This is a genomic window from Aminobacter sp. GW821-FHT11F06, from assembly GCF_058808215.1.
The window spans coordinates 788436-900554 of sequence record NZ_JBXARL010000001.1; the positions used below are offsets into that span (position 1 = coordinate 788436).

Below are 112119 nucleotides of genomic sequence, written 5' to 3' on the forward strand. Positions count from 1 at the left end.
GCACTCCCTTTTGGAGAGGCTGCGGACGCGGTAGAATTTGAACCTGTGCAGACCGCCGATCGAACCTGATTTTCGGGCCCATGCACCAGGATGTTGAGCACAAAGCGATGATGAACCGTTTCGAAGGCCCCGGCGCACGCGAAGCCCGCATTCGCTATCTTGACGGCGATTTCCAGGTAACGAGCCCCGGCTCCTTCGTGCGTTGCGCGGTGACGGCGGAGTCGATCCCGCTCGACGAGCTCAAATACTGGAGCGTCGCCCGCCAGGAGCCTTATCGCGATGCAGCGATTTCGCTGGCGCGCGAGATCGAAATGAACCCGGATCTGCGCAAGCGCGGTTGATCAACCGGCAATCTTCCGCCGCCGCCAGGCTTCGAGCGTTTCGCCTATGATGCGCTCGGCCGTGTGCTCAATGTCGAATACAGCGTCGATCTCCATCACGTTCAGGCGCTCGAGGAATTCCGGCGACGCAGCACCGTGGCGCAACCGCGCGGCATCCTTCGATGTCGTCACCAGTTCCAGCTCGCCAGCCTGGGCCGCGGCAACAAGATCGTCCAGATCGTCCGGCAAATAGAAGTGGTGGTCGGCGAAGGCGCGCTCCAGCACCACCGTGCCTCCGGCCTTGTTCAGCGTGGCGAAGAACTTCTCGGGATGACCGATGCCGGCGAACGCAAGGAAACGCCGGCCGGCAAATGCCTTCTTGTTGCGCGGCCGCGCGGTCGCCGCAAAGATGGGCTTGCCGGCACGCGCCGCCTGACGCACCACCGCATCGGCCTTCTCGCCCTCGCCCATCTTGAGGATTGCATCGGCAAATTGTAGCTGGTCGATCAGCCGAGCGCGCATCGGCCCGCCGGGGATGACGTGGCCATTGCCCAGGCCGTAACGTGCATCGACAACCACCAGCGCATAATCGATATGGATGCGCGCGCTCTGGAAGCCATCGTCCATGATCAGGAAATTGCAGCCGCGTTCGATCAGCAGGCGCGCGCCAGCAGCCCGGTTGGCCGAGACGGCGACCAGCGCATGTTCGGCCAAAAGCAGCGGCTCGTCGCCGACATGCTTGGCACTGTCATGGTGGGTGTCAACGACATGAGGCTCGGCAAAACTGCCGCCGTGGCCGCGCGACAGGATGCCGGGCACGAGATGCATGCGCTTCGCCTGCTTGGCGAGCGCGATGGCGATCGGGGTCTTGCCGGTGCCGCCGACGGTGAAATTGCCGACGCAAAGCACCGGCGCATTCATCTTTTCGCGCCGGGCGGTTTTCATGCGCCGGCCCGCGACAAGGGCGTAAAGCGACGAGACCGGATAGAGCGCGAAAGCGCGCCAGTCCGGCTTTTCCCACCAGAAAGGAGGCGCTTCGCTGGCCAGCTCTACCTCCCGCCCGCGCCCTTGAGGCGCGACTGAACGATCAGTGGATGAATATAGGGTTCAAGCGCCTTGAGCGTCAGCGCAAGCGCGCCACGCATTTCCTCAACCGTCGCGGCACCGGCCACCATCATATCGTGGCGGGCGATCTCGTTGCCGAGCAGGAAGTTGACCGCACCGGCCAGCATGTCGCGGTCGCGAACAATCTTGGCACCGCCGCGATCGATCAGCCGCTGATAGGTATCGCGAAAGTTCTGGACATTGCGCCCTGCAAGCACGGCGGTGTCGAGCATTGCCGGTTCGAGCGGGTTCTGTCCGCCTTGCGAGGTCATCGAACGCCCAACGAAGGCAATCTCGGTGAGACGCAGGTAAAGCCCCATCTCGCCGATCGTATCGCCAAGCAGGATATCGGTGTCTGGCATGATCTGGTCGCCGGTGCTGCGACGAGCAACATTCAGCCCCATGCCCGTCAGCTCCGTCATCAATGCCGCCGCACGGTCGGGATGGCGCGGCACGATGATGGTCAAAAGACCCCGATGACGATTGCGCAGCATGGCGTGCACTTCCGCCGCCATGACTTCTTCGCCGTCATGGGTCGAGACGGCAGCCCAGGTCGGACGCCGGCCGATCTGGCGCTGAACCTGATACAGCGCGCGTTCATCGACCGGTGGCGGCGAGGTATCGACCTTGAGATTGCCCGAGACAGTTACCGGCCGTGCGCCGAGCGCGCGGAAACGCTCGCCGTCGACCTCCGACTGCGCCACCACATGCGCCATGTTCTCAAACAGCGCCTCGGCAATATAGTTGCGCTTCTTCCACGACTTGAACGAGCGGTCCGACAGCCGCCCGTTGACCAGAATCTGCGGCACCCGGCGCGCGCCGAGCTCAAGGATGGTCATAGGCCAGATTTCCGATTCGGCGATGATCGCCAGATCAGGATGCCAATGATCGAGGAAACGGCTGACCGCCTGCTTGAGATCAAGCGGCACATATTGATGAATGATGCGGTTGCCCAGCCGCTCTTCGGCAACCTGGGCGGAGGTTACCGTCCCCGTCGTCAGCACGACGTTGATGCCGTAGCCAAGGATCGCCTCGATCAGCGGCACCACGGCGATCGTTTCGCCGACGCTTGCCGCATGGAACCAGATCAGCGGACCGTCCGGTCGTTCGCGACTCGGCACGCCATAACGCTCGCGGCGGCGGTTGTGGTCTTCCTTGCCCTTGGACGCGCGCCAGGCGACGTAGCCGCCAACCAGCGGAAAGGCCGCAGCCCCGGCATAACGATAGGCTTTCAGGAAGGCGCGGGCCCAACGTTCGCTCATTGGACGCCGTCCACCAGCCGATAGGCCTGCTCGGTGGCGTGGTCGATGGCAGCGGTCAGTTCCTGGCGCTTGCGCTCCATCTCCGCGTCATCGGCATCTGCGGCAACCTCGATCGGAGGTGCGAAGAAAATCGCGCAGCGGCCGAAAGGAAGATTGATCGTTGTCTTGTCCCAAGTGCCTTCCAATACCTTGCGGCGGCTGGTGGCGATGGCGATGGGGGCGATCGGCCTGCCCGAAATGCGCGCCAGAAGAATGATACCCATGCCCGCGTCGCGGGGCGTGCCGTGCGGAATGTCAGCGATCATGCAGACATTCTTGCCGGCATCGAGTGCCTTTTTCAGGGCAATGAGCGCTGTCGCCCCACCCTTTTCAAGCCTGCTCTTGGTTTCGCGGCCACCCGACCCGCGTACAGCCTCGATGCCGAATTTGTTGACGACCAGCGCGTTGATCTCGGCGTCGGCGCTGCGCGACACCATCGCCACCAGGCCGCGCCCGCTTGGGCCGCGCTGGCTTGGAAAGAGCGCAGGCGCAAGCAAATGCTGGCCGTGCCAGAGGCCAACGATCAGCGGTTCGCTGTCGGCGTAGCTGCCGCCCACGAGCTTGAAGGAGCCTTTCGCCATCGGATTGGTCAGCTTGACCAAGCGTATGGCGCCGGCAAACAGGCTCGCAATCACGCCCTTGGCAAAGCGCGACTTGGCCAGCGGCTCGCGAATACGACGCCACAACGTCTTCGACGCCGGCTGCTTGACACGCTTCTTCTTCGCCGCTGGCCTGACGGCCGGCGACGCCATGCGGGGTTGCTCCATCAGTTCTGACCGGCGACCTTCGCGTCCGGCTCGAGCAACCGATGCAGGTGGACGACGAAATAGCGCATGTGGGCGTTGTCCACGCTCGCTTGCGCCTTCGCCTTCCAGGCCAGCTCGGCCGACTTGTAGTCGGGGTAGATGCCAACGATATCGAGCGCATCGAGATCGCGGAACTCGGTTCCACCCAACTTCGTCAGCTCGCCGCCGAACACCAGATGCAACAGCTGCTTTTTTCCGTCTTCTTCGGACATCTGCTTCCTTGATTCATCTTCTCAGGGCCCGCCTGATCTAGACCAAAGCGGGCCGTTTTGAAACACTTCGCGAATTCTTCAGCCGTCGTGGCTCGCCATCACTCTAGCCATGACGTCGAGCAATGTCCCGCTGCCCGCCATCAATGCGCCGTGAACGATGTCGCGGCCGGCAAAGGCCGGCTGGCGGCCCTCCTTATCAAGCAGTTTTCCGCCCGCCTCGGTCAATATAAGCTCGGCAGCCGCAATGTCCCAGTCATGCGCGTTTGGCTTGACGAAGGTTGCATCGAGAACACCGCTGGCGATCATCGCCACGCGATAGGCAAGCGAGGGTATGTAGGCTTCGCGATCGAGCCGCTCTTGCCATTCTTGCGGCATCTTGTCGATCATCGGCTTGGGACCGGCGATGCGAGCGCGATCGCCCGCCTCACGCACCTTGAGCGGGGCTCCATTGAGGAATGCTCCGCCACCGGCAATCGCCCAATAGGTCTCGTTGCGTGCCGGGCATTCGAGCACGCCGGCCAGTGAACGGCCGTCCTCGACGACCGCAACGCTCACGCACCAAGCCGTCCGGCCCTCGACGAAACCACGCGTGCCGTCGATCGGGTCGACAACGAAGGTGCGGCGCGCGCCCAGCCGGTCGGGATTGTCGGCTGTCTCTTCCGACAGCCAGCCATAGTCCGGCCGCGCCGCCATCAGCGTTTCGCGCAGATAGTGGTCGGCGGCATAGTCGGCCTCGCTGACCGGCGAGTTGCCACCCTTGAACCACACTTCCGGGCTCTGGCGAAAATAGCCCATGGCGATCCGCCCGGCCTCGGTGGCTGCCGCACGCAGCAGCTCAAGTTCGGCCTGAAGCTCCTCTTTGTCGATAATCTCAGTCTCCGGCAAGGGTCATGCCTTCGATCAATAGCGTCGGTGCGGCGGTGCCAAAATTGCGATCGATGTCGCTTGCCGGCACCATGCGCAGGAACATGTCCTTGAGGTTGGAGGCAATCGTCACCTCCGACACGGCCCAGGCGATCTCGCCACTTTCGATCCAGAAGCCCGACGCACCGCGGCTGTATTCGCCCGTCACCATGTCGACGCCCTGGCCGAACACTTCGGTGACGTAAAAACCACGCTTCAGCGAGCGGATGATGTCTTCGGGCGACTTCTCTCCGGGTTCAATGGCAAAATTGGTCGAGGACGGCGACACCGAGGAGCCGCCGCGCGCACCGCGCCCGTTGGTCACCAGACCAAGCTCGCGCGCCACCGACGTCGACAGGAACCAATGGTTGAGCACGCCATTTTCGACCATCTTGAGGGTTGCGCCTTCGATGCCTTCGCCGTCGAACGGCCGCGATGCCTGACCGCGCCGCTTGAGCGGTTCGTCGATAGCGGTGATGGCGGCGGACGCCACCTGCTTGCCCATCATGTCACGCAGGAAACTTGTCTTGCGGGCAACCGAAGCACCATTGATGGCGCCTGCCAGGTGGCCGGCGATGCCACGCGCGACACGCGGATCGAAGACGACATCGACAGGTCCGGTGGCTGCCTTGCGCGCATTGAGCCGTTTTACGGCGCGTTCGCCAGCCTTGCGTCCAATCTCGTCAGCAGCATCCAGGTCGGCGAAATGCAGGCGCGAGGAATATTCGTAATCGCGCTCCATCGACGTGCCCTCGCCGGCAATGACGCTGGCGGAACGCGAGAAGCGCGAGCCGACATAGTGGCCGACGAAACCATGAGAGGTCGCAAGCACCAGACCACCCAGGCCAGCGGCGGCACCGGCGCCGGATGAATTGGTCACGCCCTTGACGGCAAGAGCCGCCTCTTCGGCAGCGAGCGCGTCTTCCTTGAGGCGCTCGGCCGAAACCACAGTGTTGTCAAAGAGGTCCAGGTCGCGTGGCGCATGGGTCAGCAAGGACGCATCGGCCAGGCCCTGATAGGGGTCTTCGGGCGAAACCTTCGCCATTGCGACCGCGCGTTCCGCAAGGGTCTTGGGGTCGGACGCGGCGGTCGCCGACACGCTGGCAACGCGCTGGCCGACGAAAACCCTGAGCGACATATCCTCGCTCTCGGAGGCTTCCGTGCCTTCGACCTTGCCGAGACGCACGGAAACGCTTGTCGAGCGCCCACGCACGGCAACCGCATCGGCGGCATCGGCGCCAGCCTTTTTTGCCGCCTCGACGAGGCTCGCCACCCGGTCGGCCAGTTTCGCGGCGTCGTTGGTATTGTTCATTGGCGTGTTCCGATTGCTCGCCGCCCGTTGGTCGCGGCCCGTACCACCCATCTATTGTCCCCAACCCGCTTGTGCAATGGGCGGGTGCATGGTCAAACGACCTGACTACGGCGCTTCGGTGCCGAAATCCTTGGGAAATCGCATGTCTAAACAGGCCCCGGCGGCAGCTCCGGCAAAATTCACCACCGGCTCGACCATGCGCCATGTCGTGGTCATGACAGGCACCGGCTCGATCGGCCTGATTTCCATTTTCATCGTCGATGCGCTCAATCTTTTCTACATTTCGCGGCTTGGCGTCGAAGAGCTGGCGGCGGCGATCGGCTTTGCCTCGACACTTTTGTTCTTCACCCTTTCGATCTCGATCGGCTTCACCATTGCCTGTGGCGCACTCGTCGCACGCTGCCTCGGCCGCGGCCAGCGCGAGGAAGCCGCGCGCATGGGTGGCGCATCGATGGTCTTCATGGGGCTGGCAACCTTGCTGATGACAATCGCTGCGATGCCATTCCTGCGTCCCATGCTGTCGATGCTTGGCGCAACCGGCGCCACGCTCGACCTGTCGACACGGTTCCTCCAGATCGTGCTGCCGTCGTTCCCGATCATGGCGCTTGGCATGTGCACAACCGGCATCCTGCGCGGCGTCGGCGATGCCCGGCGGGCGATGTATGTGACGCTGGGCAGCGGCATCGCTGCCGCGATTCTCGATCCGATCCTCATCTTCGGCTTCCATCTCGGCCTCGACGGCGCTGCCATCTCGACAGTGCTGACGCGTTTCGTCATGCTGGCCATCGGGCTGCACGGCGCTCATGTCGTGCACAGGCTGATCAAGCTTCCCGATCTGAGCGGCTTGCGCGCTGCCGTCCGGCCGTTCTTCGCCATTGGCGTTCCGGCCATGCTGACGCAAGTCGCAACCCCAGTCGGCAACGCCTATGTCACCATCGAGATGGCCTCTTTCGGCGATCAGGCCGTGGCCGGCTGGGCGATCATCGGCCGGCTGGTGCCGGTCGCCTTCGGCGTCATCTTCGCACTGTCGGGTGCGGTCGGGCCGATCCTCGGCCAGAATTACGGCGCCCACAAATTCGACCGCCTGACCACCACGATGCGCGACAGCCTGTTGTTCACGATCGCCTATGTGCTTGCGGTCTGGGCGCTGCTGGCGATTTTCGCCAACCCGATCGCCAGCGCATTCGGCGCCGAAGGCGTGGCCCGCGAACTCATCATCTTCTTCTGCCACTTCGCCGCCGGCAGCTTCCTGTTCAACGGCGCGATCTTCGTCTCAAGTGCCGCCTTCAACAATCTCGGCTACCCGACCTATTCGACAGTGTTCAACTGGGGCCGCTCGACGCTTGGCGTCATCCCCTTCGTCTGGGTCGGAGCGCATTACTGGGGGGCCATCGGTGTCATCGCCGGCTGGGGCCTGGGCGCGGTCGTGTTCGGCGTCGTGTCGATGCTGGTGTGCTTCCGTGTCGTCAAGGCCATCGCGAGCGAACCCCAGCACCACGAGGAACCGGTGCCGACACCGCCGCCAGCGGCACAGTCGCCCTTCTCCACCGGCAAGGCATCGACGCTGCAATAGGGCGGCGATCAAGGACGAGCGAAATTACTGCAGGATCTCGTCTACGGCGCGCTTGAGTTCGTCCTTGATCGCCGCCGTTTCGGCCATCACCTGGTCGATCTTGAGGAAATCCAGAGCCCTGAAGCGCGACACCGGCGGCCTAAGGAAAATGTCGGGCGGGTTCTGGCCGAGCTTGTTGGAGATGATCGACTGCATCATCAGCTGGCTGGCGCCGAACATCAGGTCGATGGAATTGGGCTGCTTGCGCCCGTTTTCGAACGGCGCGCCGACGACGTCGATGGCGATCGTGTGGTCGGCAAGGCCCTCAAGCAGGTCGAACGGCACCGGGTTGTAGATGCCGCCATCGATGTAGAGCGTGTTACCGCGCGTCACCGGCCTGAACACCGCCGGGATCGCTGCCGAAGCCGCGAGTGCGGAAAACAGCTCACCGTCCTCGAACACCGACATGCAATGACCGTAGTAGTCGGTCGCCGTGACCTTCAGCGGCAGCTTGAGCTCCTCGAAGGTTGCCGGCACACCGTCAGGCAGGAATGCCTTGAGGATACGCTCGACATTGAACTGGGTGACCCTGATGCCGGTTTCGACCATCTCCGAAAGCGTGCCCGGCCGCGCCCGCCACATGCGGCTGGCAACTTCGCCGGGCCGGCCAAGCACGGTACGGGAATGCTCATGTATCTCGCGGCCGGTCAGGCCTGCAGCCATGCCGGCCCCCATGACCGCACCGATGGACGAGCCGGCGATCGCCACCGGCTTGATGCCGAGTTCGTCCAGCGCCTCGATGACATGGATATGAGCAAGACCGCGCGCGCCGCCGCCGCCGAGTGCGAGTGCGAAGGTCGCGCTCATCCCTTTTTTGCCTCGGCCAGCTTCGGGCCGAGGATCATGATCGCTGGTTCGACCGACAAAAGCTTGCGGGCCGCCGCCTTTACGTCATCAAGCGTGACCGCGTTGATGAGATCGACGCGCCGCTGCATGTAATCGATGCCGAGCTTGTCGGTCTGCAGGTCGACAAGCGTGGTGGCAATTGCGCTTGAAGAATCCAGATTGTTGATGGCATAGGCGCCAAGCATGTATTTCTTGGCCGCATCGAGCTCGGCTTCGGTCGGGCCCTCTTCCACCATCTTGCGCACGACATCGCGAACGACGCCAAGCGTTTCGGCGGCCCTGTCCGAACGGGTCGCCGTGCCGATGATCAGCGACGACGAATGCTGCTGGTCGATGAGCGCGGAGCTGACGCTATAGGCCAGGCCGCGCTTTTCACGCACCTCGTCGAACAAGCGCGACGAGAAGGTGCCGCCACCTAGGATGTGATCCATGAGGGCAGCGGCGAGGAAATCGGGCGCCTCGCGTTGCACACCTGGATAGACCAGTTGCAGCGAGGTCTGCGGCAGCGGGTACTCGATGTGCATCGTCTGGCCGAGCTTAGGCTCAGCGCGCTCGACCGGGCGCAGTTGCGCCTTTTCCGGCAGTTCGCCAAAGACCTCGTCCAACCGCTTCTTCAACGTTTCAGCGTCAATGGCTCCAACAACCGCAACGTGGAGGTTTTCGCGCGTGAAATTGGCCTTGTGGAAGGCGCGAAGGTCATCCGCCGTGATCGGGGCCAGTGACTTCTCCGTACCCGTGTCCGGCCGCGCATAAGGATGCTTGCTATAGATTGCCTCAGCCCATTTGCGCGACGCCTGGACTTCAGGATCACGCGCATTGGCGACGATGCCGGAGACGATCTGCGAACGGATGCGATCGATCGGCGCCTGGTCGAAACGCGGTTTTTCAACCGCAAGCTCCAAAAGATCAAACGCCTCGTCTTGCCTGTCGGCCAGCATGCGCATGCCGCCGCCGACGGCGTCCTTGTTTTCGCTGAAGCCCATTTCGGCGCCGGCTTCATCGAGCTTGGTCTGGAAAGCGTCGCTGTCGAGGTCACCGGCACCTTCGTCGAAAAGCCCGGTCATCAGATTGCCAAGCCCTTCCTTGCCGACAGGGTCCTGGGTGCTGCCGCCATCAAAGCGGAATTTGATCGCGATGATCGGCACCGAATAGTCCTCGACCAGCCAGGCCGTGATGCCCTTGTCCGACTTGACCTCCTGGATCCGGACCTCGGCGCGCGCGGCGACGACCGCCGGCAGCACCAGAAACGCCAGTGCCAGCGTCGTTGCCGATGCAAACATCCTCAAACGCATTGCCGTGAGCTTGGTCATCAAATCATTTCTCGACAGATTTCGCCGGCAGCAAATAGCCGGCAACCGAATGGTCGGGATTAAGGTACTTGGCGGCAACCGCCTTGATCTGGTCAGCGGTCACCGCCTGTATCCTGTCGGGCCACTTCTCGATATCTTCGACCGTACCGCCGGTGGCCAGCGTGCTGCCATAGATGTTGGCCATGCTCGCCTGGTTGTCACGCGCAAAGATCATGGCGCGCACGAAGCGGTCCTTGGCCTTTTCAAGCTCGTCCGATGTTACGCCATCCTTGATGATGCGGCGTATCTCGACATCGACAGCCGCCTCGACCTGCTGCAGCCCGGCTTCGCCACGCGGCGCGCCATAGACGGTGAAGCTGGTGTCATCGACCATCGTGCCGTCAAACATGGCGCCGGAGGATGAGGCAATCCCATCCTTGACGACAAGCCCCTGATAGAGCCGGCTGCGATTTCCGCCACCGAGGATTTCGGAAAGCAGGTCAAGTGCTTCGGCCTCCCCCGACTTGGCGGTCTGGTAGGACGGCACGACCCATGACTTGGAGAAACTGGGAATGCTGACGCGTTCGTCGGTCAGCTCGACTGTGCGCTTGGTGTTATGCTCCGGCTCCGTGGGGCGGAGGCGTGGCGGAAGATCCGGCCCACGCGCCACCTTGCCATAGGTCTTTTCGGCCAGCACCTTGACGGCATCAGGCTCGACATCGCCGGCCACGATCAGGATCGCGTTGTTGGGCGCGTAATACTGGTTGTAAAAGGCGGTTGCGTCGACCCGGTTGAGCTTTTCGATCTCATGCATCCAGCCGATCACCGGAATACGGTAAGGCTCGTTCTGGAACAGTGTCGCATCGACCTCCTCGTTGAGCAGCGCTCCAGGGTTGTTTTCGATGCGCGCGCGGCGCTCCTCCAAGATCACGTCGCGTTCGGGCCCAATCACGGCATCGGTCAACACCAGATTGCGCATCCGGTCGGCCTCGAAACTCATCATCGGTTCAAGCGCTGCTGGTGTGACCGTCTGGTGGTAGGCCGTGTAATCATAAGTGGTGAAGGCGTTCTCGCTGCCGCCAATTTCGGCAACCTTCTGCCCGAACTCACCCGCCTTGTGATTGGTTGTGCCCTTGAACATCAGATGTTCGAAGAAGTGCGCGATGCCCGACTTGCCGGGCACCTCGTCGGCGCTGCCGACCTTGTACCAGACCATATGAGTGACGATCGGCGCGCGGTGGTCGGGGATGACCACCACCTGCATGCCGTTGTCGAGTGTGAAGCTGGTGACGGTCCAGTCGCTGCGCGGCACTTCGGCCAGCGCCGGCGCTGCCCAGGCCAGGCCCAAGACGAGTACGGCCGGCAGCGAACCTTTGGCCCGCAAAAATCCCAATATCATCGACTGCCTCTGATTGTAGACGTGCCTGCCTTATAGGCTTCGGCATGAAGCGGCGGGAAGTGAATTGTTCGTAATCTTCGGGCCTGAAAGAGGCCGAAGTCAGGCGCTGCCGCCTATTCCGCTTCGATGAAGCGGATCACCGTCTCGCCATAGGAGCGCTCGTCGACGATGGAAAAGCCCGATCCAGGTTCGAAGGGAGCGGTTGAAGCCTCCTCAACGACGCACAGCGCACCAGGCGCGAGCCAGCCGCCGGCACGCGCCGAGCGCAACGCCTTTTCGCCAAGCCCCTTGCCATAAGGCGGGTCGGCGAAGACCAGTCCGAAAGGCACGAGCGTGCCGGCCTCACCAAGGCCGGTCGCGTCACGGCGGAAGATCTTGGTCCGGCCCGTCAGGCCGAAGCTTTCGACATTGGTGCGGATGAGCCCGCGGCCTTCCGCGGACTCCTCGATAAACACGCAGTAGGAGGCGCCGCGCGACAGCGCCTCGATGCCAAGCGCGCCGGTGCCCGCGAAAAGATCGAGCACTCGCCCGCCTTCGAGCCTGTCGCCGAAGCGATGGGCAAGCATGTTGAACACCGCCTCGCGGGTGCGATCGGTGGTGGGGCGGATGGCGTTGTCACGCGGCGTGGCCAGAGGCCTGCCGCGCAATTCGCCACCAACAACCCGCATCAGCCGCGATCCCGGCGCGGGCCGCCCGGACGTCCGCCGCGCGGGCCATCGCCCTTGGGCTTGTCAAAGCGAGGCTTGTCAGAACGGGGCTTATCAAAGTGCGACTTGTCGCGCGGCGGCCTCGCTGCGGCTTCGGCCTTGGCCTTTTCGCTCTGCGGCCGTGCGCCCGGTGCCATCCAGACATTGGCCTTGCGCGCACCAGGGGTTTCGAACGGCTTCTTTTCGCGGTCGTCCTTCTTGCCACCGAACTTTGGCTTGTCGCCAAATTTAGGCTTGTCACCGAACTTTGGCTTATCGCCGAACTTGGGCTTGTCGCCGAAGCTGGGACGCTCCGTCGACAGACGGCCGAGCATATCCTCGCGGTGGCGTTCGTTTGAACGCTTGCGGTTCTTGATCAGCCCGCCCTCGCCGATACGGCCGCGTTCGCCGTCGCGCTGGAACTTCGGACGTTCCGGCTCCTCAACGCGCGGCGTTTCGTTGCGGAAGGTCGGCTTGTTGGAGAAGGGCTTGAGGATGTCGGCGTCGAAATTGGCACCCGACTCCTCGATCAGCCGCTCGCCAAGCTGGTCGCGCAGCATCTTGCCGTTGATCTCCTGGACATGGCCTTCGGGCAGTTCGCCGAGCTGGAAAGGGCCGTAGGAGATGCGGATCAGGCGGTTCACTTCCAGGCCGAGCGCGCCGAGGATGTTCTTGACCTCGCGGTTCTTGCCTTCGCGCAGACCGATGGTGATCCAGGCATTGCTGCCCTGCTCACGGTCGAGCGTCGCTTCGATCGAACCATAGAACACGCCGTCGACGGCCATGCCGTCCTTGAGCCCATCCAACGTCTTCTGCTCGACCTTGCCGTGGACGCGGACGCGGTAACGGCGCATCCAGCCGGTCGCCGGCAGCTCGAGCACACGCGACAACCCACCATCGTTGGTGAGCAGCAGCAGGCCTTCGGTGTTGATGTCGAGCCGTCCGATGGTCATCAGGCGCGGCAGCTCTTGCGGCAGCACGTCGAAGACGGTCTTGCGGCCCTCGGGGTCGCGGTTGGTGGTGACGACACCTGCCGGCTTGTGGAACAGGAACAGGCGCGTGCGCTCGATTGGCGGAATTTCCATGCCGTCGAGATGGATGATGTCGTCCGGCATGACATTGACGGCCGGCGATGCCAGGATCTTGTTGTTGACCTTGACGCGGCCAGCGGCAATCAGCTCCTCGGCATCGCGACGCGAAGCCAGGCCTGCACGGGCCAGACGCTTGGCGATGCGCTCGCCCGGCTCGGGTGCATCCTCGGGACCGCGCGAACGCGGCTTGAAGCCCTCGGTCGCCGGGCGACGGTCGCCATCGGGCCGTGGCCGGAACGCCCTTGCCTCGCCCCCTTCACGCTTTTCGTATGGCCGGCCACCTTCAGGGCGCGGGCCTGAACGGAACGGACGGTCGCCACCCTCGGCGGGGCGTGGACGGAAAGGCTTGTCGCCGCCAAACGAGCGGCCGCCTTCGCGCTTTTCGTAAGGCTTGCCCTCGGGGCGCGGCCCCTTGTTGAAAGTACGCTCGCCGCTTGCTGGGCGTGGGTCACCGTCGCGCGGACGGAATTCGCGATGCGGACGCTCAGCGCCCTGGGCGCCTTCTGCCGGACGCGGACGATATGGCTTGTCGCCAAAGGAGCGGCCGCCTTCACGCTTTTCGTAAGGCATGCCCTCAGGGCGCGGGCCTTTGTGGAACGGGCGCTCGGAGCGTTCGGGCCGTGCTGCGCCATCACGCGGAGCGAAGTCGCGCTTGGGGCGTTCGCCGCCTTCAGCACCCTCAGCGCGCTTCACAAAAGGCTTCTTGGCAAAGGGCTTGTCGCCGAAAGGCTTGCCTTCGCGCTTCTCATACGGCTTGCCCTCAGGGCGCGGGCCCTTGCGGAATGGCGTTGCCGAGCGCTCGGGACGCGCAGCACCGTCGCGCGGAGCGAAATCGCGCTTGGGGCGTTCGCCGCCTTCGGCACCCTCAGCCCGCTTCACAAATGGTTTCTTGGCAAAAGGCTTGGCGCCGCCCTCGGTGCGCGGCTTGCCGAATTTCTTCGGGGCGCCGTCACGGGCACCTGCGCCAGCTGGTTTGGAGCCGCCCTTGCGCGGGAATTTCTTTCGATCGTCGTCCATGGTGGCCTTTGCCCTTTTCGGCGGCTAGATAACAGGAAGCTCGGGGGTTAGCGAGGGGTAACAGGATGGTTGAGGCGTGAAACGGCCCGATTACATGGCATTGGCCTTCGCGGAGGCGGAAGCGGCAGCCGAACGCGGCGAAGTGCCGATCGGCGCGATCATCGTCCATGGCAACGAAATCGTCGGCCGTGCTGGCAACCGCACCCGCGAACTCAACGACGTCACGGCCCACGCCGAAGTGCTGGCGATCCGCGAGGCGTCGGAGAAACTCGGCTCCGAGCGCCTCACCGGCCACGATCTTTATGTCACGCTGGAACCCTGCACGATGTGCGCGGCCGCCATTTCGTTCGCACGATTGAGGCGGCTCTATTTCGGCGCTGTCGACGACAAGGGCGGTGCGGTGGTCAGCGGCGTGCGCTTCTTCGCGTCGCCGACCTGCCATCACGCGCCCGATGTCTATCCCGGGATAGGCGAAACGCGCGCGGCCGAAATACTCAAAGGCTTCTTCAAGGACCGTCGCGACCTTTAGAGCCGCGACGCATATCAACGCTCGATCAGAACGGCCACCAGCTGCTGGTCTTCTTGGCCTGCTGCTTCTTGCGGCGTTCCTTCTTGACCTCGTCCTCGCCGAGTTCGTCCTGGGCGGCGGTGCTGGCCGCCTGACGGTAGGCCAGCGGGGGTTCGCTCAGATATTTGCGCGACGTGGTGTTGCCCTGCTTGCTTTCGCGCAGGCGGCGCTCGATCTCGATCTTGCGCTGCGCAGGCGTCCACTTGCTCATGTCAGGGCCATTCAGCGCCGACATGTCGTTGATGACCTGAGGCTCGAAGTTCGGATTGTCGCGGTTCTTGGTCGCGTCATCGCGAATCCGCGCGCGGCGCGCCTCGGGCGATTCGGGCCAGTCGGCACTCGCTGTCTGAACAATGTTGTCCTGCGGCGTCGGAAGTGCGGCCTGCGCCCCGGTCTTGGGCTTCACCAGTTCCGGACGCGGCTTGTAATCGATGCTGTTGGTCTTCGGCTTCAACGACACAATGTTCGTCAAGTCGCTGGCAAGCTGATTGGTCGACGTCTTGTCGGTGCCATAGGTGGGCGCACTCATGCAGCCCGTAAGCGCCAGGCCGGAAACGGCGAGCGACGCAAGCAAAGCTCCGCGCGCGCTGATGCGGTCCGTCATGCCAGTAATTTTCACTCGAACGCCTCTCGCTAGATGCCGGCTGTGAGCCGTGTCCCGGTCCGTATGCTCATCCGACGGAAATCCGGCGACAAAATGTCTGCCGAAGTTTCGCGCTTTTACCTTAACGAGCCGTCAAGGGCAACGACCGGCCGGAGATCTCAGGCCGGTCGTTGCATTTCAGCAACCGATTACAGCCGACCCAGCGCCTGCAGTTCGCGCAATGCCGCCGCGTCACGGGCGGACACATCGGCGAAAGCAGCGTCCGAACCGACGTCGCTTGTGTAGCGCCAGGAGCGCGCGCACTTGACCAGCCCGCGACCTTCCGCCTTTTCCACAACGACCGCGACGCCCGGAACCTCGTGCAACGCGAAGGACTCGGCTGGAGCGCCTTCATGCGAGATGACGAGATCGCTGGTGATGCTGATCTCGGCCATGTCGATGCCCGACAGGGCCTCCTCGAGCAGCGCGTCGTTCATGTAGACGACGGGGACCGCTTCCAGAGACGAGCCGATGGTCTTCTTGGCCCGCTCCAGCTCCAACGCTCCGGTGACAACGCTGCGAACCTGACGGATCTTGCGCCATTTCTCGGCCAGGGCATCGTCGCGCCAGGCTGCAGGCACATCCGGGAACTGCTCGAGATGCACCGACTCGGCCTGCGGGTTGCGCTCCAGCCATGCCTCTTCGGTGGTGAAAGGCAGCATCGGCGCCAGCCACTTGACCAGGCAGTTGAACAGCTCGCGCACGACATGCACGGCTGCCTTGCGGCGGGTGCTCGACGGCGCATCGCAGTAGAGCACGTCCTTGCGAATGTCGAAGTAGAAGGCCGACAGCTCGACGCCCATGAAGTCGATCAATGCACGCGTGATGCGCTTGAACTCAAAGTCGTCATAGCCTTTGCGCACCAGCGCATCGAGCTCGGCGAGCCGGTGCAGCATCAGCCGCTCCAGTTCCGGCATCTCAGCCAGTGCGACCTCCTCGCCCTCGTCATGGGCGAGCGTGCCGAGCATCCAGCGCATGGTGTTGCGCAGCTTGCGGTAGGCATCGATATTGGTCTGCAGCACGTTCTTGCCGAGGCGCTGGTCTTCCCAATAATCGGTGGTCATCACCCACAGGCGCAGAATATCGGCGCCCGACTGCTTCAGGACGTCCTGCGGCACGACCGTGTTGCCGAGCGACTTCGACATCTTGCGGCCTTCCTCGTCCATGGTAAAGCCATGGGTGACGACGGCCTTGTAGGGCGCACGGCCACGCGTGCCGCAGCTCTCGAGCAGCGAGGAATGGAACCAGCCGCGATGCTGGTCAGAGCCTTCGAGATAAACGTCAGCCGGCCATTTGAGGTCAGGGCGATCTTCCAGCGTAAACGCATGCGTCGAGCCCGAGTCGAACCAGACGTCGAGGATGTCCATCACCTGCTTCCACGCCTCATTGGCGCGGGAGCCCAGGAAGCGCTCGCGCGCACCTTGGGCGAACCAGGCGTCGGCACCTTCCTTTTCGAAGGCCTCGACAATGCGGGCATTGACCGCCTCGTCCTTGAGCACATTGCCGTCGACATCGGCGAAGATGGCGATCGGCACGCCCCAGGCGCGCTGACGCGACAGCACCCAGTCCGGGCGATCCTCGATCATCGCGCGCAGGCGCGTCTGGCCGGCTGCCGGCACGAAGCGGGTGTCGTCGATGGCCTTGAGCGCACGGCTGCGCAGCGTCGTGCCGTCGCCGAGCTGCTTGTCCATGTAGACGAACCACTGCGGCGTGTTGCGGAAGATGATCGGCTTCTTCGAGCGCCAGCTATGCGGATAGGAATGCTTGAGGCGACCGCGCGCAAACAGCGTATTGCGCTTGATCAACTCGTCGATGACGACCTTGTTGGCATCACCCTTCTTGCCGTTGTCGTCGATGACACGTGCTGGCCCGCCCTCGCGGTCCGGGCCGAAGCCCGGCGCGTCTTTGGTGTAGTAGCCGGCATCATCGACGGGGAAAGGCAGACGCGTATCGATGCCGCGCTTTTCCAGTTCGGCGACAGCATCCATCCATGCGTCGAAGTCCTCGCGGCCGTGGCTTGGCGAAGTGTGCACGAAACCAGTGCCGGCGTCGTCGGTAACATGGTCGCCTGCGAGCATGGGGACAGGAAACTCATAGCCGCCCGCCAGCCCTTCGAACGGATGGGAAAGCGTAAGGTTTCCAAGCTCATCGGCCGATACGCTGCGAAGACGATTCAACTTGATCTTGGCTTTCGCTTCGGACTCTTCGGCCAAGGCATCGGCAAAGATCAGCTTTTCGCCCGGTTGCGGGCCGAAGGCATTCTCCGCTGCCGTGACTTCATAGAGGCTGTAGCCAACGCGCGGCGAATAGTTGACCGCGCGGTTGCCGGGGATGGTCCAGGGCGTCGTCGTCCAGATGACGACATGGGCGCCGGCCAGCGAGTCAGACCCGGTCGCCACCGGGAATTTCACCCAGATCGTATCGCTCTCGTAATCCTGATACTCGACCTCGGCTTCGGCCAGCGCGGTACGTTCGACAACCGACCACATGACCGGCTTGGAGCCGCGATAGAGCTGGCCGGACATGGCGAACTTCAACAGCTCGCCGGCGATGCGCGCTTCGGCGTGGAAGTTCATCGTCGTGTAGGGATTGTCGAAATCGCCAACGACGCCCAAGCGCTGGAACTCGGCCCCCTGCACACCGATCCAGCCGGCGGCGAACTCACGACATTCCTTGCGGAATTCGTTGATCTCGACCTCGTCCTTGTTCTTGCCGGCGGCGCGATATTTTTCCTCGATCTTCCACTCGATCGGCAGGCCGTGGCAGTCCCAGCCCGGCACGTAATTGGAGTCATAGCCGCGCATCTGGAACGAGCGGGTGATGACGTCCTTGAGGATCTTGTTCAGTGCGTGACCGATATGGATGTTGCCATTGGCGTAGGGCGGGCCGTCATGCAGCACGTATTTCTCGCGTCCGGCGGCGGTTTCGCGCAGGCGCTTGTACAGCCCCATCTTCTGCCAGCGGGCAACCGCCAGCGGCTCCTTCTCAGGCAGGCCGGCGCGCATCGGAAACTCCGTCTGCGGCAAATAAAGGGTCTTGGAATAGTCGATCTTTTCGGACGTATCGGTCATCTGTCTTGCCATCGTCTTGCCCGGCAAGCTGCCACGGGCGTTCAACTGTCATGATGTGAAAAAGGCGCCAAGCGGGCGCAAGCAAAAAGTCCCGGACTTGCGGACAGCCTTAGGCCACCCGGAAGGCCGGGCCCGTAATTCGTATCGCAGTCGCGAAGACGGGCGCGAAAAATCTCATGGCCGCGCTTTTAGCGGAGGTGCGGCCACTTGAAAAGGGCGAGACCACGGCCATTTCTTGCCTGAAGTGCCACATGCGCATATATTCGAGAGCATCTGGCGCAATTCAGGTACCGACCATGGCCACCCTCCACTTCAAAACCCAACCAGCGGAATCAGCGTCGACCGACAAGACTGCGCGTGCTCAGCAGAACGCTTTGGTGCGCGACAGCCAAACCGGACAGTTTCTGGTTGGTTTTGCGAAGGTTGAAGAGCTGCGCCAGAGCGGCTTCAGCCTGGAGGAAATTTACAAGATCGTGAGCCCTCGGCGAACCTTGGCTCGTAGGAAAGAGCAGAAGGAAAAGCTGAGCGGGGCAGAGTCTGATCGGGCGCTGCGGCTTGAGCGTATCGCGCAAATGGCCGACCGTGTCTTTGCCGATCACGACAAGGCGCAACGCTGGCTGCGGAAGCATAGCAGGGTACTCAACGACGCCCCCATCAATCTTCTGCAATCCGAAACCGGGGCCTTCCTCGTAGAGCAGGAACTCCATCGCATCGACTACGGCGTTTTCGCCTAACCATGCAGCTATGGCGCATCTCGAATTATGCCGATTTGTCAGGCCAGGGCGGCATGCTCAGCTCGGGGCGCTGGAACAACTTGGGTATTCCAATTGTCTACTGCGCCGACCATCCAGCCACGGCTCTCGTGGAGATACTGGTTCATGTCGACGCCGAAGATTTGCCTCCGACCTACCAGCTCCTCGAAATACAAATCCCCTACAGTTCGGAAATCGCCACTGCGGATCTATCGCCGAACTGGCCAAGCGACCTGGACGAAACACGCCAGGTCGGTGCGCGATTTATCGCCTCCCGAACCAGTGCTGTTTTGCAAGTGCCGTGCGTGGTCGTGCCTTTCGCGAAGAACTACCTGCTCAATCCGGCACTTCTGGAACAAGAAGGCGTCAGAATTGTCGGCACAACCACTCACCCGTTCGATACGCGTCTCCTGCGCTGAACAGCGCTACATTGACCAATCGAACCGGTAGCTGGTCGAGACGCCAACGGTCACCTGGTCGCGTGAACCACGTTCCTTGACGATGGTGGAATCCGCTGCCGGCCCCATCAGCCTGGAATACTCGGTGAACAGGCTCGCGGTGACCTTGTCGGTGGCCTTCCAGGTGATCGCGCCGCCGACGCCAGCCGAGTTGATGCCACCGCCGGGGTCGTACTGGCCAATACCGGATGCAGCCGATTGCTGTGCGTTCACGCCATAGTAGGTTTCGAAATAGTCGGCCGACGCGAACGAAACGCGCGGACCACCCGAAAGACGAATGGTCGGCGTGACATCATGGTACGCATCGAGGGCGACATCGGCGACAAAGCCGTTGTGCGACCTGATGCCATGGCGCAACTCGGCGCGCGCGCGCAACCAGTCCGTCGGATAGAATTCGAAGAAGCCGCCGAGCTCACCTCCCCAGCGCACGTCGGCCAGCCCCTGCAATTCATCTTTGGCATCGCGGCCAAGATTGATCTTTCCGGCGAGGCCGGCGCGAACGACGCCATCATCGATCATCGCAAGCGATATGTTGTCGTTTCGCGAGGAATAGCGCAGTTCGGGACCAGCCTTGCCGAGTGACACGATCGGCAAGGCGCTGAACATGAATTTCTTCGAACCTTCGAAGCTTGGACCGACCATGCCGGTGGCGCCGAGCGTCAGATACCAGTCGCCCGAGAGCCAGCCGAAAGCGCCCTCGCCCGCCATTGCCGGGCCGCTTGCCAATGCAAGCACCGAAACTGCTGCCGAAATACGACCGATAGACACCATCACAACCCCGCGTACACCGTAAACCCATCGCTAGGAGAGTCTCGGTGTGGTGCCAACAGCGTAAAATTTGAATTAAATTTTTCTGCCGTCACAAAGGTTTATTTCTCCGCTCGGTCCGGCCGCTACTGGACCGACTCGGTTGCCGGGGCTAGCCTCCAAGGTGGGCACAGTGCCACTCTTAATTGAGGACTGATCATTTCAAGGAGACGGGTTCGATGGCTATTTCAGAACAATTGCCGCAAGTGCGTTCGAAGTGGGGCTGGTTCGTAGCGCTTGGCGTACTTGTACTTGCCTTGGGCATCATCGCCGCCGGCAATCTTATGGTCGCGACAGCCGCATCGGTGCTGTTCGTCGGAACGCTGATGATCGTGGCTGGTGTGATCGAGATCGTACATGCGTTCGGCGTGAAGAGCTGGGGCACGTTCTTCTGGTGGCTGCTCAGCGGCATCCTCTATGTCGTCGCCGGCTACCTGGCTTTCAGCAATCCGCTGCTGACAACGGCCATCCTGACACTGTTTCTGGCAATCAGCCTGATTGCGTCGGGCGTGCTGCGCATCTGGATCGGCTTCACCAGCAAAGGACTGGAAGGCTGGGGTTGGGTGGTGTTCGGCGGCGTCATCACCGTGCTTGCGGGCCTGGTCATCGCAGCCGGCTGGCCGGTCAACAGCCTGTTTATCCTCGGCATATTCCTCGCCGCGGACCTTATCGTCCAGGGCATCACCTACATCGCCTTTGGCTTTGGCCTGAGGAAACTTGCCTAAAAGGCGATAGCCTGGTCAAGTTCGGAAAGAGGGCGCACGCCGGAGAGCAGCGCCCTCGCCTCGGCTTCGTCCTGCTTCATCTGGACAACCAGCGGGTCGAGGCCGTCGAATTTCACTTCGCCCCTGAGATAGCCGAACAACGAGACCGATGCGACCTCGCCATAGAGATCGCCTGAGAAGTCGAAAACGAAGGTTTCGAGCAGCGGCGCCCCATTGTCGTTTACGGTCGGACGCCTGCCGAAGCTTGCCACGCCTTCATACAATGTGCCGTCGGCACGGCGGAAGCGGACGGCATAGATGCCCTCCTTCAGCCCTGTTTCGGGTGATAGCCGCATGTTGGCCGTTGGAAATCCGAGCGTGCGTCCGAGCTTCGCGCCGCCCACCACTTCAGCCTCGACCGTATAGCGATAACCCAGCAAGCCCGCCGCTTCGGCCGCTTCTCCCGCAGCCAAAAGCTCACGGATACGACTCGACGAGATAATCTCAGCACCCTCGTCGCGAAACGCATCGACCAGGGTCACGCCAAATCCGTGACGTTCGCCCGCAGCCATCAGGAAGGCTGGACCGCCTTGCCGGTTCTTGCCGAAATGGAAGTCGAAGCCAGTCACCACATGGCTGATGCCGAGCTGTTGCTCCAGAATACCGGTCACAAAATCCTCGGCCGAGAGGCTTGAGAACTCGCGCGTGAACGGCCGCTCTATCACAGCCGCAAAGCCAAGCGCCTCAAGCAGCCGCGCCTTGACATGGGGCGGCGTCAGCACAAACAGCGGAATGTCGGGACGGAACACTTTGCGCGGATGCGGCTCGAAGGTCAGTACAAGTGCCGGCACATTGTGCCGTCGCGCCTCTTCCAGCGCGCGTTCCAATACCGCCAGGTGGCCACGATGGATGCCATCGAAATTGCCGATGGCAACGACACCGCCGCGCAGCCGCGCCGGCACGGCTTCCTCACCTGAAACGCGGATAAAGGCTTTTTCCATCGCGCTGCCTACCGGAGTCTCGGAATGGTCGCCACCGGCGCATAGCCGTGCTTGTCGAGGAAGGCGGCAAGCCTGGCCGGATCTGGCATGTGCGCATGTTCCCCATAGTCGCGGGCGTGGATGCCGCCTGAGACATAAAGCACATCGATGCCGTTGTCGGCTGCACCCTTGACGTCGGTGAACATGCCGTCGCCGATGGCGAGCGCCTGCGATCTATCCACCTCGCGGCCGAGCACTTCGCCGGCGGCGGCGAGTGCCGCCTCGTAGATCGGGCGGTGCGGCTTGCCTGAAACCAGCGTGCGTCCGCCGAGCAGCCCGTAGTCACGCGCCAGCGCGCCGGCGCACCAGATCAATTCGTGGCCGCGCTCGACCACGATATCGGGGTTGGCGCAGATGAATGGCAGGTTGCGCGCGCGCAGCCGGCGCAGCATCTCGGCATAATCGTCAGGCGTTTCAGTCTCGTCGTCATAAAGCCCGGTGCAGACTACGGTCGCGGCCTCGAACTCCTCGACCAGATCGACGTCGAGGCCATCATAGAGCGGGTAATCGCGGTCGGGGCCGATGTGGAAGACGCGGCGCGGACCTGAGCGGATCAGGTCGCGGGTGACGTCGCCCGATGTGACAACCCGGTCCCAGGCGGATGTGGGCACCCCCAGATTGGCAAGCTGGGTGATGACACCGTCGCGCGGACGCGGCGCGTTGGTGATTAGCACCACCGCCACCCCCTTCTCGCGTGCTGCCTGAAGGGCCGCGGATGCTTCCGCAAAAGCTTCAACGCCGTTATGGATGACACCCCAGACATCGCACAGCAGAGCCGAGTAACGGCCAGTCAGCGCTTCGAGCGACGCGATTGATTGAGGCAAGCCCGCCATTGTCTGTCCTTCGATCGATCCCAACGGGAGAGATTGGCCGGCCGGCCAAGCAGCCCGGAATTATCCGAACCGGCCCGTCCTGTCATCAGCTTTCGCCTGATGCAGTTGCAGGCGACAGTGCAAACAACCGCCGCAGACGGCATCGACATGGTAAACGACGGGCAAATCCGACACCGCATTTTCTCGATGGGTCGAGAACCGCTAATTTAAGGATTTTGTGGAATGTTCCTCAGCTTGAGCTTGGGGGCGCATTCCATGATCCGCAAATTCTTGCAAGACAAGCGCGGCAACTATGCCATCATGACAGTGGTCGCGATGGTGCCAATCATGGGCGCGCTGGCGCTCGCCATTGATTACGCCGAAATCTCGCGAGAACGCGAAGTGGTACGCAATGCACTCGATGCGGCGAACTTTGCTGTCGCGCGGCAAATTCTCGGCGGCTCAGTCGACCCTTCAGAGAGCGACGCCGACAAGGAAATACGGCTCAAAGAGTACGCTGTTCAATTCTTCAATGCCAATCTCGGCTCGATAAAGCCTGCCAATGCGCCTTTGACGGTCACGCTGCCAAACAATAGTTTCGGAGGCGGCACATTGGAAATGGAGGCGACGCTCACATATGCGCCATATTTCCTGCCAGCGGCCGCAGCGCTACTCGGCAAGTCGAATAAGACCTTCGACCTGAGCTTTGAGGTCAAATCCGCAATACGTCTCAAGAACACGCTCGAAGTGGCACTGGTGCTCGACAACTCGGGCTCGATGGACAACAAGGGCTCCGGCACCGGTCAAAAGCGCATGGACCTGCTCAAGACCGCGTCCAAGCAGCTTGTCGAGACTCTAGCAGCACAAGCCGCACAGATGAAACAAATCGAGGAGCCAGTTCAGTTCGCGGTGGTGCCGTTTTCCGCGTCGGTCAATATCGGACCAACGAACGACGACCAGCCTTGGATGGACACAATGGGCCTCTCGCCCGTGCACCACGAAAATTTCGACTGGTCCAACATGACAGCGGCAAATCTGTCGGCGAACACCCCAATCATAGGCAATCGTTACGTCGAATTCACCGGAGGGCTCTGGCGCAAGCGCGGGACCGGATGGGGCGACACGCAGGACAAGCCCTTGACCCGGTTCAGCCTATATCAAGACATTTCCGCCGTATCGGGACGCGAGCGGCTCATCGGTAACCTCCACTATGTGTGCTACCAAAAGAAGGCGAACAGCGACGCCTGCTTTTTGGGCGGTTACGAAAGCAACTATAACGGCACCTATACCCGCTTCGGCAGTTGGCAAGGCTGTGTCGAGGCCCGACCAGATCCCTATGACACCAACGACGAGCCTGCCAGCACCGCAAAACCTGCCACCCTCTTCGTGCCCGCCTTCGCGCCAGATGAACCCGGGGACCTATGGCTCGACTTCAACGGCGACGGCAGGGCCGACTGGACTGCCACCAGTTCTAGCTATTCGAACAACTGGTGGACGGACTGGGACTGGAAAGGGAATGGTACTTCCAAGTCCCGCCAACGTGATATGCGGAAATACTTCCGTGCCAAGCCGAAGGGGTCGCAAACGCCGGGCCCGGACAAGGGTCCGAACTCGACATGTACCACCACCCCCATCACGCCTCTGCATGACGTCAGCAAGCCCGCTGGCAAGAAGGCCATCGACGACGCCATCGACGCGATGACGCCGACAGGAAATACCAATGTTCCAGAGGGCACTGCGTGGGGCTGGAGGGTGCTCTCCAGCGGCGCTCCCTTCACGAAAGGACGCCCGGAAAATGAGGCAGGCAACGACAAGGTCGTTATCGTGCTGACAGACGGCGCGAATACGTACAGCAATGCACCGAACAGTGACCCCGTCGGTAACAAATCCACCTACGCAGCCTATGGCTATGTCGGCCAGAAATACGATACATCAGGCGAAACGCGCATGTATCTGAACTCGTCGACGAACAATTACCAGGCGGCGATGGATGAAAAGTTGCAGAAGGTCTGCGCGAACGCCAAAGGGCCAAAAGCGCGCAATGGTGAAGGAAAAGGCTCCGACAACGTCATTGTCATGACCGTTTCGCTGGATCTCAGCACGTCCAAATCAAGCGAGAAAAAGGCCATCGACACCTTGACTACCTGCGCGTCTTTTTCGCGCACAAAGGTGGGCAAGAAGCTGTATTGGAACGCTACTGGCGCCAATTTGATGGAAGTATTCAAGGAAATCGCCGACGAGCTTTCCAACCTGCGCATCGTCACCTGAATTGGGCCCCGGCAGGAACAGTAAAAAAGGCGCCCTCCTCGCGCGGACGGGCGCCTTTACGTTGTCAGTCCATATGTGCCGCCGGTGCGCCGCCGACCGGCTGGGCTGTCGGCTTGCGCAACAGCAGTGCCAGGGGGATGGCGCAGAGCGAGACGATCATCATCAGCTTGAAGTCGTCGATGTAAGAGATCATCAACGACTGGATATTGACCAGCCCGTCGATCTGCGTCAGCGCCAACGGATCGCCAGCCGCCGCACCGGGCGATATGGCCACCAGGTTGGGGTTGAACGGCGTTACATTCGTCGACAGCTCCGCATGGTTGATCTGGATGTTGCGGGTCAACAGCACCGAAACGATGGAAATGCCGATCGACGAACCAATATTGCGGACGAGGCTGAACAGGCTCGCCGCATCGGTGCGGTGGCGTGGCGCCAGCGTGGCGAACGCCACAGTCGACAGCGGCACGAACACCAGGCCAAGCCCCAGTCCCTGGATCACGCCGGTCGAGATGATCAGGAACGCATCCATCTGCGGCGTGAAGCCAGTCATGTAGTAAAGCGAGATCGCCGTCAGCAGCAGCCCGGCAACGACCAGGTAGCGATTGTCGACCATGCGTACCAGGCGGCCGACGAGCAACATGGAGATCATGGTGCCGACACCACGCGGCGCCATCACCAGGCCGGTGGTGATGGTGGGATAGCCGTAGATGCGCGTCAGCATCGGCGGCAAAAGCGCAAGGCTTGCCAGCAGGATCACGCCAATGACGAAGATGAACACCAGCCCGGTCACGAAATTGCGGTCGGTGAATATCTTGGGGTCCAAAAAGGTGTGTTCGGACGTCGCCATGTGGACGGCGAAGACCCAGAAGCCGGTGACGGCGAGACCGAGCTCGATCCATATCTCAGCCGCCGAGAACCAGTCGACCTCGCCGCCGCGGTCGAGCATCAGCTGGAGCGCGCCGACGCCGAGCGACAGCATGGCAAAACCGAAAAAGTCGAAGCCGCGCAGGCGCTTGACGATGGACGGCAGATAGGCGGCCGAACCCAGGAAAGCGACGATGCCCACCGGCAGGTTGATGAAAAACACCCAGCGCCAGTTGAAGCTTTCGGTCAGCCAGCCGCCGAGCGTCGGGCCGATGATCGGGCCGACCATGATGCCGGCGCCCCACATGGCCATAGCCTGGCCGTGGCGCTCCTTGGGGTTGATGTCGAGCAGGAAGGTCTGGCTCAAGGGCACGATCGCCGCGCCGAACACGCCTTGCAAGAGGCGGAACAGCACCATCGACTCCAGGCTCCAGGCAACGCCGCAGAGCATCGACATGACGGTGAAACCGACAACGGAAACGAGAAACAGCTCCTTGCGGCCGAAGCGATCCGACATCCAGCCGGTCAGCGGCGTCATGATGGCGGCGGCGACGATGTAGGACGTCAGCACCCAGTTGATGGTGTCCTGAGAAGCGCCGAGGTCGCCGACCATCGAGGGCAACGCAACATTGGCGATGGTGGTGTCGAGCACCTGCATCACCGTCGCCAGCATGATGGCGATGGTGATCAGGCCGCGATGCGGCACCTCGGTGAGGGACTTTGTGGCTGACTGGCTCATTCGAGCAACCCTTGGGACCTTGTGGTCGTCAAGCGGCGACCGGAAAAAACGGAATGCCGGCCGCCGTCGACGGCCGGATCAATCCGAAGCGTTGCGCCGCAGTGGCGCTGATTACTCCGCGGCCACCGCGTGGCCGAAGATGCTGCCGAAGCCGCGCGATACGCCCGTGTCGATCGACACCGAGGCGCTCATGCCGGTGCGCATGGCAAGCCCGCCGTCAGCGGTGTCGACCTTGACCCGCACCGGGATGCGCTGCGTGACCTTGACCCAGTTGCCGGTGGCGTTTTGTGCCGGCAGCAACGAGAACTCCGCGCCAGTGCCAGCGCCGATCGCCTCCACCGTGCCGCGGAAGGTGCGGCCGGGATAGGTGTCGAGCACGATATCGGCCTCCTGGCCGGGCTTCATGTGGGTGAGCTGCGTTTCCTTGAAATTCGCCTCGACCCAGGTGTCGCCGGTTTCGACAAGGCTAAACAGCGCGGTGCCAGTGCCAACGAACTGGCCAACCTTGAAGGAGGCAGCCTGCGAGACCACGCCGTCGGCAGGGGCGCGAACCGTTGTTTGCGCCAGGTTGAAGGCTGCATTGTCACGCGCGGCGAGTGCCGCAAGCACTGTGGGGTGCTTGTCAGTCTCGATATCGGGATTGCCACCGAGTGCTGCCTTGGCGCTGACAATGCCCTGCACGGCGGCGCTGTGCTGCTGCTGGGCCTTGTCGAGTTCCATGCGGGCCTCGTCCAACGAAGACTTGGTATTCACACCCTTGGTCACCAGATCGTTGCTGCGGTCGAACTGCGCCTGGGCATAATCGAGCCCGCTGGTCGCGACTCGCTCCTGTGCGACGGCCTGGCTGTAGGCAGCACGAAGCTGCTCGACATTGAGACGTGCGCCAGCGAGCGCTGCGTCGGCCTGCGCCAAAGCGATCCTGTAGGGCTCGGGATCGACCTCGAACAGCAGGTCGCCGGCCTTGACCATGGTGTTGTCGGCGACATCGACCTTGATGATACGGCCGGCGGCCTCCGAGGCGATGATCATCCTGGCCTGGCGCAGATTGGCGTTCTCGGTTTCCTGGTAGCGGCCACCCGTCACCCAGAAATAACCACCGCCGGCAACCAGGGCCAGCGGCAACGCCGCCATCAGCACAAAGCGGCCACGCTTCCTGGGCGCCGGTGCAGGTGCAGCCACCGGCGGCTGAAGCTGGGCTGCCACCGGGCTCTCGAGTTCGAGCTTTGCGCTGTTTTCGTTCACTTTCGCCACCGCGTTCATTTTTTCGTCTCTCTCAAACAATTCACATTGGCGGGTTCGCCCGCGGAAAGGTTGTCGACTATGGTGCGCAGGCCATGGACCGTGGCGAGCCGCTCTTCGGGAGAAAGTCCGTTCAGCGCCCGCTCGTAGACCTCGCCGGCTACAGCCTTGACCTTGGAAAAAGCCTCAAGCGCCTTGTCGGTCGGAAAGATCATGCGCACACGCCTATCGGCATTGCCTTGACGGCGCTCGATCCAGCCGCCCTCCTCCATCCGGTCCAGCAGTCGCGACACGCTGATCGGCTCGATTTCGAGAAGCTCGGCAAGGCGCGCCTGCGCCACGCCCTCTTCCTTGACCAGCCTGACAAGCAGTCGCCATTGCGCCGCCGACAGCCCAAATTCACTGCCGCGCTGCTCAAAGTTGCGACGCATCAGCCGCGCCGCGTCGTGGATGAGGAACCCCAGCCTTTCGATACCTTCATTTTTCATGAGCGGCATATATTATAAGCATGCTCACCATTCAAGCGGGGATTTTGCACCGCATAACGGTTTTACGTTCACACTGTTGTGCGCTCACGCGACGATTAGGCGGCTGTTAATCGTGGCCGCTCATCGTTTAGGAAAGACCCTGACACAACAGGATCGATTGCATGCAGGACCGGTCGCCAAACCGGCGTCATATTCTCAAGGGCATTGCTGGCCTGAGCGTCATGGCGCCCATGCCGCTTTGGGCCAATCCAATGCCAACCGTGGACGAGGTCGCCTTCGATCCGGACATACCGGTGCTCGGCAATCCGGACGGCAACGTGACGGTGGTCGAATTCACCGATTATCAGTGCCCCTACTGCAAGCTGAGTTTCATCGAACTCGAAAAGGTCATGGCGGAAGACGGCAACATTCGCGTGCTCCTGCGCGACTGGCCGATCTTCGGCGAGGTATCGCGCAACGCCGCTCTGCTGACCCTGGCTTCGCACAGCCAGAGCCGCTACGCCGACGCCGTCCGCACCCTCATGACCACGCGCGAACGGCTGACGTTTCGCAGCACCGCCGATCTTCTGGGTGATATCGGCGTCGATGTAGCCCAAGCCCGCAGTGAACTCGACACACGCCGCGACACCTTCGTTAGCCTGCTTGCACGAAGCCATGCCCAGGCCACAGCCTTCCAGCTCAGGGGTACGCCCGGCTTCCTGATCGGCAAGTCGCTGTACAAGCGCGGCATGACGGCTGACGACTTCCGCAAAGCCATCGCCCAGGCACGGGCATAAACCCTGGAATCTCGCTGTCATGTGGATGTCGTTCCCTTGACAGTAAAAGGGTGACGGCCTATCTCACCGGCACGTTAGCACTCGCCTGAAGTGAGTGCTAACCAAGTCCGGCCAGCCCGGACCGAGGAACGTTCTCAACAGTTCACCGAGGAAATTCAAATGACAAAGTCGAAGTTCCGCCCGCTGCATGACCGCGTGGTTGTTCGCCGCGTCGAATCCGAATCCAAGACCGCCGGCGGAATCATCATCCCCGACACGGCCAAGGAAAAGCCGCAGGAAGGCGAAATCGTCGCCGTCGGCACCGGTGCCCGCGACGAAGCCGGCAAGATCATTGCTCTGGACGTCAAGGCGGGCGACCGCGTTCTGTTCGGCAAGTGGTCCGGCACCGAAGTGAAGCTCAATGGCGAAGACCTTCTGATCATGAAGGAATCCGACATCATGGGCATCATCGGCTGAACCGTCGCAATTAGTTCGCCTCCACACCAGAAGTAACGGGCATTCAGCCCAGGAGCTAAAACATGGCTGCTAAACAAGTAGTATTTTCCCGCGACGCCCGCGAGCGCATGCTGCGCGGTGTCAACATCCTCGCCGACGCCGTGAAGGTCACGCTCGGCCCCAAGGGTCGCAACGTCGTCATCGACAAGTCGTTCGGCGCCCCGCGCATCACCAAGGACGGCGTTTCCGTCGCCAAGGAAATCGAACTTGAAGACAAGTTCGAGAACATGGGCGCGCAGATGGTCCGCGAAGTTGCTTCGAAGACCAACGACAAGGCCGGCGACGGCACCACGACCGCTACCGTTCTGGCTCAGGCGATCGTTCAGGAAGGCCACAAGGCCGTTGCCGCCGGCATGAACCCGATGGACCTGAAGCGCGGCATCGACCTGGCTGTCAGCGAAGTCGTCGCACACCTCGTCAAGAGCGCAAAGAAGATCAAGACCTCCGAGGAAGTCGCCCAGGTCGGCACGATTTCGGCCAACGGCGAAGCCTCGATCGGCCAGATGATCGCGGAAGCGATGCAGAAGGTCGGCAACGAGGGCGTCATCACCGTCGAGGAAGCCAAGACCGCCGAGACCGAACTCGAAGTCGTCGAAGGCATGCAGTTCGACCGTGGCTACCTCTCGCCCTACTTCGTCACCAACCCCGACAAGATGATTGCCGAGCTGGAAGACGCCTACATTCTTCTCCACGAGAAGAAGCTCGGCAACCTGCAGGCCATGCTGCCGATCCTCGAGGCTGTCGTTCAGACCTCGAAGCCGCTCGTCATCATCTCCGAGGACGTCGAAGGCGAAGCTCTTGCAACGCTGGTCGTCAACAAGCTGCGTGGCGGCCTGAAGATTGCTGCCGTCAAGGCACCGGGCTTCGGCGATCGCCGCAAGGCCATGCTGGAAGACATCGCCATCCTCACCGGTGGCCAGGTCATCTCCGAAGACCTCGGCATCAAGCTCGAGAACGTCACGCTGGACATGCTCGGCCGCGCCAAGAAGGTGTCGATCTCCAAGGAGAACACCACCATCATCGACGGCGCCGGCAAGAAGCCTGAGATCGAGGGCCGCGTCGCCCAGATCAAGCAGCAGATCGAAGAGACCACGTCGGACTACGACAAGGAGAAGCTGCAGGAACGTCTGGCGAAGCTCGCCGGCGGTGTTGCCGTGATCCGCGTCGGCGGTGCGACCGAAGTGGAAGTCAAGGAAAAGAAGGACCGCGTCGATGACGCGCTGAACGCAACCCGCGCTGCCGTCGAAGAAGGCATCGTGGCTGGCGGCGGCGTCGCTCTCCTGCGCGCCACCCAGGCAATCACGGCAACCGGCATCAACGCCGATCAGGTCGCCGGCATCAACATCGTGCGTCGCGCTCTGCAGGCTCCGGCCCGCCAGATCGCTTCGAACGCAGGTGCCGAAGCCTCGATCGTTGCCGGCAAGATCCTTGAAAACAAGGGCGCTACCTTCGGCTACAACGCCGCGACCGACGAATATGGCGACATGATCGTCATGGGCATCGTTGACCCGGTCAAGGTTGTCCGCACCGCACTTCAGGACGCAGCCTCGGTTGCCGGCCTGCTCGTCACCACCGAAGCCATGATCGCCGAAGCTCCGAAGAAGGACTCGGCTGGCGGCGGCATGCCAGGCGGCATGGGCGGCGGCATGGGCGGCATGGGCGGCATGGATTTCTAATCCAGCCACCTGGCTCAAGCTTACGGAAAGGGCGCCCTCGGGCGCCCTTTTTCGTTGTGCAGCGCGCTTTTCCAAGACCTGCGCGACGGATCAATGCTCGGCGCGCGTGACCGAAACGCCAGCGCGTGAGAACGCCTCGATGCGGTCTTCCACTGCCTTGCCGTCTACGATCAATGTGGCGATGTCACTGAGACCGCCAACCTGGAATGGCGAAACGGCACCGAGCTTGTCGCTTGTCGCAAGCACGACAGTTTCGGCGGAGCACGACATCAGCTGCCGCTTGATCGCCGCCTCCTCCATGTCGCCCGTGGTCAGCCCCTCGGTCACATGCACGCCTGTTACGCCGAGGAAAAACAGATCGGCGCGGATGCGCGATATCGCCTCGGCCGCCAACGCGCCGACCGCCACCATCGAATGACGGTACAGTTTTCCGCCGATGATCACCGCGTCCACCTGCGGCTTGTCCTCAAGTGCTACCGCAATTGTCGGGCTGTGGGTGATTGCCGTGAAGCGGGCCTGGGCCGGCAGGTGCCGGATGATCTCCAGGTTCGACGTGCCGCCGTCGAACACCACCGTCATGCCATCCCTGACCATCGCCGCGCCGGCCTTGCCGAGGGCCGACTTGGCATCCATCGCGATGGCCCGGCGTTCGCCGATGGGAATCACCGTTGGCGACACCGGCATCGCGCCGCCATGCACGCGCAGCAGCAATCCTTCCGCCGCAAGCTCCCTGAGATCGCGCCTGATCGTGTCTTCCGACAACTCCAGTTGGTGGCTGAGATGCTTGGCGACCACCTGCCCGTCCTTGGCAAGAAGGTCGAGGATCAGGCGTTTTCGTTGGCTTGTGAGCACTTTTGCAATTCCGTCAGTTCAGCGATGTCACACGATATTGCATGATACCGCATGAAGCTATATCAATTTCATGCAGATTCGTGCAATTTCAGGAGATATCATGAATACGAAACCAATGCTCATCTTGATCGCCGGTCCCTACCGCTCCGGCACAGGCGACGACCCCATCAAGATGGAGGAAAATCTGAACCGTCTCGAAAGCGTCGCCGTTCCGCTGTTTCGCGCCGGCCACATCCCGATGATCGGCGAATGGGTGGCACTTCCGCTCGGGCGGCAGGTCGGCTCGAAGGGTGCTGGCGATCCGCTCTATGACGAATTCGCCTACCCGGTGGCCGACCGGCTGTTGCGCCATTGCGATGCCGTCCTGCGCTTGCCCGGCGCCTCCAAGGGCGCGGATGAGGACGTGCGGCTGGCCTTGGAGCGTGGTCTCAAGGTCTATTACGACCTCTCCGAAGTGCCGGGAGTGGCGTGAAGGCAGGCATCTTTCTTGTTGCCAAATTTTTTCGAAAAAATTTGCAACGAGGCGGAACCTTTTCCGCTCATCGACGTTGCTACCTTGTCCGAGGTACGTCCGGATGGAGCAATCCTGAAGGAACACCAAAGGGCAAACAGGACGCCTCCAGCACTATCAAAGGTGCGGGAGGCGTTCTTTTTTGTGCGCCTTCGCCATCAATTTCCGCGCCGTCCACTCACCTGGAAGACTCGTAAACCTGCCGCTTCACCGGACCGGACGTCGGCCAGCGGAACCCTTGGGCTCTCGGGGCGTTGACCTGCGCACAAGCCACAGGAGATGCGAAATGGTGAACAAGGATCAGGTCAAGGGCGTTGCCAAGCAGGTCGCCGGCTCCGTCAAGGAAGCGGCTGGCAAGGCCACCGGCGACAAACAGACCCAGGCCAAAGGCACCGCCGAGAAGATCGCCGGCAAGGTTCAAAAGGCCTATGGCGACACCAAAGAAAAGATCAAGAAGGCGCTTTGACCACGAGTGCACGCGCAGAACGAGGCGGCTTCGGCCGCCTTTTCTCATGCCAGGAGCGTCGATCTTCACACGACCTCCAAGCTGAACCGATTAGGTTCTTCCCCACCGCCAATCTCCGCTTGATGCCTTGTGTGCAACGCGATAGGCCGATGCCCGCAACGACATTTTGCGGAGACAGATCGTGACAGCCCAGAAGACCAGAACCGAGACCGACACCTTCGGACCGATCGAGGTCGCCGCCGACCGCTATTGGGGCGCGCAGGCGCAACGTTCGCTGGGCAATTTCAAGATCGGCTGGGAAAAGCAGCCGCTTTCGGTTGTGCGTGCGCTCGGCATCGTCAAGCGCGCCTGCGCCGAAGCCAACATGGCGCTTGGCCGCCTCGATCCCAAGATCGGCAGCACGGTTGTGGCTGCCGCGCAGGAAGTCATCGACGGCAAGCTCAACGACCACTTCCCGCTGGTGGTGTGGCAGACCGGCTCGGGCACGCAGTCGAACATGAACGCCAATGAGGTGATCTCGAACCGCGCCATCGAGATGCTGGGCGGCGAGATGGGCTCCAAGAAGCCGGTCCACCCCAACGACCACGTCAACATGAGCCAGTCGTCGAACGACACCTATCCGACGGCCATGCACATCGCCTGCGCCGAGCGCATCGTCCATGACTTGCTGCCGGCCTTGAAGCGCCTGCACGCCGCTCTGGACAAGAAGGCCAGGGAATTCGACCACATCATCAAGATCGGCCGCACCCACACCCAGGATGCGACGCCGCTGACGCTGGGCCAGGAGTTTGGTGGCTACGCCGCGCAGGTCGCCTCGTCGATCAAGCGCATCGAACTAACCTTGCCGGGCCTGCAGGAACTGGCCCAGGGCGGCACCGCCGTCGGCACCGGCCTCAACGCCCCGATCGGCTTTGCCGAAAAGGTTGCCGAGCAGATCGCCGCCATCACCGGTCTCGCCTTCGTCACCGCACCCAACAAGTTCGAAGCGCTCGCTGCGCATGATTCGATGGTGTTCAGCCACGGCGCCATCAATGCGACGGCGGCGGCGCTGTTCAAGATCGCCAACGATATCCGCTTCCTCGGCTCGGGCCCACGCTCGGGTCTCGGCGAGCTGTCGCTGCCCGAAAACGAGCCGGGCTCGTCGATCATGCCGGGCAAGGTCAATCCGACCCAGTGCGAAGCGCTGACCCAGGTCTGCGTGCAGGTGTTCGGCAACAACGCAGCGCTGACCTTCGCCGGCAGCCAGGGCCATTTCGAGCTCAACGTCTACAATCCGGTCATGGCCTACAACTTCCTGCAGTCGGTGCAGCTGATGGCCGATGCGGCGGTCTCTTTCACCGACAATTGCGTCGTCGGCATCGAGGCGCGCGAAGACAACATCAAGGCAGCACTCGACCGTTCGCTGATGCTGGTGACCGCCCTTGCGCCGACAATCGGCTATGACAACGCCGCCAAGATCGCCAAGACCGCGCACAAGAATGGCACCACGTTGCGCGAGGAGGCATTGGCGACCGGACTGGTGTCGGCGGAAGACTACGACCGGATCGTGCGCCCGGAGGACATGACCCATCCGGGTTGATTTACGCTTGGAGCGCCGCGCCTTCGAATGAACGCGCGGCGCCCCAGCGCAAAATCATTCCAATTGTGAACGATCTGTCGACACATTCGCACCTTTAGTGAACAGTCGGAATCCACTAGATGTGGGGCATCGAATTTCAACGGAGCCTCACCCCAATGTCCAATGCTTCCATCGCTTCAGAAAAGTCCATGAGCGGTAACGCTTCGGCTCTCATCCTTGCAGGCCGCGTCCTGCTGTCGATCATCTTCATCCTCGCCGGCTTTGCCAAGCTGACCGCCATTTCCGGCACCGCCGGCTGGTTCGCCAGCATCGGCCTGCCGCTGCCGACGGTTACGACCGTCGTCGTTGGCCTGGTTGAGCTTGTTGGTGGCATCGCCATCCTGACCGGCTTCCAGACCCGTATCGCTGCGATCGTGCTCGGCCTGTTCACCCTGGCTGCGACCGCCATTGCCCACACCGACTTCGCCGATCAGGTCCAGATGATGTTCCTGCAGAAGAACCTGGCGATCGCCGGTGGCCTGTTCGTGCTCGCAGCCTTCGGTGCCGGCGCGCTGTCGATCGACGCCCGCCGCCGCTAAACCAAGCAGAACTCCTCCCAAGATTAGCCCGGGCTCGTCCCGGGCTTTTTTGTGCGCTGAAGTGGCCGACAGATCGACATAGTGATGACATCACCAATGCACAGGTGCATCCTGCGGCTGTGAGGTTACCCCGATGCTCAACAATCTGTTGCTGCTTGTCGCCCGAATCCTGATCGCCGCACTGTTTGTGCCCGCTGGCATCAGTACTCTTTCGAATATCTCAGGCGCTGCCGGCTATTTCGCCGGGCTCGGCCTGCCCCTGCCGACATTCGTTGCGCTGGGCGTCGGACTGCTGGAACTGGGCGGCGGGGCGCTGGTGCTGCTCGGCTTCCAAACCCGGGCGGTGTCGCTGCTGCTCGCGGCCTTTGCGCTGGCGGCAGGCTTCATCGGCCATTATGGCCAGGGCGGCGACAATCCGGCGATGGCCTTCATGCACCAGCAGGCGCTGATGAAGGACATCGCCACATCTGGTGGCCTGATCGCGCTGTCTGTGGCCGGCGCAGGTGCGATCTCGCTCGACCGGATGCTGTTCCGGCGAGCTATTTGACCGAGATGCTCGGGCCGTCCTCGACCGCCAGCACCAGCTTGCGGCCCGTGACCTTGGCAAGTTGCGCCAGACGTCCCGCCGGGCGCTCACCGTAGAGCTGACCGAATTCGCTCGGGATGATCAGCGCCAGCACGCCGTTGCCGCGATCTTCCCAGCGCAGCTTGGGCATCACGCCGGGCATCGAGGCCGTAAGCAGATAGACCACGCGCATCATGGCGCCCAGGATGCGGGCGCGTTCGAGATAACGCGGCGTCGCCAGTTCCTTCAGTTCCGGGGCGAAACTGTCGTTGAAGACGCCATCGTGGCGGAACAGGTTGGCCAGCGCCAGGAACGCACGACCCGGATGGTCGACACCGATGAAGGACGCGTGCGCGATGATGTTGAGCGATTGCCTGCCGCGATATTCAGGATGGGCGCGCCAGCCGATATCGGCGAGCAGGCAGGCGGCATGGCGATAGCGCGCCTCCTCCTCCGTCTCTTCGATGCCGAAGGCAGCGAACGACCTGCGTGTCCATTCGACAAGCTCGTGGGCATGGCGCACCGAACGTGCGCGCAGCACCGCCAGTTCCTCGGCCGCCGAAATCAGTGGATCGGAACGGCGTTCTTCTTCGTCGAGCAGCGAGAACAAAAAACCTTCGCGCACGCCGAGCGCCGAGACGACAATGTTCGACGGCTCCATCTCAGCGATGATTTCCTGCAGCACCACCGCACCATAAGGCAGCAGCGAGCGGCGGTTCTTCGACACGCCCTCGATGCCCTTGACCTTCTCGACGTCACCGCGCGCGACCTGCTTGAGGAAGGGGAGCAGGCTTGCCGGGTCGAGCTGGTAATGGTGCATCACCTCGAGCGGATAGTTGGTGATGCCCATATGCAGCCGGGCGAGGTTTCGCCACGTGCCACCGACGGCATAAAAGGTCCTGCCCTTGCCGCCCTTGAGCAGCTTGGCCCGCATCAGTTCGGTGCGCGTGATCTTGGCCGCGACCACCGGCGAGCCTTTTGCCATATCCTGGAGCCTGAGGCCCCCGAGCGGCAAGGTGATACCCTCGCCGATGTCTTCGCCCCGGACGTCGACAAGTTCCAGACTGCCGCCACCCAGGTCACCGGCGATGCCGTCGGCGGGATGGAAGCCTGAGATCACGCCGAGCGCAGAATAGTGGGCCTCTTCGCGGCCGGTGAGCACCTGAATCTTGGTGCCGAGCACGTCTTCGGCACGCTGGATGAAGTCGGGGCCATTGATCGCCTCGCGCGCGGCTGCGGTTGCCAGCACATACATCTTTTCCGCGCCCGCCTGTTCGGACAGCCCGCGAAAGCGCCTGAACTCCTCCATCGAGCGCGTCACGCCCTCGGGGTCGAGTTTTCCCGTCGAAACGATGCCGCGGCCGAGGCCGGCCAGCATCTTTTCGTTGAACAGAAGGGTCGGCGAGCGCGCCAACCCTTCATAGACGACGAGACGTATGGAGTTCGAGCCGATATCGATGATCGACAGCGGTCGGCGGTCCTTGAGCCGGCCCTGCGAAAGTTGCGCCATCAGGTGGCCGCCGCCTCAGCCTTCTTGCGACGTTTGAACTGGGCAATGCGTTTGGGGGCGTGAGACTTCAGCGCGTCACCCCGTCCGGACAGACTCGGATTGGTCATGAAATATTCCTGCGCATTAAACGGCTCTTCGCCCTCGTCCAGCGTGATCCGCCGCGAGGTTCCATCCGCCAATACTTCGAAACTTTGCTGGTTGTCCATGATGTTTCCGAGCATGACCTGGCCAAGCACCTGCTCGTGCACAGTCGAATGCATCGTGATCGGCACCATGCATTCGACGCGGCGGTCGAGGTTGCGCGGCATCAGATCGGCCGAGCTGATGTAGACAATGGCCTCGTCCGACGGCAGGCCATGGCCATTGCCGAAGCAGTAGATGCGGCTGTGCTCGAGGAAGCGGCCGACGATCGACTTGACGCGGATGTTCTCCGACAGCCCGGGCACCTGTGGCCTCAGGCAGCAGATGCCGCGCACCACAAGGTCGATCTCGACCCCGCTGCGGCTTGCATCGTAGAGCGCGTCGATGATGATCGGATCGACCAGCGCGTTCATCTTCATCCATATCTGCGCCGGTTTGCCGTTGCGGGCATGCTCGACCTCGTCGGCGATATGCTTGAGAATCCGGCTGCGCAGCGTGTAGGGCGACAAGGCGATGCACATCTCGTCCGTCGGCTCGGCATAGCCGGTGATGAAATTGAAGATCTGCGCCACGTCGCGCGCAATCGCCGAATCGGTCGTGAAGAACGACAGGTCGGTGTAGATGCGCGCGGTGATCGGGTGGTAGTTGCCGGTGCCGAGATGGACGTAGTTGCGCAAGCGCCCGTCCTCGCGGCGAACCACGAGCGACATCTTGGCGTGCGTCTTGAGTTCGAGGAAACCGAACACGACCTGCACGCCGGCACGTTCGAGGTCGCGCGCCCAGCGGATATTGGCTTCTTCGTCGAAGCGGGCCTTGAGTTCGACAAGTGCCGTCACCGACTTACCGGCTTCGGCGGCGTCGACCAGCGCGCGCACGATCGGGCTGTCGTTGGACGTCCGGTAAAGTGTCTGCTTGATCGCCACCACTTCCGGATCGATCGCCGCCTGGCGCAGGAACTGCACGACGACATCGAAGGATTCGTAAGGGTGGTGGACGACGAAGTCCTTCTCCCGGATCGCCGCGAAGCAGTCGCCGCGGTGTTCGCGGATACGCTCGGGGAAACGCGGATTGAACGGCGGGAACTTCAGGTCGTCGCGCGGGACTGCGACGATTTCGGAAATCTGGTTGATGGCCAGAGGCCCACTCAGAATGCTGACGCGGTTCGCCGCAACGCCAAGCTCGCCGGCAACAAATTCGCGCAATGCCGCCGGCATCTGGCTGTCGAACTCGATTCGGACCACCGACCCACGCCGCCGGCGCTTGAGTGCGGTCTCAAACAGCCGCACCAGGTCTTCGGATTCTTCCTCGACCTCGATGTCGCTGTCGCGGATGATCTGGAACGTGCCTGAGCCCTTGACCTCGTAGCCGGGGAAGAGCTTGCCGATGAACAGACTCACGGTCTCCTCGATCGGGATGAAGCGCACCGTGCGTTTGCGATCCGGCAGCCTGATGTAGCGGCGCAGGGCCACCGGCAGGCGCAGCAAGGCCGTCATTTCCTCACTATTCTTGCGGTGGCGCAGCTGTAGCGCGATGGAAAATCCGAGATTGGGGATGAACGGGAAAGGATGCGCCGGGTCGATCGACAGCGGCGTCAGGACCGGGAAGATCTGCTCCATGAAGTGGTCTTCGAGCCACTTCTTCTCATCCTTGGCAAGGTCGGTCGCCGAGATGCTCTCGATACCTTCGAGCTTGAGCAGCTCCATCAGGCTCGACAGGCTCTTCTGCTGGTCCTCCTGGAGGCGTTCGACCTCGAGCAGCAGCTGTTCGAGCTGTTGCTCCGGCGTGCGGCCATCGGGGCTGCGAATGGTGATCCCCTCGCGCACCTGCCCGGCAAGGCCAGCGACGCGGACCATGAAGAACTCGTCGAGATTGCCGGCCGAAATCGACAGGAAGCGCACGCGCTCGAGTAGCGGGTGGTTCGGGTTTTGTGCCTGTTCGAGCACCCGCCTGTTGAACTGCAGCCAGGAGAACTCGCGATTGACAAAGCGATCGGGGTTGCCGCCTACCGCATCGGTCGGCGACTTGTCGTTGACGAAATCGGTATGTACCGGCCTCAACTGATTCATATGCAACCCTTCCCCACCGCAGCGTTCCGCCGCTTATCCGGCTCAACTTATCCTCTGACAGGCAATTGCGACAGTTTCATTTCAGCATCTTGCAAACCTGCCGCTTATGATACAAACGCTTCCGATAACGGCGTCGCAAATCCCTTGGACGTGCAAAGGCGCCGTGGCATTCATGCGCGAAGTTCCTCAGAAGGGAAAAACACCATGGCCGGCGGCTCCATCCCCCACTTCCAGAACGATGCTGGACATGCCGTGATCGAGATCGGCGTCAAGGAATTCATGTGCGTGGGCGCCAACCCGCCCTTCGACCATCCGCATGTGTTCCTCGACATGGGCGCGGACGCCGAAAAGGTCTGCCCCTATTGCTCGACGCTCTATCGCTACTCGTCCAAGCTGAAGGCGACCGAGACACAGCCGTCAGGCTGCCTGTACGTCGTCGACCGCGCAGCCTGACGACAAAGCCGCGGTCATGCAATCGCGGCAGATCGTGATCGCAGGGGCCGGCATCGCCGGGCTCACTGCGGCGCTCGCCTTCGCAAGGCACGGCTTTGGCGTTCGCGTCCATGAACGCGCTCCGGTGCTTGAAGAAGTCGGTGCCGGACTCCAGATTTCTCCCAACGCCACCCGCATCCTCGACCGTCTTGGCGTGCTCGATCTGCTCAGCGCCTCAACCGTGCGGCCGGAAGCGATCGTGCTGCGCGACGCTGCAACCTTGGGAGAACGCGCGCGCGTTCCGCTGGGAGCCGCGGCTGAGCGGCGCTGGAAAGCCCCTTACCTCGTTGCTCATCGCTCCGACCTTCAAAATGCGTTGCTCGCACGGGTCGCGGAAAGCCCGCTGATCGAGGTCACCACCAGTTCCGAGGTCACCGATGTCGAGGCACAGGCTGACGGCATCAGGGTAGCGGTCATGCAAGGCGGCGTCGCCTCCAATGTCGAGGCTGTTTTGTTTGTCGCTGCAGACGGCGTCTGGTCGGCCAGCCGGCGGCTGGTCGGCCCGAACGAGAAGAGCCGCTTTTCCGGCGAACTTGCATGGCGCACGACCCTCTCCGCCGACGGTGATGTCGGCCGCTATTTTGCCGCCTTGAGCTCGCCGGCAATGGTGACGACCTTTCTTCACCCGGGCTTCCATCTCGTCGCCTACCCGATCCGCGCCGGCACCGCGATCAACCTCGCCGCCTTCACGCCGGGCAATTCGATCGCCGAGCAATGGTCGGGCGAGACCGACGCCGGTGCGTTGAAGCGCGCCATGCGCGGCACCGCTCCTCCACTCTCCAGGCTCATCGACGAAGCCGGGCCGTGGACGGTCTGGCCGCTGCATACAGTCGACCAGGCCCGCCCCTGGACCGCAGCGAGCGGTATCGCGCTGATCGGAGATGCAGCACACGCCATGACGCCCTTCGCCGCCCAGGGAGCGGCGATGGCGATCGAGGACGCCTACACGCTGGCGGACGCGTTTGTGGCAGGTCCACAGACGGCCGACGCACTGTCGCGGTGGGAAATGGAGCGCAAGTCACGCGTGCGCAAAGTGGCACGGCGCGGCGCGCTGAACCGCTTCGCCTGGCATGCCAACGGGCCGGTGGCAGTGGCGCGCAACCTGTTCCTCAAACTCAAGTCACCCGAAAGCCTCGCCGCCGACATGGACTGGCTCTATGGCTGGACCCCGCCCGGCTGGTCCGACCAGGGCCGGTTGTAGAGGCCGAGCGACACATTCAGCGTTGCCGGCAGCGGGTTCCACCAGCCGGTCGTCAACCCAGCCTCTCGAAGTGCAGCAGCCGTCCAGGTGTTGCAGCCAGCCAAGGCGTTGAACATGCCGTTGGCCTCGAAGAAACCGTCATAGGCGCCGTAGTTCACACCAGCTATACGCTGCACGCCATTTGGCCCCTGCTGGAAGCTGCGCGCGATGAAATCAAGCAGAGCGGTAAAGCCGGCCTCGCCGATATCGAAGCGGCTGACGGTCGGGTGTGGCAGTGCGACGTCGCCAGCCAGATCGACATGCATCACAGAACTGTCGAGCGTGAACGCCGCAAGCACAGGCCCCGGCTTGAGTTCCGCCCATGTCGGCGTACCGATGTAAAAGGCCTTGCTGCCCCAGCCGAACACCAGATAGCGCGCCGCCGGCAAGTCCGCCTCTATTCCCGCGCCGAGCAGAAAGCCGAACTTTTCCAGTACCGACGCATCAAGCGGCACGGCAATATCGGTATGGATCGGATTGGTGAAAACGAGGATGTGGCGCGGTGTTGCCGCAACTGGCCCGCCGCCGAAAAGCGGCCTCGGCACCAGCGTGCCCAATGCAATGGCAGCGACCACGAACAGGACAAGGAGGCCCAGAAGACGAAAAGTCCTTCTCACCGGCAGGCTGTCCCCTTTGTCGCAGCGTTGTAAGGTTTCAACAAAAAGCCCGGCCGAAATGCGACCGGGCTTTCAGATTGTTGAGCGCCGCTGCTAATGCAGGATCTGGCTGAGGAACAGCTTGGTGCGCTCGTGGCGCGGATGGTCGAAGAACTCGGCCGGGGTGTTTTCCTCGACGATCTGGCCCTGGTCCATGAAGATGACCCGGTTGGCGACCTTGCGGGCAAAGCCCATCTCGTGGGTCACACACAGCATGGTCATGCCCTCTTCAGCGAGGCCAACCATGGTTTCCAGCACTTCCTTGATCATTTCGGGATCGAGCGCCGAGGTCGGCTCGTCAAACAGCATGATGCGCGGGTTCATGCACAAGGAGCGCGCGATCGCCACGCGCTGCTGCTGGCCGCCGGAGAGCTGGCCGGGATATTTGTTGGCTTGCTCGGGGATCTTGACCCGGCGCAGGAAGTGCATCGCCTGCTCCTCGGCCTGCTTCTTGGGCGTCTTGCGCACCCAGATCGGCGCCAGCGTGCAGTTTTCCAGGATCGTCAGATGCGGGAACAGGTTGAAGTGCTGGAACACCATGCCGACTTCGCGGCGAACCTCGTCGATCTTCTTGAGGTCGTTGGTCAGTTCCTTGCCATCGACGATGATCTTGCCCTTCTGGTGCTCTTCCAGCCGGTTGATGCAGCGGATCATCGTCGACTTGCCCGAGCCCGACGGGCCGCAGATGACGATGCGCTCGCCGCGCATGACGCGCAGGTTGATGTCTTTCAGCACATTGAACTCGCCATACCATTTATGCATGCCGACAATGTCGATCGCCACATCGGTGTCGGAGATGTGCATCTTGGCCCGATCGACCTTGATCTCGTCGGCGCTGACTGCGTTTTCGATGGCCATGGGCCGTTCCCTTTGTTGTTCGTTATCGTTTATGCCCGGTGTCGAGCCGGTGTTCCATATAGATAGAATAGCGCGACATGCCAAAACAGAACATCCAGAACACCAGTGCCGCAAAGACGAGCCCTGATGATGGGGTCTGGGGCGATGCCCAGGCCGGATCCGAGAAGTTCTGGCGCACGACACCAAGCAGGTCGAACATCGAAATGATGTAGACGAGGCTGGTGTCCTTGAACATGCCGATGAAGGTGTTGACGATGCCGGGAATGACAAGCTTCAACGCCTGAGGCAGCACAACCAGCCGCATCTTCTGCCAGTAGCCAAGGCCAAGCGAATCGGCGCCCTCGTACTGCCCCTTGGGGATCGCCTGCAGACCGCCGCGCACCACTTCCGCCATGTAGGCCGAGGCGAACAACGACACGCCGATCAGCGCGCGCAGGAATTTGTCGAAGCTGACCCCCGCCGGCAAGAACAGCGGCAGCATGACGCTCGCCATGAACAGCACGGTGATCAAAGGCACGCCGCGGATCGTTTCGATGAAGATGACGGAGAGCATCTTCACCACCGGCATCTTCGACCGCCGGCCAAGTGCGAGCAGGATGCCAAGTGGCAACGACACCACGATGCCGACGAAGGAGAGGCTGAGCGTCACCAAGAGCCCGCCCCAGAGCGGTGTTTCGACATGCGACAGCCCAAACATGCCTCCAACCAGAAGCATGAAAGCGACGATCGGGAACACCAGGAAGAGCAGGAACGCGTTCAGCCCCTTGCGCGGGACACGCGGGATCATCAGCGGCAGCAGCAGCGCCACGAACATGATCGCCACCAGAATGACGCGCCAGCGTTCCTCCATGGGATAGCGGCCGACCATGAACTGGCCGAGCTTGGCATTGACGAACGCCCAGCAGGCGCCGGACCAGCCGTCAGGCTGGACACCGCCCTGCGCTATTGTCGCACAGACGGTTCGGTCCGTGCCGGTCCACTGGGCATTGACCAGGGCCCAGTTGAACAATGGTGGCACGACGATCGCCACGATGATCATGCCAATGATGGTCAGCACCGAATCGAAAGGATTGGCAAAAAGGTTCTTGCGTATCCAGGCAATCGGCCCGCGTTCGCGAAGTGGCGCTGGTTGCGGCAACGCCATTTCGGTGCGGACATAATGAAAATCGCTTTGCGACATGTCCGCCTCCTACCTTTCCACCAGCGCCATCTTGGCGTTGAACCAGTTCATGAAGGCCGACGTGATCAGGCTGAGGCCAAGATAGGCGATCATCCAGATGACCACGATCTCGATTGCCTGTCCGGTCTGGTTGAGCACCGTTCCGCCCACCGCGACCAGATCGGGATAGCCGATGGCGATTGCCAGCGACGAGTTCTTGGTCAGGTTGAGATACTGGCTGGTGAGCGGCGGGATGACGATGCGCAGCGCCTGCGGCACCACCACCAGCCTGAGCGCCTGCCCCGAACGCAGGCCAAGTGCAGCGGAAGCCTCACTTTGCCCGCTGCTGACGCCCCTGATGCCGGCGCGCACGATCTCGGCGATGAAGGCGGCGGTGTAGAACGACAAGGCCAGGTAGAGCGCCAGGAACTCGGGCTTGATCTGGAAACCGCCGGTCAGGTTGAAGGTCGACTTCTTCGGAAAATCAAAGCTCATGGGAAAACCGGTGGCGACGAGCGCCAGAAGCGGCAGGCCTATGATCAGGGCAAGCGAGGTCCAGAACACCGGGAATGTCGCGCCCGTCGCCATCTGCCTTTGCCTGGCCGCGCGCGCCACGAACCACGACATGCCGATGCCAAGCAGGCATGCCACCGGGACCAGCAGTGAACCCTCGCCCCAGATCAGCTTGGGGAAATAGAACCCGCGGCTGTTAAGGAAGGAGCCAAAGGGCAGCTCGATGCTTTCCTTGGGCAGCGGCAGAACCGAAAGCACGCCGAAATACCAGAAGAAGATGACCAGCAACGGCGGGATGTTGCGGAAGACCTCGACATAGACGGTGCAGATCTTGCGGATCAGCCAGTTGTGCGACAGCCGGCCGATGCCGATGAGGAACCCCAGGATGGAGGCCGTGACAATGCCTGCCCCCGCCACGACGAGGGTGTTGAGGATGCCGACCAGCAAGGCCCGCTTGTAGGTCGAATCGGAATCGAAGGCGATCAGCGTATCGCTGACGTCGAAGCCGGCACGGCCGTTGAGAAAGGCGAAACCCGACGCGATGTTGGCGCGTTTCAGGTTGTCGATTGTATTGCCAATAATCCACCAGACGAACGCCGTAAGCGCAACGACCACGAGGATCTGGAAGAAGATGCCGCGCACCTTCGGATCGTAGAGCAGCGACGCGCGGCCGCCCCCTGCGTCATGGGGAATGTCCTGCGTAGCCATCGGAAGTCCCTCTGAAAGAGTAACCGGAAGGCGGCATCACCGCCCTCCGGACGAGACTTCGGATCAGCGGATGGGCGGCGCGTACTGCAGTCCACCCTTGGTCCAGAGCGCATTGATGCCACGGGCGATCTTCAGCGGGCTGCCCTGGCCGACATTGCGTTCAAAGACTTCGCCGTAGTTGCCCACTGATTTGACGATGTTGACGACCCAGTCGTTGCCGAGGCCGAGATCGGTGCCGATCTTGGTGTCCGCCTCCGTGCCGAGCACGCGCTTGACCTCGGGGTTTCCTGAACCCTTCATTTCCTCGACATTGGCTTGGGTGATGCCGAGTTCCTCGGCCGTCAGCAGCGCGAAATAGGTCCACTTGACGATGTGGTACCACTTGTCGTCGCCCTGGCGCACGGCAGGTCCGAGCGGCTCCTTGGAGATGATCTCGGGCAGCACGACGTGATCGTCCGGCGAGCCGAGCGTCAGGCGGATGCCGTAAAGACCTGACTGGTCGGTGGTGTAGACGTCGCAACGGCCCGCGTCGTAGGCGGCGTTGACCTCTTCGAGCTTCTCGAAGACGACCGGATTGTACTCCATCTTGTTCGCCTTGAAGTAGTCGGCGAGATTGAGTTCGGTCGTGGTGCCGGTCTGCACGCAAACGGCGGCGCCCGAGAGCTGGAGCGCGGAATTCACGCCGGGCAGCTTCTTGGCGTTGATCATGAAGCCCTGGCCGTCGAAATAGGTGACGCCGACGAAGTTCAGGCCAAGGGCCGTATCGCGGTTGATGGTCCAGGTGGTGTTGCGCGACAGAACGTCGATTTCGCCCGACTGAAGTGCTGTGAAGCGTTCCTTGGCGGAGAGCGGCGTGAACTTGACCTTGGTGCCGTCACCAAAGACCGCAGCGGCAACCGCGCGACAGAAATCGGCATCAAGCCCCTGCCAGTCACCCTTGTCGTTCGGCGCCGAAAAGCCGGCCAGACCAGTGCTGACGCCGCATTGCAAAAATCCCTTTGCCTTGACGTCCTCGAGCGTGCCAGCCGATGCGGCGGTCGCCATGCAGCCGAGCGTGACAGCCCCGAGAATGCCCGAAATGATATATTTCATGACCCACGAACCCTTTTCTGTTTTTTCCAGGCTGTGTCGCCCGTCTTTTTAAAGTGTGAACTCAGCGTCCCCTATCCGGCCCATATCCGGATTGCGCACCTTGCCGGCGCGCTTTGCTGCAGTCCGGTTCACAAATGCCATCGAAGGCGATAATTCTTGTTAGGTCAAGCAATAAAGCCCCGCGATCCGCGCCTCGGTCTTTAGTATTAGAAAGATGCGGGCACGATCTGTGCTGCGCCTTACAAAGCGGGCTCCGACTGCTTGGCCGGCAGCCCATTTGCGCCTGCCGAAACCGATCGCGGCAGCGCGCCTGTGGCGGTTGCGAAGGGAGCGCGCCACATACGGCGCCAGGTGAACGCCATCGTCTCGACGAGGCGCTCACCAAGACCCACCGGCCATATCTGGCCCAGCCGAACGCGGGCCTGCGGCGGTTGCGCAGGTAGAGCCGTCGCTTTATGGCTGGCGTCTTCGCTGAAAGGGTGCGGTTTCATGACTCGAGACAACGGTAGGATCAAAGGCGTCAACACGCGGCTCGCGCATGCCGGGCACGACCCCCATGGCTTCCATGGCTTCGTCAATCCGCCAGTGGTGCGCGCCTCGACGGTTCTCTATCCCAACGCTGCAACGATGGCCGGGCGCGCTCAAAAATACACATATGGCACCCGTGGCACGCCGACGACCGACGCGCTGTGCGAAGCGATCGACGAGCTTGAAGGTTCGGCCGGAACGATCGCCGTCCCCTCGGGCCTCGCCGCCGTCACAGTGCCGCTGCTTGGCTTCCTGTCGGCCGGCGACCATGTGCTGATCACCGACTCGGTCTATGCGCCGACACGCCACTTCGCCGACACCATGCTGAAGCGTCTCGGCGTCGAGGTCGACTACTACCACCCGCATGCAGGTGCGGGCATCGCCGAATTGATCAAGCCCAACACCAAGGTCGTGTTCACCGAATCGCCCGCGTCCAACACCTATGAGGTGCAGGACATCCCGGCGATCGTCAAAGCCGCGCATGCTGCGGGTGCGATCGTCATGATGGACAACACTTGGGCCACGCCGCTGCTGTTTAAGGCGCTCGACTTCGGCGTCGATGTTTCGATCCATGCCGCAACGAAGTATCCGGCCGGCCATTCCGACATCCTCAGCGGCACGGTTTCGGCCAACGCCGCCTGCTGGCCACGTCTCAGGGAAGCCTTCGACACGCTCGGCTGCTGTGCGGGGCCCGACGACGTCTACCAGGTGCTGCGCGGATTGCGCACAATGGGTGTCAGGCTTGCCCACCACGAAAAGAGTGCGCTTGAGATCGCGCGTTGGCTCGAAGGCCAGCCAGGCGTCGCGCGAGTGCTGCACCCTGCGCTCGAAAGCCATCCCGACCACGCCATGTGGAAGCGCGACTTCGCCGGTTCCAGCGGCATCTTTTCGGTGGTGCTTTCCGGTGGCGGCACGAAAAAGGCGCACGCCTTCCTCGACGCGCTGGAAATCTTTGGCTTGGGCTATTCCTGGGGTGGTTATGAGAGCCTTGCCGTGCCGGTGTTCCTCGGCGACCGCAAGATCGCCAGCGTGCCCTATGAAGGCCCGATCATCCGCCTGCAGATCGGGCTGGAAGACGTGGCCGACCTGAAGGAAGACATCGCGGCTGGCCTGGCCGCGGCAAACAGCGCGGAGTGAGGTCGGGCCTGCCGGTCCGGCTTGTGCCTTGAAACGACGCGGCCCGCATTGACGCCGAGACCGGCGATCGCGACAGTGGTGCTTGAGAGCAGCAACCTTCCGCGAGGATCAATATGGCCGCGTCCGACCGTCCGTCAGAAATCGCCCACTGGACCGAGATCGAGCGGCCGGACGGCGAGACATTTTCCGGCACCAGCGAGTTGAGGGGAATCGGTGCGCCGCTTGCCGCGCATTTTGGCCTTGAGCGGATCGGCATCCATCATGTCCGGCTGCCGCCTGGCCGGCGGACATCGTTTCCGCATGCCGAAAGTGCCGAAGAGGAATTCGTCTATGTGCTCGACGGCGAGCCAGATGTCTGGCTGGACGGCAAGCTGCACCGATTGAAGCCCGGCGATTCCGTCGGCTTTCCCGCAGGCACCGGATTGGCCCACAGTTTCCTCAACAACACCGAAACCGAAGTGCGCCTTTTGGTGGTTGGCGAAACCAGCAAGGCCGAAAACCGTATCGTCTATCCGCGCAATCCCGAGCGAAAGCCGATGCGCGACGACTGGTGGGACGACGCGCCGCAGCGCGCGCTCGGCGACCATGACGGGATGCCCGACAAGCTTCGCGCCGCACAACAGAAGTCAAAGGGCTAGAGTCAAAGCCAAGGCACTCTCACCGCAAGCCCTTGAAATTATTGGCGATCCCGACAGGATTCGAACCTGTGACCATCGGCTTAGAAGGCCGGTGCTCTATCCAGCTGAGCTACGGGACCACTGGCCGGCCCATGGCGAGCCGGCATAATCGTGCCTTGAAACGTCAGTGCGTCCAGGGCGTCCTGCGGTCATAACGGAAATTATCGGAGTAGGAAATCTGCCGGCGCTTGGCTTCCTTCGGCTCCTGCACGCGGAAGGCCAGGCCTTCCTTTTCAGCATAGGCGACCGCTTCTTCGCGGGTCTCGAAAGTCAGCCTGATCTGGCTCTTCATGTCGCCGGAGCTGGTGTAGCCCATCAGCGGATCGATCTTCTTCGGCGTCTCGGCGTCGAATTCGAGCACCCAGTGCCCCGTTTTGGCTTTGCCCGACTGCATGGCGGTCTTGGCGGGGCTGAAAATTCGCGCGGACATACTTACCTCACTCGTGATTCCGCGCAGACGCACGGACATCCAGATGAGCCCGTCATTACTGTGCAATCGCCGTTGCTGCAAGACGAAAGCCAGTTTCGGCGTTTTTGCCCTTGCCTTGTCGAGCGGAAGCCACTAGGCACGGCATCGAAATGTGATTTCGGAGTGTAGCGCAGCCTGGTAGCGCATCTGGTTTGGGACCAGAGGGTCGGGAGTTCGAATCTCTCCACTCCGACCATTTTATCTCGCAAATTCATTTGCATGGCCCGTAGCTGCCAAAGACTGGCCGCACAGGCGAACGCTCCCCCATCGCAACCACATGATCGGCACGGCGAGCTGTCGAAACGAATCGTGCGATGCGGGTCCAGTGGCTTGATGCGGCCCTGTCTTCGAATCACCGAAGCCGCGTGAGCCGTTCGAAGCACGACAGGATCAGGATCGCCGTCGCTGCCAAGCCGGCGCAAAGCCCCCACCAAACGCCCGTTGGTCCGAGCGCATACGATAAGGCGACTGCTACAGGAAAGCCGACCAGCCAGTAGCCGACGAGGGTCAAGCCAAGCGTCAGCCTGGCGCGGCCAAGGCCACGCATGAGGCCGACGCCGATGTTTTGCGAGCAGTCGAAGAGCTGCAGGACGGCGGCAATCGCCAGCAATCGCGCAGCGAGTTTCAACGTTTCTGCATTGCTCGATCCTGCATCGGCCACAAATGGTGAGAGAACGAGTCCCGGCACCGCCAAATAGCAGAAGCCTATGATCGCCATGGCGATCAGTCCGATACCGATGCCGATCACCCCATAGCGGCGTTTCAGTGCCCCCTGCCCCAAGCCTTGCGCTTCGCTGATGGCGACCGAAGTGCCATGCGACAGGCCTACCGCCAGCATGAAGGCGATATAGATGATCTGGTTGACGATGTTGTGGGCGGCAAGTGCCGCTTCGCCGAACGTGCCCATCAATAGGGCAATGGCGACGGTGAAGGCAGCCTCGGAGCCAAAGGCCGCCGACGTCGGGGCGCCGAGGGCCAATGTGCGTTTCCATGCCGCCACATCGAGGTGCCGCAAGGCTGGCACGAACCTAAAGGCGCCATAGCCCGGCGACCGCAGGATATGGGTAAGGAGAGCTGTAAAGCTTGCCAGGTGAACCAAAGCGGCGGCAAAGGCCACACCTGGAGCGCCGAGCTGCGGCAAGCCGAAACGACCTGTGGCTAGGCCCACGGCAAGTGCCGCGTTGACGGCGATGGAGGCCAAGGTGATCGCCAGCACTGGTCCCGGCTTTCTAAGGCCAACGGTGAAGCTGCGCAGCGCGTTGAACCACAGGCATGGAAGAATGCCCCAGGACGTCGCCATCAAATAGATGCCCGCCAGCCGTGCGACCTCGGCATCCTGTCCGAACATCAGCAGCAGCGGCTCAACCTGCGTCATCAGCGCCATGCCAACGAGGCCGGCCAATGTCGATATCTGCAGGCTTGCGGCGGCGTAATTCGCGATCTTTTGAGCGTTGCCCGCACCACGAGCCTCTTCGGCGACCAGATTGGCCGTTCCCACCGCAAGGCCGACGCCCATGGTGCGCAGCAGGTTGAACAGGCCGATCGCCAACCCGCCGGCAGCGAGCTCGGCCGGACCGAGCAGGCCGAGCACGATGATCGAGGTGGTCGAGATCGCCACCTGAGCAAGCTGGGTCAGCGCCAACGGCACCGCCAGCTCCATTATGTGACGCGCATCGGCGATGAAGCGCGACAGGATGGATGTATTCGCCATGTCGCGCTTCAAAAGTCCCTTGTCAGGCGAGAATGCGGGCTGCGATGGTGCGCGGGGCCTCGGCCTTGAAAGTATCGGGATAGAGGATCGCCGCAGCCTCGTTGATGACCACGCGCCGGGCGATCGGACCATGCGATTCGATCCAGTGATCGCCGACGAAATGGACCTTGCCCTCCTGCACCGCGCGCAGCGACGACCAGATCGGGTTGGTCTCGAACGGGCGATCCGGGCCGTAGTCGTAGACGATGATGACGTCGGGATCGGCAACCAGCATGGCCTCGAGGTTCATCTCGAAAGCGGTGTTATCGGGCACCTCGGGTGTCGGGTTCTTGCCGGCGACATTGACGCCGCCGAGCGCGGTCAGGATCGAGGCGGTGACGTCGTCTTCGTAGAAGGTCCACGGCGCTTCGCCCGAACCGTAGAAATAGAGATATTTGATGCCCTTATCCTTCGGCGCCTTGGCCTTCAGGGCGTCGAACTCGGCATGGAAATCGGCGACGAGCTTTTCGCCCTCGGCCTTCTTGCCAAGCGCTTCGGCGACCAGCAACAGGTCGCGCTCGGAGTCTTCTGGCGTTTCCAGGCGAACCGCGAGATAGGGCGCGATCTCTTCGAGCTTGCCGGCATTGGCTTCGGTGTAGCGCTTGATGGCGACGATCAAATCGGGCTTGGCCTGGGCCAGAAGCTCCAGATTGGGGCTGGCCCGCTGGCCAATCTTGGCCACGTCGACAAGCCTGTCGAGCAGGTGGTCGGGGTTGCGGCCTTCGACCATGTAGGTGGTGGCAACGGGCGTGATGCCAAGCGCCAAGGCAACATCGGCGCCGAAGTAGGAGATGGCGGCCACCCGCTTCGCATCATCGGGCAGCTTGAGGGCCACGCCGCGGTCGTCGGTGATTGTGTGCGGTGCCGCCCTGGCGGCGGTCGCAAACAACGCCACCATGCCGACGGCGGTGGAACGGATCAGGAAATCCCTGCGATTCATGACAGTGTCCTTTCAATGGATAAGACGGGAAGGAGCCTTGATCGAGCCGGTGGGAATGAAGACCGGCGGATGGTCTTGGTTGCGGGTGACGGTGGCGCTGACGCGGAACGTGTCGGTCAACAGACGTTCGGTCATGACATCGGCAGGTGCGCCCTGATCGATGATGGTGCCGCGATCGACGGCAACGAGATGGTCGGCGAAGCGGACCGCCTGGTTGAGGTCGTGCAGCGACAGCACCACCGTGATGCCCTGCGTGCGGTTGATGTGTTGCAACAGCTCGAGCACCTCAAACTGGTGGCCGATGTCGAGGAAGGTCGTGGGTTCGTCGAGCAACAAGATCCCGGCTTCGACGGCGAGCGCCATGGCAATCCAGGCGCGGCGGCGCTCACCACCGGAGAGTGTCGAGACCATGCGGTCGGCGAGGCCTGTCATGTCGGTGGCAGCGATGGCCCGCGCCACGGCTTCCGCATCACCGGGGGCCGTGCGACCCAGCAGGCCGCGATGCGGGTGCCGGCCATAGGCGATCAGTTCGGCGACAGTGATCTCAGGCGGGTCGACCATTTCCTGGGGAAGGAATGAAAGCCGCCGCGCCAGTTGCTTGCGCGGCCAGGCCGAAAGCTTTTGGCCGTCGAGGGCGATATCGCCCGACATCGGACGCAACAGGCCGGCCATGGCACGCAGCAAGGTGCTCTTGCCGCAGCCATTGGCGCCGATCAGCGCGGTGATCTTGCCCTGTGGAATCGAGACGCTGACATCGCGCAGCACCTGGCGCGCGCCATAGCCGAGCGAGATGTCCTGGCAGGTCAGGCCGTTCATACGCGTCGTCCCAGAAGCACGAGGAAAATCGGCACGCCGATCAGTGCGGTGACGGCACCCACGGGGATTTCGGCCGGCGGGGTGACGACGCGGCCGATAAGATCGCCTGATGTCACCAGCACGGCGCCCAGAAGTGCCGAAATCGGCAAAGACCTGGCCATCGAGGAGCCGACCAGCCGACGCGCGGCATGAGGCGTGATGAGGCCGACAAAGCCCAATGGCCCGACAATCGCGACCGCACTCGACGCCAGCACGGTGGCAAGGGCGATGGCGGCGAACCTGATCGCCCCGACATTGACGCCAAGCGTCGCCGCCGCATCGTCGCCGATCGAAAGCAGATCGAGCTTGGTCACAATCGCCGGCAGCACCAGCAGCCCGGCAATTGTCCATGGCAACAGATGCAGTGCGTGTTCCCAACCCCGGGCATAGAGGCTGCCCGACAGCCATAGCAGCACGGTCTCCATGCGGGTCGAACCCCAGGCGGCGAAGATGCCGAGGCCCAGCGCCTGGAAAGTGATGCCAATGGAAATACCGGCCAGCACCAGCCGCAGCGGCGTCGCGCCAGAACGCCAGGCGATGAGATAGGTCATGGTCGCCGCGACAAGGCCGCCAATGAGCGCGACGAAGGGCAAGGGTGCTACCGGATAAGAGGTCAGCTTGCTGCCGTCGGTCTGGCCCCAATAGACGGTGAAAAGCAGGAAGATCATCACGGCAAACATGGCGCCGCCAGAAATGCCGAGCACGTTGGGGTCGGTCAGCGGATTACGCGTAGCCGCCTGCAACAGATGCCCTGAAACGGCGAGATGAATGCCAACGAGGATGCCGATGGCAACGCGGGGCAGCCGGATATCCCACAAGATGCCGGCGTCGTCGCCCGTGCGGAAAAACAAGGCCTTGAGCCCGTGTTGCAGGCCGAGATCGGCAGCGCCATTGAGCGCGGCAAGGATTGCCAGTGCTACGAGCGCGGAAAAGGTGACAGTCGCTGTCGGCCAGAATGGAAGCCTGCTCACGCCGCCTTCCTCCAGACCATGTGGATGAGGAAGGGGCCACCGACGATTGCCGTCAGCACGCCGATCGGCAGTTCGCGCGGGGCAGCCATGGAGCGCGCCAGCGTATCGGCGCTCAGCAGCGCAATCGCCCCCAGCATGGCCGAGACAGGCAGCAGCACCTGATGCCTGACACCGACGATGCTGCGGGCAATATGGGGAATGCACAGGCCAAGGAAGCCGATGGGGCCGGCGACGGCCACGACGCCGACCGACAAGACAATCGCCGTCACAGCGCCGGCAAGGCGCCAGAAGCGAACATTGAGCCCCAGCGTTTCGGCAGCCTCGTCGCCGAGTGCCAGCAGATCGAGAGGCCGCGCCAGCACGACGCAGGCACATAGGCCGGCGATGGCCCAGGGCAACAGGATGGTGAGATGTTGCCAGCCGCGGCCGGCAAGTCCGCCGGTGAGCCAGAAGAACACCGACGCGACCGTCGGTCCGGCGTGGATCAGTGCTGTGGTTATGCCCGCGGCGCAGAAAAAGGCGACGGCGGAGCCTGCCAGCGCCAGCCGGACCGGCGACAAGCCACCGGCAGACGCGATCAGCAGGCTTGTCCCGCCGGCCAGCAATCCGCCGGCAAGGCCGATGAGGGGGTGAGCTATGGCGGGCACCGAGGGCACGAAGACGTAGAAAACGACGATGGCAAAGCTCGCGCCGGTCAGCACGCCGGTGAGGTCGGGGGATGCAAGCGCATTGCGCGCCACGCCTTGCATGACGACGCCCGAACAGGCGAGCGCTGCGCCTGCCAGGATGGCCAGAAGCTCGCGCGGGATGCGCAGCTTCCACAGGATCGCCGCTTCAGGTCCAGCGCTTCGCCCCATCAGCGCATCGATGACCACCTGAAACGGCGTGGTCACGCCGCCGACGAACAGCCCGGCGAAGGCAATGCCAGCGAGAACGATCAGGCCGGCAACCATCAAGCCGACGATGCCGAAACAGCCTTTGCGGCTCGGTTTCGTGGCTCCGCCGTCACAAGATGCGCTGCCGATCAGCAATGTCATTGTGCCGCGCCGGTCTTCTGGTGAAGGAACATCGTTCGCATCGCGGGGCCATGTTTATTGGTGAGGACAATTATCAAGTTTTATGGCAAATTGCCCAGCAGGACCCAATGTGCAATCGAAAACTTCACAATCCAGCATGCAAATCTCTCAAGCAGGCCCCTCCCGGTTCCCGTCCCTGAACACGTTGCCCGCCTTCGTTGCGGTGGCCCGCACCGGCAGCCTGACGCTGGCGGCCGAGGAGCTTTGCCTGACGCCGAGTGCGATCAGCAGGCAGATCAAGACGCTTGAAGAGAGTCTCGGCGCGGCCCTTTTCCAGCGCAGCCACAACGCCGTCGTTTTGACCGAGTCCGGGCGACGTTTCCTCGCCCATGCCAAAGGCGCCCTTGCCCTTGTCGAAACGGGCGCACGCGAGATTTCGCCCCATCGGGCGCGGCTGGCCGTGCAGGCGCCGATCACGCTGACGCAGCGCTGGCTGATCCCGCGCATCGGATCGTTCAGGAGCAGCTGCCCCGAAGCCGATCTGTCGTTTCGTTCGCAAAAGCCAGGCAATGATGCGGCGGATCTTACGATCGGTTACGTCAGAGGCACGGAGACGACAGCATTTTCGAATGCGTTCCTTTTGGACAGGACTGTCAGCGTCTGCACGCCGCAGCTGTTACGCGGGCTCGCTGGTCCGCTTTCACCTGAAGCGCTTTTCGACCTGCCGGTGCTGCTCGACACGGCGGACGCGTGGTCATGGCTGCAATGGTCGGCATCTGCCGGCGTGGGTTTTGCACCCAAGGCGGGCGCCATGACATTCGATACCGACGAGGCGGCGATCGACGCCTGCATTTCGGGCCTCGGGATAGGCCAAGCCAATCCTGCCTTCATCGAAAACGAACTCCGGAGCGGCATGCTGGTGGCGCTGTGCCCTGAAATAGCAGCGGTCGTCGGCGCCTATGAAGCGTCGATAGACACCTCCACGGCCCTCAGCCAGCAGTTCGCATCCTGGCTGCGCCAATGGGGATCGGGATCGGCTGCCGTCTGACACTCGTCAGGCAAGCAATATCAAGCGGCCGTTCGCGGGCGTCAGGATGAGAAGATCGACCAGTTCATTCTTTTGGTCAGTTGCTCCAGGGCAATCGAGCCGAGCATCGAATTGCCGCGATCGTTGAGCCCAGGCGACCAGACAGCAATCGAGGCTACTCCTGGCACGATCGCCAATATCCCGCCACCAACGCCGCTCTTGCCCGGAATACCGACACGAAAGGCGAATTCGCCCGAACCATCATAGTGGCCGCAAGTGAGCATCAGGGCGTTGATACGCCGGGCCCGCTCGCCGGAGATGACCGTGTGGTTTAACGAGGGAATTCGACCGGAATTTGCCAGGAAGCGCCCGGCATTCGCCAGTTGCTTGCAGCTCATGGCGATAGCGCAGTGATGGAAATAGACCCCAAGCGTCAGCTCCGGCGCATGGTACAGGTTGCCAAAGCCCTTGAGGTAATTTGCGAGCGCGAAGTTGCGGTAGCCGGTGGCGCGTTCGGAATTGGCGACGTCGCGGTCGATCACGATGGTGTCGTCATCGGCAAGGGAGCGGACGAAACTCAGGATCTCGCCAATCGCCTCGCGCGGCTGATGGCCGGCCAACAGCACATCCGAGACAACGATCGCGCCGGCATTGATGAATGGGTTTCTGGGGATCCCCTCTTCCCGCTCCAGCTGGACAATGGAATTGAACGGCGTGCCCGAAGGCTCCCGGCCAACCCGGTTCCACAAGGTGTCGCCAACGCGCCCCAAAGCCAGCGCCAGGGTGAACACCTTGGATATGCTCTGGATTGAAAAGGGCTCGTCGGCGTCGCCGGCAGTCGCGACCTCGCCATCATTCATGATGACCGCAATCGCGAATTTCGCCGGATCGACCTTGCCAAGCTCCGGGATGTAGGAAGCGACAGCACCACGCTCAGGCGCGTTCGTCATCTCCGCAACGATCTCGTCCAGAACATCTTTCAATTTAGACATCGCGGTTCCTGAAAGCCGTCCGGCTCGAATCGAACTATCGTCAGTAAGCCACCCTACATGCGCTCAAGCCAAGTGCTGCGGCAACCGCCGCCTCCGGGGGCGAGGATTGGCCATGGGTGTGCACTTGCCGCCTGCATTTGTCCTTGAAACACGCGCGCGGCGCGATTGCGACATTTGCGCACCACGACTAGCGCTTGATGAATCCAAGTGTAGTGCTATCGTTCTACTAAAGCGTGATCAGCAAAGCCGAATCCGGCTTTGCATTCGATCATGCCCTAGCCTAGTGGATCCGCTCACAGGCCGGTCGCCAGAGGCGAATGACTTTGGTCAACAGGTCGCGGGCCAGGGTGGGGAGTGGCAAACGATTGGCGGAGCTATCCGAACAATTCATTGATCAGATCTACGAGGCCTCCTTCATACCGGAGAAGTGGCCCGCATTACTTGAGGGGCTCGCGCAGGCCGTCGAGGGCATGGGCGGCTATCTCTTCACCATCAGCCAGGGTGCGTCAGCCTATCTCGCTTCGGAAGCGGTCGCACCGCATGTGGAAGCGTTCATGCGCGAGGGCTGGATGACGGTCAATGCGCGCGCGGCCCGAGCAGAGGCTTTGGCCTATCCCGGTTTCATCACCGATCTCGATGCCTTCACCGAGCAAGAGCTGGAAACGGAGCCGATCTACCGCGATTTCCTTCATCCCCGGGGAATCGGCTGGGCGGCCGGCACCCATATCCCGATCCCGACGGGCGATGTGCTGTCTTTCAATCTCGAGCGGAAGACAGCACGCGGGCCCTTCGAGCGGGACTATGTCGACGCGCTCGACCGCATGCGTCCGCATCTTGCCCGGGCCGCGATGGTCAGCGCGCGAATCGGTCTCGAAAAGGCCCATGCCGGTGCCGACGCGCTGGAAGCGCTCGGACTGCCGGCTGCGGTTTTGGGCGGGCGCGGGCAATTGCTGGCCTGCAACGGGCTGATGGACACGCTGATACCGGCCACCGTCCAGGATTGTTCGGGCCGCGCCAAGATCACCGACAAGAAAGCCGACGCCCTGCTTGAGAACGCGCTGACGGCGCTGGCGGGCGGCGCCAGGCGCGGCATCGTGCAGTCGTTTCCGATCACCGGTGAAGACGGCAAGCCGGCAAGTGTCGTGCATCTGTTGCCGGTCCGTGGTTCGGCACATGACCTGTTCAGCCGCATCCACTGTATCCTCGTCATCATGCCCCTGCCCGGACCGGGCGCGCCATCGGCCAACGTGCTTCAGGCGCTGTTCGACCTGACGCCGAGCGAAGCGCGGATTGCCTCGGCACTCGCCGATGGCCGCTCGATCGACGCCATCAGCGTCGATTTCGGCATCGCCAGGGAAACCGTGCGATCACATCTGCGCTCGATTTTCGCCAAATCGGGCGTTTCCAAGCAATCGTCACTGGTGCGGCTATTGCTCGGGGTCACGCTGCCACGCGCATCCTGCTGAGTGCTAGACCATAGGCTAATCGACAGTTCGGGCGTGACCTGCGCATCTGGATTCGGGAGGAATGACAGTGCCCTATCTCGACATCTATCTCGCGCAGCTTGTCGACCCGTTCCGCATCGGTCTGCTGATTGCGCTGGTGCTCACGGCGGCCAACACCGCGCAGACACTCAACCGCTGGATTCCGATTGCACTCGGCATCGTCTTCGTCGCCGTGTTGATCCCGCTGAGCCTCGGATCGGCGGATGGGCATTCCACGACCACTGCCGTCGCCGTCGGCTTTGCCTCGAATGCAACGATCCTCGGCGTGCTGCTTGTGGCAAAGGCTCTTTATTCGCGACTGGCCTGAAGCTCAGAGTTCCAGCTCGCCCTGCCCCGCGTCGAGCGCACCGATCGTCTCGGCGGCAAGGGCCCGGGTGATGCGGGTCTTTTGTTCGAGCGCTGCGCGATCCAGCCGATCGACCACACGGATGGCGGTCGACAGCGAGCGCTCGATGCGGCGAACCAGGAACTGCACGACATGCGGCTCAACCTCGACCTGACGGTCGGCGAAGAGCTTTGTGATGACGCCGGCAAGCAGCATGTCGTCGGGTTCTTCGATCTCCACAGTGGCGGCAGCCTTCAGCCGCGACGCGAGATCAGGCAGCGTCACGCCCCAGGCTGCGGGAAAGCTGCGCGCGGTGAGCAGCAGATGCGAGCCCGCGCCACGTACGGTGTTGATGAGGTGGAACAAGCCTTCCTGGTCGAGTTTGCCCTGATCGGCATCGTCGATCAGCACCGGCACAGCGCCGATCTCGCCCAGATGCGCGGAAATGTCGGAAGGGTTGAGCTCGATCGCGCCGGCATAGTCACGCCAGATCGCGGCGAGATGCGACTTGCCCGATCCTGCTGGGCCTGCGAGCAGCACCACAGGTGCCGGCCATTCCGGCCAGCGGTCGATAAGGGCAGCGGCCTGCTGATTGGCCTGCGACACGACCAGATCGTCACGCGTCAACCCCGGCGAATGGCCGAGGTCGAGCGGCAATTGGCGCGGTTTGGAGGGCTCGCGCGTCACGGTCATTTTTCCGAACTTGCGCCGCCCGTCTTGCGGGGATCGGCGGGCGGGGGCACCGCATGGCCGTGGTAGAGCGGCGACTCGAGATAGCGCGCGATGGCAAAGCGGACCAGCACGGCGACAGCCGCAGCAGCAGGCACGGCCACCAGAAGACCGACAAAGCCAAACAGCGCACCGAAGGCAAACAGCGCGAACATCAGCCACACCGGATGCAGGCCGACGCTCTTGCCGACAAGGCGCGGCTGCAAGATGTTGCCCTCGATGAACTGGCCGACGAAGAAGACGGCGGCGACAGCCACCACCATCGTCCAGTCCGGCCAGAATTGCACGAAAGCGACGCCGACCGAAAGCACCAGCCCGACCATCGAGCCGACATAAGGGATGAAGCTGATCAACCCGGCAAACAGCCCGATGAGCACGCCGAAATTGAGCCCCGTCAGCGTCAGGCCAATCGCATACATGACGCCAAGCACCAGGCAGAGCGTGCCTTGCCCGCGCACGAAGCCGGCGGTCGCCGAGTTGATGTCGGTCGCAAGCTTGCGCACGGTCTCGACATGGTCGCGCGGCACCCAGCTGTCGACGACGGCGACCATGCGGTCCCAGTCGAGCAGCATGTAAAAAGCGACGACCGGCGTGATGATGAACAGGCTGGCGATGGAAAACAGCGCGACGCCAGAGCTCCAGATCGACTGGAACACGGTCGACAGGAAGCCGAAGCCGGTGCTTAGCAGCGAGTTGAGCCCTTCGCGCAAGCCCGCCGCATCGACGCCAAAGCGCTGCTCAAGCCATTGCGGGTCGAAATTGGTGACCAGCTGCTGCAGCTTTTCGACATAGCCTGGCACCTTGGCTGCGAAGTCGGCCATCTGCGAGGCCAGCACCGGGATCAGCACCACAAGCGCCAAAGTCAAAAGCACGATGAAGCAGATGAGGATCACCACTGTCGCCATGACGCGCGACAGGCCAAGCCGTTGCAGCCGGTCGGCGACCGGGTCGAGGAAATAGGCCAGCGCCATGCCCGCCACGAAGGGCAGCAGGATATTGCTAAACAGATAAAGGAATGCGGCGAACAGGAAGGCCGTGACCAGCCAGAAGCGGATCTGCTTGCGGAATGCCGCCGAAGCGGCTTCTTCGGCCGCCTCGTTATCGGTTGGGAGTTTCGCCTTCGCCATTACCGCTCATGTGCCTCAGCCAAGCCACGAGATAGGCTGCCGCGGAAGCGACGGTCAAGAGGCCGGACAGTATTATCAACGCCGGGCGAACCGGGCCCAAGTCGAGCGTGAAAGCCAGTTCGGCCAGTATGATTGCCGCCAGGATGATCTGCATGGCGGTATTCACCTTGGACACCATCAGCGGCTTCACCACCACCGGATTGCCCATCACCGTCGACAAAAGCACAGCACCGATAATCAAAGCGTCACGCGAAACCGCCAGCATCACCAGCCATAGCGGCAAATGTCCCATGATGCCGAGCACGACAAAGACGCTGACCAGCAAAAGCTTGTCGGCCATCGGGTCAAGATAGGCGCCGAGTTCCGAGCGCTGGTTGAAATGGCGCGCGATGAAACCGTCGACGCCGTCCGAAACACCGGCAATGACGAAACCGGCGAAGGCCCAATCCCACTCCCCCGACAACATGGCGTAGATCACGCATGGCACGAGCATCAGGCGCATGATCGTGATCATGTTCGGAATGGTCACAACCCGCGTCCCCCTTTGTCTTTTGCCGATACTCTTTGTCTTTTCACGATACATGGGCGAGACTTGGCGCCTCCGCAAGAGACAGGCCGGAATGTGGCCCTGTCCACTGCTTTGGCAGGCTGATTGCGCTGCATCCGGGCTGTCTCGCTTGCGGGAACGGGCCGTTCATGCGAATAGCGCCCCAAAGCGCACGGCATCAGGATTTGACGATGAGCGAAGGCAAGAACGGTCTCACCTATGCGCAGGCGGGCGTCGACATCGACGCCGGAAACCTGATGGTCGAGAAGATCAAGCCGCTGGTGCGCTCGACGCGCCGGCCAGGCGCGGATGGCGAGATCGGCGGCTTCGGCGGTTTGTTCGATCTCAAGGCCGCCGGCTTCACCGATCCGATCCTGGTCGCAGCCAATGACGGCGTCGGCACCAAGCTCAAGATCGCCATCGACGCCGGCAAGCACGACACGATCGGCATCGACCTCGTCGCCATGTGTGTCAACGACATCGTCGTGCAAGGTGCGGAACCGCTTCTGTTCCTCGACTATTTCGCCACCGGCAAGCTCGACCCCAACCAGGGCGCCGACATCGTCTCCGGCATCGCCGAAGGCTGCCGCCAGGCCGGCTGCGCGCTGATCGGCGGCGAGACCGCCGAAATGCCGGGCATGTATCACGGCAACGACTACGACCTCGCGGGCTTCGCCGTCGGTGCCGCCGAGCGCGGCCAGCTTCTGCCGACCGACGACATTGTCGAAGGCGACGTGCTGCTTGGCCTGGCGTCTTCGGGCGTGCATTCCAACGGCTATTCGCTGGTGCGCCGCATCGTTGATACATCCGGCCTCAAATGGAGCGACCGCGCACCCTTCGCCGACGGGCCGACGCTTGCCGAAGCGCTGCTCGAGCCGACGCGCATCTATGTCAAGTCGCTGCTCAAGGCGATCCGCGAAACCCACGGCATCAAGGCGCTGGCCCACATCACCGGCGGCGGCTTCCCCGAAAACATCCCAAGGGTACTGCCCAAGGAATTCTCCGCCGAGCTCGATCTGTCCGCCATCGACGTGCCGCGCGTCTTCTCCTGGCTCGCCACGACAGGTGGCGTCGCGCCCGAGGAAATGATGCGCACCTTCAACTGCGGCATCGGCATGATCGCGGTGGTTGCCGACAGTCAGGCAGCGCAGGTTGCCGCCGTGCTGCAGGAAGCCGGCGAGACGGTCACGCCGATCGGCCGCATCGTGCCGCGCCGCGACACGGGTGTCATCTATCGCGGTTCGCTGTCGCTATGAGCATTCCTCGCAAACGCACTGTCATCCTGATCTCCGGCCGCGGCTCCAATATGGCCGCGCTGATCGATACCGCCGCCGACCCGGCCTTCCCGGCCGAGATCGTCGGCGTCATCTCCGACAAGGCCAACGCGCCGGGCCTCGGCATAGCAGCCAGCCGCGGCGTCGCCACCAAGGTGGTGGCGCGCAGCGACTATGCCAGCAAGGACGCGCATGACGCCGCGATCGATACGGCCCTTGCCACCTTCGGCGCCGAGATCGTCGCGCTTGCCGGCTACATGCGGCTGTTGACCACCGGCTTCGTTGAGAAGTGGCAAGGCCGGATGATCAACATCCACCCCGCGCTGCTGCCCTCCTTCAAGGGTCTCGACACCCATAGCCGTGCGCTTGAAGCCGGCATCCGCGTGCATGGCTGCACCGTGCATTTCGTCACGCCCGCCATGGATGATGGCCCGATCATCGCCCAGGCCGCAGTGCCCGTTCTGATCGACGACGACGAGCCGATGCTTTCCGCACGCGTGCTAAAGGCCGAGCACCGGCTATATCCCCTCGCCCTCAAGCTGTTTGCCGAGGGCAAGGTACGGATGGAAGGCGGCCGCACCGCCTATTCCGGTTTCAACGATACGATCGGCCACGACGAGATTGCCGCGCCCAACCCGGCGCGCGACGAGATCGATCTCGAACAGCTGGCACGCATCACCCCCTGACCGGGAGGCAGGCATGGCGAAGACCAGGCAATTGCTGCTTCTGCGCCACGCCAAATCGAGCTGGGATACGCCGGCACTCGCCGATTTCGACCGGCCATTGTCACCGCGCGGCCAGAAAGCCGCGCCGCGCATGGGCATCGCGATCGCCGAACGCGGCTGGCTGCCTGATCTCGTTCTTGTTTCGCCGGCAGCGCGCACGCGCGAAACCTGGCAGCTCGCCTCAGCGAACTGGCCGAAGCCGCTGCTCAAAGTTGTTTTCCAAGAAAGCCTCTACGGCGCGTCGGCCAATGATCTTTTCAATGCCGCCAAGACGATACCCAAGGGCATCGGCACATTGCTGATCATCGGCCACAATCCGGGGCTCGAAACATTCGCCTTACAGCTCGCCGGCCCGGGTTCGAATGGCGACGCACTTCATCTGCTTGAGGAAAAGTTCCCAAGTGCCGCGCTCGCCCGCTTCGAGTTCGACGGCGATTGGGGCGAGCTGCATGGTGGCGCAGCCCGCCTCACGCATTGCCTGCGCCCCAAAAATCTCGATTGAAGCCTGCGTCAGCGCCGGCGGCGCAGCAGCGACACCAGCCAAGGCGCCGCGAGGATGAGTACAGCGCCGCCCAACCACACGACGATAATCAGCGGACGCAGGACGACGCCGACAAGACCAACCAACCCGCCGAGAAAGCCGGTGGTTTGCGAGCTGTCGAAGGCACCGACGACGTCCGTGCCGATGCCTGTCGCCGCCGCTGCATCCTTGCCGGTTTGCACGATCGCGTCGACATTGGTCGACGTCCAGGCAAGAATGCCGTCGACGAGGCTGTAGCCGACCCAGGCAAACAGTGTCCACAGCACAAGCACAACAAGTGCCGCCGCCGTGCCGAACTTCGGCATCCGCGAACGGCGCTCGACTTTCGCGGAACTGTCGCGCCCGAACGCTTGGCTTGGCTGTTCGCCGGAGCCCCGGTTCTCGGCGCCACCAGGCCAACCGCCCGCCGCCTTGTCGCCCAGCCGAGCGTTGAGGGCCTCAAGGACCTCACCGAGCTGGCCACCATGGCCCTTTTTTCCGCGTCCCTTGCCGTCGTGCTTGTTGTTGAAGCCATGTTGGCCCATCGACAGTCTCCGAATTCGTCAGCGCCGACGAATCATCGGCCGTGCAGACATAGGCCCTCTATTTGTTAGAGATAATAGGACGAACTGCTGAAAAGACAGCGTGACGCACGCCAGCGCGTCAGTGAATGCGCTCTGAAGGCGCGCAGCTTTCGCGTTCCATCTGAAGCGTGGTGTGATGCAGGTCGAATTTTTCCTGCAGGCGTTCTTCGATCGCCCGGCGCACCGTCTCGGCGTCAGCGCCTTCGTCGAGAACCGTATGCGCGGTCAGCGACGCCTTGCTCTGGGTGATCGCCCACAGATGCAGGTCATGCACCGACGCCACGCCCGGAACGGTCGCGATGGCGTTTTCGACCTCGGCCAGATCCATCCCAGGCGGAACACCTTCGAGCAGGATGTTGATGCACTCCTTGAGCAGCACCCAGGTACGCGGGAAGACCATGAAGCCGATTCCGACAGCCAGCAGCGAATCGACCCATTGCCAGCCGGTGAGCCAGATGACCAAGGCCCCGGCAATCACGCCGATCGAACCGAGCATGTCGGCCCAGACCTCGAGATAGGCCCCCTTCACATTGAGGCTGCCGTCCTTGTGGCCGGACAGCAGTCGCATCGAGGTCAGATTGACCAGCAGGCCGATGACGGCGATGCCGAGCATGCCGATCGACTGGATGTCCTGCGGCACAAACAACCTGACATAGGCCTCGTAGAGAATGTAGAAGGCAACGGCGAGCAGCAGCAGCGCGTTGAATGCCGCGGCCAAAATCTCGAAACGGGCATAACCGTAGGTGCGCAGCAGATCGGCCGGGCGACGGCCGACATTGATCGCCACAAGCGCGATCGCCAGCGCCATGGAGTCGGTCAGCATGTGCGTGGCGTCGGAAATCAGCGCCAGGGAGCCGGTGACGAAGCCGCCGATGACTTCGGCGACCGTGAAGGCGCAGGTCAGGCCGAACGCCATCCACAGCCGCGATACCGGGGTGTTTTCAATGTCCCCGTGCGCATGGTCGCCGCTCATGGTGCCCTCAACTTGAGTGTCTCGCCAGATGTCAGGCGGCCGGCCTGATCCAGACCTTGTTGTCGTGCACGGCGGCACCGCCGTAAGGTGCGGGCGCATCGGCACCGGTCAGGACATTGATGCCCTCGCCACGCTCGTGGTCCGAATTCGGCCAGATGCCCTCGGCGATGACCACGCCGCGCTTGATCTTGTCGAAGAGCCTGACATGCAGCACGACCTCGCCGCGCTTGTTGCCTATCTCGACGCGATCACCCGACGACAGGCCAAGCTCGGCGGCGTCCTCGGAGTGGATCAAAAGCTCAGGACGGCCTTCCTTCGCGCGTGAAACCGGGGTCTCGGCGAAGGTGGAATTGAGGAAATTGCGCGCCGGCGAAGTCGCCAGCCGGAAGGGGTGTTCGGCATCCGCCACCTCGATCAGGTCGACATGATCGGGGAATTCCGGCAGCTGCGCGACGGGTCCGAAGATGCCCATGCTCTTCGGCGGCTTGTTGGGAGCCGCCCCGCCATTCCACTGCGGCTTGAAGCGAAACTTGCCGTCGGCATGGCCAAACCCTTTGAGGAAATGCGCGTCCTCGAACGCCGGCTGCAGGTCGGCCCACTTTTGTTCCCTGAACGAGTCGAAATCGCCAAGGCCCTTTTTCTCCAGCATGACGTTGATGTGCTGGCGCTCGGTCATGCCGAAGCCCGGCAAATGCGACACGCCCAGCCGCTTGCCCAGTTCCTCGATGACATAGTGGTTGGTGCGCGGCCCTTCAGGCGGATCGATCAGCTTGGGTCCAAGCGTGATGTGCTGGTTGCCGCCGCCCTTGTAGATGTCGTCATGCTCCAAAAACATCGTCGCCGGCAAAACGACATCGGCCAGCTTGGCCGTGTCGGTCATGAACTGCTCGTGCACGCAGGTGAAAAGATCGTCGCGCAGGAAGCCCTGCTTCACCAGCCGCTGTTCGGGCGCGACGTTCATCGGATTGGTATTCTGGATCAGCAGTGCCGTCACCGGCGGGCCGCCATACAGCGCGTCTTCATGGTTCATCAGCACAGGGCCGATGCGCGAATGGTCGAGAAAGCGGATGTTGGGATCACGCATGCGGGTGCCTTCGAGAAGCTCGCCATTGAGCTTCAGCACACCGGAATTGGAATGAAAGGCACCGCCGCCCTCATATTGCCACGCGCCCGTCACCGCCGGGATCGACAGCGCGGCATGCATGTTCACCGAGCCGTTGCGCTGGCGCGAAAAACCGTAGCCAAGGCGGAAGAAGGTCTTCTTGGTCGTGCCGACCAGCCGGGCAAAAGCCTCGATCTCCTCGACCGTAAGACCGGTGATCTGAGCCGCCCATTCCGGCGTCTTGTCGCTGAGATGCGCTTCCAGCCCCTTGGGGTCGTCGGTGTATTTTTCGAGATAGGCCCGGTCGGCCAAGCCTTCCTTGAACAGCACGTGCATGACAGCGCAGGCCAACGCCGCATCCGTGCCGGGTCTCAGCACAAGGCCCATGTCGGCCTGCTTCAAGGTCGCGTTTTCGTAGATATCGATGACGACGATCTTGGCGCCGCGTTCCTTGCGCGCCTTGATCGCATGCGTCATCACATTGACCTGGGTGACCACCGCATTGGTGCCCCAGATAACGACGCAATCGGACTTGGCGATCTCGCGCGGATCGGAACCGCGCAGGGAACCTGTTCCCATCACGTAACCAGTCCAGGCCAGATTGGTGCAGATCGAGCCGAAGAAACCGGAGTATTTCTTGGCGTGGCGCAGCCGCTCGATGCCGTCGCGCTGCACCAACCCCATCGTGCCGGCGTAGAAATAGGGCCAGACCGTTTCGGAGCCGAGTTTTTCCTCGGCGGCGATGAATTTTTCGGCGACCAGGTCGAGTGCGGCTTCCCAGCTCGCTTCCTTCCAGTTGCCGTCGCCCTTGGCACCGGCCCGGATCAACGGCTTCAGCAGACGGTCGGGATGGTGGACGCGGTCGGCATAGCGGGCAACCTTGGCGCAGATGACGCCGGCGGTGTAGCTGTTATCCTTGGCGCCATGCACGCGGCCGATCGTCTTGCCGTCGAGCAGCTCGACCTCGAGCGCGCAGGTCGACGGGCAGTCATGCGGGCAGGCCGAATGGCCGATGCGGATCTTGGCGAGCTGGTTCATGGCGCGAAACTACAGGCTTTCAGATCCAAGGTGTAGAGCCAGCTTGAGGGGCACTGCTGCCCTACTCCGCAATGCCTTCTTCATATTCCGCCGACATCGCAAGCCATTTTTCCTCATGACCGTTGAGCTGGGCGGCAAGCTGAGAGCGCTCCTTGGCAAGCTGTGTCGCCGTCGTGGGATCCTTCTCATACAGCTTCGGATCAGCAAGCTGATCCTCGATGGCGTCGGCGCGCTTGCGGATGCGGTCCATCAGGGCTTCTGTGGCGCGGATCTCCTTGGCCAGCGGCTCCATGGCGGCGCGACGCGCGGCGGCCTCGCGGCGGCGGTCGGCCTTCGACGCCTTGTCGGCCTCGCGACGCTCCCTGCGATCGCCTGACACGCCGGTTACCAGCGTCTTGTAGTCCTCAAGGTCGCCGTCATACGGATTGACGCTGCCGTCCTTGACCAACCATAGCCGGTCGGCAGTCGCCTCCAGAAGGTGGCGGTCGTGCGAGACCAGGATCACAGCCCCTGGGAACTCGTTGAGCGCAAGGATCAGCGCTTCGCGGCTGTCGATGTCGAGATGGTTGGTCGGCTCGTCGAGGATGAACAGGTTTGGCCCGTCGAAAGCGGCCAAGCCCATCAACAGGCGCGCTTTCTCGCCACCTGAAAGGTCCTTGGCGGCGGTGTTCATCTTGTCGGTGGCAAGACCAAACTGGGCGACGCGGGCCCGCACCTTCGATTCGGGTGCATCCGGCATCAGCCGGCGCACATGCTCATAGGCGTTTTCGTCGGGCCTGAGATCATCGAGCTGGTGCTGGGCGAAGATCGCGACCTTGAGACCGGGAGCGATGGTCACCGAGCCGGTATCGGCCTTCAGCCGCCCGGCCAGAAGCTTCGCGAAAGTCGACTTGCCGTTGCCGTTGGCGCCGAGCAGCGCGATGCGGTCGTCGGCATCGATGCGCAGCGTCATCTTCTTGAGGATCGGGCTGCCCGGCTGATAGCCGACGCTGACCGCGTTGAGTGCCACGATGGGCGAAGCAACGGTCTTCACCGGCTCGGGGAAGCTGAACGGCCGCACATTGTCTTCAACGAGAGCCGAGATCGGCTTCATCTTTTCCAGCGCCTTGATGCGCGACTGCGCCTGGCGTGCCTTGGATGCCTTGGCGCGGAAGCGGTCGACGAAGGACTGCAGGTGCTTGCGCGCCGCGTCCTGCTTGACGCGGCCCTTCTCCTGCAGTTCGCGCTGCTCGGCTATCTGGCGTTCGAACTGGTCGTAACCGCCGCGCCAGAAGGTCAGCTTCTTCTGGTCGAGATGGACGATCGAATTGACGGCGCGGTTGAGCAGGTCGCGATCATGGCTGATCAGCAGAACGGTGTGCGGATATTTCGAGACATAGTTCTCGAGCCACAACGTGCCTTCGAGATCGAGATAGTTGGTTGGCTCGTCGAGCAGCAGAAGATCGGGCTCGGCAAACAGCACGGCTGCGAGCGCCACGCGCATGCGCCAGCCGCCCGAGAAAGATGAGGCTGGGCGCCTTTGCGCCGCGTCATCGAAGCCGAGGCCGGCAAGAATCGTCGCCGCGCGGGATTCGGCCGAATGGGCATCGATGTCGGCCAGGCGAATGTGGATCTCGGCGATTCGGTGCGGATCGGTGGTCGTGAGCTCTTCGGCCAGCAGCGCCGCGCGCTCGACGTCAGCCTTGAGCACGATCTCGATCAGCGGCTCCTCGGTGCCGGGCGCTTCCTGCGCCACCTGGCCGATACGCGTGTTCTTGGGCAGGCTGATGTTGCCGGTTTCGGAACTGAAGTCGCCGGTGATCGCCTTGAACAGCGTGGTCTTGCCGGTGCCGTTGCGCCCGACCAAGCCCGCCTTGGTCCCTGCAGGCAGGGTCAGCGACGCGTGGTCGAGGAGAAGACGTCCGGCAATGCGGAGGGAGAGATCGTTGATTATGAGCATGACGTGGCGGTTTTGGCGGAGAGTTGCGGCAATGGCAAGGGCGCGCGGCACCTATCAGGCACAACGCGTGGTCGAAAACGCCACTGGCGCACTGCTTTCAGGCGAAAGCCGGCCTGTGGGTACGGTGCAGCGTGTCTCCGGCGAGTTCGCCTACGGCATCGACGGCCGGGCCGTCGAGCGAAGCCGGCGGCGGTGAGGCATACCCGATAGCGAACAACACAGCGCTGCCAGCCGCAAAGATGGCAAAAAGCATGAACATGCCCTGTCCGCCCAACGCTCCGAGCGCCAGCCCGCCAAGCAAGGGCCCGATGAAATTGCCGACCGAGCTGAGCGAGTGCGCGCCGAAATAGGCACCGCGATTGTCATCGTTGGAAATCTTGTCGACCAGCACATATTCCGCCGGCACGACCAGTACCTCGCCAATGGTGAACAGCACCATGAAGCCGATCAGCATCGTGGCATCTGTGGCCACGGCAAAGCCGATCTCGCCGCCGAGGAACAGCAGGCAACCCAAAACCATCGCGCGGAGCGGCCCGATCTTTTCGATCACCATGCGAGCCGGTGCCGTCGCAAGCACAACCACCGTCGCGTTCGTCGTCACCAGCCAGGCGAAGATTGTCATGCCGTCGGCAAGATTGGTCGTCAGATATTGCGACAGCGTCACCGACCACTGGCCGTAGACTGCCATCAGCAGCGTGCCGCCGCCGACATAAAATAAAAGCCGGCGATCGCGCAGCGCCGCACTTAGCCGGCGGAAACCTGGCGCCTTGGCAGCCGCCGTGCGGCCGATGCTGTTGGCGAGTGCCGCAGGCACGATGGTGAAGATCGCGGCGGCAAAGGTGAAATGGACGATGCCGGCGATGACGAAGGGCAGCGGCGAGTTGGCGCCGATGGCAAGGCCAATCATCGGGCCAACGGCCCAGCCGGCATTGATCACCAGATAGCGCCACGAAAACATCTTGAGCCGAAGCTTTTCGGGTGCCGCATCGCTCATCAGCGCGCGCGACACCGGCTCATAGACAGCGGCGGAAACCGACGAGACGATGTGCGCCAGCGCAAAGGCTGCGACCGACTGCGCCAGGCCCAGGCCGACAAGCCCGAGACCGGCAAACAACAGCGCCGTCGTCAGCACGACGCGGCGGCCGATGCGATCGGAGATCGTCCCGGCAAAGGGGCTGACCGCAGCGCCCAGCAACGGTCCCGCCCCGATCAGCATGCCGATCAGTGCCGGGCTAAGACCGAAATCCTGTTGCAGCCGAATGGCGAGGAAGGTCAGGCTCATGCCGCGGGCGATCGCCACCATGCCGGAGCCCGCGATGAGCAACAGCACGATGGCCTGGCCGGTCTTTTCGCCATAGGCGCGCATGAATTCTCCGCGTTTCGACAGTGCCCCGCACTCCAGCGCTAAAGCCGTGGCGTTCGCCAAATCGTCTGGCGGAGATGCCAGCCAAAGACAAGGCAAAGCAGCGACTGATCCTATGATCCAGACAGCTCATGACATGCCCCTCGCCTGCGCCCCTGGAATCGAAATGGCCCGCTGATCGCGGGCCGTTCAAAATCTTGCTCGCGCCTCAGCGGCTGGCCATGCGCAGCAGCTTGCACAGTTCGCGCAGATCGCCTTCGTAGGCCATGGGATTCGCCAGCACCATCTTGCAGCGCTTGATGTAGGCCGCCACCTGCGACGCCGACATGGTGTTGATGACACCCGGATTGACGCCCAGGCCACCAGATCCGCCGGACCTTCCAGGGCCACCAGCACCGGGGCCACCGGCGCCCGGTCCGCCTGGACCACCCGGACCACCGGGATTGCCACGACCGCCAATGTTGACGCCGAGGTCGACAACAGAATTGCCGCCGAGACCGACATTGGCCTTCACGTCCACAAGGCCCTTGCCGCCGCCGACATTGGCGCTGGCGTCGGCATTCAGGCCCCTTGATCCGCCAACAGAGGCATCGGCTTTTGCGTCAGCCAGTCCCTTGGAGCCGCCGACGCTGGCGTCCACATCCGCATTGATGCCGTTGGAGCCGCCAACACTGGCATTGACGCTTGCGCCGGCAAGGCCACTGCTGCCACCCGAACTCAAGCCCACATCGGCATTGACGCCACCCGACCCGCCGACTGTCGCGCCGATGCCGCTCCTGTCGATCGAGACGCCGAGGCCGCTGCTGCGGTTGCCTATATCCAAGGCGCTGGCAGGCGCGCAGAGCGCTGTGAGAACGATACCACCCGCCAGTGTCTTGGCTATTGCCTTCGATATACTAGTCATGGATGTCTCCCTGTGGTTGCCCAGTCAACAACCAGCCACCTGAGACCGGCTGCCGAGTCAGTAACGCTGCCCCTCAGAAATAAGTTTCACCAGCCCTTCATTTCCTTGCAAATCTCTTCTGACGGAATCTTCTGCGTCACACCACGTGATTAGACAATCGAATCCTTTTCGATCCTTTCCATTTAAGCATAGTATTTTATTCAATTTCAGGCGAATGCCCTGCCATCTTCAGTCCTCTGGAAATAAATGAGGTCGAGCCCGACGGATTCTCGCTCAAGTACTGTCAGGATCATGTGGGCCTGGCCACGATGATGCGTCTGGTGATTAAAAAGATGGGTGAGCGCGGGTGCGAGCCTTTGTGAGATCGTACGCATGTCCGTAATCGTCATATAGGTGAAGCGCCCGGCAAAGGCCTTGTCGCTGAGCGAGCCAATCCACTGCACGATGCGCTTGTCCTCAGCCTGCCGCGCAGCGCGCAGCTTGGCGAAATCGGCGTGAATGATGGTGTCCAGCGACGACGGCGCGTCACCCTCGCCGGTGAAGCGTTTCAGCCAGACCCGATCAGCCACCAGCAGATGGTTGAGCGTGCCTTTCATCGACTTGAAGAACGCACCGGTGTCAGCTTCATACTCCGCCTGATCCAGATCGGCGGCGGCCTCGTAAATCCGCTCGTTGGCCCATTGATTGTATGCGGCCAACATCATGAAATGCTGCTTCATCTGTTATCCTTCGGTACTTCGAAAATCATGCCCCACTTACTACAGCCCATCGGGAACCACCGCCAATGACCATTCTTCTCTACGATCTCGTCGGCCGCGATGCGGCACGCCCGTTCAGCCCGCATTGCTGGAAGGTGGCGATGGCGCTGGCCCACAAGGGGCTCGACTACCGCGCGGTGCCGACACGCTTTGTCGAAGTGCCTGAGATCGAGGGCGGTGCTTCAAAGACCATCCCGGTCATCCGCGACGGCGACAAGGTGATCGCGGATTCCTTTGCCATCGCGCTTTATCTCGAAGAGACCTATCCGGATCGGCCGACGCTGTTTGGCGGCAAGGGCGGCGAAGCACATGGCCGTTTCATCGAACGCTGGTCGCAGCTGACGGTCCACCCCTATCTCGGCGTCACGGCCCTTACCGCCCTGCATGCCATGCAGGATGAAGCCAACGCCGCCTATTTCCGCCAGACACGGGAAACGCGCTACGGCAAGACGCTGGAAGAGGTAAGTGCCGCGCGCGACGCAGGCCTCACGGCCTTCAGGGCTTCGCTCGAGCCGCTGCGCAGCATGCTGACCTACCAGCCATGGATTGGCGGCAACGGCCCGCTGTTTGCCGACTACATCGTGTTCGGTGCCTTCCAGTGGGCTCGCATCGCCACGCCCTACAGACTGCTCGACGACACCGACCCGGTCGCCGAATGGTTCGGCCGCTGCCTCGATCTGCACAACGGCCTGGGGCAACGCGTGGCGGCAGCCGCAAAGGCGGCAGCCTAGCCCCTTGGCAATGCGGCGGGCGGCCTGTATAGAGCCCGCCACACTGCAAATCCCCAGATCACAAGGACCTATCATGGCGATCGAACGCACATTTTCGATGATCAAGCCGGACGCGACCAAGCGCAACCTGACCGGCGCCGTCACCAAGATGCTTGAGGATGCCGGCCTGCGCGTCGTGGCGTCCCGCCGCGTATGGATGAGCCGCCGCGAGGCCGAAGGCTTCTACGCCGTCCACAAGGAACGCCCCTTCTTTGGCGAACTGGTCGAGACCATGACGTCGGGCCCGACCATCGTCCAGGTGCTCGAAGGCGAGAACGCGATTGCCAAGAACCGCGAAGTGATGGGCGCCACCAACCCGGCCAACGCCGACGAAGGCACCATCCGCAAGGTCCACGCGTTGTCGATCGGCGAAAACTCGGTGCACGGCTCGGACGCCCCCGAGACCGCAGCCCAGGAGATTCGCTACTGGTTCTCCGACACCGAAGTCGTCGGCTGATCCAGCCAGCGAGCAGCGGCCTTCAAGTCGCTGATCCAGAATCGAAAAAGCCGGGGTTTTGCGCCCCGGCTTTTTCTTTTGTCCTCAGTTGCCTCGAAGGACGCGCATACCAATCTTTTCAAGCTCTTGGGACAATGTCCCGAGAAACCGATTCAATCAGGCACCGTCGCCGAAGCGCAGGATCTCCTTGCCGTCCGCGCCTACCAGCACGAGCTTTCCGCCCTCGACGCGATAGGTCTTGGCACGGCCAAGCGCCTCGAGGAACTTGTGCTCCTGGTCCATAACTGGTTGCGGGCAGGCCATGAAGGTCGAGCCGAGCGGGTCGAAGGAAATCCCCTTGCCCTCGACAGTCGCCTTACCGAAAAAGTTGTTGCAGCCACCGCGACCGGTCACCTTGCCGTCGACAGCGATGCGCAGGGACGACTGCGGCGTGTCGAGCACGCCTGCGCCGGCGATATCCTCGGCCACCCATTCGCGGTCGAAGATGTCGTCGGTCTTCTCCCCGCTCGCCTGGCTTACCATCTTGAGCACCATGCTTTGCGGTCCGGCGGTCAGCGGGTCGACCGAATAGCGGACGTCATTGATGAACCACAGCCGGTCGTCAACGGTGATGCGCGCCTGGAGCGCGTAGCTCAGGCGGGGCTGGATGGCCACCGGGTTGAAGGGGATGGAAAACTTGATCGGCACCTGGCCGGCGGGATCGATCTTCTGCTGACCGACAACGGTCGAGGGAACGTCGGCCAATGAAACATCCACCAGCTGCACGGTGAGCACGGCATGCGGCGGCAGCGCGATACGCTCGCGGTAGAGCACCTCGCCGGTGATCGTCTTTTCTTCCGCCGTGGCTATTTCGGGGACTGCAAGAATGCCGACCAGCAGCGGCGCGAAGCCGAAGAGGATGAATTCTGCGAGCTTGCCAAGCATGGTCGTCTCCCCGGATCGTTGTTGCCGCCAGTGAAGGTACGAAGGATTGCGGTGGTTCCATGGCCGCGAACGCAGGTCACGGCTTCGTCAGGACTTCGCCCAGCGGGCGGCAGCAGCGTCGTCGCTTTCCTTGGCGTCGACCCAGCCGCCTTCGCTGCCGTCGACGCGGTGCTCCTTCTTCCAGAAGGGCGCGCGCGACTTGAGATAATCCATCAGGAAGCTGGCCGCATCGAACGCCGCCTGCCGGTGCTTGGACGCTGTGACGACCAGCACGATGTTTTCGCCGGGCTTGATCTTGCCGAAGCGATGGATGGCGGTGATGCCGGCCAAAGGCCAGCGTGCGATCGCCTCGTTGGCGATGCGCGTGATCTCGGCTTCGGCCATGCCGGGGTAATGTTCGAGTTCGAGGGCCGCGAGACTTCCGGCCTCGTCGCGGCACAGGCCGGTGAAGGTCACGACCGCGCCGACATCCGCCCTGCCCTCAGTCAACAGCGCGGCTTCCGCGGCGACATCAAAATCGGCCGCCTGGATGCGCACCATCGGCACGACCGCGACCGTCATGGGCTCAGCCGCCCGTCATCGGCGGAAACAGCGCGATCTCGCGTGCGCTTCCGATCAGTTCGCGGTGATCGACATGCTCCTGGTTGATCGCAACGCGGATCACCTCAGGGTGCTGCAATGCGCTTTCGAATTCCTCGCCGCGCGACTTGAGCCAAAGCAACAGGTCGGACACCGTCTTCACCTCGCTGGGCAGGTCGACGTCTTCTTCGGCCTTGCCGATCCGCTCGCGCACCCAGGCGAAATAGATGAGCTTGGTCATGCCTTCACTCGTCCATGATGTGCTTCAGGCCGGCACGGAAATAATCATAGCCGGTATATAGCGTCACAAGGGCAGCGATCCACAACAGCACGAGGCCGATCTGGGTGGTCAGCGGGAATATCTTGTCGCCGGCGGGGCCAGCAAGCAGGAACGCGATCGCCACCATCTGGATCGTGGTCTTCCACTTGGCAAGCTGGGTCACCGGCACGCTGACCTTGAGGGCAGCGAGATATTCGCGCAGGCCCGAGACCAGGATTTCGCGGCACAAGATGATGATCGCAGCCCACAGCGACCAGCCGGCGATGCCGCCACGATGGTCGGTGTCGGCCGCCAGCAAAAGCAGGCAGGTGGCAACAAGAAGCTTGTCGGCAATCGGGTCAAGCATCCGGCCGATATTCGACGTCTGCTTCCAGGCACGCGCCAGATAGCCATCGAGATAGTCGGTGAGGCTTGCCGCGACGAAGATGGCAAGCGCGCTCCAGCGGGCAAAATCGCTCGATTTCAGGGTGCCCTCAAGGAAGAAGCAAAGCACGACGAGCGGCACGGCAATGATACGCGCATAGGTAAGTATGTTGGGCAGGTTGAATGCGCGCTGGGCCATGGTCTCTGATGCTCTTTCGTCTGCGGTAGTGAAATCAGAACGGGGGGCTTGGGGTCAACTGCCTATCGATAGTCCAGGCGACAACCGGACGACAATTGTCGTTGATCACCCATTATCGTGAAAATGGTTGTAAACAAGGCGTGCGATGGATTCCGAGATGCCTTCGACGGCCATCAGATCGTCGACCGCAGCCCTACTCACCGCCTTGGCGGTGCCGAAAGCCAGCAGCAATGCGCGCTTGCGGCTCGGCCCTATGCCGCCAATCTCGTCGAGCGGGTTCTTGACCATCTCCTTCTTGCGACGCGCCCGATGCGAGCCGATGGCAAAGCGGTGTGCTTCGTCGCGCATGCGCTGGACGAAATAGAGCACGGGATCGCGCACCGGCAGCGAAAACGAATCCTTGCCCTTGACGAAGAAGCGCTCGCGTCCCGCCTCGCGGTCCTGGCCCTTGGCGACACCGATGGCCACGACACGATCCTCGATGCCAAGCTCTGCAAGCATGGCGCGCACCGCCGTCATCTGGCCCTGGCCACCGTCGATCAGGATGACATCAGGCCAGGCCGGAAACGCACCGGCATCCTCGATCTCGGCCGCATCAGGCTGTTCCTCGCCATGATCCTTGAGCAGCCGGGAAAAGCGCCGCTCCATGACCTCGCGCATCATGCCGAAATCGTCGCCAGGCGTGATGTCGGTCGAGCGGATGTTGAACTTGCGGTACTGGTTCTTGACGAACCCCTCGGGACCCGCGACCACCATGCCGCCGACGGCATTGGTGCCCATGATGTGGGAATTGTCGTAGACCTCGATGCGCACCGGCGGCTTTTCCAGCCCGAAGGTCTGGGCGAACCCTTCCAGCAGCCGTCCCTGTGTCGACGTCTCGGCAAGCCTGCGCCCCAGCGCCTCGCGGGCGTTCTGCACGGCGTGGTCGACAATGTCCTTCTTTTCGCCGCGCTGCGGCACCGAGATCGCCACCTTGTGGCCGGCGCGGGTGGACAGCGCTTCGGCCAGGAGCTCCTGTTCTTCAACCGGATGCGACAGCAGGATCGCGCGCGGACACGGCTTGTCGTCGTAGAACTGGGCCAGGAACGAGCCGAGCACTTCGGCCGCCTCGATCGAGGAATCGGCCTTGGGGAAGTAGGCGCGGTTGCCCCAGTTCTGGCCGGTGCGGAAAAAGAACACCTGGATGCCGGTCTGCCCGCCCTCCTGATGGATGGCGAAGACGTCGGCCTCGTCGATGGTCTGAGGGTTGATGCCCTGATGGCTCTGCACATGAGAAAGTGCCGCGAGCCGGTCGCGATAGACAGCGGCGCGCTCGAAATCGAGTTCTTCGGCCGCCTGCTGCATCTGCCCAGATATTTCGGTCTTCACCTTCTGGCTGCGGCCCGACAGGAAGTCCTTCGCCTCGCTGACCAGCTCGGCATAGCCCTCGGGCGAAATCTCGCCGGTGCAAGGTGCCGCACAACGCTTGATCTGAAACAGCAGGCACGGCCGGGTGCGGTTTTCGAAGAACGAATCCGTGCAGCTGCGCAAAAGGAAGGCGCGCTGCAGCGAATTGATGGTGCGGCCCACCGCCTGCGCCGATGCAAACGGTCCAAAATAATCGCCACCCTTGTGCGAGCGCGCGCCGCGATGCTTGTAGATACCCGGGGCGGCGTGGCCGCTGGTGAGCATGATGTAGGGGAACGACTTATCGTCGCGCATCAAGACATTGAAGCGCGGGCGCAGACGCTTGATCAGGTTTGCTTCGAGCAGCAACGCCTCGATTTCGGTACGGGTGACGACGAACTCCATCGTCGCCGTCTCGCGCACCATCTTGCCGATTCGGTTGGTGTGGAAGCGCCCTTGCGCGTAGTTGGTGACGCGCTTCTTGAGGCTGCGCGCCTTGCCGACATAAAGCACGTCGCCGGCGGCATTCATCATGCGATAGACGCCCGGCGCATTGGGCAGGCGCTTGACCAGCGTCTGGATCACCTCGGCGCCGACCATGCCGTCCGCATCGCCAGCGTGCGCGCTCCAGTCTATGGCGGTGAAAGGCAGATCCGGACCGCTGGGCGCAACGACTTCCTCCACCGCCTCATCGTCATCGAGCTCGGTGTCGGGCATGTCTTCGGTAGCCTTGCCGCCTTTTCCGGGGCTTGGCTTGGTGTCGGATTGGTGAGGACTCATTCCACCATGCCTGTCACATCCGGCGTCTGCCAGGCAAGATGCTGGCCGCCATCGAGTGCGATCATCTGGCCCGTGACCGAGCGCGCCTGCCAGAGATAGCGGATCGTCGCGCCGAATTCAGCAAGCTCTGGGCCACGCTTCAACAGCAGGCCGTCAAGCTGCGCGCCAAAGGCGGCGTCGTCCTGGCGCGAACTCGGCAGCGTTGGGCCGGGGCCGATGGCATTGACGCGGATGCGCGGCGCCAGTGCCTGCGCCATCGTCTTGGTCGCTGCCCAAAGTGCCGCCTTCGACAGCGAGTAAGAAAAATACAGCGGTGTCGGCTTGAGCACGCGCTGGTCGATCATGTTGACGATCAGCCCTTCCGAGCCTTCGGGCAACGCGGCGGCGAAATTCTTCGCCAGCAGTGCCGGCGCCTTCACATGCAGGGCAAAATGCCGGTCCCAGGCCTCCCAGCCGAAGTCGGTCACCGAATCGCCTTCAAAAACAGACGCGTTGTTGACCAGCAGCGTTATTGGTCCCAGCGCTGCCTCAGCCTCTGCAAGCAGCGTGTCGACGGCAACCATGTCGGCAAGGTCGGCCTGCACGACCACAGCTTGTCCACCATTTGCCTTGATGGCCGCTGCGAGATCGTCAGCTGCCGCCCGAGCGCGGTTGCAATGGATGGCGACGCCAAAGCCATGCGCGGCAAGGTCTTCCACGATCGCGCGGCCTATACGCTTGGCCCCACCCGTCACCAGCACATTGCCCGCCATCTTCGCCATCCAGTCGTCCTCTCATGCTGTTTGCCGGCTTCCGCAGAGGCAGGCGCGGCCACCCTTTTTGGTAACCTATGTAAAAAGCCGTTCATCGATCCGGCGGCAATGTGGCGAAAGCCTTCGGCACCGCCCAAAAAGCTGCCCGCGAACCATGCCGGCAGGCGAGATATAGAACGCCCAACCCCTTGTACCAAGCGGCTTGCGGCAAATGACAGGCAAAGCTCCTGACAAGGCTGTTGCATTAGCGCAACGTCACGCTTCAGCCTCATTTGCGCCCGGCAATCACCTCACTTCAGGTTCGGTTCAGCCGCATTTCGACACGACATTCAGCACTGTTCGGCGCCCTTACCGTTTCTCCCCCCGGACGGGTCATCAAGGGTGCCATTTCGAAAAAAGAGCCAGTGTTCAGTTGGCTTAAGGAGTGAAATTATGACTGCCATTCTCAAGCACGCCCGCCCCCTCGCGGCGGCTTTCGGCCTGATCGCCCTGGCTGCAATGCCGGCATTCGCTGCCGACGTCGTCATGGAAGAGCCGCCGGCACCTGCCGCCCCGATGGAGCAGCCCCCGGTCAACACCTGGTCGGGCCCCTACGCCGGTGTCTCGCTCGGTTATGGCTTCAGCGGCGACGCGCAGGACAAGACCTTCAACAACGAGATCGGCACGAGCGGCTTCGTTGGCGGCGCATTCGGCGGCTACAACTACCAGATGGACAACTTCGTCATCGGTGGCGAAGCTGACCTCGGCTACAACGGTGTCAAGGGCGACAACGCTGGAACGAGCGTGAAGGGTGGCCTCGAAGGCTCGCTGCGCGCCCGTCTCGGTTATGTCGTCACGCCTGACATCCTGGTCTACGGTACGGCCGGTGGTGCTGGCTCGCAGGTCAAGGTCACGGACGCCATTGGCAACAGCGAAACCAACTCCGCTTTCGGCTGGACCGCTGGCGTCGGCACCGACATCAAGCTGACCGAGTCGGTCTTCGGCCGCGTCGAGTACCGCTACACCGACCTCGGCAACGACAACTACAACCTCGGTGGCACCAACCACGACGTGTCGTACAAGGATCACCGCGTCACGTTCGGCGTCGGTATGAAGTTCTGATCTTCAAGATCGGCACTCATGAAAAAGCCGGGCTCGCGCCCGGCTTTTTTGTTGATTGAACCAGTTACGCTTTCGGGACGATCGCCTTCAGTTCGGGGAATTTTTCGTCGAAACGCGCGGCCCAGCGCTTCAGCCGCGGGCGGCCCTTGCCCCATGTACCGGCGAAGCGAAGCTCCATGTAAGCGATGGCGGTGCGCAGCGCGATCTGGCCGGCACTGATCGACTTCGGCAGCTTCGGCGGGTTGGCGTTGAGCATGTCGAGCGCACGCGCGGCCTTTGCCCACTGCTTGTCGAGCCAGGGCTGATGCACCAGTTCCTCGGGCCGCGAACGGCGCTCGTAGACGATTGCCAGCAGGCAGTCGCAGATGCCGTCGGCGATCGCCTCCAGCCGCTCGGCATCGAGGCGCTTTTCAGCATTGCGCGGGAACAGCTTGTTGCCCGAAAGCCGGTTCAGATATTGGGTGATGACCCGGCTGTCATAGATGCCCTCGCCCTCGTCGGTGATCCACACCGGGATCTTGCCCAGCGGGTTGGCATCGGTCAGCAACGCCGGCTGGGCCGCTGTGTCGACGACAACAGCCTCAAAGGCGATACCGGCATAGGTGGCGGCCAGGCGCACCTTGGCGCTGTAAGGCGATGTCGCGGAATAGAGAAGTTTTGGCATTACAAGGGTCCCTTTTGGCGAGGACCATATTCCGCGCGATTTTCATCGGCAACGGCGTAGCCTGAAATCAGCGGCCACGCACAGGCGGCATCACCACCTTGTCGAGGCGGCAGGCGCGCCGCTCGATCTCCGGGCAGGCGCGGAAGTCGAGATCCTTGGTCATGCAGATGCGCACCTCCTGCAGATAGCGCCTGTCGCAGGCAACCGCGATGCCATCCGCCTTCATCGCCGGGTTGGATTGCAAAAAGGCGCGCTCGGCCTGGCCCGGCGCCAATGTGCGATAGGCATCAAGCCGCTTGAACTCAGCGGGAATCTCGACCTTTTGCCGCGCTGTGCGCAGCACCTTGAAATAGTCGTCCTGGCTGAGGCCCGAGCAGGTGCCGTGCTTGCGCCACTCATGGCGAATCAGGCCAGCCGACGGCATCAGGTCGTAGAGGCCGCGCAGCTTGTCGCTCGTCACATCGCTATTGCTGGTCTGGCAGTCCTGGGGATAGCCGCGCTCATATTGCGGCCACAGGCCATGAACGACAAAGGCATAGGGCCTGCCGGCACGGCACTGCTGCCCGTTGGCCTGCTCGCCCTCCGCCTCGCAATAGCTCGGCGACCATGACAGCGACAGAACGTAGAAATCGAAACCCTGCCCTCGGGGCACGATCGCTTCAGCCGACGCGGGCGGCTTGGTTTCGCTGGATTTTTCCTCGGCCGGTTTGCAGGCGGCGAGTGCGAGCAGCGCGGCAAACGCAATTGTCCACCCGCGCGCCCGCAATCTCATGTCTAAGTCCAGCCTGCCTCAGCGCAGTACGCGGCAACCAGCTTGATCGCCATTAAAGCCGCCATTGTAAACGTACCAGCGATCGAAGCCCGCGACACAGAACTCGACATTGTTGCCGATCGAGGCAAAACCCATGCCTTCCTCGACAAGATACCAGATGCTGCGGTCGCGGCCGTCCGACAGCGTTACCGTGGCGCCGCAATAGGTGCGGCCGATGGGGTGGTTTTCGTCGGACGGCTGATAGCGGGTCTCATAGATGCGCTGGAAATCTGTGATACCGACCTGAGGCAGGTTCGGCACGTAGCGAACCTGATGGCTGAAACGGCTGGTGATGCGGTTCAGCACCGAGGCGTTGCTGCACAGTCCGGAAGAATCGGAATAGGTGGTCGCAAGATCCGCGGCCTGCACCGAGGCGGTGCCGAGCCCGGCCGCTCCAAGTCCAATGATTGCGGCAAAGATCGTGCTGGCGATGCGACTCATGGTTCCCACTCCAAGGCTGGTGCAACCCATTTTGCGGCTTCGCCGCGTTCCGGTCAAGAAGCCGCTGCTTCACCGGCGAGCCACTCGACCGACCAGCGTGCGCCCGCCCCTTCGGCAAGAACCTTGCTCAGCACCGGAAGCATCGTGCGCAGCTCGCTTTCAAGCTGATAAGGCGGGTTCACCACCACCATGCCGGTGCCGTCGAGCCGTGGCTCTGAGGAAGGTGGGCGGATGTAGAACTCGATATCCATGATCTTGGGGATGCCGGCTTCAGCGAGCTCTTCGCGGAACGCGGCCACAGCCTTGCGGTCCTTGACCGGATACCACAGCGCGAAGATGCCGCCCGGCCAGCGCCGATGCGCTTTCTTGAGCCCGTCGGCCAGGCGGTCGAACTCGCCGCCGATCTCGAAAGGCGGATCGACAAGCACCAGCCCGCGCTTTTCCTTGGGCGGCAGATGCGCCCCAAGCGCCAGCCAACCGTCAAGCTCAGTGACGCGGGTCTGGAAATCGCCTTCGAACTGCGCGGCCAGCGTCTTGGCATCCTCGGGATGCAGCTCGATCGCCGACAGCCGGTCCTGCTTGCGCAGCAGATGCCTGGCGATCACCGGCGAGCCGGGATATTTTTCAACGCCGCCAGCGGGGTTTACCGCACGCACGGCATCGAGATAGGGCGCGAGCAATTCGGCCGCATCGGCAGGCAAAGCCGCGTCGATCAGCCGGCCAATGCCGTCATGCCATTCGCCTGTCTTGCGCGCTTGTTCCGACGACAGGTCGTAAAGGCCGATGCCCGCATGGGTATCGATGACCCGAAACGCCTTGTCCTTGCGCTTGAGATATTCAATGAGCCGCGCGAGCACGGCGTGCTTGACCACGTCGGCGAAATTTCCGGCATGATAGACGTGGCGGTAATTCATGACTTGTCAGCGCCCCTGCCCCAGCGTGGCGCCGGCGGCTGTGAGTTCGGGTTTTCCGGACGACCGCCGCCGCGGCGCAGCGACAGCACAAGGCCGATGAAGCCGATGGCCATCAGCGAAAAGCCCAGCGGCTGGGCACGCGCGTCGGCCTCGCCGCCGCCTGAACGCAAGATGAGGTCAACGCGCTGGATCTGGACATTGTCGGCATCGCCCTGCTCGATGACGAAGCGGTAGGTTCCCGGCTGCACATCGCGGATCAGGCCGGCATCGTCGCGGAAGATCGGATCGGGCAGCTGCGGGCTGCGCTCGCGCGGCGTGGTGTCGTAGAAATTCAGCGCTTGGGCCAAGACCGTTTCGCCACGCGTCGAAGCTGTGATGGTCAGCACCGCGCGCGCGGGCTTGACCACCGGCGGCGCCAGCGTCGTCAGGTCGACAAGCACCCGCACGGGTGCATCTGATGTCGCCAGTGCCACCTCGACAGGGCGAAAGCCGCCTGAGCGATCATAGGCGCGATAGGTGCCGATCTCATGTCCGGTGAAATTTGTGGTCGCCCAAGGATAGATGATGCCGAGGCCGGTGCCGGCAAGCAGGACGAGAATAAACAGGAACCGCATTGAAAACTCCGTGGCCGGAATCTTTGCCACGCTGGCTGCGTCCCTGTCCACCGGCGTGGCATCGCGGCAAGCGCAAAAACCGCCTTTGCCACTCTGGCAATACGGCATCTGCCGTATTGCCAGCCAACATCCCTGCGGCCATGGATGGGGCAGAATGCAGGCGGGGAATTTCTGAAATGACGGGCAGACTGCGCAACGCGAGCCGCATTGCGGCTCTTTTGGTTTCGACCGCGCTTTGCGGTGCCCTGCCAAACGCCGCCGCCGCGCAATCGGCGGGTGATCCGTCCGACCCCGAGACCTGGCGCACGCCAGAATTCATGGCGCAGTACGGGCTGGACGGGATTGGCGCCGACTATGCCTACGCTTGGGGGCTCGATGGCAGCGGTGTAACCGTAGGCGTAGTCGATACGGGCATCGACATGACGCACCCAGAATTCGCCGGGCGCGATTTCCAAGGACTAGGTTGGGACGGCGTCGATTGGACAACCGATTTGCTCGATCATGGAACACTGGTGGCCGCGATCCTCGCCGGCACTCGCGATGGCAAAGGCATGCACGGGGTCGCCCCCAGCGCAACCCTGCTTGAGGCGACCTTTGTTGATCGCAACGGCGACATCGATTCGGCTGCGGTTCCAGCCGCGATCGACTGGCTCGTGAGCAAGAAGACACCCTTCATTCTTTTCGAATTGGGGTACATAGTTTCGGTTACCGATATTACCGCCCAGGACTATGTCAATTGGGTTGGAGCACAGCTTGGGGCGTTTCGGCGCGCGGTCGCGGCGGGCAGCCTTCTCATCGTACCGACCCACAACCAAAGTCTAGACAATCCAAACCCTGAAGCCGGCCTGCCTTATCTGTTTCCGGAACTGGAAGAAAACTGGCTGGCCGTCACCGGCTACGAATACCCCTATGGCAACAAGTGCGGCGTCGCCAAGAACTGGTGCATCGCCGCTCCGGCAAGCTCGGTCTACACGGCCTCATCGGGCGGCGGCTATCAGGAGGCCTCAGGCACGTCATTTGCCGGACCATTGGTCGCCGGCGCGGCGGCGCTGGTAAAGCAGATGTTTCCTTACATGACGCCCAGCCAGATCAAGCAGGTTCTGCTTGGCACGGCGATAGATGTCGGCGACCCCGGCGTGGACGACGTCTATGGCTATGGCTTTCTCTTCGTTGGTTCCGCCATAGCTGGCCCCGGCAAATTCGACTGGGGCGATTTTCACGCTGAATTGCCCGAAGGCACCAGTTTCTGGAGCAACGACATCACCGGCGCTGGCGGGCTGGTCAAATCCGGCGACGGCATGCTGGTGCTGGAAGGCGACAGCACCTATAGCGGCGACACCCGCATCGCCGGCGGCATCCTTGCCGTCAACGGCAGCATCGCTTCGCGCACCTTCGTCGAAGAAGCCGGCATGCTGTCGGGCACCGGCATGATCAATGCCGATGTCGAAAACCGCGGCGTCGTTTATGCCGGTTGCAATGGCTGTGGCGGCACTTTGAGCATCGACGGCAACTACACGGCTTTTGCGGGATCGGCACTTTGGGTGGACATCGGTGTGCCCGGCGGCGTGAATCGGCTCGCGGTCTCCGGCACGGCCACGCTCGCAGGCATGGTCGATCCGCAGTTTGTTCCCGGTGGCTATCGCGGCGACGCCCGCTACACGATCCTCACCGCCGGCAGCATCGCGGGAAGGTTCGACGGCGTCTTTGACTCCTTCGCTTTCCTTGACCTGTCGCTCGGCTACGATCCGACCGCCGTTCACCTCGATGTCGTCCGCAACGCCACGGCGTTCGCTGACCTGGCGCTGACCGCCAATGGCGCGGCGGCGGCGCGCAGCATCGAAAGCCTCGGCGCGGGCAACGCATTGTTTGAAGCCGTCATCGATGTCACTGCCGATGCGGCGGGCAGAGCTTTCAGCCAGCTCAACGGCGAGATTCATGCGTCGGCCACCAGCGCCCTGATCGAAAGCGGCGGTTTCGTCAACGACGCAGCATCGTCGCGACTGCGTTCGGCCTTCGGCGAGGCCGGCGCACAGACGCTGCCGGTCATGGCCTACGGTCCCGGCGGAGCGGAACTCGCCCCCGCAGACACCGAACGATTCGCCATCTGGTCGCAGGCGCTCGGGGCCTGGGGCAAGACAGACAGCGACGGCAACGCAACCGCACTCGAACGCTCGACCGGCGGCATGTTGCTGGGTGGCGATGCGGCGGCCGGCGACAACTGGCGGCTCGGCCTGCTCGGCGGCTACAGCCACACCACCTTCAACACCGAGCGGCCGGCTTCGGACGGCTCGGCCAAGACGATCCATTTCGGCCTCTACGCCGGTACGGAATGGGGCGCCCTCGCCCTCCGCTCGGGCGCGGCCTATGCATGGAGCGACATCGAAACCAGCCGCACCATCGCCATACCGGGCCGTCTCGTCGCCGACTACAACGCCGGCACAGCGCAGGTTTTTGGTGAAGTCGGCTATCGCATCGATGCCGGGCGCCACCGTCTCGAACCCTTTGCCGGCCTGTCTTATGTCAGCCTGCGCAACGACGCGTTTTCCGAGACCGGCAGCCTGGCAGCGGTGAGCGGGCTCGCCTCGACCACGAACATCACCTTCGCAACGCTTGGCCTGCATGCCGCGACCGATTTCAACATCGGCAGTCTGTCGGCCGCGGCGCGTGGCATGCTCGGCTGGCGCCATGCCTTTGGCGACGTCACGCCAGCTGCCGCCCTCGCTTTTGCCGGCGGCTTGCCCTTCGCCGTCGAAGGTCTGCCCATCGCCCGCGATGCGTTGCTGCTCGAGGCCGGGCTCGAAGCGGCGCTAACCGGCGCGGCGACGATCGGCATTAGCTACAGCGGCCAGATCGCCAGCGAGGCCTATGATCATGGCTTCAAAGCGGATTTGAAGATCAGGTTCTGAGCGCAGGCAAGCGCGCCGCACATATGCTGGCGCGCCTTCCACCGGCGACGCCAGCATTGTCAAATTGCCGGGCACGAGCACGGACGCTACGGCTTTTGGCTGGCGCCGGAAAGTGCAGCCTTGCTAGCCACTTCCCGCTCCATCTCATCGAGCATCATTTCAAGGCCCATCTCGAACGTCGTGTCGAACTCGGCGACGGCAAAAAACGGCCCTGCCGCGGCGACATTGGGAAAGTCGCGGCGCAACTGCTCTTCGTCGACAGTCGTTACCGCCGACGGTCCTTTCGCATAGCCCGCCGTCTCGTCGAGAATTGCTCCCATCAGGTAATAGCCGACCGCGCGGAACATGCGGGCCGAGCGTTCGCGACCGAAGCCGCCGTCTTCGAACAAACCGATTACCCCGTCCAGCCATTTCAGGCACTTCGGCGAATTCATGCGGTAGGTGACGAGATAGGGCGCGAAGGCGGGATAGGCCCTCGCAACGGCACGATAGTCGTGCGCCACCATCCGCGCGCGTGTCCGCCATGGCAGGTCGCGGGGCGGTATCTCCAGGTTGCCGACCAGCCGTTCCACTAGCGCTTCAAACAGATGTGCGGCCGAGGCGTAGTGGTGGTAGATGCTCATCGCCTGGCAATCGAGCGCCTGCGCCAGCTTGCGCATCGAAAAGCCCGACATCCCTTCACGCTCGATGACCTCGAATGCCGCGATCTCGATCATGTCGCGTGAGAGCCGTGCTCGCTTTTTGTTGATCGGCTTGTCCATGGCCTCGCTTGACAACTTACACTGTAAGGTTCACCAATATCCATACCTTACACCGTAAGGGAAGAGTGATCCAGAGGAGGAAGTCATGTCAGTTTGCCATGCATACGCCTTCGCCTCGTTCCGCCGCACGCTGACGGTCTTGGCTGGCGCCGCAGCCTGTTCAGCCACACTCGCCTTGATGCCGCTATCCGCTCACGCCGACGATTACGACGCTGCCATCAAGGACATACAAAAGTCGATGGGTGGCGTGCCGAGCTTCGTCAAGCAGTTCCCCAAAGCCGGCCTGCCCGGTGCCTGGTCGGAGCTGAAAAACATCGAATTCAGTGACAAGACCGCGTTGCCACCAAAAACCAAGGCGCTGATTTCTCTCGCCGTCGCAGCGCAGATTCCGTGCAGCTACTGCATCTGGGCCGACACGGAGGACGCCAAGAAGCTCGGCGCGACGCAAGAAGAAATCCAGGAAGCCGTGGCCATGGCCGCGCTGACGCGCCACTGGAGCACGATCTTCAACGGCATGCAGGTCGATTTCGAGACATTCAAGAAGGAACTCAGCGGCGAGACGAGCGCCGCAAAGTAGAAATGGGCGGGGCGTGGCTCGCCAGGCTGCGCCTCTATGCCTTGCGCTCCCAGCGCCGGTCAGGCGTCTGCTGCCAGTAGGTGACGGTGTGGCCGGCGGCCTTCATCGTCTTCCAGTGTTCGCGCGCGCCTTCGAGCTGTGCCGCGTCGTGGCCGTCGAACAGAAAGACGGCGCGTTGATAAGGCGCGATATCAGGTGGCGAAGCACCATCGACAAGGAAACGGATTTCGGCCGCATTCGGATTGCCTTCGCCCACGGTCAACACCACCGGCTGATCCGACGCATACGCCTCGCGGTCGCTGCCATGGGCCAAAAACGAATCGTCGCGAAAGGTCCACAGATGCGCGTCGAGCGCATCGCGTCGCTCTTCGCTGCCGGTCTGCACCACAGCCTTCCAGCCACGCTGCAGGCTGCGTTCGAGCAAGCCCGGAAGCGCGTCTTCGAGCGTCGATTCGGTCAGGTGGTAGAAAAGGACTTCGGCCATGGGGCAATGCTATGCCCGAAATCCGCTCGGTGGTGAAGCGTCCCGCCGCGCCAGGCAAGCCCAGCGCGGCCGATTGTTGGATGCTCAGCCTTCGTAGTGGTCCCGCACCAGCCTGTCGAGCAGCCTTACGCCGTAGCCCGAGCCCCAGGACTGGTTGATCTCATTGGTCGGCGAGCCCATCGCGGTGCCAGCGATGTCGAGATGCGCCCAGGGCGTTTCCTTGACAAAACGCTGCAGGAACTGCGCCGCCGTGATCGAACCGCCATAACGGCCGCCGATGTTTTTCATGTCGGCATTCTTGGAATCGATCAGCTTGTCGTAGTCGGAGCCGAGCGGCATGCGCCACAGCTTCTCCTGCGTCACGGTGCCCGAATCCGTCAGGCGGGTCGCCAGTTCGTCATTGTTGGAGAACAGGCCGGCATGACCCTGGCCAAGGGCCACCATGATCGCGCCGGTCAGCGTCGCCAGGTTGACCATGAATTTCGGCTCGAAACGCTGGTTGCAGTACCACAGCGCATCGGCGAGCACGAGGCGGCCTTCGGCGTCGGTGTTCAGTACTTCGATGGTCTGGCCCGACATCGAGGTGACGATGTCGCCCGGGCGCTGGGCGTTGCCGTCGACCATGTTTTCGACCAGGCCGATGATGCCGACCACATTGACCTTGGCCTTGCGGGCCGCAAGCGCGTGCATCAGGCCAGTGACGGCTGCGGCACCGCCCATGTCACCCTTCATGTCTTCCATGCCGGCAGCCGGCTTGATCGACACGCCACCCGAATCGAAGACCACGCCCTTGCCAACGAAGGCAATCGGCTTTTCCTTGGCCTTGCCGCCGTTCCACTGCATCACCGCCAGGCGCGGCGGACGCACCGAGCCTTGGGCGACGCCGAGCAGCGCGCCCATGCCGAGCTTCTTCATTTCCTTCTCGGTCAGGATCTCGACCTTGACGCCAAGCTTTTCGAGCTCCTTGGCCTGCGCTGCGAACTCCACCGGGCCAAGCACATTGGCAGGCTCGTTGACGAGGTCGCGGGCGAGCAGCACACCGCCGACGATCGCTTCAGCATCGGCGAAGGCCTTTTTAGCAGCTGCGGGATCGGCGCAATGGATCACGATTTTCGCCGGCTTCTTGTCGTCGGCCTTGCCGTCGCCATTGTCCTTCTTGGTCTTGTATTTATCGAAGCTGTAGGCCCTGAGCAGGATGCCTGCGGCGACGCCAGCGGCGGCAGCGCCATCGACAGTGACGCCTGGAATGTCGAGAATCACCGCCACGTCGGTTGCCTTGCGCAACTGGCCGGCGAGCGCGCCGCCGAGCTTGAGCCAGGAATATTCGTCGAGTGCCGTGGTCTTGCCGACACCGATGGCGACAAGCCGGTCAGCCGCCGTGCCCTCGGGCGCCAGGACTTCCACCACGCCGCCAAACTTGCCGGTGAAGTCGGCGATAGGGAAAGCACGGTCGAGCGTCTTGGCCGGATCACATGCGCGCGCCGCATCGCTCAGTCCTCCATCTTCGGCGGAGAAGATGAAAACGGTGCCTTTTTTCGGCACACCCGGCTTGGCGAAACTGATCGACGGCTTAGAAGTCATGATATCCTGCTTTCGGATCCCGTTCTGATGGTGCGCGACATTTCGTCGTTTTCGAGAGTTTGGCAAGCCTCCCGTCACGTAGGCCAGCTATTGCTAAAGTCGAAATATTGTCAGAAACCTCGCGTTAACCACCTCTGTTCGGCCTTTCTTAGCCATTAGTGCCCAGACTCGCGCCTGGTGGGAGAAGGTGCTGGAATGGTGTCGGCCTGAAGGGGCCAGTTGTGCCGGCTTGCCTTGGACTATATCTTGGACCCACATCGACCGTGCGACATCCTGTCGGCCGGCCAAGTCGGAAACACGGAATCCTGGTCATCGATGAAGGTTGTTGAGCGCTACATCCTGCGTCGTGCGTTCGTGGTTTTCGTCGCCGCGCTGACTTGGACCTTGGCCATCGTCTGGACCACCCAGGTGCTCGGGCGAATCGACCTCGTCACCGATAGCGGCCAGTCGGCGCTGACCTTCTTTGAGGTGGCGGCACTTATTTTGCCCACCGTCATCCCCATCGTCGTGCCCTTTGCAGTGGTCATCGCCGTGGCGTTGACGCTGAGCACGATGAACAGCGATTCCGAGCTGGTGATCCTCAACGCCGCGGGCGCCTCGCGACTGACAGTCATCCGGCCTATCCTCATCCTTGCTATCGGCGCCAGCCTGTTTTCCTTCGTCATCGACAATGTCGCCGAACCCATGGCGCGCCAGCGCAACCGCGAACTGATCGCCACCTCGCGCGCCGACCTATTGTCGCTGATCATCCAGGAAGGCACCTTCCGCAAGGTCGATGAAGGTCTGTTTGTCCAGGTCGGCGAGCGGCTGCCCAATGGCGGACTGGGCGGCATTTTCGTTGCCGATTCGCGTGAACCGAACGTCGACCTCGTCTACTACGCCAAGGACGGCTCCTTCATCGAGCGCGACAGCAAGCAGATGCTGGTGATGAATGACGGCGTGATCCACCGCAAGGCGCCAGGCGGCGAGGTGTCGGTGATCAGTTTCGATTCCTATGCCTTCGACCTCAGCGAATTCTCCGCTGCCGCCCAGGAGGTCACCATGGCACCGAAGGATCGCTCAACGGCCTATCTGATGGACCCCTCGCACAGCGACAAGTTCTATCAGCGCAATCCGCGGCTGTTCACGGTCGAACTCGACCGCCGCTTCACCGAATGGTTCTATTCGATCGCCTTCGCGCTCATCGCGCTTGCCGTGGCAGGCGATGCGCGTTCGCATCGCGAAGCGCGCATCCATCCGCTCATCACCACGGTCACCATCGCGCTGTTTTTCCGCTGGCTCGGCTTCTTCGCCGGCAGCAAGGCCGAGACGGTGCCCTGGGTCAGCTATCTCATCTATGGCATTCCGATCGGCGCGTCATTGCTCGCCATCTGGTTCATCCGCAACAACCGCACCATGGAGCTGCCGGTCGCAGTTGCCGACCGCATGGCGGCGATGGCTGCGCGCATCCGCGACAGGTTCACCGCCTTCCGCCTGCGGCTCGGCGGCGGCGCTTCCGGCCAGGGAGCAGCATGATGGGCTGGACACTCGGGCGCTATTTCCTGTTTCGCTATGCCGTCATCACGACGTGGTTCTTCATCGGCATTTTCGCGCTGATCTTCATCATCGACGTCACTGAGTTCTCCAGCAATGTCGGTAGCCTGCCGGGCTTCAAGTTCAGCATGGCCCTTACTGTGTCGGCGCTTCGCGTGCCGATGATCATGCAGCAGACGGTGCCGTTCGTGGCTCTGTTCAGCGCGATGGCGACACTTGTGTCGCTCAACCGTCGCTACGAGCTGGTCATCGCGCGCGCCGCCGGCATTTCGGCGTGGCAGTTCCTGCTGCCCTGCTGCATCGGCGCGCTGCTTTTCGGCATGATCACGGTCGGCATCCTCAACCCGATCGCGGCCCACGGTTTTTCACGTGCCGAAAATATCGAATCCGAATTGCGCTCGCGCCAGTCGAATTCGGTTTCGGCATTCTCGGCACCATGGCTGCGGCAGAAAGCAAACGGCACCGAAGTCATCATCGGCGCTCGTGCGGTCCTCAACCAGGGCCTGGAACTCGCAGACGCGGTGTTCTTCGTCTTCGACTCGAGCGGCAATATGGTCGAGCGCAAGGACGCAGAGCGCGCCTATCTGCGGGAAGGACATTGGGAACTCGTCAACGTCCGCAGCATGAAGGGCGCCGAGAACTTCACCTCGGAAAAAACCGACCAGGTACCAACCAATCTGAAGCCGGAATTCGTGCAGGAAAGACTGGCGCGACCGGAAACGATTCCATTCTTCCAACTGCCTGCAAAGATCGAAATCGCGCGCTCATTCGGCCTCAGGGCAAACGCATTCGCCATGCAATTTCATTCACTTGTCGCCCTTCCCTTCCTTCTCGTCGCGATGACTCTCATTGCTGCAACAGTGTCGATGCAATTTGCGAGGATGGGGCAGTCGGCAACGATGATTCTGGGTGGCGTCCTCGCTGGCTTTCTGCTTTATGTCGTTTCGGTTCTGGTCAAAGCATTTGGCAATGCGGGATTCGTGCCGACTTATATTGCGGCGTGGCTTCCAGTTGTCGTAGCAATGTTTTTCGGGGTGACTTTCCTGCTCTACAAGGAGGACGGTTAGTGAGGGGCGTAATGGCCAGCCGCAGGACGGCCCTTAGGGCACGCCTTTTCGGTGCGACCGCGCTCGCATCTCTATTCGTGTGCGCGCTTCCGCTCGCTCCAGCGTTCGCTCAAACTGTCGCCGACCTCGCGCCCAGCGTGCCCGAAGGCTCGCAGATGCTGCTTGAGGCGGACACGCTCGTCTATGACAACGACGTCCAGACGGTGACCGCCGTCGGCGGCGTGCAGATCGACTATGCCGGCAACCGCCTCGTCGCCCAGCGCGTCACCTATGACCGCAAGACGTCGCGGCTGGTCGCCAGCGGCAATGTCGCGATCGTCAATTCCGACGGCACCAAGATCTTCTCGCAAGAAATTGACATCACCGACGACTTCGCTGACGGCTTCGTCAACGCGCTGCGCGTCGAGACCGTCGACAAGACCTATTTCGCCGCCGAAAGCGCCAAGCGCGAAGGCGGTGTGCTGACGACGTTCAACAACGGCGTCTACACGGCCTGCGCACCGTGCGAAAAAACGCCTGACAAGGCACCGATCTGGCGCGTCAAGGCGCAGAAGATCATTTGGGACGGCCAGAAGAAGACTGTGCGCTTCGAGAACTCCAATTTCGAGTTCTTCGGCTTCCCCATCGCCTTCCTGCCAGCCTTCGAAATCGCCGACCCGACAGTGAAGCGCAAGAGCGGCTTCCTGATTCCGAACATCAGCTTCAAGAGCAAGCTCGGCGCGGGCCTTACGGTTCCCTACTATTTCGCGCTTTCGCCGACCTATGACCTCACCGTAAAAGGCACCGGCTATACCAAGCAGGGCTTCCTTGGCGAAGCCGAATGGCGCCAGCGTTTCGACAATGGCGCCTACACCCTGAAGATCGCCGGCATCCACCAGATGAATCCGGACAAGTTCGACCCCAACACAGTCGATCGCGGGGCTCCAGGCGACGAAAACAAGCTGCGCGGCATGGTCGGCACGAAGGGTCGTTTCGACCTCAATCCGCGCTGGGCGTTCGGCTGGGATGTTCTCGTTCAGTCCGACAAGAATTTTTCGCGCACCTATAACATCGATGGTTTCGCCGACAGCACGCATCGCTCGGAGGTCTATCTCACCGGCCTGAACGACCGTAATTACTTCGACCTGCGCGCCATGCACTTCGATGTCCAGGAAGAAGTGCTCGACAGCGACCCCACGGCGCGCGCCAACAAGCAGCCCTGGGTGCTGCCGTCGCTCGACTACGCCTACATCCCCGACATGCCGGTCGCGGGAGGCGAGTTGTCCTTCGACGTCAATGCGCGTGTCATCCAGCGTTCGGACCTTGATACCACGGTGTTCGCGCCAGCGTTTTCGCCCACGATACACGGCATCGAAGGCACGTCCGGCCGCCTGACTGCCGAAGCCGAGTGGAAGCGCACAATCATCACCGAGGGCGGCCTGCTGGTCACGCCGCTGCTCGCCTTCCGTGGCGACGGCAGCTATCTCAATGCGTCGGCTGACTCGCTCAACGCCATCAACACCATGGCCGCAAACCCGCAGATCAACGTCGCCGACGATGTTCGCTCGTCGCTGTTCCGCTACATGGCAACACTCGGCCTCGAATTGCGCTGGCCAGTGCTGTTTTCGTCGACAAGTTCGACCCATGTGCTCGAGCCGATGGCGCAGCTTTTCGCTCGCCCGAGCGAAGGCGATATCGGCGGGCTCGGCATTCCCAACGAGGATGCCCAGAGCTTCGTTTTCGATGCGACGTCGCTGTTTGAGCGCGACAAGTTCTCGGGCTACGACCGCATGGAAGGTGGCACCCGCGCCAATCTCGGCGTGCGCTACACCGGCAGCTTCAACAATGGCTGGACCACCAACGCGCTCGCCGGCCAGTCCTATCACCTTGCTGGCGAAAATTCGTTTGCCGCCCCTGACCTCGTCAATGCCGGCGCCTATTCGGGGCTGGAGAGCGATAGGTCGGACTACGTGGCCCTCGCCGGCATCGCCAGCCCGAACGGCTTGTCGGCCTCGGTCAGCGGCCGCTTCGACGAGCAGACGTTCGACGTGCGGCGCGCCGAGTTGAAGGTCGGTCTGGATGCCCGTCCACTCGCTGTTTCGGCACGATACGCCTTCGTCGAGGCGCAGCCGCTCTACGGTTTCCCCACCGACCGCCATGAAGTCACGCTCGGCGCCACAGCCCGTTTCAACGACAATTGGCGCGCCTTCGGCTCTGGTACCTACGACATCAAGAGCGATCTGCTCGTCAGGAACGGCGTCGGCTTTGCCTATGACGACGAGTGCTTCACCTACATGATGACCTATGCGGAAAGCCGCGATCACAACAATCCAGACGATGTGACACGTACCGTCGGCTTCAATATTTCGTTCCGCACGATCGGCGATTTCGGAACGGCGACAAACGTCTTCTAGGATCAGCATGGGAACGGTGCTGGGGGCGGCTCGACATCGTTTTGCCGCATAAAACGGCCATTTGCTGGGCAATATCATCCGAGCGAAGCTTGGATTGGGGTTTGAACGGGACTTTTTCCATGCGGAAACACCTCTTTTCGGCAGGCTTTGCTCTGCTCGTGGCGGCAACGTCGATTTCGATGACCGCTTATGCGCCGCAGGCTCAGGCCAGCGAAATCAAGTACGTCGTCAATGATGTGCCGATCACCAGCTACGACATCCAGCGTCGGGCCGCCTTCCTCAAGCTGCAAAAGCGCAAGGGCGATGCCAACGAGGAAATGATCGAACAGACGCTGCGTCTGGCCGAGATGAAGCGCCTCAACATCCGCGTCTCCGACAAGCAGGTCGAGGATGCCTATGCGCGTTTCGCCGGCTCCAACAAGCTCAAGCCGGCCCAGATGGACCAGATCCTGGCACAGGCTGGCGTGACCAGCAGCCACTTCAAGGAATACATCCGCGCCCAGATCGGCTGGAACCAGGCACTCAGCGCGCGCTTCCGCTCCACCGAGGGCGGCGGCGGTGGCACCAGCGAGCAGGACGCCGTCCGGCGCATGCTCCAGAAGGGCGGTGCCAAGCCCAGCGCCACCGAATACATGCTGCAGCAGGTGATCTTCGTCGTACCCGCCTCCGAGCGCGGCACGATCCCCAAGCGCAAGCGTGAAGCCGATGCCATGCGCGGCCGCTTCAAAGGCTGCGAACAGACGCGCGAGTTCGCCAAGGGCCTGCTCGACGTCACTGTGCGTGACCTCGGCCGGGTACTCGCGCCACAGTTGCCGCCCGAGTGGTCCGACGACATCAAGAAGCTCAAGGCCGGCGGTGCGACCCCGGTACGCGAGACCGAGCGCGGCGTTGAATTCATCGGCGTTTGCAGCGCCCGCGAAGTTTCGGACGACAAGGTCGCCCAGATGGTGTTCCAGGCCGAAGATATGGGCAAGGGCGACAACGCAAAGGCCGACGAGCTCAATAAGAAGTACATGGCCGAGCTGCGGAAAGTCGCTCGCATCGTAACGCGCTAGGCCCGTGGGGTCCCATAGCGCCCCGCTGGCGCTGACATCAGGCGATCCCTCCGGCATTGGTCCTGAAATCGCTGTCGCCGCCTGGCGACTGCGCAACAAGGCTGATGTGCCGGCCTTCTACCTTCTCGCCAACCCAGCGCTTGTTGCCGCGCGAGCTCGCGCCGTGGGCATGGACGTGGCGATCGCCGAGACCGACCCAGCTGGGGCCGCTCAACTTTTCGCCAGTGCCCTGCCCGTCGTGCCGCTCGCGGCATCGCTGACCGACGCTCCCGGCCAGCCGGACAAGCGCAATGCCGCCGGTATCATCGAGGCCATCGACCGCGCTGTCGCCGACACGTTCGAAGGCCGCGCGGCAGCCCTCGTCACCTGCCCGATCGCCAAGAAGCCGCTCTATGACGCCGGCTTCCGCTTTCCCGGCCACACCGAATATCTCGCTCATCTGGCGACGGAAAAGACCGGCGTCAAAGCAACACCCGTCATGATGCTCGCCGGACCGGACCTGCGCGCCGTGCCAGTGACCATCCACATTGCGTTGGCAGCCGTGCCAAAGGCGCTGACCACTGCGGCAATCATCGAGACCGTTCGCATCACCGCACACGACTTGCGCAGCCGCTTCGGCATCGCCAGACCGCGCATCGCTGTATCGGGGCTCAATCCGCATGCCGGCGAAGGCGGGGCCATGGGCCACGAGGATGAACGCATCATCCGCCCGGCGGTGGAAGCACTCAAGGCGGAAGGCATCGACGCCTTCGGCCCCCTGCCCGCCGACACCATGTTCCATGCCCGCGCGCGCGCCGGCTACGATGTAGCCATCTGCATGTATCACGACCAGGCGCTGATCCCGGCCAAGGCACTAGCCTTCGACGAGACGGTCAACGTCACGCTTGGCCTGCCCTTCATCCGAACCTCGCCCGACCATGGCACGGCCTTCGACATTGCCGGCAAGGGTATCGCAAGGCCCGACAGCCTGATCGCGGCACTGAAGCTCGCGCGCCAGCTCGCCGACGTGGAAGCTAGAGCATGATCCCGAAAAGTGGGAACCGGGTTTTCGGAAAAGGTCATGCTCCAACAAAAGGATAGAGCCCCATTCCGATTCAATCGGGATGGAACAGGCTCTAAAACATCATGAGTTCAGCCGTCACCAGCATCGATGGACTGCCGCCACTGCGCGATGTCATCGAACGTCACGGCCTCCAGGCCAAAAAGACGCTTGGCCAGAATTTTTTGCTCGACCTCAACCTCACCGGTAAAGTGGCGCGCGCTGCCGGCGACCTCACCGGCGTCACCGTCATCGAGGTTGGTCCCGGCCCTGGCGGGCTGACGCGCGCACTGTTGATGCATGGCGCCAAGCGCGTCATTGCCATCGAACGCGACGAGCGCTGCCTGGCCGCACTGGCCGAAATCTCCGACCATTATCCCGGCCGATTGGAAGTTGTGTCGGGCGATGCGCTGAAGACCGATTTCGCAGCGCTTGCGAACGGAGAGCCGACAAAGATCGTCGCCAACCTGCCCTACAACATCGGTACGGAATTGCTCGTCCGCTGGCTCACCGTCGAGACGTGGCCGCCGTTCTACCAGTCGCTGACCTTGATGTTCCAGCGCGAGGTCGCCGAGCGCATCGTGGCGCGTCCGGCGAGTTCCGCCTTTGGCCGGCTCGGCGTTCTCGTCGGCTGGCGCACGGAAGCGCGCATCGCCTTCGACGTACCGCCACAGGCCTTCACGCCGGCGCCCAAGGTCGTCTCGTCGGTTGTCCACCTGGAGCCACGCATGGAGCCGCTGGCGGCCGATGTGAAGGTGCTTGGCCGCGTCACAGAGGCAGCCTTCGGCCAGCGCCGCAAGATGCTGCGCCAGAGCCTGAAAAGCATGGGCGGCGAAAAGCTGCTGGAAACCGTCGGCATCGACCCGACCCGCCGCGCCGAGACACTCAGCGTCGAGGAGTTCGTGGCGCTGGCAAAGGCCGTCTGAACGCAGATATTACCCTCGTCTTTGTGGAGAGGGTAAAGTCCGCCTCAAACCTTCTCGTCTCAAACCTTCTCGTCGAGCAACTTCGAAACGAAATCGAACAGGCCCGGCCGGCGGTCGCGGCGCAGGCGCTCGGCCGTCACGATCGCCTTGACTGCGGAAAATGCCTTGTCGAGGTCGTCGTTGACCACGACGTAGTCATAGTCACGCCAGTGTTCGAGTTCGACGCGGGCGTTGTGCAGCCTGGTCTCGATCACCGCGTCCTGATCCTCGGCCCGGCGGCGCAGACGCGTCTTCAGCTCACTCATCGACGGCGGCAGGATGAAGATCGACACAATGTCGGCGCGCATCTTTTCCTTGAGCTGCTCGGCACCTTGCCAGTCGATGTCGAACAGCATGTCGCGGCCTTGCGCCATGGCGATTTCGGCCGGCTCGCGCGGCGTGGCATAAAAGTTGCCGTGAACCTCGGCCCATTCGAGCAATTCGTCGGAATCGCGCAGCCGCTCGAAGTCGCGCATCGAGCGGAAATGATAGTGCATGCCGTCGATTTCACTGCCGCGCCGGGCGCGCGTCGTCACGGAGACCGACAGTTCGAGGCCGGGGTCGCTTTCGAGCAGATTGCGCGCGATGGTCGACTTGCCCGCGCCTGAAGGCGAAGACAACACCAGCATCAGGCCGCGGCGCCTGATGGCGTTTGAAGGGTTTTCGGCGCTCATGCGCTACTCCAGATTCTGTACCTGTTCGCGAAACTGGTCGACCACAGCCTTCAGTTCCAGCCCGATGGCGGTCACTGTGGCGGCGTTCGACTTCGAACACAGAGTATTCGATTCGCGATTGAATTCCTGCGCCAGAAAATCGAGCTTGCGGCCAATCGCACCGCCGCCCGAAATCAGCGCCCGCCCCGAGGCGACGTGCGTCTTCAGACGGTCGATCTCCTCGCGGATATCTGCCTTGGTGGCCAAAAACGCGGCTTCCATGTTGAGCCGGGTCTCGTCGAGTGCCGGCGACGCCTCAAGCAGCAGGCGAACCTGTTCGGCCAGGCGCTGGCGGATCTGCGCCGGCTCGCGCGACGGGTCGGCCTCGGCCCGCAGCGTCAGCGTCTCGATGGTCGCGATGTGGCCCGCCAGCAGGCCCCTCAGGGCCTCGCCCTCGGCCTTGCGCGCCTCAACGAGACCGGCAAGCCCGGCCTCCAGGCAATTCATGGTCACCGCATCGATCGCCGCGCGCTGCTCTTCGGTCTCGACCGCCTCAGGCACGTCGAACACACCGCGCAGCGAAAGCAGCCCGTCTGCGCTGGCAGGCGCTGCGCCATATTGCTTGACGAGACGATTGGCGAGTTCGGCGACGTCGCGCAGGAACACTTCGTTGACCACCGGCTGTACCATCGAGCCGCCGGTGCGGCTGACGGTCAGCGTCGCCTGCACATTTCCGCGCGAAAAACGCTTCTGGATGGCTTGCCTGACTGCCGGCTCCAGCCGCTCGAAGCCCTGCGGCAGGCGCAAGCGCACTTCCACGCTCTTGCCGTTGACCGACTTCACCTCCCAGGCGATTGCCGTTCCGTCATGCTCGGCCGCTACGCGGGCGAAGCCTGTCATGCTTTGCAGGTTCATCTGGCAGCGAATTCCTGTTCTTACAGCGCAGCGCGTCCGAATGGACGCGCAAAGGATGCTGTAACATTTTCAATCTGTGCATGATCCTTTGCGAAAATCGATTCCGATTTTCGGCGTCATGCATGGGCTTGCTTAGTTTTTGACCGCGTTGGTGGTCGTTGGGTCCTTCTTGGCCGGATCGGCCTGGTCAGCCGCCTTCTCGTCCTCGACGACCTTGCGCTGGAAAGCACGCCAGCGCGCGACGTTGTCGTTGTGTTCGTCCAGGGTCTCGGCAAAGACATGCCCGCCCGAACCGTCGGCAACGAAATAGAGGTCCTTGGTCTTGGACGGGTTGGCCACTGCCTCCAGCGAGGCCTTGCCCGGATTGGCGATCGGCGTCGGCGGCAGGCCCTTGATGACATAGGTGTTGTAGGGCGTCGGCTTGTCGATGTCGGAGCGGAAGATCGGCCGGTCGGCCGGCTTACCCTTGCCGCCGAAGATGCCATAGATGATCGTCGGATCGGACTGCAGCCGCATGCCCTTGTTGAGGCGGTTGATGAAGACGGCCGCCACACGCGAGCGCTCGTCGCCGCGCGCGGTCTCCTTCTCGACGATGGAGGCAAGCGTCACGAACTCGTTGACGTCGGCAATCGGCAGATCGGCGGACCGGCGCGCCCAGATGCTTTCGACAAGTTCCTTCTGGTCGGCCAGCATCTTGTTGATGATCTGCTGGCGCGTCAGCCCGCGCGTGAAGCGCTGGGTGTCGGCTGCAAGCGTGCCCTCCGCCGGCATCTCTGTCGGCATGTCGCCGCTCAGTGCTTCCTGCTCGGCAATGCGCTTCCAGGCCTGCTCGACGGTGAGCCCTTCGGGGATCGTCAGCGAATACTGCACCGACTTGCCGCTCTTCAAAAGCTCCATGATCTCGTGCATCGAAGCACCAGCCGCGATCTCGTATTCGCCGGCCTTGAGCGAACCGTCATTGCCGTAGGCACGCACGCCCATGCGGAAGATGCGGGCGTCGCTGACCAGGCCGCGCCGCTCGAGCTGCTCGGCAATATCCTGCACGCCGGTCTTTTCCTTGACCAGGAACGTTGTGGGGGCAGACGAGGGACCCTCGCCGTTGAATTCACGCTTGCCGAAATAAAGGGCGGTGCCACCAGCCAGGATCACCAGCACTGCAGTCGACATCATGAAATTCATGAACACGACGATCTGGTTGCGCGAGGCGCGCGAACGCTTGGGCGGCGGCGTGCCGATTTCGGGCCGCAGCGCTTCCTGCGCGGTCTTTGGAACGATCGGATTTGCAGCGCGCGGCGCGCCTTGCCCCTGATCTGGCGTATTGGTGCTCATCTTGCCTCGCCACTCCCTCTTGCGTCGAATCCCCGCCGGGAGACTAGGCCTGAATGTGGCAAAAATCACGGCGAAGGGCCCTCAACGGGCCCCTTCCCACAGCCTATCAGCCGTTGAAGCGCTGGAAAACCAACGAGGCGTTGGTGCCACCGAAGCCGAAGGAGTTCGACAGGGCGACGTCGATCTGCCGGGCGCGCGGCTTGTGCGGCACCAAGTCGATCGCGGTTTCGCGCTCGGGATTATCGAGATTGATCGTCGCCGGCGCGATGTTGTCGCGGATGGCGAGGATCGAAAAGATCGCTTCGGCGGCCCCAGCAGCACCAAGCAGGTGGCCGATCGACGACTTGGTTGACGACATCGACACCTTGGAGGCGGCATTGCCGACAAGGCGCTCGACAGCACCGAGTTCGATCGTGTCGGCCATGGTCGAAGTGCCATGGGCGTTGATGTAGTCGACATCCGCCGGCGACAGGTTGGCGCGCTTGAGGGCGGCCGTCATGCAGCGGAAGGCACCGTCGCCATCTTCGGCGGGGGCGGTGATGTGATGGGCGTCACCGGTCAGGCCGTAGCCGACCACTTCGGCGTAGATCTTGGCGCCGCGCGCCTTGGCGTGCTCGAGTTCTTCCAGAACGACAACACCGGCACCCTCGCCCATGACGAAACCATCGCGGTCGCGGTCATAAGGGCGCGAGGCCTTCTCGGGCTCGTCGTTGCGGTCGGTCGACAGCGCCCGGCAAGCGGCAAAGCCGGCAAGCGAAAGGCGTGTCACGGGTGCTTCGGCACCGCCGGCCAGCATCACGTCGGCATCGCCGAACATGATCAGGCGGGCTGCGTCGCCAATGGCGTGCGCACCGGTCGAGCAAGCGGTGACCACGGCATGATTGGGGCCCTTGAGCCCGTGCCGGATCGAAACCTGACCGGAAACCAGATTGATGATCTGGCCTGGAATGAAGAAGGGGCTGATGCGGCGGGGCCCACGTTCCTTGAGGATCAGGGCATTTTCGGCAATGCCGTCGATGCCACCGATACCCGAGCCGATCATGACGCCGGTCGCATTTTGCTCTTCCGGCGTCTTGGGCTGCCAGCCCGAATCCTTCAATGCCTCATCGGCGGCCGCGATCCCGTAAAGGATGAAGTCGCCGATCTTGCGCAGTTCCTTGTGCTCAAGGACCGCTTCGGGATTGAAGGTATTATCGGAGCCGTCACCCCTGGGGATGACGTTGGCGATCTTGCAGGGGAGATCTTCGACCTCGAACTCCGAGATACGCCTCGCGGCGCTACGGCCGGAAAGAAGCTCTTTCCAGCTGTGCTCGTAGCCCATGCCGAACGGTGAAAGCAGGCCAAGGCCCGTGACGACCACACGCCTCATCGCAGGCATCCCTGACATTCTCGATCGCTCAGGCCGAAGCCTTGTCGATGTACTTCACGGCGTCGCCAACGGTGAGGATGGTCTCGGCCGCGTCGTCAGGAATTTCGACGCCGAATTCTTCTTCGAACGCCATAACGAGCTCGACCGTGTCGAGGCTGTCCGCGCCCAGGTCGTCGATGAAGCTTGCAGCTTCAGTCACCTTGTCGGCGTCGACGCCAAGATGTTCGATCACGATCTTCTTGACGCGCTCTGCGGTGTCACTCATGTGGGCATCCTCAGTCTGGTGTTTGTTAGGTCTTCGTTAGCGGGCGGAATGCCGCTAATCAAGCTGTAATCTACGCTTTCCCAAAGCGCTCTGGTGGCGGTCCGGTTTCGGTCCGGCCACCTGATGGAGCGCGGCAATACACGAAAACTTCACCGCGTCCAAGGTAAAAGGCCCGGTTATCCCGGCCTATTGCGACAATCAGATCATCGCCATGCCACCATTTACATGGATCGTCTGGCCGGTGACATAGGCTGCTTCGTTAGAAGCGAGATAAGCGACGGCCGAAGCAACTTCCTTGCCGGTGCCCATGCGCTTGGCCGGGATCGCGGCCATGATCGTCTCTTTCTGCTTGTCGTTGAGCTTCTCGGTCATTGCCGATTCGATGAAGCCGGGTGCGACGCAGTTGACGGTGATGTTGCGGGTGGCGATCTCCTGGGCGAGCGACTTGGAAAAGCCGATCATGCCCGCCTTGGAGGCGCAGTAGTTGGTCTGGCCGGGATTGCCGGTGACGCCGACGATCGAGGTGATGTTGATGATGCGGCCATGGCGGCGGCGCATCATCGGGTGCGTCAGCTCGCGCGTCAGGCGGAACATCGCCGTCAGGTTGATCTCGATGACGCTGTCCCAATCGGCATCGGACATGCGCACGAACAGGCCGTCCTTGGTGATGCCAGCGTTGTTGACCAGGATGTCGACGCCTTCGAGATCGGCCTCGGCCTTCTGGCCCAGCGCCTTGACCTCGTCGCGGTCGGCGAGATTGGCCGGAAACAGCTTCACGCGGTCGCCGAGTTCGTTGGCCAGGGCTTCGAGCTTTTCAACGCGCGTGCCGTGCAGGCCGACGATAGCGCCCTGCTTGTGGAGGATGCGGGCGATTTCTTCGCCGATGCCCCCGGATGCGCCGGTGACGAGTGCCTTGCGGCCGGTCAGATCGAGCATTTTTTCAATCCCTCTGAGAGAACACCCTTCACACGGGTGGGGTCGTTTGAATTTTCAGACGAGCGCAGCGATTGCCGCGTCGACGTCGGCCGGGTTGTTGACCGCAGCCGTCGCGATGTCCTTGTTGATGCGACGGGCGAGGCCCGACAGCACCTTGCCGGCACCCACTTCGTAAAGCGTGGTGACGCCGTTGCTGCCGAACCACTCGACGGTCTCGCGCCAGCGCACGCGGCCGGTGACCTGCTCGACGAGGCGGGCGGCGATCTCTTCGGGGTTGGTGATCGGCTGAACCGAGACGTTGGCGATGACCGGAACGATCGGCGCGTGCTTCTTCACGCCGGCGAGCGCTTCGCGCATCTTGTCGGCGGCCGGCGCCATCAGCGCCGAATGGAAAGGCGCTGAGACCTGCAGCATCAGCGCGCGCTTGGCGCCCTTTTCGGTGCAAAGCTTGGCGGCGCGTTCGACGGCTGCCTTTTCGCCCGAGATCACCAGCTGGCCGCCGCCATTGTCGTTGGCGATCTGGCACACCGAACCTTGGGCTGCCTCGGCACAGGCAGCATCGACATCGGTCTGTTCCAGTCCGATGATCGCAGCCATCGCGCCCTGCCCGGCCGGCACCGCCGCCTGCATGGCGTCGCCGCGGATGCGCAGCAGGCGCGCCGCATCGGCGACCGACACGAAGCCCGCGGCGGCAAGTGCCGAATACTCGCCGAGCGAGTGGCCGGCGACGTAAGAAACCTTGTCCTTGAGCGACAGGCCACGCGATTCAAGCGCCCTGAAGGCAGCCATCGACACCGCCATCAGCGCTGGCTGGGCGTTGGCCGTCAGCGTCAGCGTCTCTTCAGGACCTTCCCAGATCAGCTTCGAAAGCTTTTCGCCCAGTGCGTCATCGACTTCTTCGAAGACGCGGCGCGCTTCGGGGAAAGCATCGGCGAGTTCCTTGCCCATGCCGACGGCCTGGCTGCCCTGTCCAGGGAAAGTGAATGCAACGGCCATGTTGGTCTCCTGGCTAGCAGCGCATCGGCCCAATCTGGAATCACCACGCGCGGACGTGTCACTTCAAGCGCCTTGCATGTCCGGGGACGCGCATAACGCCATATCATGGTGCCTCTGGCGCAATGAATACCGCCAAGTCAAGTCTTGTGCGCCTTTGGGCCAGTTTGAGGCAAATAATCACAGATGATTAATACGAAACACGTTTTGTTTGCCCCATCCTTCTCAATTTTGCCATATGCGCTAGGTTTTCGATGACCGTTTTGTGACAGTTGCGTGACGCGGCTGCGGAGCGCCCGGGGAAGTTGAGTTGGCAAAACTATTGGCGGACGGCAAGGCCGTCGTCAGGGATGGCGAAGACGAGGCCGCGGAAGTGCTTGGCCGGCGTGCCTATGCCCTGTGCGTGCTGCGCTCGGTGATGGTCACGCTCGCCGTTTCGGCGGTGCTGGTGTTTGCCATCGAGTTCGTCGCGCGCGGCTCCTTCGTCGACACGCTCAACTTCTTCCAGCAGCCGTTCAAGCCGAGCTGGACGACGGTCGCCCTGTTTGCCCTTTTGATCATCGGTCTCGATGCGGTGCTCGGCCGGCCCTACAACGGGCTTTTGATCGTTGCGCCCGTCGCACTTCTGCTCGCCTTCGTCGGCCACCAGAAGTCGCTTTACCTCGGCGACCCGCTCTACCCGACCGATTTCCTCTATGCCCGCCAGATCGTCGAACTGATGCCGCTGCTGGTGCGCGAACGGCCGCTGGCCGGCATCGGCATTGTCGTCGGCCTGATCGCCGGCGTTTCGCTGCTCGTCCTGGCCTGGCGCTACTGGCGCCGCCGCATGCCGGCGCTGACGCTCTGGGCGCGCATTTCGCGCCTCGCCATCGCCATCCCGACGCTGGCCTTCTTTGTCTCGATCATGGACTACGCGACCTTCTCGTGGACGCGCGACCGTCTCCAGATCATCCCGATGATGTGGGACCAGAAGGAAAATTACGCCTCCAACGGCTTTGCCATCGCCTTTGCGCTCAACGTGCCGATGGCCAAGGTCAAGGCGCCGGAGGGCTATTCCGAAAAGGCGATCGACGCCATTGCCCGGCCCGAACAGGCTGTCGCTGCCCTGCCCGAGGAAAAACCCGACGTCATCATCGTGATGAGCGAGTCCTTCTGGGATCCGACGCTGCTGCCTGGCGTCAAGATAACACCGGATCCGATCCAGAATGTGCGTGCATCGCAGTCGGGCCATGTCTTTTCGCCCGAATTCGGCGGCATGACCGCCAATGTCGAGTTCGAGGCGCTGACCGGCTTCTCCAACGCCTTCCTGCCGGCGGGCTCCATCCCTTATCAGCAATATGTCCGCGCGCCGGTGCCTTCGCTTGCCACCTTCTTCAAGAGCGAAGGCTACGAGACCCGCGCCATCCATCCGTTCGGCAGCTGGTTCTGGAACCGCGCGCCCGTCTACAAGGCCTTCGGCTTCGACGAATTCATGTCGGAAGAAAACCTGCCGCCGCTCGAAAAGCGCGGGCCCCTGGCATCCGACGCAGCCCTGATGGACGAGATCATCCGCGAGGCCGATGCCACCGAGCATCCGTTCTTCTTCTTTGCAGTCTCCCTGCAGAGCCACGGCCCCTACGAGCCGAACCGCTACAGCGACACGACCCACACTGTCGAGGCCGCAACGACACCGTGGGCGCGCGATTCGATCCTGACCTATGCCGAGGGCGCTGCGGACGCGGATCGTGGCCTCAAGCGCCTGATGGACTGGGCGAGCAAGCGCGAGCGCCCGACCGTGATCGCCTTTTTCGGCGACCACCTGCCGCCGCTCGGGCCTGTCTATGTCGAGACCGGATTCATGAAAGAGCCGGTGGCCAAACGCAAGGCTGCGATCGGCGAGATGCTGGTGCAGCACGAAACACCGCTGGTGGTGTGGTCGAACCGCACAGGTGCCGCGCGCGACATCGGCTCGATCAGCCCGGCCTTCCTGCCGCTGCATGTGCTCGAGACCGCCGGCATCAGCCACCCCTACTACACCGGCTTCCTCGGCGACCTGCATGACCGCTACAAGGTCGTCGACCGCAACGTGCTGCTGCCGCGCGAAGGCGAGTCGGTGTTCGACTGGTCGCGCCAGAAAGAGCTTGATCCTGCGATCCGCGATTTCCGCTGGCTGCAATACGACATGATGTTCGGCAAGCGCCGCGGCGCCAAGGGCTTCTTCCCCGAGACTGTCGACAAGGTCGTTGCCGACCGCACCCGTTCACCGCTCTTCCTGCAGCACGAAGCACTCGGCTGAGCCGCGAAAAACCCGGGCAAATGGCCGATTTCGGCGGGATTGTTGGCCCCGCCCCTTGCCTTGGCTGCACTTAGCATGTAGACGCCCGCCATCTGCCGGTCCCAGCTGGGGGCTGAACGGAGGGCCGGAGGCTTTCTCGAAAGTCGCCGTGCGAAGCGAAAACGCTTCCGCCTCCCGTGTCTCCGCTCTCGACCGTCTCGTCGTGCTCCTTTCTTCCCCCAAGCAGGCCGCAAGGCCCTCGAAGGGTCAGGGAGGTCGCAGAGGCTCTAGCCGCCGGGACCGGAAGATGGAAACGAAGAAAGGCAAAAAGCTATGGCTCTTTATGAACATGTGTTTCTTGCCCGCCAGGACCTCTCGCAGCAGCAGGTCGATGCACTTGTCGAACACTACAAGGGCATCATCACTGCAGCAGGCGGGTCGGTCGGCCGGGTCGAGAACTGGGGACTGAAGTCCCTCACCTACCGCGTCAACAAGAACCGCAAGGCGTATTACACGCTTATGGACATCACCGCTCCGTCGGCTGCCGTCAAGGAAGTCGAGCGCCAGCAGGGCCTGTCCGAAGACGTTCTGCGCTTCCTGACCATCAAGGTCGACGCGCATGAAGAAGGCGTCTCCGCCATGATGCAGAAGCGCGAAGAGCGCTCCGAGCGTGGTGGCTTCGGCGATCGTCCGCGCAGCTTCGGCGACCGCGACCGTGGTGATCGCGGTCCGCGCAGCTTCGGCGACCGCGATGGCGGTGGTGATCGTGGCCCGCGCCGTCCGCGCGAAGGTGTTGAAGGGGGTGCAGAATAATGGTCGACATCAATCAGATCCCGACCCGTCGGCCCTTCCATCGCCGCCGCAAGACCTGCCCGTTCTCCGGCGCCAACGCTCCGAAGATCGACTACAAGGACGTGCGTCTGCTGCAGCGCTACATTTCCGAGCGTGGCAAGATCGTTCCTTCGCGCATCACCGCCGTCAGCCAGAAGAAGCAGCGTGAACTCGCCAAGGCGATCAAGCGCGCCCGCTTCCTCGGCCTGCTGCCTTACGTGGTGAAGTGATCTACTTTCTGGCCCGGGTGCTTGGTCGCCCGGGCCAGAATTTTCCTGCCGCGACGGGCGTGGCGGGTTAAGTCTCAAATCCCGGGTTGGGTCTTCTCAAGAGCCCCTAACTGCCGCGACTGGCAGGACAGCGAAACCGGCGGCAACGCCCCTCTTGCTTCCTTGCCCGTTGAATTTATTCGCTGCCTTTGCAGCCAACGAAAGGACAAGAAAAATGGACGTCATTCTCCTCGAACGCGTTTCCCGCCTCGGCCAGATGGGCGATACCGTCAAGGTCAAGGACGGCTTTGCCCGTAACTTCCTTCTGCCCAAGGGCAAGGCGCTGCGCGCCAACGAAGCCAACAAGAAGAAGTTCGAAGGCCAGCGCGCCCAGCTCGAAGCCCGCAACCTTGAGCGCAAGTTGGAAGCCCAGCAGGTCGCCGACAAGCTCGACGGCAAGAGCTTCGTGATCGTGCGTTCGGCTGGTGAAACCGGCCAGCTCTACGGTTCGGTGACGACCCGCGACATCGCCGATCTGCTCGGCGCCGAAGGCTTCACGGTTGCCCGCAACCAGGTCGAGCTCAACCAGCCGATCAAGAACATCGGCCTGACCAATGTGGCGATCGCGCTGCACGCCGAAGTCGAAGTCACCATCACGCTGAACATCGCGCGCACGGCCGACGAAGCCGAGCGTCAGACCAAGGGCGAGACGCTGACCACGGCTGAAGCCATCTATGGCGACGACATCAACGAAAACGCCCGTCCGGACAGCTTCTTTGATCCGAACGAAGACGGCGAAGGCGACGAGGGCTGATTTTTAGCCGACGCCTTTTCTATCCAGTTTTCTGGACCAAGCCCGGATGGCAACATCCGGGCTTTTTTTGTGCCAGCTGTGGAACTTGTCAGCGCTGCGACTATCTTCCAAGATCAGACTACAGGACTGACCTCTTTCGCGAGCACGCCATGAACATGTTGTTGCAACGCATCGTCGGTAAGCTTGTGCGCACCGGCAATCTGACAGTCACCGGCCCCAATGGGCGATCCCATCGATTCGGAGACGGTTCCGGCGAGCCGGTGCATTTGTTGATCAAGACGCGGCGTGCCGAGAGCGCCATCACGCTCGATCCCATGCTGGCCCTGCCCGAATCCTATATGGATGGCGATGTCGACATCGTCGGTGGCGATGTGCTCGGGCTGATGCGGGTCGTCTTCGAAAATCTCGGCAATGGCAGCATCGACACCGCCTGGACCAAGGCGATCGACAATCTGAGGCTCGCCTTCCGGCGCTTCCAGCAGGTCAACACCGCCGCGCGCGCCAAACGCAATGTCCAGCGGCACTACGATCTGTCGGGCGATCTCTACCGGCTCTTCCTCGACACCGACATGCAATATTCCTGCGCCTATTTCGCCGACCCCGACATGACGCTGGAAGAGGCCCAGATCGCCAAGAAGGCGCATATTGCAGCCAAGATGCGGCTGAGGCCGGGCCAATCGGTGCTCGACATCGGCTCCGGCTGGGGCGGCCTCGGGCTTTATCTCGCCCGCAGCTTCGAAGTCCAGGTGCTCGGCGTGACGCTGTCGACCGAGCAGCATGCTGTCGCCACCGAGCGCGCGCATGAAGAAGGGCTAGACGGCCACGTCCATTTTGAAATCAGGGATTATCGCGAATTGGTCGAGCGCTTCGACCGCATCGTCTCCGTGGGCATGTTCGAGCATGTCGGCGTCAACCACTACCGCACCTTCTTCGACAACGTCGCCAAGCGCCTGAAGCCCGACGGCGTCATGGTGCTGCACTCGATCGGCCGCGCTGGCCCGCCGGCTTCGACAAGCGCCTTCATCCGCAAGCACATCTTCCCCGGCGGTTATATCCCCGCTTTGTCGGAGGTGCTGCCGGCGATCGAAAAGGCTGGACTGATGGTCACCGATGTCGAGATCCTGCGGCTGCATTATGCCGACACACTGAAGCACTGGAGCAAACGTTTTGCCGCCAACCGCGACAAGGCCAAGGCGATCTATGACGAGCGCTTCTGCCGGATGTGGGAGTTCTATCTCGCGGCATCCGAAGCTGCATTCCGCTGGCAGGACCTGATGGTCTTCCAGATCCAGCTCACCCACCGCAACGACACGCTGCCGTTGACCCGCGACTATATCGGCAAATGCGAGAAGGCGCTTGCCATGCACGAGCTGGCGCACCGCAAGACAGAACCTGCCGCAAAGACCAGCCGCCGCAGGAAAGTGGCGGACGAGGGATAGTTTTCACCCTTGCATCCACCACATCGAACATAGGAAATGGGCCTGTTGCCAATCGCGCAGGCCCTTTTCATGACCTATGCCATCTACGCTGCCGCTGCCCTTGCCGAGATCGCCGGCTGCTTTGCCTTTTGGGCTTGGTGGCGGCTTGAAAAATCGCCACTCTGGCTGGCACCTGGGCTGCTCTCGCTCATCGCCTTTGCCTGGCTTTTGGCATTGGTCGAGGCCAACGCCGCCGGCCGCGCCTATGCCGCTTATGGCGGCATCTACATCGCCGCTTCGCTCGGCTGGCTGTGGCTCGCCGAGGGCATCCGGCCCGACCGCTGGGACATGATCGGTGCCGTCATCTGCATTTTCGGCGCCTCGATCATCCTGCTCGCGCCGCGAAGCGCGTAAAGCAAGTTTCACACCCGGCAGAAAGCCGGGTGCACAAGCTCAGAATTTGATCTGCAGACCGAGATTGCCCTCGAAGACACGGCTGCGCTCGCCACTGAGATTGAAGGTGTAGTCGGCCACGGCAAAGGCGCTGACCTTGTCGGTGAAGGCATGTGTGATGCCGCCGCCGAGTTCGAGCCTGGTGCCGCCGGTTTCGACCCTGATCGCGTCGCTGTCGAAATAAGTGACATCCTCGCCATCGAAGCCATGCCAGAGATTGGCCTTGAGATACGGCTTGAACTGGCCCGACGAAGTGTCGAACGTGCCCTGCAGCCGTGCCCCGATCCGGCCGGTCACGCCGCTGCCCTCATCGAAACGGACCGCCGACAAGGTGTCGTTGCCGTCGTCGAAGGACACGTCCTGCCAGATGATCTGGGCCTGCGGCTCGAGCACCCAGCCTTGGCTCAAGGCGATGGGCGCGCCGGCTTCCAGCGAAGCGGTCACCACGCGTCCGTCGGCATCGATGCCAAAGGCACGGTCCGAGCGCGCATCGCCGCTTAACCAGGTGCCCATCAGCACGCCGTCGAGATACCAGCCGCTGGCACCTACATGGGTGTAATAGCCGCCGACCGAGTAGGCATTGAGGTCGAGCTTGCCGGCGGCGAGATCGGTCTGGCCCTGAACCGCGCCGCGCACGTCGGCGTTGAGGCTGGCATAACCCAGGAACATGCCGGCGACATTGCGGGCGCCCGATTCCGATTCGGAGCGGAGCATGTCGAGGCCGGCCTGCATGCCGAAGGTCGTGCCGTCGGTCGAAGGCGAAACGCTGCCCGACCAGCTCTGCTCAGAGCTGGAGCCGAAGACGCGGCCCCAGGTCGTGGAAAAATCATCGCCACCTGAAAGGAAGCTCTGTTCGCCACGGCGCTCATGGAAGGTGCCGAGCGTCGACATGGCGAGATCGCGCGCCATCGGCGGCAGCACAGAATAGACCGCCGTCTCGGGCCGGAGGATCGGCACACCGGGCACGGAGGGAGCGGCAGGATCGATGAGCACCGAGCGCAGATACCAGTTCTCTTGCGATCCGGCGCTGACACCACCGCGGAACAGCAGATATTCGTGCGCACCGAAGACGACAGGCTTGGCGAGGGAAAAGGCGCCAGCAGCGGTGGTGGAGGTGGCAGTTGCTTCGACAACCAGGATGCCATCGCGGGTGGTCAGCGCCCCGGCCCCGCCGGCCTTGACGACAACGATGCCGGTCGAGCCGGTGCCCGTTCCATTCTGGATGACCAGCTTGTCGGATGGCGAGCCATCGCTGCCGAGCACCGTGTCGAGCCGCAGGAAACCGCCGGCGCCGATGTAATTGCCAGCCACCGTGAACCTGTCGGCAGCGCTCGCCGCGCCATTGGTCAGGTCGATGGTGCCTGCATTGTTCAGCGTCGCGGCACTTGCCGCTGCGAACGCGCGGACCGAACCATTGACGCCGGCGCCGGCGAACAAGGTGCTCGATGCGTCGATGTTGAAGCTGCCGGTATTGGACAGGGCATCGCCGAGAACAAAATTGCCATCGAGCGTGAAAGCCGAACCTTGGGTGAGATTGACGGTTTCCCAATTGATATAGCGAGCTACCGACGTCGAGTTTGTGTTCTGGAACACCAGCGTGTCGGCGCTCAGGCCGGTGTTGACGTCGGCGCCGCTGCCACCATCAATGGTCCTGCCTGCTGTGAAGCTGGCTTCCGTCAGACCAGCCAGCGTTGCGGTGTCATTGCCCGCGCCCATCGCCACATTGCCGCCGATAGTGCCGCCGCCGAGCCAGTTGAACGTATCGCTGCCCTGCCCGAAGCGGATGCCGCCGCCGATCGAGCCGCCGCTGACCTGGACGAGATTGTTGCCTTGAACGGGCGGATTGATCGAGGTCTCGCTGAACATGACGACCTCGCCGCCGATCGTCCCTCCCGACATGATCACACGGTCGTTGCCGTTGCCGAGATTGACGAAAGTGCCGATGGATGCCGTTCCCGATACCTCCAGCAAGTCATTGCCCTGTGCGGCGATGATCGACGTGTCGATACTGCCGCCCGACATGCGCATCTCGTTATTGGCCTGTTCGAGATTGACGTTGCCGATGCGCCCGCCGGTCATGGTAACGAAGTCGCCGGCAAAGAACTCGCCGATGATGCGGCCGCCGCTGATCGTCGCCGTGTCGAGATTGCTGCCCTGGTCGAGCGAACCAATCACGCCGCCGGTCATGATGAAGATGTCGCTGCCAGCGCCCTGGCTTACCGCGC

Annotated in this window: 108 protein-coding genes and 2 tRNA genes (1 of these 110 cut by a window edge); 43 read left to right on the plus strand and 67 right to left on the minus strand. The window is 62.5% G+C overall.

The features are described 5' to 3' along the window. Window positions 1-107 precede the first annotated feature (107 nt). Complete coding sequence (locus AC1RTB_RS03855) at window positions 108-341, plus strand: DUF2093 domain-containing protein (RefSeq protein ID WP_476782694.1); 234 nt, start codon at window positions 108-110, stop codon at window positions 339-341. Here AC1RTB_RS03855 and lpxK read toward each other — a convergent pair whose 3' ends face one another. The 6 genes from lpxK to AC1RTB_RS03885 form a co-directional block, all read right to left on the minus strand. Beyond that, window positions 342-1367 (minus strand): tetraacyldisaccharide 4'-kinase, encoded by a 1026-nt coding sequence (lpxK, locus tag AC1RTB_RS03860; protein ID WP_492880649.1) that lies wholly within the window; start codon window positions 1365-1367, stop codon window positions 342-344. Between the two features lie 2 nt (window positions 1368-1369). Then, the gene (waaA, locus tag AC1RTB_RS03865) at window positions 1370-2686 is read right to left on the minus strand and encodes a lipid IV(A) 3-deoxy-D-manno-octulosonic acid transferase (protein ID WP_492880534.1); all 1317 of its coding nucleotides are present in this window, start codon (window positions 2684-2686) and stop codon (window positions 1370-1372) included. Next, window positions 2683-3492 (minus strand): lysophospholipid acyltransferase family protein, encoded by an 810-nt coding sequence (locus tag AC1RTB_RS03870; protein WP_492880535.1) that lies wholly within the window; start codon window positions 3490-3492, stop codon window positions 2683-2685. The genes waaA and AC1RTB_RS03870 overlap by 4 nt, the downstream gene beginning before the upstream one ends. Continuing rightward, window positions 3492-3743, minus strand: coding sequence for a DUF4170 domain-containing protein (locus AC1RTB_RS03875; protein ID WP_109574520.1), 252 nt, complete (start codon window positions 3741-3743; stop codon window positions 3492-3494). The genes AC1RTB_RS03870 and AC1RTB_RS03875 overlap by 1 nt, the downstream gene beginning before the upstream one ends. Window positions 3744-3821: 78 nt before the next feature. Then, window positions 3822-4628, minus strand: coding sequence for a 3'(2'),5'-bisphosphate nucleotidase CysQ (locus tag AC1RTB_RS03880; protein ID WP_492880536.1), 807 nt, complete (start codon window positions 4626-4628; stop codon window positions 3822-3824). Further along, window positions 4615-5958, minus strand: coding sequence for a TldD/PmbA family protein (locus AC1RTB_RS03885; RefSeq protein ID WP_492880537.1), 1344 nt, complete (start codon window positions 5956-5958; stop codon window positions 4615-4617). The genes AC1RTB_RS03880 and AC1RTB_RS03885 overlap by 14 nt, the downstream gene beginning before the upstream one ends. 142 nt (window positions 5959-6100) lie before the next feature. Between AC1RTB_RS03885 and AC1RTB_RS03890 the strand changes: the two genes are divergently transcribed. Beyond that, complete coding sequence (locus AC1RTB_RS03890) at window positions 6101-7531, plus strand: MATE family efflux transporter (RefSeq protein WP_492880538.1); 1431 nt, start codon at window positions 6101-6103, stop codon at window positions 7529-7531. A gap of 24 nt (window positions 7532-7555) precedes the next feature. Here AC1RTB_RS03890 and AC1RTB_RS03895 read toward each other — a convergent pair whose 3' ends face one another. From AC1RTB_RS03895 to AC1RTB_RS03915, 5 genes are all read right to left on the minus strand, one after another. Beyond that, window positions 7556-8377: a patatin-like phospholipase family protein gene (locus AC1RTB_RS03895; protein ID WP_492880539.1), complete on the minus strand. Its 822-nt coding sequence runs from the start codon at window positions 8375-8377 to the stop codon at window positions 7556-7558. Further along, complete coding sequence (locus AC1RTB_RS03900) at window positions 8374-9726, minus strand: M16 family metallopeptidase (RefSeq protein ID WP_492880540.1); 1353 nt, start codon at window positions 9724-9726, stop codon at window positions 8374-8376. The genes AC1RTB_RS03895 and AC1RTB_RS03900 overlap by 4 nt, the downstream gene beginning before the upstream one ends. Window positions 9727-9730: 4 nt before the next feature. Continuing rightward, a complete protein-coding gene (locus AC1RTB_RS03905; RefSeq protein ID WP_492880541.1) occupies window positions 9731-11104 on the minus strand; it encodes a M16 family metallopeptidase in 1374 nt (457 codons plus the stop codon). A 113-nt stretch (window positions 11105-11217) separates the two neighbouring features. After that, complete coding sequence (gene rsmD, locus AC1RTB_RS03910) at window positions 11218-11772, minus strand: 16S rRNA (guanine(966)-N(2))-methyltransferase RsmD (protein ID WP_492880542.1); 555 nt, start codon at window positions 11770-11772, stop codon at window positions 11218-11220. Next, a complete protein-coding gene (locus AC1RTB_RS03915) occupies window positions 11772-13898 on the minus strand; it encodes a pseudouridine synthase (RefSeq protein ID WP_492880543.1) in 2127 nt (708 codons plus the stop codon). Before AC1RTB_RS03915 ends, rsmD begins: the two co-directional genes overlap by 1 nt. Window positions 13899-13974: 76 nt before the next feature. Between AC1RTB_RS03915 and AC1RTB_RS03920 the strand changes: the two genes are divergently transcribed. Further along, window positions 13975-14427 (plus strand): nucleoside deaminase, encoded by a 453-nt coding sequence (locus AC1RTB_RS03920; protein ID WP_492880544.1) that lies wholly within the window; start codon window positions 13975-13977, stop codon window positions 14425-14427. Window positions 14428-14452: 25 nt separating this feature from the next. Here the strand turns inward: AC1RTB_RS03920 and AC1RTB_RS03925 are convergent, their stop codons facing one another. Beyond that, window positions 14453-15070, minus strand: a complete 618-nt coding sequence (locus AC1RTB_RS03925; protein ID WP_492880545.1) for a hypothetical protein — start codon at window positions 15068-15070, stop codon at window positions 14453-14455. Between the two features lie 188 nt (window positions 15071-15258). Beyond that, a complete protein-coding gene (gene ileS, locus AC1RTB_RS03930) occupies window positions 15259-18180 on the minus strand; it encodes an isoleucine--tRNA ligase (RefSeq protein ID WP_492880546.1) in 2922 nt (973 codons plus the stop codon). Window positions 18181-18356: 176 nt separating this feature from the next. Here ileS and AC1RTB_RS03935 point away from each other — a divergent pair, with 176 nt between their 5' ends. Both AC1RTB_RS03935 and AC1RTB_RS03940 read left to right on the plus strand, forming a co-directional pair. Continuing rightward, window positions 18357-18914: an Xre family toxin-antitoxin system antitoxin gene (locus AC1RTB_RS03935; protein WP_492880547.1), complete on the plus strand. Its 558-nt coding sequence runs from the start codon at window positions 18357-18359 to the stop codon at window positions 18912-18914. Between the two features lie 2 nt (window positions 18915-18916). Next, window positions 18917-19351, plus strand: coding sequence for an RES family NAD+ phosphorylase (locus AC1RTB_RS03940; protein WP_492880548.1), 435 nt, complete (start codon window positions 18917-18919; stop codon window positions 19349-19351). A gap of 6 nt (window positions 19352-19357) precedes the next feature. Here the strand turns inward: AC1RTB_RS03940 and AC1RTB_RS03945 are convergent, their stop codons facing one another. Next, window positions 19358-20161, minus strand: coding sequence for a MipA/OmpV family protein (locus AC1RTB_RS03945; RefSeq protein WP_492880549.1), 804 nt, complete (start codon window positions 20159-20161; stop codon window positions 19358-19360). Window positions 20162-20376: 215 nt separating this feature from the next. Between AC1RTB_RS03945 and AC1RTB_RS03950 the strand changes: the two genes are divergently transcribed. Continuing rightward, window positions 20377-20922, plus strand: a complete 546-nt coding sequence (locus AC1RTB_RS03950; RefSeq protein WP_492880550.1) for an HdeD family acid-resistance protein — start codon at window positions 20377-20379, stop codon at window positions 20920-20922. Here AC1RTB_RS03950 and AC1RTB_RS03955 read toward each other — a convergent pair. Together AC1RTB_RS03955 and AC1RTB_RS03960 are read right to left on the minus strand one after the other, a co-directional pair. Then, window positions 20919-21902, minus strand: a complete 984-nt coding sequence (locus tag AC1RTB_RS03955; RefSeq protein ID WP_492880551.1) for a bifunctional riboflavin kinase/FAD synthetase — start codon at window positions 21900-21902, stop codon at window positions 20919-20921. The genes AC1RTB_RS03950 and AC1RTB_RS03955 overlap by 4 nt on opposite strands. Before the next feature lie 8 nt (window positions 21903-21910). Beyond that, window positions 21911-22774 carry a TIGR01459 family HAD-type hydrolase gene (locus AC1RTB_RS03960; protein ID WP_492880552.1) on the minus strand — a complete coding sequence of 288 codons (864 nt, stop codon included), beginning with the start codon at window positions 22772-22774 and terminating at the stop codon, window positions 21911-21913. Between the two features lie 255 nt (window positions 22775-23029). Here AC1RTB_RS03960 and AC1RTB_RS03965 point away from each other — a divergent pair, with 255 nt between their 5' ends. After that, window positions 23030-25021, plus strand: a complete 1992-nt coding sequence (locus tag AC1RTB_RS03965) for a TadE/TadG family type IV pilus assembly protein (RefSeq protein ID WP_492880553.1) — start codon at window positions 23030-23032, stop codon at window positions 25019-25021. Between the two features lie 64 nt (window positions 25022-25085). On the opposite strand, the gene AC1RTB_RS03970 is transcribed toward AC1RTB_RS03965, so the two are convergent. From AC1RTB_RS03970 to AC1RTB_RS03980, 3 genes are all read right to left on the minus strand, one after another. Further along, window positions 25086-26624, minus strand: coding sequence for a DHA2 family efflux MFS transporter permease subunit (locus tag AC1RTB_RS03970; protein WP_492880554.1), 1539 nt, complete (start codon window positions 26622-26624; stop codon window positions 25086-25088). 111 nt (window positions 26625-26735) lie between these two features. After that, window positions 26736-27884 (minus strand): HlyD family secretion protein, encoded by a 1149-nt coding sequence (locus AC1RTB_RS03975; protein ID WP_492880555.1) that lies wholly within the window; start codon window positions 27882-27884, stop codon window positions 26736-26738. Further along, entirely contained in the window at window positions 27881-28360 is a 480-nt protein-coding gene (locus tag AC1RTB_RS03980; RefSeq protein ID WP_492880556.1) for a MarR family winged helix-turn-helix transcriptional regulator, read from the minus strand. The genes AC1RTB_RS03975 and AC1RTB_RS03980 overlap by 4 nt, the downstream gene beginning before the upstream one ends. A gap of 152 nt (window positions 28361-28512) precedes the next feature. Here AC1RTB_RS03980 and AC1RTB_RS03985 point away from each other — a divergent pair, with 152 nt between their 5' ends. From AC1RTB_RS03985 to groL, 3 genes are all read left to right on the plus strand, one after another. Beyond that, complete coding sequence (locus AC1RTB_RS03985) at window positions 28513-29127, plus strand: DsbA family protein (protein WP_492880557.1); 615 nt, start codon at window positions 28513-28515, stop codon at window positions 29125-29127. Window positions 29128-29286: 159 nt separating this feature from the next. Then, entirely contained in the window at window positions 29287-29583 is a 297-nt protein-coding gene (gene groES / locus AC1RTB_RS03990) for a co-chaperone GroES (RefSeq protein ID WP_492880558.1), read from the plus strand. A 62-nt stretch (window positions 29584-29645) separates the two neighbouring features. Then, window positions 29646-31298 (plus strand): chaperonin GroEL, encoded by a 1653-nt coding sequence (groL, locus tag AC1RTB_RS03995; protein WP_492880559.1) that lies wholly within the window; start codon window positions 29646-29648, stop codon window positions 31296-31298. Window positions 31299-31388: 90 nt separating this feature from the next. On the opposite strand, the gene AC1RTB_RS04000 is transcribed toward groL, so the two are convergent. Next, entirely contained in the window at window positions 31389-32150 is a 762-nt protein-coding gene (locus tag AC1RTB_RS04000; RefSeq protein WP_492880560.1) for a DeoR/GlpR family DNA-binding transcription regulator, read from the minus strand. Window positions 32151-32265: 115 nt separating this feature from the next. Here AC1RTB_RS04000 and AC1RTB_RS04005 point away from each other — a divergent pair, with 115 nt between their 5' ends. The 5 genes from AC1RTB_RS04005 (at window position 32266) to AC1RTB_RS04025 (ending at window position 35831) form a co-directional block, all read left to right on the plus strand. Next, window positions 32266-32622, plus strand: a complete 357-nt coding sequence (locus tag AC1RTB_RS04005; RefSeq protein ID WP_492880650.1) for a DUF4406 domain-containing protein — start codon at window positions 32266-32268, stop codon at window positions 32620-32622. A gap of 325 nt (window positions 32623-32947) precedes the next feature. Next, window positions 32948-33127, plus strand: coding sequence for a CsbD family protein (locus tag AC1RTB_RS04010; RefSeq protein WP_492880561.1), 180 nt, complete (start codon window positions 32948-32950; stop codon window positions 33125-33127). Window positions 33128-33308: 181 nt separating this feature from the next. Further along, on the plus strand, window positions 33309-34706 hold the full coding sequence (gene fumC, locus AC1RTB_RS04015; RefSeq protein ID WP_492880562.1) for a class II fumarate hydratase: 1398 nt from the start codon (window positions 33309-33311) through the stop codon (window positions 34704-34706). A 155-nt stretch (window positions 34707-34861) separates the two neighbouring features. Next, on the plus strand, window positions 34862-35284 hold the full coding sequence (locus AC1RTB_RS04020; protein WP_492880563.1) for a DoxX family protein: 423 nt from the start codon (window positions 34862-34864) through the stop codon (window positions 35282-35284). A 133-nt stretch (window positions 35285-35417) separates the two neighbouring features. Continuing rightward, entirely contained in the window at window positions 35418-35831 is a 414-nt protein-coding gene (locus AC1RTB_RS04025; RefSeq protein ID WP_492880564.1) for a DoxX family protein, read from the plus strand. Here AC1RTB_RS04025 and ppx read toward each other — a convergent pair. Further along, window positions 35824-37359, minus strand: a complete 1536-nt coding sequence (gene ppx, locus AC1RTB_RS04030; protein WP_492880565.1) for an exopolyphosphatase — start codon at window positions 37357-37359, stop codon at window positions 35824-35826. The two genes, AC1RTB_RS04025 and ppx, sit on opposite strands and share 8 nt — an antisense overlap. Next, window positions 37359-39566, minus strand: a complete 2208-nt coding sequence (locus tag AC1RTB_RS04035) for an RNA degradosome polyphosphate kinase (RefSeq protein WP_492880566.1) — start codon at window positions 39564-39566, stop codon at window positions 37359-37361. The genes ppx and AC1RTB_RS04035 overlap by 1 nt, the downstream gene beginning before the upstream one ends. Window positions 39567-39770: 204 nt before the next feature. Here AC1RTB_RS04035 and AC1RTB_RS04040 point away from each other — a divergent pair, with 204 nt between their 5' ends. Further along, a complete protein-coding gene (locus AC1RTB_RS04040) occupies window positions 39771-40019 on the plus strand; it encodes a zinc-finger domain-containing protein (protein WP_492880567.1) in 249 nt (82 codons plus the stop codon). Between the two features lie 16 nt (window positions 40020-40035). Then, the gene (locus tag AC1RTB_RS04045) at window positions 40036-41259 is read left to right on the plus strand and encodes an FAD-dependent monooxygenase (RefSeq protein ID WP_492880568.1); all 1224 of its coding nucleotides are present in this window, start codon (window positions 40036-40038) and stop codon (window positions 41257-41259) included. Here the strand turns inward: AC1RTB_RS04045 and AC1RTB_RS04050 are convergent. The 5 genes from AC1RTB_RS04050 to AC1RTB_RS04070 all read right to left on the minus strand — a co-directional run bounded on the left by AC1RTB_RS04050 (window position 41214) and on the right by AC1RTB_RS04070 (window position 46284). Beyond that, on the minus strand, window positions 41214-41915 hold the full coding sequence (locus tag AC1RTB_RS04050) for a TIGR02117 family protein (protein WP_492880569.1): 702 nt from the start codon (window positions 41913-41915) through the stop codon (window positions 41214-41216). The genes AC1RTB_RS04045 and AC1RTB_RS04050 overlap by 46 nt on opposite strands. A gap of 93 nt (window positions 41916-42008) precedes the next feature. Beyond that, a complete protein-coding gene (locus AC1RTB_RS04055; RefSeq protein ID WP_109574548.1) occupies window positions 42009-42812 on the minus strand; it encodes an amino acid ABC transporter ATP-binding protein in 804 nt (267 codons plus the stop codon). Window positions 42813-42834: 22 nt separating this feature from the next. Next, on the minus strand, window positions 42835-43992 hold the full coding sequence (locus tag AC1RTB_RS04060) for an amino acid ABC transporter permease (RefSeq protein ID WP_492880570.1): 1158 nt from the start codon (window positions 43990-43992) through the stop codon (window positions 42835-42837). Between the two features lie 9 nt (window positions 43993-44001). Further along, window positions 44002-45192 carry an amino acid ABC transporter permease gene (locus AC1RTB_RS04065; RefSeq protein ID WP_492880571.1) on the minus strand — a complete coding sequence of 397 codons (1191 nt, stop codon included), beginning with the start codon at window positions 45190-45192 and terminating at the stop codon, window positions 44002-44004. Window positions 45193-45255: 63 nt separating this feature from the next. Then, entirely contained in the window at window positions 45256-46284 is a 1029-nt protein-coding gene (locus AC1RTB_RS04070) for an amino acid ABC transporter substrate-binding protein (protein ID WP_492880572.1), read from the minus strand. Window positions 46285-46773: 489 nt separating this feature from the next. Between AC1RTB_RS04070 and AC1RTB_RS04075 the strand changes: the two genes are divergently transcribed. Together AC1RTB_RS04075 and AC1RTB_RS04080 are read left to right on the plus strand one after the other, a co-directional pair. Continuing rightward, the gene (locus AC1RTB_RS04075; RefSeq protein ID WP_492880573.1) at window positions 46774-47949 is read left to right on the plus strand and encodes a cystathionine beta-lyase; all 1176 of its coding nucleotides are present in this window, start codon (window positions 46774-46776) and stop codon (window positions 47947-47949) included. A gap of 113 nt (window positions 47950-48062) precedes the next feature. Continuing rightward, on the plus strand, window positions 48063-48587 hold the full coding sequence (locus tag AC1RTB_RS04080; protein ID WP_492880574.1) for a cupin domain-containing protein: 525 nt from the start codon (window positions 48063-48065) through the stop codon (window positions 48585-48587). A 42-nt stretch (window positions 48588-48629) separates the two neighbouring features. Here the strand turns inward: AC1RTB_RS04080 and AC1RTB_RS04085 are convergent. Both AC1RTB_RS04085 and AC1RTB_RS04090 read right to left on the minus strand, forming a co-directional pair. Then, window positions 48630-48706, minus strand: a tRNA-Arg gene (locus tag AC1RTB_RS04085). A gap of 44 nt (window positions 48707-48750) precedes the next feature. After that, the gene (locus tag AC1RTB_RS04090) at window positions 48751-49056 is read right to left on the minus strand and encodes an ETC complex I subunit (protein WP_492880575.1); all 306 of its coding nucleotides are present in this window, start codon (window positions 49054-49056) and stop codon (window positions 48751-48753) included. 158 nt (window positions 49057-49214) lie between these two features. Here AC1RTB_RS04090 and AC1RTB_RS04095 point away from each other — a divergent pair. Continuing rightward, window positions 49215-49291 (plus strand) — tRNA-Pro (locus tag AC1RTB_RS04095). A gap of 156 nt (window positions 49292-49447) precedes the next feature. Here the strand turns inward: AC1RTB_RS04095 and AC1RTB_RS04100 are convergent. Genes AC1RTB_RS04100 through AC1RTB_RS04120 form a run of 5 tightly spaced genes read right to left on the minus strand, consistent with a single transcriptional unit; the run spans window position 49448 to window position 54648 of the window. Beyond that, the gene (locus tag AC1RTB_RS04100) at window positions 49448-50806 is read right to left on the minus strand and encodes an MATE family efflux transporter (protein WP_492880576.1); all 1359 of its coding nucleotides are present in this window, start codon (window positions 50804-50806) and stop codon (window positions 49448-49450) included. A gap of 22 nt (window positions 50807-50828) precedes the next feature. Then, window positions 50829-51785, minus strand: coding sequence for an ABC transporter substrate-binding protein (locus AC1RTB_RS04105; RefSeq protein ID WP_492880577.1), 957 nt, complete (start codon window positions 51783-51785; stop codon window positions 50829-50831). A 12-nt stretch (window positions 51786-51797) separates the two neighbouring features. Beyond that, window positions 51798-52601 carry an ABC transporter ATP-binding protein gene (locus tag AC1RTB_RS04110; protein ID WP_492880578.1) on the minus strand — a complete coding sequence of 268 codons (804 nt, stop codon included), beginning with the start codon at window positions 52599-52601 and terminating at the stop codon, window positions 51798-51800. Further along, on the minus strand, window positions 52598-53611 hold the full coding sequence (locus tag AC1RTB_RS04115) for a FecCD family ABC transporter permease (protein WP_492880579.1): 1014 nt from the start codon (window positions 53609-53611) through the stop codon (window positions 52598-52600). The genes AC1RTB_RS04110 and AC1RTB_RS04115 overlap by 4 nt, the downstream gene beginning before the upstream one ends. Further along, window positions 53608-54648, minus strand: coding sequence for a FecCD family ABC transporter permease (locus AC1RTB_RS04120; protein WP_492880580.1), 1041 nt, complete (start codon window positions 54646-54648; stop codon window positions 53608-53610). Before AC1RTB_RS04120 ends, AC1RTB_RS04115 begins: the two co-directional genes overlap by 4 nt. Before the next feature lie 184 nt (window positions 54649-54832). Here AC1RTB_RS04120 and AC1RTB_RS04125 point away from each other — a divergent pair, with 184 nt between their 5' ends. Continuing rightward, window positions 54833-55675, plus strand: a complete 843-nt coding sequence (locus AC1RTB_RS04125; protein ID WP_492943791.1) for a LysR family transcriptional regulator — start codon at window positions 54833-54835, stop codon at window positions 55673-55675. Window positions 55676-55716: 41 nt separating this feature from the next. Here the strand turns inward: AC1RTB_RS04125 and AC1RTB_RS04130 are convergent, their stop codons facing one another. After that, entirely contained in the window at window positions 55717-56646 is a 930-nt protein-coding gene (locus AC1RTB_RS04130) for a glutaminase (RefSeq protein WP_492880582.1), read from the minus strand. A gap of 365 nt (window positions 56647-57011) precedes the next feature. On the opposite strand from AC1RTB_RS04130, the gene AC1RTB_RS04135 reads away from it, so the two are divergent. Beyond that, window positions 57012-58112 carry a helix-turn-helix transcriptional regulator gene (locus AC1RTB_RS04135; RefSeq protein ID WP_492880583.1) on the plus strand — a complete coding sequence of 367 codons (1101 nt, stop codon included), beginning with the start codon at window positions 57012-57014 and terminating at the stop codon, window positions 58110-58112. A gap of 61 nt (window positions 58113-58173) precedes the next feature. Continuing rightward, window positions 58174-58458: a hypothetical protein gene (locus tag AC1RTB_RS04140; protein ID WP_492880584.1), complete on the plus strand. Its 285-nt coding sequence runs from the start codon at window positions 58174-58176 to the stop codon at window positions 58456-58458. Window positions 58459-58461: 3 nt separating this feature from the next. Here the strand turns inward: AC1RTB_RS04140 and hdaA are convergent, their stop codons facing one another. Genes hdaA through AC1RTB_RS04155 form a run of 3 tightly spaced genes read right to left on the minus strand, consistent with a single transcriptional unit; the run spans window position 58462 to window position 60861 of the window. Further along, window positions 58462-59169 (minus strand): DnaA regulatory inactivator HdaA, encoded by a 708-nt coding sequence (gene hdaA / locus AC1RTB_RS04145; RefSeq protein WP_492880585.1) that lies wholly within the window; start codon window positions 59167-59169, stop codon window positions 58462-58464. Then, window positions 59166-60332, minus strand: coding sequence for an AI-2E family transporter (locus tag AC1RTB_RS04150; protein ID WP_492880586.1), 1167 nt, complete (start codon window positions 60330-60332; stop codon window positions 59166-59168). The genes hdaA and AC1RTB_RS04150 overlap by 4 nt, the downstream gene beginning before the upstream one ends. Beyond that, on the minus strand, window positions 60304-60861 hold the full coding sequence (locus tag AC1RTB_RS04155) for a CDP-alcohol phosphatidyltransferase family protein (RefSeq protein ID WP_492880587.1): 558 nt from the start codon (window positions 60859-60861) through the stop codon (window positions 60304-60306). Before AC1RTB_RS04155 ends, AC1RTB_RS04150 begins: the two co-directional genes overlap by 29 nt. A gap of 209 nt (window positions 60862-61070) precedes the next feature. On the opposite strand from AC1RTB_RS04155, the gene purM reads away from it, so the two are divergent. From purM to AC1RTB_RS04170, 3 genes are read left to right on the plus strand one after another with little or no spacing between them, the layout of a single operon-like run. Further along, the gene (gene purM / locus AC1RTB_RS04160; protein WP_492880588.1) at window positions 61071-62135 is read left to right on the plus strand and encodes a phosphoribosylformylglycinamidine cyclo-ligase; all 1065 of its coding nucleotides are present in this window, start codon (window positions 61071-61073) and stop codon (window positions 62133-62135) included. Continuing rightward, window positions 62132-62839 carry a phosphoribosylglycinamide formyltransferase gene (purN, locus tag AC1RTB_RS04165; RefSeq protein WP_492880589.1) on the plus strand — a complete coding sequence of 236 codons (708 nt, stop codon included), beginning with the start codon at window positions 62132-62134 and terminating at the stop codon, window positions 62837-62839. Before purM ends, purN begins: the two co-directional genes overlap by 4 nt. 13 nt (window positions 62840-62852) lie before the next feature. Beyond that, window positions 62853-63380: a SixA phosphatase family protein gene (locus AC1RTB_RS04170; RefSeq protein WP_492880590.1), complete on the plus strand. Its 528-nt coding sequence runs from the start codon at window positions 62853-62855 to the stop codon at window positions 63378-63380. 8 nt (window positions 63381-63388) lie between these two features. Here AC1RTB_RS04170 and AC1RTB_RS04175 read toward each other — a convergent pair whose 3' ends face one another. The 7 genes from AC1RTB_RS04175 to AC1RTB_RS04205 form a co-directional block, all read right to left on the minus strand. Then, window positions 63389-63943 carry a hypothetical protein gene (locus tag AC1RTB_RS04175; protein ID WP_492880591.1) on the minus strand — a complete coding sequence of 185 codons (555 nt, stop codon included), beginning with the start codon at window positions 63941-63943 and terminating at the stop codon, window positions 63389-63391. Window positions 63944-64061: 118 nt separating this feature from the next. Next, entirely contained in the window at window positions 64062-64955 is an 894-nt protein-coding gene (locus tag AC1RTB_RS04180) for a cation diffusion facilitator family transporter (protein ID WP_492880592.1), read from the minus strand. Between the two features lie 31 nt (window positions 64956-64986). Beyond that, a complete protein-coding gene (locus tag AC1RTB_RS04185) occupies window positions 64987-67095 on the minus strand; it encodes a molybdopterin-containing oxidoreductase family protein (protein ID WP_492880593.1) in 2109 nt (702 codons plus the stop codon). Window positions 67096-67156: 61 nt separating this feature from the next. Continuing rightward, complete coding sequence (locus tag AC1RTB_RS04190) at window positions 67157-69034, minus strand: ABC-F family ATP-binding cassette domain-containing protein (protein ID WP_476798763.1); 1878 nt, start codon at window positions 69032-69034, stop codon at window positions 67157-67159. Between the two features lie 97 nt (window positions 69035-69131). Further along, window positions 69132-70400: an MFS transporter gene (locus AC1RTB_RS04195; RefSeq protein WP_492880594.1), complete on the minus strand. Its 1269-nt coding sequence runs from the start codon at window positions 70398-70400 to the stop codon at window positions 69132-69134. A 205-nt stretch (window positions 70401-70605) separates the two neighbouring features. Continuing rightward, window positions 70606-71301 carry a hypothetical protein gene (locus AC1RTB_RS04200; RefSeq protein WP_492880595.1) on the minus strand — a complete coding sequence of 232 codons (696 nt, stop codon included), beginning with the start codon at window positions 71299-71301 and terminating at the stop codon, window positions 70606-70608. A 206-nt stretch (window positions 71302-71507) separates the two neighbouring features. Beyond that, a complete protein-coding gene (locus tag AC1RTB_RS04205) occupies window positions 71508-72020 on the minus strand; it encodes a DinB family protein (protein WP_492880596.1) in 513 nt (170 codons plus the stop codon). A gap of 65 nt (window positions 72021-72085) precedes the next feature. Here AC1RTB_RS04205 and AC1RTB_RS04210 point away from each other — a divergent pair, with 65 nt between their 5' ends. Then, window positions 72086-72790 (plus strand): glutathione S-transferase family protein, encoded by a 705-nt coding sequence (locus AC1RTB_RS04210; RefSeq protein WP_492880597.1) that lies wholly within the window; start codon window positions 72086-72088, stop codon window positions 72788-72790. A 73-nt stretch (window positions 72791-72863) separates the two neighbouring features. Further along, window positions 72864-73286, plus strand: a complete 423-nt coding sequence (ndk, locus tag AC1RTB_RS04215; protein WP_476798767.1) for a nucleoside-diphosphate kinase — start codon at window positions 72864-72866, stop codon at window positions 73284-73286. A 156-nt stretch (window positions 73287-73442) separates the two neighbouring features. Here the strand turns inward: ndk and AC1RTB_RS04220 are convergent, their stop codons facing one another. From AC1RTB_RS04220 to AC1RTB_RS04245, 6 genes are all read right to left on the minus strand, one after another. After that, a complete protein-coding gene (locus tag AC1RTB_RS04220; RefSeq protein ID WP_492880598.1) occupies window positions 73443-74210 on the minus strand; it encodes a YbaY family lipoprotein in 768 nt (255 codons plus the stop codon). Window positions 74211-74297: 87 nt separating this feature from the next. Continuing rightward, entirely contained in the window at window positions 74298-74771 is a 474-nt protein-coding gene (locus AC1RTB_RS04225; protein ID WP_492880599.1) for a molybdenum cofactor biosynthesis protein MoaE, read from the minus strand. Between the two features lie 4 nt (window positions 74772-74775). Further along, window positions 74776-75030 carry a molybdopterin converting factor subunit 1 gene (moaD, locus tag AC1RTB_RS04230; RefSeq protein WP_492880600.1) on the minus strand — a complete coding sequence of 85 codons (255 nt, stop codon included), beginning with the start codon at window positions 75028-75030 and terminating at the stop codon, window positions 74776-74778. 4 nt (window positions 75031-75034) lie between these two features. Next, complete coding sequence (gene pgsA / locus AC1RTB_RS04235; protein WP_492880601.1) at window positions 75035-75631, minus strand: CDP-diacylglycerol--glycerol-3-phosphate 3-phosphatidyltransferase; 597 nt, start codon at window positions 75629-75631, stop codon at window positions 75035-75037. Window positions 75632-75736: 105 nt separating this feature from the next. Then, window positions 75737-77797, minus strand: coding sequence for an excinuclease ABC subunit UvrC (gene uvrC, locus AC1RTB_RS04240; protein WP_492880602.1), 2061 nt, complete (start codon window positions 77795-77797; stop codon window positions 75737-75739). Continuing rightward, on the minus strand, window positions 77794-78558 hold the full coding sequence (locus AC1RTB_RS04245) for an SDR family oxidoreductase (RefSeq protein WP_492880603.1): 765 nt from the start codon (window positions 78556-78558) through the stop codon (window positions 77794-77796). Before AC1RTB_RS04245 ends, uvrC begins: the two co-directional genes overlap by 4 nt. A 423-nt stretch (window positions 78559-78981) precedes the next feature. Here AC1RTB_RS04245 and AC1RTB_RS04250 point away from each other — a divergent pair, with 423 nt between their 5' ends. Next, window positions 78982-79650, plus strand: a complete 669-nt coding sequence (locus AC1RTB_RS04250; protein ID WP_492880604.1) for an outer membrane protein — start codon at window positions 78982-78984, stop codon at window positions 79648-79650. 64 nt (window positions 79651-79714) lie between these two features. Here AC1RTB_RS04250 and AC1RTB_RS04255 read toward each other — a convergent pair whose 3' ends face one another. The 5 genes from AC1RTB_RS04255 to AC1RTB_RS04275 all read right to left on the minus strand — a co-directional run bounded on the left by AC1RTB_RS04255 (window position 79715) and on the right by AC1RTB_RS04275 (window position 83094). Further along, window positions 79715-80314 (minus strand): glutathione S-transferase family protein, encoded by a 600-nt coding sequence (locus AC1RTB_RS04255; protein ID WP_492880605.1) that lies wholly within the window; start codon window positions 80312-80314, stop codon window positions 79715-79717. Window positions 80315-80381: 67 nt separating this feature from the next. Beyond that, window positions 80382-81086 (minus strand): ribonuclease T2 family protein, encoded by a 705-nt coding sequence (locus AC1RTB_RS04260; protein ID WP_492880606.1) that lies wholly within the window; start codon window positions 81084-81086, stop codon window positions 80382-80384. Window positions 81087-81104: 18 nt separating this feature from the next. Next, window positions 81105-81566 (minus strand): hypothetical protein, encoded by a 462-nt coding sequence (locus AC1RTB_RS04265; RefSeq protein ID WP_492880607.1) that lies wholly within the window; start codon window positions 81564-81566, stop codon window positions 81105-81107. Between the two features lie 53 nt (window positions 81567-81619). Further along, on the minus strand, window positions 81620-82480 hold the full coding sequence (locus AC1RTB_RS04270; RefSeq protein ID WP_492880608.1) for a 23S rRNA (adenine(2030)-N(6))-methyltransferase RlmJ: 861 nt from the start codon (window positions 82478-82480) through the stop codon (window positions 81620-81622). After that, window positions 82477-83094 (minus strand): hypothetical protein, encoded by a 618-nt coding sequence (locus tag AC1RTB_RS04275; RefSeq protein WP_492880609.1) that lies wholly within the window; start codon window positions 83092-83094, stop codon window positions 82477-82479. The genes AC1RTB_RS04270 and AC1RTB_RS04275 overlap by 4 nt, the downstream gene beginning before the upstream one ends. Window positions 83095-83270: 176 nt before the next feature. On the opposite strand from AC1RTB_RS04275, the gene AC1RTB_RS04280 reads away from it, so the two are divergent. Further along, window positions 83271-86000: an autotransporter domain-containing protein gene (locus AC1RTB_RS04280; protein WP_492880610.1), complete on the plus strand. Its 2730-nt coding sequence runs from the start codon at window positions 83271-83273 to the stop codon at window positions 85998-86000. Between the two features lie 86 nt (window positions 86001-86086). Here the strand turns inward: AC1RTB_RS04280 and AC1RTB_RS04285 are convergent, their stop codons facing one another. Beyond that, window positions 86087-86761 (minus strand): TetR/AcrR family transcriptional regulator, encoded by a 675-nt coding sequence (locus AC1RTB_RS04285; protein ID WP_492880611.1) that lies wholly within the window; start codon window positions 86759-86761, stop codon window positions 86087-86089. A gap of 85 nt (window positions 86762-86846) precedes the next feature. Between AC1RTB_RS04285 and AC1RTB_RS04290 the strand changes: the two genes are divergently transcribed. Continuing rightward, complete coding sequence (locus AC1RTB_RS04290; RefSeq protein ID WP_492880612.1) at window positions 86847-87338, plus strand: carboxymuconolactone decarboxylase family protein; 492 nt, start codon at window positions 86847-86849, stop codon at window positions 87336-87338. A gap of 34 nt (window positions 87339-87372) precedes the next feature. Here the strand turns inward: AC1RTB_RS04290 and AC1RTB_RS04295 are convergent, their stop codons facing one another. Together AC1RTB_RS04295 and AC1RTB_RS04300 are read right to left on the minus strand one after the other, a co-directional pair. Continuing rightward, entirely contained in the window at window positions 87373-87822 is a 450-nt protein-coding gene (locus AC1RTB_RS04295; RefSeq protein ID WP_492880613.1) for a DNA polymerase III subunit chi, read from the minus strand. An 84-nt stretch (window positions 87823-87906) separates the two neighbouring features. Continuing rightward, window positions 87907-89403 carry a leucyl aminopeptidase gene (locus tag AC1RTB_RS04300; protein ID WP_492880614.1) on the minus strand — a complete coding sequence of 499 codons (1497 nt, stop codon included), beginning with the start codon at window positions 89401-89403 and terminating at the stop codon, window positions 87907-87909. A 315-nt stretch (window positions 89404-89718) separates the two neighbouring features. On the opposite strand from AC1RTB_RS04300, the gene lptF reads away from it, so the two are divergent. From lptF to rsmA, 6 genes are all read left to right on the plus strand, one after another. Then, entirely contained in the window at window positions 89719-90918 is a 1200-nt protein-coding gene (lptF, locus tag AC1RTB_RS04305) for an LPS export ABC transporter permease LptF (protein WP_492880615.1), read from the plus strand. Next, a complete protein-coding gene (gene lptG, locus AC1RTB_RS04310; protein ID WP_492880616.1) occupies window positions 90915-92003 on the plus strand; it encodes an LPS export ABC transporter permease LptG in 1089 nt (362 codons plus the stop codon). The genes lptF and lptG overlap by 4 nt, the downstream gene beginning before the upstream one ends. An 11-nt stretch (window positions 92004-92014) precedes the next feature. Next, complete coding sequence (locus AC1RTB_RS04315; RefSeq protein WP_492880617.1) at window positions 92015-94396, plus strand: LPS-assembly protein LptD; 2382 nt, start codon at window positions 92015-92017, stop codon at window positions 94394-94396. A 119-nt stretch (window positions 94397-94515) separates the two neighbouring features. Next, window positions 94516-95451, plus strand: coding sequence for a peptidylprolyl isomerase (locus tag AC1RTB_RS04320; RefSeq protein ID WP_492880618.1), 936 nt, complete (start codon window positions 94516-94518; stop codon window positions 95449-95451). A gap of 4 nt (window positions 95452-95455) precedes the next feature. After that, a complete protein-coding gene (gene pdxA / locus AC1RTB_RS04325) occupies window positions 95456-96475 on the plus strand; it encodes a 4-hydroxythreonine-4-phosphate dehydrogenase PdxA (protein WP_492880619.1) in 1020 nt (339 codons plus the stop codon). Between the two features lie 101 nt (window positions 96476-96576). Continuing rightward, complete coding sequence (gene rsmA / locus AC1RTB_RS04330; protein WP_492880620.1) at window positions 96577-97416, plus strand: 16S rRNA (adenine(1518)-N(6)/adenine(1519)-N(6))-dimethyltransferase RsmA; 840 nt, start codon at window positions 96577-96579, stop codon at window positions 97414-97416. Window positions 97417-97475: 59 nt separating this feature from the next. Here the strand turns inward: rsmA and gmk are convergent, their stop codons facing one another. The 7 genes from gmk to fabD all read right to left on the minus strand — a co-directional run bounded on the left by gmk (window position 97476) and on the right by fabD (window position 103918). Continuing rightward, a complete protein-coding gene (gene gmk / locus AC1RTB_RS04335; protein ID WP_492880621.1) occupies window positions 97476-98129 on the minus strand; it encodes a guanylate kinase in 654 nt (217 codons plus the stop codon). A 3-nt stretch (window positions 98130-98132) separates the two neighbouring features. Next, a complete protein-coding gene (locus AC1RTB_RS04340) occupies window positions 98133-99023 on the minus strand; it encodes a YicC/YloC family endoribonuclease (RefSeq protein WP_492880622.1) in 891 nt (296 codons plus the stop codon). Between the two features lie 132 nt (window positions 99024-99155). Further along, window positions 99156-100352: an endolytic transglycosylase MltG gene (mltG, locus tag AC1RTB_RS04345; protein WP_492880623.1), complete on the minus strand. Its 1197-nt coding sequence runs from the start codon at window positions 100350-100352 to the stop codon at window positions 99156-99158. 106 nt (window positions 100353-100458) lie between these two features. Then, entirely contained in the window at window positions 100459-101721 is a 1263-nt protein-coding gene (gene fabF, locus AC1RTB_RS04350) for a beta-ketoacyl-ACP synthase II (protein WP_492880624.1), read from the minus strand. Window positions 101722-101749: 28 nt separating this feature from the next. Beyond that, window positions 101750-101986 (minus strand): acyl carrier protein, encoded by a 237-nt coding sequence (locus tag AC1RTB_RS04355; protein ID WP_055978681.1) that lies wholly within the window; start codon window positions 101984-101986, stop codon window positions 101750-101752. A 198-nt stretch (window positions 101987-102184) separates the two neighbouring features. Next, window positions 102185-102922, minus strand: coding sequence for a 3-oxoacyl-[acyl-carrier-protein] reductase (fabG, locus tag AC1RTB_RS04360; protein WP_492880625.1), 738 nt, complete (start codon window positions 102920-102922; stop codon window positions 102185-102187). 54 nt (window positions 102923-102976) lie between these two features. After that, entirely contained in the window at window positions 102977-103918 is a 942-nt protein-coding gene (gene fabD / locus AC1RTB_RS04365; protein WP_492880626.1) for an ACP S-malonyltransferase, read from the minus strand. 415 nt (window positions 103919-104333) lie between these two features. Here fabD and AC1RTB_RS04370 point away from each other — a divergent pair, with 415 nt between their 5' ends. The 6 genes from AC1RTB_RS04370 (at window position 104334) to AC1RTB_RS04395 (ending at window position 109855) form a co-directional block, all read left to right on the plus strand. Then, window positions 104334-106190 carry an LTA synthase family protein gene (locus AC1RTB_RS04370; protein ID WP_492880651.1) on the plus strand — a complete coding sequence of 619 codons (1857 nt, stop codon included), beginning with the start codon at window positions 104334-104336 and terminating at the stop codon, window positions 106188-106190. A 312-nt stretch (window positions 106191-106502) separates the two neighbouring features. Beyond that, entirely contained in the window at window positions 106503-106982 is a 480-nt protein-coding gene (gene rpsF / locus AC1RTB_RS04375; RefSeq protein WP_476783955.1) for a 30S ribosomal protein S6, read from the plus strand. Next, window positions 106982-107230 (plus strand): 30S ribosomal protein S18, encoded by a 249-nt coding sequence (rpsR, locus tag AC1RTB_RS04380; RefSeq protein WP_019170551.1) that lies wholly within the window; start codon window positions 106982-106984, stop codon window positions 107228-107230. The genes rpsF and rpsR overlap by 1 nt, the downstream gene beginning before the upstream one ends. 214 nt (window positions 107231-107444) lie before the next feature. Then, window positions 107445-108023 (plus strand): 50S ribosomal protein L9, encoded by a 579-nt coding sequence (rplI, locus tag AC1RTB_RS04385; protein ID WP_492880627.1) that lies wholly within the window; start codon window positions 107445-107447, stop codon window positions 108021-108023. Window positions 108024-108172: 149 nt separating this feature from the next. Further along, window positions 108173-109462 (plus strand): cyclopropane fatty acid synthase, encoded by a 1290-nt coding sequence (locus tag AC1RTB_RS04390; RefSeq protein ID WP_492880628.1) that lies wholly within the window; start codon window positions 108173-108175, stop codon window positions 109460-109462. A 69-nt stretch (window positions 109463-109531) separates the two neighbouring features. After that, window positions 109532-109855: a YnfA family protein gene (locus tag AC1RTB_RS04395; RefSeq protein WP_492880652.1), complete on the plus strand. Its 324-nt coding sequence runs from the start codon at window positions 109532-109534 to the stop codon at window positions 109853-109855. 39 nt (window positions 109856-109894) lie between these two features. On the opposite strand, the gene AC1RTB_RS04400 is transcribed toward AC1RTB_RS04395, so the two are convergent. After that, a protein-coding gene (locus tag AC1RTB_RS04400; RefSeq protein ID WP_492943792.1) for an autotransporter family protein crosses the window boundary here: on the minus strand, window positions 109895-112119 show its 3' portion. Its footprint extends 226 nt past the window's final position; 2225 of the gene's 2451 nt are visible here — the last part of the coding sequence; its start codon lies off the right edge, out of view; it ends in the stop codon at window positions 109895-109897.

Coding starts and splice junctions, on each gene's coding strand:
- AC1RTB_RS03855 (WP_476782694.1), top strand. CDS start 108: ATGATGAACCGTTTCGAAGGCCCCGGCGCACGCGAAGCCCGCATTCGC.
- waaA (WP_492880534.1), bottom strand. CDS start 2,686: ATGAGCGAACGTTGGGCCCGCGCCTTCCTGAAAGCCTATCGTTATGCC.
- AC1RTB_RS03870 (WP_492880535.1), bottom strand. CDS start 3,492: ATGGAGCAACCCCGCATGGCGTCGCCGGCCGTCAGGCCAGCGGCGAAG.
- AC1RTB_RS03875 (WP_109574520.1), bottom strand. CDS start 3,743: ATGTCCGAAGAAGACGGAAAAAAGCAGCTGTTGCATCTGGTGTTCGGC.
- AC1RTB_RS03885 (WP_492880537.1), bottom strand. CDS start 5,958: ATGAACAATACCAACGACGCCGCGAAACTGGCCGACCGGGTGGCGAGC.
- AC1RTB_RS03890 (WP_492880538.1), top strand. CDS start 6,101: ATGTCTAAACAGGCCCCGGCGGCAGCTCCGGCAAAATTCACCACCGGC.
- AC1RTB_RS03895 (WP_492880539.1), bottom strand. CDS start 8,377: ATGAGCGCGACCTTCGCACTCGCACTCGGCGGCGGCGGCGCGCGCGGT.
- AC1RTB_RS03900 (WP_492880540.1), bottom strand. CDS start 9,726: ATGACCAAGCTCACGGCAATGCGTTTGAGGATGTTTGCATCGGCAACG.
- AC1RTB_RS03905 (WP_492880541.1), bottom strand. CDS start 11,104: ATGATATTGGGATTTTTGCGGGCCAAAGGTTCGCTGCCGGCCGTACTC.
- rsmD (WP_492880542.1), bottom strand. CDS start 11,772: ATGCGGGTTGTTGGTGGCGAATTGCGCGGCAGGCCTCTGGCCACGCCG.
- AC1RTB_RS03915 (WP_492880543.1), bottom strand. CDS start 13,898: ATGGACGACGATCGAAAGAAATTCCCGCGCAAGGGCGGCTCCAAACCA.
- AC1RTB_RS03925 (WP_492880545.1), bottom strand. CDS start 15,070: ATGACGGACCGCATCAGCGCGCGCGGAGCTTTGCTTGCGTCGCTCGCC.
- ileS (WP_492880546.1), bottom strand. CDS start 18,180: ATGACCGATACGTCCGAAAAGATCGACTATTCCAAGACCCTTTATTTG.
- AC1RTB_RS03935 (WP_492880547.1), top strand. CDS start 18,357: ATGGCCGCGCTTTTAGCGGAGGTGCGGCCACTTGAAAAGGGCGAGACC.
- AC1RTB_RS03940 (WP_492880548.1), top strand. CDS start 18,917: ATGCAGCTATGGCGCATCTCGAATTATGCCGATTTGTCAGGCCAGGGC.
- AC1RTB_RS03945 (WP_492880549.1), bottom strand. CDS start 20,161: ATGGTGTCTATCGGTCGTATTTCGGCAGCAGTTTCGGTGCTTGCATTG.
- AC1RTB_RS03950 (WP_492880550.1), top strand. CDS start 20,377: ATGGCTATTTCAGAACAATTGCCGCAAGTGCGTTCGAAGTGGGGCTGG.
- AC1RTB_RS03955 (WP_492880551.1), bottom strand. CDS start 21,902: ATGGAAAAAGCCTTTATCCGCGTTTCAGGTGAGGAAGCCGTGCCGGCG.
- AC1RTB_RS03960 (WP_492880552.1), bottom strand. CDS start 22,774: ATGGCGGGCTTGCCTCAATCAATCGCGTCGCTCGAAGCGCTGACTGGC.
- AC1RTB_RS03965 (WP_492880553.1), top strand. CDS start 23,030: ATGATCCGCAAATTCTTGCAAGACAAGCGCGGCAACTATGCCATCATG.
- AC1RTB_RS03970 (WP_492880554.1), bottom strand. CDS start 26,624: ATGAGCCAGTCAGCCACAAAGTCCCTCACCGAGGTGCCGCATCGCGGC.
- AC1RTB_RS03975 (WP_492880555.1), bottom strand. CDS start 27,884: ATGAACGCGGTGGCGAAAGTGAACGAAAACAGCGCAAAGCTCGAACTC.
- AC1RTB_RS03980 (WP_492880556.1), bottom strand. CDS start 28,360: ATGCCGCTCATGAAAAATGAAGGTATCGAAAGGCTGGGGTTCCTCATC.
- AC1RTB_RS03985 (WP_492880557.1), top strand. CDS start 28,513: ATGCAGGACCGGTCGCCAAACCGGCGTCATATTCTCAAGGGCATTGCT.
- groES (WP_492880558.1), top strand. CDS start 29,287: ATGACAAAGTCGAAGTTCCGCCCGCTGCATGACCGCGTGGTTGTTCGC.
- groL (WP_492880559.1), top strand. CDS start 29,646: ATGGCTGCTAAACAAGTAGTATTTTCCCGCGACGCCCGCGAGCGCATG.
- AC1RTB_RS04005 (WP_492880650.1), top strand. CDS start 32,266: ATGCTCATCTTGATCGCCGGTCCCTACCGCTCCGGCACAGGCGACGAC.
- AC1RTB_RS04010 (WP_492880561.1), top strand. CDS start 32,948: ATGGTGAACAAGGATCAGGTCAAGGGCGTTGCCAAGCAGGTCGCCGGC.
- AC1RTB_RS04020 (WP_492880563.1), top strand. CDS start 34,862: ATGTCCAATGCTTCCATCGCTTCAGAAAAGTCCATGAGCGGTAACGCT.
- AC1RTB_RS04025 (WP_492880564.1), top strand. CDS start 35,418: ATGCTCAACAATCTGTTGCTGCTTGTCGCCCGAATCCTGATCGCCGCA.
- ppx (WP_492880565.1), bottom strand. CDS start 37,359: ATGGCGCAACTTTCGCAGGGCCGGCTCAAGGACCGCCGACCGCTGTCG.
- AC1RTB_RS04035 (WP_492880566.1), bottom strand. CDS start 39,566: ATGAATCAGTTGAGGCCGGTACATACCGATTTCGTCAACGACAAGTCG.
- AC1RTB_RS04040 (WP_492880567.1), top strand. CDS start 39,771: ATGGCCGGCGGCTCCATCCCCCACTTCCAGAACGATGCTGGACATGCC.
- AC1RTB_RS04045 (WP_492880568.1), top strand. CDS start 40,036: ATGCAATCGCGGCAGATCGTGATCGCAGGGGCCGGCATCGCCGGGCTC.
- AC1RTB_RS04055 (WP_109574548.1), bottom strand. CDS start 42,812: ATGGCCATCGAAAACGCAGTCAGCGCCGACGAGATCAAGGTCGATCGG.
- AC1RTB_RS04060 (WP_492880570.1), bottom strand. CDS start 43,992: ATGTCGCAAAGCGATTTTCATTATGTCCGCACCGAAATGGCGTTGCCG.
- AC1RTB_RS04065 (WP_492880571.1), bottom strand. CDS start 45,192: ATGGCTACGCAGGACATTCCCCATGACGCAGGGGGCGGCCGCGCGTCG.
- AC1RTB_RS04070 (WP_492880572.1), bottom strand. CDS start 46,284: ATGAAATATATCATTTCGGGCATTCTCGGGGCTGTCACGCTCGGCTGC.
- AC1RTB_RS04075 (WP_492880573.1), top strand. CDS start 46,774: ATGACTCGAGACAACGGTAGGATCAAAGGCGTCAACACGCGGCTCGCG.
- AC1RTB_RS04080 (WP_492880574.1), top strand. CDS start 48,063: ATGGCCGCGTCCGACCGTCCGTCAGAAATCGCCCACTGGACCGAGATC.
- AC1RTB_RS04090 (WP_492880575.1), bottom strand. CDS start 49,056: ATGTCCGCGCGAATTTTCAGCCCCGCCAAGACCGCCATGCAGTCGGGC.
- AC1RTB_RS04100 (WP_492880576.1), bottom strand. CDS start 50,806: ATGGCGAATACATCCATCCTGTCGCGCTTCATCGCCGATGCGCGTCAC.
- AC1RTB_RS04105 (WP_492880577.1), bottom strand. CDS start 51,785: ATGAATCGCAGGGATTTCCTGATCCGTTCCACCGCCGTCGGCATGGTG.
- AC1RTB_RS04110 (WP_492880578.1), bottom strand. CDS start 52,601: ATGAACGGCCTGACCTGCCAGGACATCTCGCTCGGCTATGGCGCGCGC.
- AC1RTB_RS04120 (WP_492880580.1), bottom strand. CDS start 54,648: ATGACATTGCTGATCGGCAGCGCATCTTGTGACGGCGGAGCCACGAAA.
- AC1RTB_RS04130 (WP_492880582.1), bottom strand. CDS start 56,646: ATGTCTAAATTGAAAGATGTTCTGGACGAGATCGTTGCGGAGATGACG.
- AC1RTB_RS04140 (WP_492880584.1), top strand. CDS start 58,174: ATGACAGTGCCCTATCTCGACATCTATCTCGCGCAGCTTGTCGACCCG.
- hdaA (WP_492880585.1), bottom strand. CDS start 59,169: ATGACCGTGACGCGCGAGCCCTCCAAACCGCGCCAATTGCCGCTCGAC.
- AC1RTB_RS04150 (WP_492880586.1), bottom strand. CDS start 60,332: ATGGCGAAGGCGAAACTCCCAACCGATAACGAGGCGGCCGAAGAAGCC.
- purM (WP_492880588.1), top strand. CDS start 61,071: ATGAGCGAAGGCAAGAACGGTCTCACCTATGCGCAGGCGGGCGTCGAC.
- purN (WP_492880589.1), top strand. CDS start 62,132: ATGAGCATTCCTCGCAAACGCACTGTCATCCTGATCTCCGGCCGCGGC.
- AC1RTB_RS04170 (WP_492880590.1), top strand. CDS start 62,853: ATGGCGAAGACCAGGCAATTGCTGCTTCTGCGCCACGCCAAATCGAGC.
- AC1RTB_RS04175 (WP_492880591.1), bottom strand. CDS start 63,943: ATGGGCCAACATGGCTTCAACAACAAGCACGACGGCAAGGGACGCGGA.
- AC1RTB_RS04180 (WP_492880592.1), bottom strand. CDS start 64,955: ATGAGCGGCGACCATGCGCACGGGGACATTGAAAACACCCCGGTATCG.
- AC1RTB_RS04185 (WP_492880593.1), bottom strand. CDS start 67,095: ATGAACCAGCTCGCCAAGATCCGCATCGGCCATTCGGCCTGCCCGCAT.
- AC1RTB_RS04190 (WP_476798763.1), bottom strand. CDS start 69,034: ATGCTCATAATCAACGATCTCTCCCTCCGCATTGCCGGACGTCTTCTC.
- AC1RTB_RS04195 (WP_492880594.1), bottom strand. CDS start 70,400: ATGCGCGCCTATGGCGAAAAGACCGGCCAGGCCATCGTGCTGTTGCTC.
- AC1RTB_RS04200 (WP_492880595.1), bottom strand. CDS start 71,301: ATGACTAGTATATCGAAGGCAATAGCCAAGACACTGGCGGGTGGTATC.
- AC1RTB_RS04205 (WP_492880596.1), bottom strand. CDS start 72,020: ATGAAGCAGCATTTCATGATGTTGGCCGCATACAATCAATGGGCCAAC.
- AC1RTB_RS04210 (WP_492880597.1), top strand. CDS start 72,086: ATGACCATTCTTCTCTACGATCTCGTCGGCCGCGATGCGGCACGCCCG.
- ndk (WP_476798767.1), top strand. CDS start 72,864: ATGGCGATCGAACGCACATTTTCGATGATCAAGCCGGACGCGACCAAG.
- AC1RTB_RS04220 (WP_492880598.1), bottom strand. CDS start 74,210: ATGCTTGGCAAGCTCGCAGAATTCATCCTCTTCGGCTTCGCGCCGCTG.
- AC1RTB_RS04225 (WP_492880599.1), bottom strand. CDS start 74,771: ATGACGGTCGCGGTCGTGCCGATGGTGCGCATCCAGGCGGCCGATTTT.
- moaD (WP_492880600.1), bottom strand. CDS start 75,030: ATGACCAAGCTCATCTATTTCGCCTGGGTGCGCGAGCGGATCGGCAAG.
- pgsA (WP_492880601.1), bottom strand. CDS start 75,631: ATGGCCCAGCGCGCATTCAACCTGCCCAACATACTTACCTATGCGCGT.
- uvrC (WP_492880602.1), bottom strand. CDS start 77,797: ATGAGTCCTCACCAATCCGACACCAAGCCAAGCCCCGGAAAAGGCGGC.
- AC1RTB_RS04245 (WP_492880603.1), bottom strand. CDS start 78,558: ATGGCGAAGATGGCGGGCAATGTGCTGGTGACGGGTGGGGCCAAGCGT.
- AC1RTB_RS04250 (WP_492880604.1), top strand. CDS start 78,982: ATGACTGCCATTCTCAAGCACGCCCGCCCCCTCGCGGCGGCTTTCGGC.
- AC1RTB_RS04255 (WP_492880605.1), bottom strand. CDS start 80,314: ATGCCAAAACTTCTCTATTCCGCGACATCGCCTTACAGCGCCAAGGTG.
- AC1RTB_RS04260 (WP_492880606.1), bottom strand. CDS start 81,086: ATGAGATTGCGGGCGCGCGGGTGGACAATTGCGTTTGCCGCGCTGCTC.
- AC1RTB_RS04265 (WP_492880607.1), bottom strand. CDS start 81,566: ATGAGTCGCATCGCCAGCACGATCTTTGCCGCAATCATTGGACTTGGA.
- AC1RTB_RS04270 (WP_492880608.1), bottom strand. CDS start 82,480: ATGAATTACCGCCACGTCTATCATGCCGGAAATTTCGCCGACGTGGTC.
- AC1RTB_RS04275 (WP_492880609.1), bottom strand. CDS start 83,094: ATGCGGTTCCTGTTTATTCTCGTCCTGCTTGCCGGCACCGGCCTCGGC.
- AC1RTB_RS04280 (WP_492880610.1), top strand. CDS start 83,271: ATGACGGGCAGACTGCGCAACGCGAGCCGCATTGCGGCTCTTTTGGTT.
- AC1RTB_RS04285 (WP_492880611.1), bottom strand. CDS start 86,761: ATGGACAAGCCGATCAACAAAAAGCGAGCACGGCTCTCACGCGACATG.
- AC1RTB_RS04290 (WP_492880612.1), top strand. CDS start 86,847: ATGTCAGTTTGCCATGCATACGCCTTCGCCTCGTTCCGCCGCACGCTG.
- AC1RTB_RS04295 (WP_492880613.1), bottom strand. CDS start 87,822: ATGGCCGAAGTCCTTTTCTACCACCTGACCGAATCGACGCTCGAAGAC.
- AC1RTB_RS04300 (WP_492880614.1), bottom strand. CDS start 89,403: ATGACTTCTAAGCCGTCGATCAGTTTCGCCAAGCCGGGTGTGCCGAAA.
- lptF (WP_492880615.1), top strand. CDS start 89,719: ATGAAGGTTGTTGAGCGCTACATCCTGCGTCGTGCGTTCGTGGTTTTC.
- lptG (WP_492880616.1), top strand. CDS start 90,915: ATGATGGGCTGGACACTCGGGCGCTATTTCCTGTTTCGCTATGCCGTC.
- AC1RTB_RS04315 (WP_492880617.1), top strand. CDS start 92,015: ATGGCCAGCCGCAGGACGGCCCTTAGGGCACGCCTTTTCGGTGCGACC.
- AC1RTB_RS04320 (WP_492880618.1), top strand. CDS start 94,516: ATGCGGAAACACCTCTTTTCGGCAGGCTTTGCTCTGCTCGTGGCGGCA.
- rsmA (WP_492880620.1), top strand. CDS start 96,577: ATGAGTTCAGCCGTCACCAGCATCGATGGACTGCCGCCACTGCGCGAT.
- gmk (WP_492880621.1), bottom strand. CDS start 98,129: ATGAGCGCCGAAAACCCTTCAAACGCCATCAGGCGCCGCGGCCTGATG.
- AC1RTB_RS04340 (WP_492880622.1), bottom strand. CDS start 99,023: ATGAACCTGCAAAGCATGACAGGCTTCGCCCGCGTAGCGGCCGAGCAT.
- mltG (WP_492880623.1), bottom strand. CDS start 100,352: ATGAGCACCAATACGCCAGATCAGGGGCAAGGCGCGCCGCGCGCTGCA.
- fabF (WP_492880624.1), bottom strand. CDS start 101,721: ATGAGGCGTGTGGTCGTCACGGGCCTTGGCCTGCTTTCACCGTTCGGC.
- AC1RTB_RS04355 (WP_055978681.1), bottom strand. CDS start 101,986: ATGAGTGACACCGCAGAGCGCGTCAAGAAGATCGTGATCGAACATCTT.
- fabG (WP_492880625.1), bottom strand. CDS start 102,922: ATGCTCGATCTGACCGGCCGCAAGGCACTCGTCACCGGCGCATCCGGG.
- fabD (WP_492880626.1), bottom strand. CDS start 103,918: ATGGCCGTTGCATTCACTTTCCCTGGACAGGGCAGCCAGGCCGTCGGC.
- AC1RTB_RS04370 (WP_492880651.1), top strand. CDS start 104,334: ATGGTCACGCTCGCCGTTTCGGCGGTGCTGGTGTTTGCCATCGAGTTC.
- rpsF (WP_476783955.1), top strand. CDS start 106,503: ATGGCTCTTTATGAACATGTGTTTCTTGCCCGCCAGGACCTCTCGCAG.
- rpsR (WP_019170551.1), top strand. CDS start 106,982: ATGGTCGACATCAATCAGATCCCGACCCGTCGGCCCTTCCATCGCCGC.
- rplI (WP_492880627.1), top strand. CDS start 107,445: ATGGACGTCATTCTCCTCGAACGCGTTTCCCGCCTCGGCCAGATGGGC.
- AC1RTB_RS04390 (WP_492880628.1), top strand. CDS start 108,173: ATGAACATGTTGTTGCAACGCATCGTCGGTAAGCTTGTGCGCACCGGC.
- AC1RTB_RS04395 (WP_492880652.1), top strand. CDS start 109,532: ATGACCTATGCCATCTACGCTGCCGCTGCCCTTGCCGAGATCGCCGGC.